A 115,343-nucleotide genomic window follows, 5' to 3' on the forward strand; every position below is an offset into this window, starting at 1 on the left:
GTTTCTCTTTCGCGTCTCCAGCTTAGCACACCGTTTCGGCGGCTTCGCTTTCCTCGCTTTCGGCTTCCACCGCGTTTCCGCGCTTTCCGCCTTCCGGACTCTAGCAGATCCTGCGACCCGCTTTTCGTCCGTTGCTTTCCGCCTTCGAAACTCTCGTTTCCTCGGCTTCCGGCTCTTCGAGCTTAGCAGTCCTTGCGGCCTGCTTCGCTCACCGCTTCGGGCATCGGGAATTTACATTCTCCGAGGCATTTGGCGGCGTCCGCAGACTTTAGCGGAGCGCATTCCCGATCGCCTAATCGGTGATCATGGATTTGCTCGCCTCCCGGGCGGACTTCGCAACAGTACACGGCCGGGCCCGGAGCACCAAATCGCTCCGAGCCCGGCCGCTCATACCGTTCCCGCGGCGTCAGCCCAGGGTCAACGCCCCTTCCCCATCGCCGGTTTCGGGCCCGTCACCGGCTTCGGGCCGGGCAGCGTGTTCGGGCCTGCCTCCGTCACCGGGGGCGTGGTCGTGACCGTGCCGTCGTGGGTGAAGCCGATGCCCCGGAGAGTGGGCAGCGGGTGACCGTCGGTGGTGCCGGCGAGTTCCACTCGGTATTGCAGGAAGCGCGATGCGCTGCCGACCGTGTCGCCGGGGCGGGTGAGGTCCTTCCATGGTGTCCAGCTCGCGTCCGGGATGGCCGTCGTGCCGGTGCGTACCGATACCCGCAGCGTGGTGCCCTTGGGGATGTCGGCCTGCCAGTCGCCGGCCAGCCAGGTCACCATGCGGCCCGCGTCCAACGGCTTCGACACGTATGTACCGGTCGGGGCCCGGTCCAGGGTGAGTGCGTCCGGTCGGTCGCCGCTGACCGCTCCGCCGGAGACCGTGCCGTTGGTGAAGTCGAACGCGCCGGTCTCGGCGACGCCCGGCCTGGGCATCACCAGTCGGGCGCTGTCCTTCTTCTTTCCGTCGCCGCCCGACCAGGTTCCCTCGTTCCCGGCCGCGTCGACGCCGGCGAGACGGAACGCGTAGGTCTTGCCCGAGCCGAGGTGGCCGAGCTTGGCGTGGTGCTCGGTGGTCGACTGCTTCCGGTCCGCGTATATCGGGCGCACCGACGCGGCGTTGTCGCCCAGGAGCACCGAGGCGGTCGTGGGCTTGTCGGTCTTCCAGGTCAGGTCGGCGCTGCCGTCCGGCCAGGTCTTGACCGAGACGTCGCTGATCACCGGCGCCTTGCGGTCGGCCTTGGGGGTGCGGAACTCGGCGGGCTTGGCGTTCGGGGCGGGCCAGACGCTGCGCTCGCCCTTCGCGTTCTCCGAGGTGAGTCGGTAGTAGTAGGTGGTGTCGGGCTTGAGCGCGCCCAGGGCGATCTTGTGCTCGCCGGCGGTCTCCACGCTCTTGTGGGTGATCGGCATCTGGTCCGGCTTGGTGCCGAGCTGCATCTCGGTGGTCGAGGGCACGTCGGTCGTCCAGGTCAGCGTGCCCGAGCCGTCCGCCGCCGGGGCGGCCTTGGCCTGGGCGATCTGCGGTGCGACCGGGTTGGCGTAGGTCGCCGTGTAGGCGCCGGAGGTCCCGTCGAAGACGGCGTACTCGATGCCCTTGACGGTGGTCTTCTGGAAGGTGACCGGAATGCCGCCGCGGGAGAGCGCGGTGAGTGTGGTGCCGCCCGAGCCGGTCGTCGGCAACATCGTCATCAGGTTGGTCGCGGCCGCGTTCTGGTTGACGGTGAAGGTGACCGAGTTGCCGACCCTGGTGAGGCCGGTGATCGTGGACGCGTTTCGGGCGTCGGTCCAGTCCAGCAATTGTTTGGCCGAGACGATCGGGACGTTCTTCGCCTTGGCCGAGGCGATCAGGGCCTGCTCGATGTCGAGCTGGCCCACGTTGCCCACTCCGCCGTTGGCGTTCGCCGAGTCCGTGTGGTTGTTCATCACGAAGGCGCCGTAGAAGCCGTCGTTGTTGGCGCCGTTGACGAGTTGGTCGAAGGTGTCCGGATAGACCTGCTGGAATTCGTCGTTGATCTGGGTGGTGCCCTGGTAGATGTCGATCATCTGACCGCTGGGGTCGGTGAATCGCATCGGGAAGCCGGAGCCGGTGAAGAAGCCGGGGCTCGCCTTCATCAGCGGCCCGCCCCAGGTGTTCTTCCAGTAGTCCGGCATGTAGTAGTAGTTCGTGTCGAGCCGGATGCCCTTGGCGCGGGCGATCGAGGCGTTCGAGCTCCAGTCGGGCCAGGTCAGACAGTGGGTGCGGTTGGTGGTCGGCTTCAGGGGCGCGTAGCGGGTGAAGTCGTCCAGGCTGTTCTCGTACACCGCGCCGAGTTCCGCGTTGATGTCCGTCTGGGACGCGCCGGCGCGCAGTTGCGGGCAACTGCCGTTCTGGTCGACGTGTCGGGCGATCTCGAAGCCCTGTGCGGTCCAGTTCTGGACGTCGGACACCGAGGGTGCCTGGGTGCCCTGCGGTCCCGGGCCCCAGACGTAGATGGTGCCGCGCATGCACTTCCAGTTGCGCACCGCGGCGTCGCGCAGCGCGGCGATCGGGCTCGCGCAGGCCGGGTCGGAGCTGTTGTTGTTGTAGCGGGTGACCCTGCCCTGCATGTCGCTGAGGTTCTGGCCGTGGTTGTCACCGGTGGAGACCATCACGACCTTGAGCAGGTCGGGTGCGGCGGTGGCGGCGTTGCCGGGCAGGTACCAGGTGCGCGGGATCGGGGCCTTGGCGCGGTTGCCGATTTCGATCAGGTTGGCGAACAGGCGCTGCTGCTCGTCGGCCTGCGGGACCTGGACCCGGCTGAGGTCGACCCAGTCCGGATAGAACATGTCGTCGGCGCGCATCAGCGGGCCGCCGCTGTCGGAGAAGTTGTCGTTCTCGACGCCGGCCTGGGCCGGGTTGCCCTGCCGGGTCTGCACGATCGAGCGGGCCAGGTCGTAGGTGAACGCGGACGCGGTGCCGCTGCCCACGGTGCGGGTGGTCACGGCCGGGCCGAGCGGGCTGGTGCCGGTGCGGGTGTACAGGTCCGCGACACGGACCGTGCCGACGCCGCCCGGGACCGTCCACACGTCGGCGGGCCCGTGGTACTGCATGCTCAGTTGGCTGTAGATGCCGGCGCCGGCGGCGGTGCCGCTGTCGACCTTCATGTACTGGTTGGCCTGGAAGCCGCCGGAGGTGCCGAGGCCGAGCAGGCCGGCCAGGGCGGCGCGCGGGTGCATGGCGATCAGGTTGCCGCCCGCGTTGACCCACGTGGTGAGGTCGGCGACCAGTTGCGTCGAGGGGGCGAAGTCGCCGAGCACGACGGTGGTGTAGCCGTTGAGGACGGTCGCGGTGACCGCGCTCGCGTCCTTGACCGCGAACGAGTTGAGGCCCTCGCTGCGCAGGATCTCGGTGTAGTAGCAACTGAACGGGTTGGAGTCGGCCTTGATCACCAGGATCGGGCCGGTGTTGGGCGCGTCGCACGGCGGGGTCGGCGGGGCCTGGCCGGTGGTGAAGGTCCAGGTGGCGTCCGGCATCGCGTTGTCGGATCGGTCCTTGACGCCGCTTACGGTGAGTGTGTACGGGGTGCCGTAGGCCAGTTCGGCGTTCGGCTTGAGGGTGAGCTGGGTCGGTGTGGTCGGGTTGTCGAGTTCGAGCTCGGCGGGCACCGCCGTGCCGTTGCGCTTGAGCTGGAAGTTCAGGCCGGTGGGCTTGAGCGGTTCGCTGAAGGTGACCGAGGGCTGGATGCCGGAGAGCACGCCGTTGGCGTTCGGCGTCGGTGTCATGTCGGTGACGGCGGGGGCGACGGTGTCCTCGGCGTTGGTGCTGAAGACCACGTCCACCCAGTAGTTGCTGCCGTTCCAACTGTCCGTCGGGTAGCTGCTGCCGGCGTTGTACTTGTACACGCCGTTGCCGCCGTCGACGCCGTCGGCCAGGGCCGTGATCATCGAGTTGCCGACGGGTTGGGAGAACGAGGCGGTGTTGGCCGGGTAGTTGCCGTTGGGCGCGAAGTAGGACGCGACGTAGGTGACACCGGCGTGCACGGTGATCGGGGTGGGCAGGTCGACGGTCTGCCAGCCGCTGCCGGTGCGGTTCACGTTGGGCACGGTGGCCAGGCGGGTCTGGGTGTTCTTGTCCCACAGGCTGACCGCGTACGGGCCGGTGCTGCCGGTGAGCTTCCAGAACCTGATCGACTTGATCTGGCCGTCGGTGGTGGTGCGGAACTTGACGCCGACCTCGACGCTGTTGTTGTCGGTCTGGTTGGGCGTGCTCGGGCTGACCGGGCCGGTCCAGATGCTGGTTTCCACGGACTGGCTGCTGCCGGTGCCGGTGGTGAAGGACCAGGACTTGGTGGCCATGGTGTTGCCGGCGGCGTCCTTGGCCCCGGTGACCGTGACGGAGTAGCCGGTGGATACCGCGAGTGCCGCGGTGGGCTGGAAGGTCGCGGTGTTGCCGGTGTACGTGGCGGTGCCGGCGACGGCCGGGCCGCCGGTTTGGGTGACCGCCCACTGCACGGTGGCAGGCTGTACCGGCTCGCTGAAGGTGGCGGACAGCGGTGCGGCGGTGGCCACTCCGGTGGCGCTCGCGGCCGGCGTGGTCTGGGTGACCGTGGGCGGCGTGGTGTCGGCACCGGGGACGAAGGAGACGTCCACCCAGTAGTTGCCGGCCTGGTAGGAGTCGGTCGGCATGCCGCCGCCGGGGTTGTAGGTGTAGACGCCGTTGCCCTGGGTGCCGTTGCTCGCCGGGGCGACGAGTTGTTCGACGGTGTGGTCGATCGCGAAGAAGTTGTCGGTGACCGTGTAGCGGCCGCCGGGTGCGACGTAGGAGGCGATGTAGGTGGAGCCGGCGGCGACCGGGATCGGGGTCGCGAAGGTCGCGGTCTGCCAGCCGGAGGCGCTCTCGCCGGTGAAGGTCACCGAGGTCGCGGTGCCGGTCGCGGTGTTCCAGATCCGGCCGGTGTGGGTGCCGGTGTTGCCGGCGTCCTTCCAGAATTTGACCTGGGTGATCGTGCCGTTGCTGTCGGGCTTGAACCGCACTCCCACCTCGACGGCCACCGCGTCGGTGTCGGTCACGGCGCCGGCGGGGGTGGCGCCGGCGAACAGCGAGCACGGACTGCATGGCGCGGCCTGGGCCGCGGTGATCGGTGCGAACAAGGTGAACAGCAACGCGCCGATCGTGGCGAACGCGATGCTCGTCCACGTCGCTCTGCGTGGCCGGTGACCCGATCTGGTCCTGGCACGGGCAGGCTTCATCGAGTTGGTGCTCCTCAATGGCATGACGGTCGGTTCGTGGGGGTCGAAAGGGCTGTGCGGCGCACCGGATCCGGGGCGCCGTGTCCCTTTGCGAGACCGGCGGCCGGCGGATCGATGTCGATGCCGCCGGCTGCCGGGTCGGTGCCCGGTGTCGGGTCGCTGGGGCCACCCGCACCGCTGTGGGCTAGTTGGTGGTGAAGACGACGTCCACCCAGTAGTTGCTGTCGTTCCAGGTGCTGGTGGGGAAGCCGGTCCCGTAGACGTAGACGCCGTTGCCGCCGACGCTTCCGGACGCGGCGGCCTTGATCGGCCCGGTGCCGGCCGCCGAGGTCAGGCCGCCCTCGGTGGAGGAGTACCGGCCCTGGGGGGCGAAGTACGAGGCCACGTAGGTGGTGTTGGCGGCGATCACGATCGGTTGGGCGAAGTTCACCTGTTGCCAGCCGGAGGCGGTTTCACCGGTGAACGTGGCGGTGGCCAGTGCCGTGCCGGTCGAGGACCACAGCGTCCCGGTGTGCGTGCCGGTGTTGTTGGGGCCCTTGTAGAACCGCAGTCCGGTGATCTTGCCCGGCACCGTGCTGCTGAATTTGACGCCGAGTTGGATGCCGGTGGTGTCGGTGTCGGAGAGCACGGCCGGCGTCGCGGTGGCGGGCCAGATCGTGCAGGACGGATTGCAGGTCGGCGGTGGTGTGCCGCCGGCCGTGGTGAAGGACCACGACTTGGGGGCCATCGGGACGCCTTCGGCGGTTTGTGCGCCGCTGAGGGTGACCGAGTACGACGTGCCCGGTGCCAGGTCGGTGGTGGGATCGAAGGTGGCGGTCCTGGTCCCGGCGTTGTAGCTCGCGGTGCCGGCGACGGTGCTGTTGTCCGACTTCTTGAGCGACCACACGATCGTCGCGGGTTGCACCGCGAGGTCGAAGGTCGCGGCGAGGTTGCCGGCGACCGGGGCGAAGCCCGCGCCCTCCGCCGGGACGATCGTGGTGACCACCGGCGCGGGGCCGGCCGGGCCGGTGTTCGAGGTGGTGAACACCGGGTCGACCCAGAAGTTGGCGTCGTTCCAGGTCGAGGTCGGGAAACCGGTGCCGTAGCGGTACACCCCGTTGCCGCCGGAGGCGTTGCTGGCCGGTGCGGTGAGCGGGCCGCGGATGTGCGCGTTGGTCAGGCCGCCCTGGTCGGCGCTGTATCTGCCGTTGGGTGCCTGGTACGACGCCACGTAGGTGGTGCCGGCGGTCACCGGTACGGGCTGACCGAACGTCACCTCCTGCCAACCGGAGGCGGTTTCACCGGTGAACGTGGCGGTGGCCAGTGCCGTGCCGGTCGAGGACCACAGCGTCCCGGTGTGCGTGCCGGTGTTCGCGGCGTCCTTCCAGAAGCGGATTCCGGTGATGAAGCCGGCCCGATCGGGCTGGAATTTGACGCCGAGTTCGGTGCCGGCGGTGTCCGGGTCGGGCCCGGACGAGGGTTGGTCGGTCGGGGTCCACAGGGTGCATGGGCAGACGACCGGTTGCGGTGGCCCGCCGATGGTGACCGTGACGCCGGCACCGGGGGTCTCGGTCCGGGCGCTGTCGTCGGTGGCCCGGGACTTGATGGTGACCGACCCGCCCGGGCCGGTGGTGAACACGTAGGTCCAGTTCTCCCGCCCGGTGGTGGCCGGGTGCCAGGTGGCGCCGTTGTCCACCGAGACCTCGACGCCGCCGACCTTGCCGCCGGTGTCGGTCGCGGTGCCGGTGACCGTCACGTTGGCGTTGGCGGGCAGGCTGCCCCCGTTGGTGGGGGCGGTGATGGTCGAGACGGGCGGTGTGGTGTCGGTGCTCTTGACCGGCACGACCATGCCGGCCATCAGCGTGCCGGGTTGCACGCCCATGTCGGAGAAGAGGTTGATGGTGGCCTGCTGCATCGCGGTGTCCACGGTGCCGTTGGCGCCGATCCGGTAGACGTCCAGGCCCCAGGCCCATTGCACGGTGCCGGCGCCGAAGACGAGCGCGCCGCTGGGTGCGCGGTAGAGGGTCAGGCTGTGCGTCGAACTGCCGTCGGCGTAGGTCGAACCCTGGTCCTGGAGCACCGACATGCCGGACTTGACCGTGGTCGAGAGCCGGATCAGACCCGCGGGTCGGGCGCCGTTGTCCAGGTCGGAGTCCCATTCGTAGCCGAGGGTTCCGCTTCCGAGAGTGGTTTGTTCGGTGAGGCCGAGGGTGGCCAGGCGGGTGTTGCGCCACAGGCGCAGTCTGCCGTCGGCACCGTTGGCGTACATGTCGGTGGTGCAGCAGTTGACGGTGAAGATGGTGCCGGTGAGGCTGTTCTCCGGTCGGCCGCCGTCACCGGGTGGCGAGAAGCGCGGGTCGCGCCACGTGCCGGTCCACATGGCCGGGCCGAGCGGGTCGATCGACTCGTTGGCGTGGGTGTCCTTGTACGCCACCAGGTTGCGGTGGTCGGGACCGTTGCCGTTGATCCCGCCGTTCTCCCAACGGGTTTTCCAGAACACCTCGTTGCCGGAGAAGAAGGCGAGGTTGACGCCCGCGTCGCGGGCCGCCTCGACGTTGGCCCGTTGCGGGCCGGACCAGTACTCGTCATGACCCACCGACAGGAACACCTTGTGGTTCTTGATCAGTTGGCCGCGTCGATCGCTGTCCACACCGGTCGAGTACGTGACGTCGTAGCCGTTGCGCTCCAGGAAGCGCAACATCGCGAACTCGGCGTTGAACAACGAGTCCGCGGGGTTGTCGGCACGTGTCGTGAACGGCCGGTTGTAGCTGACCTTGTACGCCCGACCCACCGGCTGGCCGGTGTAGAGGTCGTTGCCGCCGTACGCGTTGTACGCCTGCCACGTGGTGTCGGACGCCTGCATCAGCAGCGCCGAGTGCGAGGCGTCGTTGCGGACCACGAAGGGGATGTGGCTCGCGCCCGAAGTACCGTCGGTGCGTGTGGGTTTGGCGATGTAGTAGCCGGACGCCGCGTCGGCGGGTACGGTCCAGGAAGCGGAGTCGGTCCAGTTCGAGCAGTCGATCAGGCCGGTCACCAGATTGTCGGTGTCGCAGTTCGACTGCTGACGCGGGGTCACCGCCGAGGCCGGGATCGTGTAGACCTTGCGGGCGCCGTTGCCGTTGTACCAACCGAGCCGGTAGATGTCGACGCGATAGGAACTCGCGGTGGTGTCGATCCGAAACTTGATCTGGCCACCGGCGTTGACGCTGATGTCGGTGGAGAAGCCCTGGATGGAGCTGCTTCCCGCACCGCTGACGTCCCATTCGGTCCGCGGGTTGCCGGTCTTGCTGTTCTCACAGACGACCGCGTTCGTGACCGGCGCGTCGCACGGTCCCGCGGCTGCCTTCGGTGTGTTCGGTGCCGCGACGATCAGCGCGAGCAACAACGCGATGAGCGTCGGAATCGTTGCTCTGCGCAGCCGCGGCCTGGGCATGTTCATGAGTGTCCCCCACCCCAACTTCGGTACCCGGGGCGGTGTCCCGGGTCCGAGATAGGGGAAAGTGTGGCGCACGTTCCAGCCTGTTGTCCGGGTTTTGCCCTCTCGTGAAGCGGCCCGTGGGTACAGTGCGGGGGCCGGGGGCGGGTCGGCCTCGGGTCGGACTTGGGGGAGTTCGAAACACCGGCCCTCGCGGGGCTGGTTCCGCACGACGGTCCGGGGGGACTTTGTGAAGGTAGTGATCACCGGCGGCGCCGGCTTCATCGGCTCGAATCTGGCCGCCGCGTTGCAGGACCACGACGTCGTGCGCGACGTGCACGTGGTCGACGACCTGTCCACGGGGTCGCTGGAGAGTCTGGCCGGTCTGAAGGTGACGTTCCATCAGGGATCGATCCTGGAGCCGGAGTTGCTCGACCGGGCGTTCGCGGGCGCGGACGCGGTGGTGCACCTGGCGGCGTTGCCGTCGGTACCGCGGTCGGTGGAGGCGCCGTTGGCCAGCCATCACGCCAACGCGACCGGCACGTTGGAGGTACTGGAGGCGGCGAGGCGGGCCGGGAACATCCACGTGGTGGCCGCGTCCTCGTCCTCGGTGTACGGCGCCAACCGCGAGTTGCCCAAGCGGGAGGACATGCGCACCGCGCCGCTGAGCCCTTACGCGGTCAGCAAGTTGGCCACCGAGTCGTATCTGATCGCCTACGGCAACTGCTACGGCCTGCCGGTGTTGCCGTTTCGCTTCTTCAACGTCTTCGGGCCCGGTCAGCCCGCCGATCACGCCTACGCGGCGGTGATTCCGCGGTTCGTGGACGCGGCGTTGGCGGGTCGGCCGTTGTCGGTGCAGGGCGACGGCGAACAGACGCGGGACTTCACCAACATCGGGAGCGTGTGTGCGGTGCTCACCGACGCGGTGCTGCGCCGGGTGGTCTCGGACATTCCGGTCAACCTGGCGTTCGGCTCCCGGACTTCGTTGAACGCGTTGATCGACTTGTTGACGCAGGTGCTCGGGCATTCGGTCGAGGTCGAGCATGTGCCGCCGCGTCCCGGCGATGTCCGGGATTCGCAGGCGGACGGGTCGCGGCTGCGTGCGCTGTTCCCGACCGCGGAGCCGGTCGAGTTGCGGGACGGGCTCGCGCAGACGGTCGCGTGGTTCCGGTCTCGGCTCAGCTGAGCCGGTCCTCGCGCGGGCGGAGCGGTCGAGCGGGTGAGCCCACCACGGTGACGCCCGCCGGTACGTCGCGGGTGACCACGGCGCCGGCGCCGACGAAGGCGCCGACGCCGACGGTCAGCCCTTGCAGGACCACGGCGTTGCTGCCGACGGTGGCGTCCTCGCCCAGGTGCACGTTGCCGGAGATGTTCGCGCCCGGGTACACGGTGCTGCGGGGGTCGAGCACCGCGTCGTGACCGATGGTGGCGTTGTAGTGGACCTGCACGTGCCGGCCCAGGGTGACGCTGCTGGAGACGTGTGCGTTGGCCTGGATCAGGCAGCCGGCGGCGATCGAGGTCTCCGGCGAGATCACCGCGCGCGGATGCACGAGGGTGACGGCGCGCAGGCCGCGTTCGTCGAGCAGGAGAGCCAGTCGGGCGCGGGCGGCCGGGGCGGCGATGCCGACCAGGTAGTCGCCGGAGTCGACGTCGGCGGGGCGCAACACCGGCAGGCCGCGCACCTTCTCGCCGGCGCGGGCGTCGTCGAGGAACGCGGTGACGGTGAGGGTGGTGGCGAGCGCGGCGTCGAGGGCTTCGCGGCCTACGCCGCCGGCCCCGCAGATGTAGAGCGGCATGAGGGACATCCTGGCATCGCCGGGCGGCCGGGATGAGCGCGCGCACTGGGGCGCGGTACGGGTCGGGCCCGGATCGTCGAGCGGAAGCGGGTTGTGCGGTGGAGGCTGACCGGGAAGGGGACCGTCGGGTCCGGGGTTGGGCGCGGTATCCGTCCCGACTCGATCTGTTGGGTGCGGCCGTGGTCGCGATGACCGCGCTGTGGGCGCTGGTGGCGGCGGCGAACCGGGCCGGCGAGCCGGCGGCGTTCCTGCTCGCGTTGTCGGCCGCCGTCGGCGGGTATGTGCTGGGGCGTTTACTGGGCGTGGGTTCCGCGTTACCGGCGCCGGCGATGGTGGCCGGCGCGGTCGCGGGGATGTCGGTGTTGTGGCCGGGCGCGTCGAGTGGGGACGCGACGGCGCCGCCGTTGCACTACGGGAATGCGAACGGCGCGTTGGTCGCGCAGGCGGCGGGGGCCGCGTGTCTGGCGGCTCTGGCGGTCGCCTCCGCTCGGTGGCGGCGCGGAATTCTGGTACTGGCGGCCTTGTTGGTGCTCGCGACGTTCGCGACCCGGTCGGTGGCGGCCGCGGTGGGCGCGCTGGCGGTGTTGTCGGCCGGGTTGTTGTCGGCGGCGGCCCGTCGCAAGGGCACGGTGGTACTGGTGTCGGCCCTGTGTGTCGTCGGCGTCGCGTTGGGCACCGTGGTGCTGGGGGTGCTCGGGACGCGTACGGGTGCTCTGGAGGGCGCGGCCGAGGCGGGTCTGACCGAGCGTCGGGTGCAACTGTGGGGCGAGGGGGCACATCTGACGAAGAGTCTTCCGGTGCGCGGGACGGGTCCGGGGATGTTCGTGACGAACAGTGCGACCGCGAGTTCGGATGCGGATGTGCATTCGGCGCATTCGTTGTGGCTGCGACAGAGCGCCGAGCAGGGGGTCCCGGGCGCGGTGTGTCTGGTCGCGCTGGTGGGGTGGGTGTACGTGCGGTTGTGGCGGTCGCCGCAGCCGGTTGCGGTGGTGCTGGTCGGGTCGGCGACGTTCACCGCTTTTCTGGTGCAGGCGTCGATCGACTATGTGGCCGAGTTTCCTGCGGTGTTGGTGGCGGTCGGGGTGCTGACAGGGGTGGCGACGGCCGGTCCGGATCACAGGTCGCGGGCACGGTCGGCGGACGGGGTCTCGTAGCGCGGGCGGGTTGTGGGTCGACCGGCGTGCGGTGGGGATTGTCTGTAATGGGTGGCTCGTTACTTTTGGGTGTTACGCCCGACTCACCCATATCCAGGGGTGCGAAACCTCAGATGATGCTCAGATCCGTGTTGTGTGACGGGCTCCGCGTCTATTTTGTGGAATCGCCGCACCACGGGCGCACCTATTTCCCAGGCAAGGGGAATGTCACGTCGATTCGCAGGTTTGTCGATCCGCGTGCAGGATTGCCGGAATCCCGTTTCGAGTTCGTTGCGGGATTTTCCAGAAAATAAGAAAAGCGGGACGAGCGGTCCGGGGGGCCGCTGCCGCACAGGTGGGTATGAGCCCTGGGTGTCCCGTGTACGTGCAGGTCACAGCGTGCCTGGGTCGCACGATCGTGTTCCGGACGATTCCGGGAAGCCCTCACCGCGATATCGCCTCGGGCCCTTCGAATACGCTGCGCGACCGGTTCGACGTGACGTCCGTGCTCGACCCCCACGATCGGGCACGGACATCCGCACATCGAGCCGTTCCCGCCTCAGGAGACCTCTTCGGCCAGCGAGTCGCCCTTCGGCCGCTGCGGTGGCAACAGCCGGGTCGGGTCGACCGGGGAGTGCGTGATCGGCGCAGACCAGACGATGGGTCTGGGCAGCGGGAATGTCTCGCCGCGGTCCTGCCGGACGGTGCCGGAGCGGGCCGCGGCCTCGCGCCCGGGATCCTCCTGGGGCAGCGTGGCGACCGGCACCGGGAAGCCCGGGTTGACGCCACCGGCGGCGGTGATCCCGCTCGGCTTGAGCAGCACGCCGACGGTGCGCCACAGGATGACCAGGTCGACCCGCAGGCCGCGGTTGCGCACGTACCAGAGGTCGTATTCGATGCGCACCGGCCAACTGAGCGCGTTACGCCCCTGAACCTGTGCCCAGCCGGTCAGCCCGGGTCGCACGTCGAGCCGGCCGCGCTGGCGTTGTGTGTAGTGCACGACCTGGCTCGGCAAGGTCGGCCGCGGCCCGATGATGCCCATCTGACCGCGCAACACATTGATCAGTTGCGGCAGTTCGTCCAGGCTCGTGGTCCGCAGCAGTTGCCCGGCGCGGGTGATCCGGGTCGCGTCGGGTTCGTCCGGATAGCGCGGGTCGTGCATGGTGCGGAACTTGAGGATCTCGAAGTCGCGGCCGTGCAGGCCGCTGCGTGTCTGGCGGAACAGTACGGGTCCACCCATGGTCGCGCGGATCATCACGTGTATCGCGAGCAGGACCGGTCCCAATAGAACCAATGCCAGCACGGCCACGGTGATGTCGAACAGTCGTCGCATGCCATGCCCCTCCCCTGGTGTGGCGTTCGGTGTGGCGTCCCTCGGGCGCCGGCGGTGTCTCCCTCACCGGCCGTCGCCCGTTGTGCGTCAAGTCCAGCCCAGGCCGCGGCGTCCGGCCACGGCCCGATAGGTGTCGATCGAGATGCCCGCGACGCGGCGCTGGTCGAATTCGGCCAGTGCGCGTCGCCGGGCGGCGGCGCCGAGTTCGGCGCGCAGATCCGGTTCGGTGAGCAGTCGGTCGATCGCGGCGGCCAGCGAGCGGGGCTCGCCGGGCGGCGCGAGGAGCAGGTGTTCGCCGTGGGTGCCGATCTCCCGGCAACCCCGGATGTCGCTGAGCACCATGGGCAGCGCGCAGGACGCGGCCTCCATGGCCGATCGTGAGAAGCCCTCGCGGTGCGAGGGCAGGACGAACACGTCGAGGGCGTTGTACACGGCGGGCATGTCGGAGCGTGCGCCGACGAATTCGACCCGGGACCCGTGCACGGCGCGCGAGACCGCGTCGGCCTTGTCCGGGTCCTCCGGCCCGATCCATACGAATCTGGCCTTGCCCGCGAGCAGTCCGGCTGCTTCCACGTATTCGAGGATGCCCTTTTCCGCGACCTGCCGCCCGACTCCGCCCACGAGCAGTTCGTCTTCGGCCACGTTCAGTGCCCGACGAACGGCCGCCCGGGCGACGGGATCGGGTCGAAAGCGGGTCAGATCGGTACCGTTGCCGACCACGCGCGCGCGCCACCCGGGCACGGCCCGGCGCAGCGTCGCGTGGTCGGTGGCGTTCTGGTACAGCTCGGCGTGCGAGGCGCGGGCGGCCAGGCCCTCGGTGCCGAGCACGAACGCCCGGCGGGCCCACGGGTCGCCGGGGCGGATCCACAGGCCGTGGCAGGTGTTGACCACCACCGGAACGCCGGTGGCGCGGCCCAGGATCCGGCCCAGCACACCGGTCTTCGGGTTGTGCGTGTGCAGCACGTCCAGGCGCAATCGGCGCAGGGTGCGCACCAGTTCGCCGGCGGCCGCGGCGTCGCTGCGCAGACTCCAGGCGCGGGTCAGCGAGTTCAGCGGTACGTGGGTGACGCCCAGCGCCTCGATCTCGGGGACGTAGGGGCCGGCGGCGCTGATCCCGTAGGTCTCGAAGCCGGCCGCGACGTCCTCCTCCAGTTCGGTGCGCAGGAGCAGGGCCAGGCTCATGTCGATGGTGGTCAGGTGGGCGACCCGCAGGGGTCGACCACCCGGCCCGCGCGGCTCACGCATGGGCACCGGCCCGCTTGCCCAGGCTGACCACGGCCGCGTAGGCGCGTTCCTGCGCGAGCCGGCCGCCGAGTTTGGCGCGGAAGAACGCGGGTGGGTCGGTACGGCGGACCGGGACCCGGCGCAGCCGGATCGGGTCGCAGCCGGGGAGGTTGCGGCCGAGCACGCCGGTGGCGGCGCTGCGGAACCGGCAGCGCAGGGCGTGCTCCATGTCCGGGACGGCGATGCCCCACGGGTAGGCGAAGTGGGCCGGGCGCAGCCCGAGTCGACGCTCGACGTCGTCGGAGGCTTCGTCGAGTTCGGTCGCGGTGAGTGCCTCGGGGCGGGCGTGGCTTCGGGTGTGGTTGCCGATGGTGGCCAGGCCCGATTCGGCCAGTTCGGCGACCTGCTCCCAGCTCAGCGCGGGGGATCCGCCGCTGGTACCGGTGGAGCCCTCCCAGCGCATCTGTTCGCCGATGCAGCCGGTGGCCAGGTAGAGGGTGAACGGCAGCGCGCGGGCCCGCAGTTCCGGCCAGGCGTTGGCGTACACGTCGGCGAAGCCGTCGTCGAAGGTGAGCACGATCGAGGGTGTCGGGTCGCCGGCCGCGAGCCGGTCCACGGCGGTGTCCAGCGAGACCACGTGCGCGCGCGGGAGCAGGTCGAGCTGGGTACGGAACGCGTCTGCGGGCAGGTCGAGTTCGTCCCGGCTGCCGCCGCCGACCCGGTGGTAGATGAGCAGTGTCGCGCCGGGCGCGGGATCGCGGCCGAGCGAGGTGGCGGCCAGGCCGCGCTTGAGCGTGGCGCGCACGCGGTCGCCGCTGATGGCGGTCATCGGGTGGTGCCCTTCGGGGTGAGCCGGGTGGGATGGGTACGGGCGAGCGGCCACGGGATCGGTTCGCTTTCCCGCCGGAGCGGGGTGCCGGCGCGGCCGCCGGGGTCGAGCAGGTGCAGCCGCAGGGTCTCGCCCAGGGCGGTGGCCACACTGCGTACCGCTTCGTCGGGCTCCCACGCGTGTGGGTGCTCCCGGTCGGCGCCCAGCGCGGCGACGGTGTGCACGGTGCGGTCCGCGCCCAGGTGCACCAGGGTGTGTGGCTCCTCGCCGACCAGCCACCACGTCTCGCCGCGGGTCCGGCCCCCGTCGACCACGTCGGTGCCCCGATAGCCGCAGGCCAGCGCGATGGGTCGGTTGTGCTCGGCGCCTGCTTCGTGGACCGGGTCGAGCTTGTGGCCGGCTTCGCCGTGTGGGTTGATCGCGGGCGGGATCACCGTCTCGGCGACCAGGGTGGGTTGCTCGGCCGCGGGCTTGGCGCGGCGGACCCGAAGGTGTTGTTCGACCGACATCCGGGTGGCTCTGGCGAAGCCGCGGACGGGCAGGGTGGCGGCCAGCAGGCGTCGGTCGCGGATCGCCTCGATGTCCCACAGGGCGGGGCGCTCGGGGGCCAGTCGCAACTTCTGCGGGGTGCGGGTGGGCATCAGGTCGACCAGGCGCGGGCTGCTGCCGGCGGGCCAGGGTTCGGTCAACACCCGTTCCTGGGCCTGCCATTGCACCACGGTGCCGATGCCGAGCGCGGCGAAGCGCTCGTCGTAGGCGGTGGAGTGCCAGGTGGCCACGTCGCCCAGGCGGAACCACAGGTGCATCGCGGCGGGGATGCCGTCCACCCGCAGGATGTACAGCCGGGCCCAGTCGTGCCGAGCGGCGCGGGCGATCAGTTCGCGGCGGGCCTCGGCGGCGGCGGGTTGCAGCGGGCCCTTCCAGCTACGGGCGAACAGGTCGGTGTAGAGGGCGAATCCGGCGTCCAGGTCGCGCTCGGATCCGGTGTCGGCGCCGGCCAGTTCCTCGACGGTCAGGTCCCAGTGCGCGCGCACCCGGGCGGCGAAGCGATGTGCGTAGCGGTCGAAGCTGCGGAATCGGGCCTTGTGGCCGGCCCAGCCGCCTTCGACGCCGGCCAGCATGTCGCAGGCTTTTTCCCGGGCGGAGACGGTGTAGCCGCACGCGCGCAGTCCGGCGATCAGCCGGTGGGTCTCCGGGTCCCGGCTGGGCATCCGGTGCAGGCGCAGTTCACGGATGCCGGTGCGGGCGAGGGCGTCGGCGATCGAGTCGGCGCCGTGCGGTTCGTCGGGGTGCACGACCACGTGGCTGCGGGGCCGGCGGTGTGCCGAGAACACTCCCCAGCGTTCGGCGCCGATCCGCTCCAGCGGCAGCAACGCGCGCGGCTGGTCGGCGTCGTCGAGTACGGAGACCACCCGGATGTCGTCGAGCGGGTCGTGGTGGCCGTGCAGGGTGGAGGCGAACCACGCGTGCGTGTCGAACGGGTCGGCGTGCACGCCGCGGGCGGCCACGAGCCGGTCCCAGGACGCGGCGAACGCGGCGTCGATCTCCAGCGGGTGCATCGGGCGGGCGTGCATCAGGCCCCCTCGGCGCGGCTGAGCGCACCGCGGGCGTCGGTGCCGGCGGCGGACGTGGCGGCCTCGGCGGCCGTGCCGGGCACGGTGGTGACCGGGTCGGCTCCGGTGGGGGCGAGGCCGGCGGTGGGCGGGCCCCACGCGCGGGGCCAGCGCAGGCGCGGGTCGCGCACGGGCACCTCGTCCAGGTACCGGACGGGCGACGCGAGCAGGTCGGCCAGCATCAGCGCGATCGCCTCCAGGGTGTAGGTGGGGTCGTAGCGCACGACCTCGCGCAGGGTGGGTACGGGTTCGTGGTGGTCGACGCGGGCCACCGCCAGCGGGCCGGTGCCGATCCGATACCAGCGGTCGTCCGGCCCCCAGTCGGCCCGCATCTCCTGCGGGCCCCGGCGGGCGCAGGCCACGGTGAGCAGGCGCAGCGTGGGTTGGTCCAGGGTCAGCTCGGCGGCGGCTCGGGTCGGGATCTCGGTCGCGGGTCGGGCCTCGAACCGGCGGGCGGTGCCCGAGGAGCCGGGGTCGACCGCGGTCACCCGCGCGCGCAGGCCGCGGACCCGGGCCCGGGTGGCGATCGGGATCGCGCGTTGCGCCTCGCGGGCGCCGCGCAGCAGCGGCAACACCCGGCTGGGCACCCGGGCGGCGCACATGTCGAGCAGGGCTGGTCGTTCGGTGCTGACCCGGTCCTTGAGCGGGCTCGCCCCGGGCAGCAGGTCGATCAGGGTCAAGCCGCCTTCGGCGAAGGCAAGTTCCTGGGCGCGCCAGTGCACCACGTTGCCCGGGGAGAGCATCGCGGCGGCCGGGTCGTAGGCGACCGTGTGCCAGTGCACGACCGGGCCGATGCGTACGCCCAGGCAGGACGCGATGGCGCGGTCGTCGGCGTAGAGCACGTACAGCCGGGCCATGCCGCGCCCGTCGAGGGCCTGGGTGAGCAGTCGGCGGCGCTCGGGCGCGGCGCCGAGTCGGCCCTTCCAGCTCAGGTCGAACAGTTCCTCGTGGTCGGCCAGGCCGGCCGCCAGCGGCGGGGTGTCGGGCGCGCCGAAGGCGGCCACCCGCAGCTTCCACAGTTGTCCGGCCCGCCGGGTGGTCTGGGCGATCGCGCTGTCGAAGCCTCGGTGTCGGGCCCGGTAGCCGGACCAGCCGTCGGGGGTGGCCTCGATCATGTCGGTCATGCGTTCGCGCACGTCCACCGCGTAGCCCGCCTCGCGCAGCGCGGCGACGAGGGCGTGTGTGGCCGGGTCCCGGCTGGGCAGGCGCTGGAGCGTCAGTTCGCGGATGCCGGTCCGGCGCAGTTCCGCGACGAGTTGGCGCAGTACGGCGGGCTCCGGCTCGGGTGTGCCCAGCACGACACGTGTCCGTTCGCGTTGGCCGCGGCCGAGTTCGTGGGCGCGGCCGGCCGAGTCGAGCTCCAGCGGGAGCAGGGCCAGCGGGCGCCCGGCGGCGAATACGCCGGGTATGCGCACGTGTTCGGCCCGCTCGGGGCGGCTTGCCACCCACGAGGACGCCCACGCGTGTGTATCGAAGACGTCTGCCTGGACCCCCCGTCCCACCACCAATTCGTCCCACGCACGAGCCAGATCGGCATCGATCTCCTCGGCGCGCAGGGTCGATGCACGATTGACCATCGCCTGGCCCCCACCTCGCGGTCCCGATGTGAGCAGCATCGGAACGTTTGTGCCCAACCGGCGTCCCCCGCCCCCACACGGCCGGGACACGAGTCGCCCGCCGACCAGATTAGGCCGGATGGGTCACGCGTGAAGGGTGTTTCGCAATCCGTCCACGAGTCGTTGGTGATGCTCCGCGATATCCGGGGTTGGCAAGCTTGCCCCGATGTGGCCGGTGGGCGGACGGCGGATGACCGGCGGTGGACGGCGTTCGGCGACCGGCTGACGGGAGGTGACCCCGCTGTTACGGTTCCGGCAACGACGCCGCGGGGCTGGGGAGGCTTGGGTGGGCGGTTCGATGGTGGGGTCGGTGCGGTCCGGGGGCGACGCGTTGTTGCGGCGTTCTCCGGCGCAGGTGTGGTTCGCGCGGCGCGCCCGGCTGCGGCTCGCGGTGCTCGGGTATCACGGGATCGCGGATCCGGACACGTTCGCGGGCCAGTTGGACCGGCTGCGCCGGATCGCGCGCCCGGTGTCCCTGGACGAGGTGGAGACGGCGCTGGCCACCCGCCGCGCGTTGCCCGCCAAGGCGGTGTTGCTGACCTTCGACGACGGTGAACGCAGCATCCTGGAGCACGGTTTGCCGCTGCTGCGCGAGCGTGGCATCCCGGGGGTGGCCTATGTGGTGGCCTCGGCGATCGACTCGGCGACGCCGTTCTGGTGGCACGAGGCGGACCGGTTGGTCGCCGCCGGGGCGCGGGTGGCGGGCGAGCCGGAGCGTTCGCCGGGCGCGTGGGTGGCGTATCTGAAGACGGTGCCGCAGGAGCGGCGACTGCGCCTGCTCGCGGCGCTGCGCGAGGGCCACGAACCGGTGCGGACCGCCCAGTTGACCGGTGCGGATCTGGGCACGCTGGAGTCGGGCGGCGTGCGGGTGGAGAACCATTCGCTGACCCACCCGCTGCTCGACCGGTGCACCGATGCCGACGTGCGGGACGAAGTGGTCCAGGCACACGAGCGGTTGACCGGGTTGCTCGGTCGCGCGCCGAGTTCGTTCGCGTATCCGAACGGCAACTGGGACGTGCGGACCGAACGGTTGTTGGTCGAACTCGGTTACCGCACCGGGTTCCTCTTCGATCATCGGCTCGGACCCAGGCTGCCGGACCACCCGTTGCGGATCTCCCGCCTGCGGGTCGGGTCGAATACCCGCCCGGATCGCTTCGCGACGATCCTGTCCGGGCTGCATCCGGCCCTGCATTCGCTGCGCGGCGGGCATTGACCTGCTTGAATCGGCGCGTTGTTCGGGCCGATGGTGCGCGGATCCGGTCGAGAACCCGACTCCGGTCGACGGACCCGACCGCGCTCGACGGACGAGACAGGGAGATCACCGTGCTTGCTCTGCCCACGCTGCTGCGCTCGCCCGGCGAGTTGGCGGCGCTGGTCCCGTCCTGGCGCGCGCTGGTGGCCGCGACGCCCGGGACGTCGTACTTCACCACGCCCGACTGGGTGTTGGGCTGGAGCGAGTCGCTGGGTCGGGAGCAGGCCGGCCGTGCGGTGGTGGCGGTGTGGCGTGCCGAGGACGGCGCCGCGGAGGCGGTCGTACCGCTGCTGCGCACCCGTGAGCGGCTGCATCCGCGGTTGCCCGGCGGTGTATTGAGCTGGACGCTGCTGGGCACCGGGCCGGGCGCCGCGGACCACTGCGGGTTCGCCGTCGATCCGGTCCGACACCAGGACGTACGCGCCTGGTTGGCCTCGCTCGCCCGGCGGCGCAGCATGGTCTTCCCGCACCTGGACGCGGCCACCGGCGATCCGTTCCTGCCGCCCGGGGCCCGCGAGATCGAGCGCACCGCGTGTCCGGTGATGCCGGCCGACCCGAACGCGCTCGGCTCGGCCCGGCATCGACAGGGGGTGCGGCGCAAGGCTCGGAAGCTGGCCGAGGACGGGATCACCTTCGACTGGGTGACACCCGACGCGATGACCCCCGCACTGTTCGACGACCTGTTGCGGCTGCACCGGTTGCGTCGGGAGGCGATCGGTGGGTCGAGCGCTTTCGACGCGACCCGGCGTCCGTTGCACGCGGCGCTCGCGGCGCGCGCCGATGCCGATCGTGGGCCGTGCGCGCTGGTGGCGCGTGATCCGCAGGGCCGGTCGGTGGGGATCCTGTACGGGTTCCTGTGGCAGGACACCTTCGCCTACTACCAGTTGGGCTGGGACCCGGCCTACGCGAAGGCGAGCCTGGGCACGGTGTTGTTCCACGAGACGCTCACCGCGCTGGCCGCGCGGGGGGTGCGGACCTTCGACCTCCTGCGCGGGGCCGAGGAGTTCAAGCACCGATTCGGTGCGACCGATCGATACGACACGACATGGCTGGTGGCCCGGGGAGCGGGCGGCGCGCTGTTGGGCGCGAAGTCCGCCGCTCGCCGGGTCAGGGATCGCCGGCTGCGGCCGGTTCGGGGGGAAGCGTGAAGGATCGCATCAGGCTCGTGCACGTGGTGTGGCGGCTGAGCGTCGGCGGTGGCATCCCGCAGGTGAGCCGGCAGGTACTGGCCGGACTCGACCCGGAGCGCTTCGACTGCCACGCGATCATCGCCCGGCCGGCCTGGGAGGAGGACCGGCTGGCCGAGTTGGGGCCGAACGTGACCGTGCACGCGCTCGACCACGAGGGGCCGACCCGGCCGCAGGACGAGATTCGGCTCGGGCTGCGGATCGCCTCGCGGGTGCGCGAGTTGCGTCCGGACGTGTTGCACGCGCACAGCGGCACGGCTCGGCTGTCGCTGCCGTCCGCGCTCGGCTCGCCGGGGACGCCCAGGGTGCTGGAGGTGCACGAGCCGCTCAAGGACGGCCTGCACTCCCGGCTGACCAACGGCATCGAGGTCGGCATGGTCAAGGCGGCCGGTTTCCGCCCGTTCGCGCATTCGACACACGTCCGGGATGCGACCGCGGCGATCCTGGGGTGGCGGCCGGAACGTATCCCGTTGGTGCCGTTGGGCGTTCCGGTGCACGAGCCGGATCCGGCGGCGGGGCCGGCGTTGCGCGCCGAGTTGGGCATTTCGCACGAGGCACGCGTGGTGGTGGGGGTCGGTCGGGCGACACAGAAGAACATCCCGCTGATGGTGCGGGTCGGCGCGGACGTGGTGCGCAAGCTCGGCGACGCCGGTCCGCCGGTGGTGTTCCTGGTGATCGGTCGTCAGGAACCGGAGATCGCGGCGCTGATCGAGGAGTTGGGCGTCGGCAAGCACGTGCGGGTGGTCCCGCCGTTGCCGCGACTGAGCGACGCCTTCGACGCGGCCGACCTGTTCCTGTCCACGTCGCACTACGAGGGCTTCGGGCTCGCGGTCGCCGAGGCGATGATGGCGGGCGTACCGGTGGTCGGCACGGCGGTGGGCGGGGTGACCGACGTGGTCGCGGACGGGGTCACCGGGCGGTTGTTGCGGGCGGGTGATCGCGGCGGGCTGGTGATGGCGTGCCGCGAGTTGCTCACCGACGACGCGTTGCGGGCCCGGATGGGCGCGGCGAGCCGGGAGCGGGTGCTGGGCCGGTTCACCCGCCGGCACATGCTGGACGGCTTCGCCGAGGTCTACGAACGCGCCGCGCACCGCCGCCGCTAGGCGCCGAGGGCGCGGCTCGGCCCCGAGCGCCGGCCGGACTGCTACCGATCGATCCGGCCGGCGTTCGAGGCCGCTCGATGGGTGGGACGACTGGGGTCGGTCAAGGGCACAGTTCGGTCAGGATGTGGTCGGCGACCGCGGGCCAGGTCATCGTGGTGCGCAGTTCCACGCCGCGGGTAAGGGCTCGGGTACGGAAGGTCGGGTAGTCGGCGCTCAGTTGGGTGAGGGCCTCGGTCAGGGCGTCCACGTCGCCCGGCGGTACGGCGATGCCCGCGTCGCCCACGATCCACGGTTGGTTGCCGACCGTGGAGGCCACGCACGGCAGGCCGCGGGTCAGCGCCTCGACCAGGGCGATGCCGAACGCCTCCATGTGTGTGGGGATCACCACCGCGTCGGCCTCGTCGTAGGCCGCGCCCATCGCCGCGTGCGGCACCCGGCCCAACGCCCGCACGCCGGGCGGCAGCGGTCCGTCGGGGCCGCTGCCGACCAGGGTCAACGTCCGGCGCGGGTCGCGCGCGTACAGGCGCGCGAAGGCTTCCAGCAGCGTGGGGCCGCCCTTGAGCTCCCACTGTGTACCGACGAACAGCAGTCGGGGCGGATCCGCCGCACGCGGACCGGGATCCGCCGCCGCGGGGCCCGCGTTGGTGCCCGCGCCCACCACGTGCACCCGGTCCGCGGCCAGCCCGTACTCGGTGACCAGCACGTCCGCCGTGCTCGGCCCCATCACGAACACCCGGTGGGCGCCCGACAACAGGCGCCGCTCGCGGGCCAACCACCCGTCCGTGAAGCGGGATCGATGCATGCCGCCGACCGCCGCGCCCTCCAGGCCCACCCGGTCGGTGTAGACGCCGTAGCGCACCCCCGCCGGCGGCACCAGCGCGGGCAGTGTCTGCACGATCAGCACCGGACGGTGCGGGCCGAGCAGACCTCGCGCCCGGGCCCTGCGATCCAGCGCCGCCGTCCAGGCGTGCGTCTTGGTCCACGGCGTCCCGGGCCCGGCCCGGCGCGCCTCGCGCACGGCCCGCAACCGGGCGCCGGCCAGACCCGGCGCGCGGGCCAGCGGCATCAGGTCGTGCGCCTCGACCGCGGTGCGCTCCGCCAGCGCCCGGCGCAGCGCCGGCACCGAGCCGGAGAACGCCCCGACGTGCAGCATGGTCAGGCCGGTCGAGCCGGTCATCCCGTCGTGGCCCCACGCGCGCCGCGCGTGCGCCGGCGCAGGGCCTGGCCGCGCTGCCCGGCCTTGAAGCCCACCAGCCGCCCGCCGACCCGGACCGCCTCGCCCACCCGGCCGCGCGCCACCGGCCGCTCCAGCCGTGCCTGTTCGTACCATTCGACCAACCGGCCGGCCTGGCTCTCCAGCGCGAAGCGCTCGTGCACCAGGTCCAACGCCCAGCCGCCGATCCGCTCGCGTTCGGCCTGATCCCGCAGCAGCGCGGTGAGTTGGCCGACCAGCGGGTCCTGCTCGACCGGCACCCGGCCCGCGCCCAGGCCGTAGAAGCCCAGCGCGTCGAAGTCGCCGATCGTCTCCGGGGTCACCGGTTCGCTGAAGCCCTGTTCGCCGACCACCACCGTGGGTTTGCCGAAGGCCATCCCGCGCAGCGCCGAACTGCCCATTCCCACCACGACGTCCGCGAGCGCGTAGGCCGGGCGCGGATCGGCCAGCTCGCCGGTCAGCACGATCGCGCGCCGACCCAGGTTGCCGTTGTGGTCGGCGGCGCGGGCCTGGAGTTCGCGTTCGATCGAGCCACCGCCGACCATCACCAGGCGCAACCCGGGAATGTCCGGGGACAACCGGGCGACGGCGTCCATGGTGCGTTCCAGGTGTTCCTGTTTGAGGTGCCGGGCCAGCCGCGACACCACCACCACGGTGGGTGCGGGCTTGAGCAGTCCGTGTTCGGCGGCGAACGCGTCGACGTCGACCTCCGGTGTGCCGTCGGCCTTCGCCGAGCCGACCGGGTGGTCGATCGCGGTGTCCACCGGCGGCTCCAGCAGGTGCACTCGCGCACCCTCCAGGCCGCGCAACTCGCCGGTTTCCTCGTACAACTCGCCGTAGCCCACGGTGAGCGGCACGCCGGTGCGCGGAAAGTACGGGGGCAGGCTGCCCATCGACATGATGGTGCCCAGCACCGGGGTGCCGCGCGGCACGAAGGCGCCGAGGAACGCCTCGACGAGCGGCCAGTATTCATAGGTGTGCACCACGTCGATCCGATGCCGACGCACCGCCGCCGCGATGGTCCGGGAGACCGCGGGCGAGGGCCGCACGTGGGCCCGTTCAGGGAGTGCGAGCAGCGGCAGTCCGGCGGCGGCTACCCGTTGCCGGAGCGGGCCCTGACGTCCCATCACCCACACTTCGTGGCCGAGGTCGCGGACGGCGCGGGCCAGGTCCACGGCGTTGATCGAGCTGCCGCCGAGTTGCATGTCGTGCGGACACACCAGGATGCGCACGGTCGGTCACCCCTCCCAGGTGTGGTCGACGTAGACCGGCGCGGCCAGCACCACCGCGCGCGGCGGGGTGTCCAGTTCGGGGCCGGCCACGTCGAACTGCTTCGCCGGATGCCAGGTGGTCAGCGGGTGCCCGTCCCGGTCGTAGACGCCGATCCACAGCGCGTATCGGCCACGTGGCAGCGGGAGTCGGTCCAGGGTGCACCTGACCCGGTTGCCCGCTCGGCCGAACTGCACGTCCCGGCGGGTGGTGAAGACCGGACTGGCGGTGCCCTCGGTGACCCCGATATGCACCGTGGCGGGTCCGCGATGGTCGCCCGTGAACTCCGCCTCGACCACCATCGACCGGTTGGTGGTGGGGCCGGCCGTGTCCACGCCGCGCACGTCCACGAAGGTGGTCCGGATCGCCTCGTCGGTGCGGGTGCGCGCCTCGGTCTCCTCCTCGACGCTGTCCCGATATCCGCGCAGCGCCTGCCGGATCGGGCCGTCGGTTCGGATCTCGCCCTGCTCCAGCCAGATGCCGCGGGTGCAGATCGACTCGACCGAGGCGAGGTCGTGCGAGACCAGCACGAGCGTGGTGCCCTGTTCCAGCACCACCCGCATCCGGTCCAGGCATTTCTGCTGGAAGAGCGCGTCGCCGACCGCGAGCACCTCGTCGACCAGGAGCACGTCCGGTTCCAGGAACGCGGCGACCGCGAAGCCCAGTCGCATCTGCATGCCGGAGCTGTACCACTTGACCTGCCGGTCGATCGCGGTGCCCAACTCGGCGAAGTCCACGATGTCGTCGAACCGGTTGGCCACCTCGGCCCGCTTGAGGCCGAGCAACGATCCGTACAGGAACGCGTTCTCACGTCCCGTCAGGTCCGGGTGGATGCCCGCTCGGACCTCGATCAGCGCGCCGACGCGACCCCGCACCTGGAGTCGGCCGGCATAGGGGTACATCACCCCGGTGAGCATCTTGAGCAGCGTCGACTTGCCCGACCCGTTGGAGCCGATCAGGCCGACCGCCTCGCCGGGGTCGATGTGGATGTCGATGTCGCGCAACGCCCAGCGCCAGTCCGCCTGGTCGCGGCCGGAGATCTTGCGCGCGATGCGGCCCAGGTTGTCCCGCAGGAGCATGCGCTGACTGTCCGCGCGAAATCGTTTCCACAGGTGCTCGGCCCGGATGGTGCCCAGCGGCAGGGTGCCCGGCTTGGCCGGGGCCTTGGTCGTCGTCGGGCTAGGCGACATCGGCGATCCCCGCTTCGAGCTTCTTGAAGATCTTGTATCCGACGATCAGGAGCACGGTCGCCGATCCGGCGGCGGCGCCGGTGAGTTCCCAGTCGGGTTGTTGTCCGTACAGGATCGACCGTCGGTAGCCGTCGATCACGGCGGCGAGCGGATTGCAGATCACGTACGGCAGCAGCCAGTCCTTGGTGATCTGGTCCATCCCGTAGGCGACCGGGGTGGCGAACATGCCCATCTGCATGAGCAGCGGCAACACGTGTCGGATGTCGCGGAAGTAGACCACCGCCGCGGACAACACGAGCACCACCCCGAGGGTGACCTCGAATTGGATGAGCAGCAGGATCGGCAACGCCCAACTGGTCGCCGCGGGCGGCGTGGTGTACGCCGCGAACAGCACGACCAGTACGGAGGAGGCGATCAGCATGTCCACGGTGGCCACGATCACGGTGGCGAACGGGAAGACCTCGCGCGGGCAGTAGACCTTGTTCAGCAGCGGCCCGTTGGACACCAGGGACGAGGAGCCCTGGGTCACCGAGGACATGAAGAACGTCCACGGGAGCAGGCCGAGGTAGCTGAACAGCGGGTAGGGCACGTCGTACTTGTGCGCCGTCTCGCTGAGGTTGCCCACCCGCTGGAAGACGACGGTGAACACCAGCATCAGCAACACGGGGGTGATCACCGCCCACGCGAAGCCGAGAACGGCTTGTTTGTAGCGGGCCTTGAGGTCGCGCTCGGCCAGGGTGCGGACGAGTTCGCGCGAGTGCCACAACTCGCGGATGCCGCGGATCAGGCTGGTGCGGCGCTTGAACTTGAGTTCCGGCGGTGGTCCCTTGATCTCGGGGTCGGGTGCCTGTGCTGCGGCGATCCGGCCGGTTCCGCTGCCGACGCCCGCCATGGGCGCCGCATGTCGTCCGGTACCGGTGCGACTGTCGATGGTCGGCGTGGTCGCTCCCCCGTGGCCCGTGATGGGCGCTCCGTTGACGTGTGTTCGGTGGTCGGCGGGTTCGTCGACACTGCCGCCCGGCCGCGCATGCCGGCCCACCCGGCCCATGCCGTCGCCGGGCATGCCGACGGCACCCCCCACATACTCCCCCACGGACTCCCCCTCCCTGGTTCGACAACAACCTTGGCACATGCGATCTCCCCACGAGTCGCATTCGGCCGTACGGAACTCGACGCTCCCGCCCTACTTCTTCCCCACCCTGCGGTCCTGCGGCGTCATCGGCGCTGTTCGTCGAGCAGCGCGATCCACGCGTCCACCACGGTCTCCATCGCGTGCCGTTCCAGGCAACGGGCCCTGGCCGCACGCCCCATCGTGTCCCGATCGGCCAACACCCGGCGAATCGCGGCGACCAGCGCCCGCGGATCGCCGGGGCCGGGACCGACGTCGGCGAGCGCGCCGGTGACCCCGTCCACGACCACGTCGCGCACGAAGCCGACATCGGTCGCCGCAGCCGGGACCGCACTCAGGCCCGCCTCGACGAGCACGCCCGGGACGCCCTCGCTGGTGCTGGACAATACGAGCAGGTCGGCGGCCCGGTACACCGGACCCGGGTCGGCGAGGTTGCCGGTGAAGGTGACCCGGCCCGGCGCCCGGCGTTCGGCGAGCGCCTCCAGGGCGGCCCGTTCGGGGCCCTCCCCGGCCACGAGCAGGCGGTGGTCCGGGGTTTGCGGGGGCTCCCCGACGCTCGCCGGCTCGGTGCCCACGAGCAGGCCGAACGCCTCGATCGCCAGCGCGACCCGCTTCTCGCCGGCCAACGCGCCCACCACCGCGAGCACCGTCGCCTCCGCCGGCAGCCCCAACTCGGCACGGGCCTTGGCCCGATCGCTCTCGTCCGGCGGCGGGAATCGTTCCGGTCGGCGGCCGTTGGGGATCGCCCGCACCCGCTCCGGCGCCAACCGGTAGGTGTGCAGCAGCACTTCCCGGCCCATCGGCGACACCGACGCGATCGCCGTCGCGCGGCGCAACATCAGCCCGACCCGGGCCCGCCGCAGCGCGTCCTTGGCCCAGTGCCGGGGGTCGCCGATGTTGACGTAGACGAACGGCGTGCCCGCGCCCGCGAGCGCGATCCCGCAGGCGTCCAGCGTGGTCGAGCCATGGGCGATCACCAGGCCCACGCCCGCCGCCCGCCGGCGCAGCGCGCGCAACGTGCGCGGGTGCAACCGGCCCGGCCCCAGCACCGGGATGTCCAACTCGCCGACACCCGCGAGCGCGACGATCGACGACGCCCGACCACGCTCGCGCAGCGCCACGTCCAAGTCGTGGGCGAATGCCTGTGATCCCCGGCGTCGGGGGTCGGTCACGACGTGCAGGACCGCACGCCGGTCCGTCGGTGTCCCCATGAGGTGACAGGTTGTCACGAATCCCGCCCCGCCGGGGGCGTATCGATGACATGCTCAGCCGTGTGGGGTGGGGGCGCCCTGGTGTCGGCGACTTGCCGAGCAAATTGGCGGGGATGGCAGAGGTGATGCAGTGCACGTGCTCCAGGTGATCGACAGCGTGGATCGAGTCGGTGGGGCCGAGCGGGCGGCGGTGGCCATGGCCCCGCAGTTGATCCGCAGGGGAATCACGCTGGACATCGCGTATCTCTTGGATTTGGACGGATTTCAACCGGAGTTGACCGAGGCCGGGGTGTCGTTGTTCGGCGTGCATCGCGGTTCGCGGGCGGGTTCGGCACGCGGACTGGCCCGGGTGATCCGCGATCGCCGTCCGGATCTGGTGCACACGACCCTGTACGAGGCGGACATCGCCGGACGAATCGCCGCGCTGGCGACCGGCGTTCCGGTGGTGTCGAGTCTGGTGAACACCTCCTACGGTGCGGAGATGCGCGACCAGCCCGGGATTCGGCCGTGGAAACTGCGGGCCGCCCAGGGCCTGGACGCGGCCAGCGCGCGCGGCGTGCGCCGTTTCCACGCGTTGACCGAGCACGTGGCCGGTGTGATGTCCCGCCGACTGGGGGTGCGCCGCTCGCGGATCGAGGTGGTGCCGCGCGGACGCGATCGCGAACTGCTCGCCGCCGCCCGGGATCGCCGCGACGCCACCCGGGCCGCGCTGGGGCTGGGGCCGGACGTGCCGGTCCTGGTCACGGCCGCCCGGCAGGAGTACCAAAAGGGTCTGGACGTGCTGATCACCGCGTTCGCCCGGGTGCGCCACGAGGTCCCGGACGCGGTCCTGTTGCTGGCCGGACCGGACGGGAGCCGCACCGAGTCGCTGCGCCGATTGGCGGCCGAAACAGGCGGAATCGGGGATTCCGCCGGCGCGGCGGAGCCCGTACGGTTCTTGGGACACCGTGACGACGTGCCCGATCTGATGGGCGCGGCCGATGTGTTCGTGCTGCCTTCGCGCTGGGAGGGGTTGGGCAGCGTGCTGATCGAGGCGATGGGGGTGGGGACGCCGATCGTCACCAGCGACCTGCCCCCGGTGCGCGAGATCACCGGGGCGGGCGACTGTGCGGCGTTGGTGCCGCCGAACTCGCCCGAGGCACTGGCGACGGCGCTGGTTGCCGCCCTGACGGAGCGGGAGAAGACCGCGATGCGCACGGAAGCGGCGTATCGACGTTTCGGCGAGGAGTACACGATCGACAGCGTTTGCGACCGGATGGTCGCGTTCTATGCCCGGGCCATCGACCCCAGAGCCGGCCGTGACGTGTCGTCAGGTCCGGTGCGGTGACGGCCACCCGAACACACCCGTCGGGATCTCGACGGAATCTCCACACTTCCGGCACAGTCCCGGGACCGATCGACACCGCGAGTGCTCTACGTTTGGCCTGCCCCGCGGTCCGTTCGCAGGGCGGCAACTCGAACCGGAGGGGGACCGGTGGAAACCTCTAGCTACTTCTCCGTTCTCCAGCGCCGTTGGCCGCTGGTACTCGCGTGTTTGGCGATCGGACTGCTCGCCGGGTTGATCCTGACGCCATCGGACCCCAAGGGCACGGGCAATCAGTGGACCAGCTCGGTCAACGTGGTGCCGGCGCCGAACTCGGCGAAGGAGTTCAATCTGGCTCCGGTACAACTGATGACGGACGGCGGTGAGGTGGCCCGCCGGGTGGCGAAGCGGCTGAACAACCCGGATCCGGCCGTGCTGGCGGCCAAGGTCACCTCGCAGTTGAACCCGGACCTGGGGCTGGTGCAGATCGCGGCCAAGGCACCCAGTCGCAAGGCGGCCGAGGATCTGGCCACCGCGTGGGCGCAGGAGACCGTCGCCGCGTTCGGCGACTCGCAGCGCAAGACCCGCCAGGGTCAGGCGGACAGCATGACCGCCCAGTTGGACAAGCTCAAGACCGACATCGACGGTCTGGAGAAGAGCACCACCAACGCGCCGGTGGGCAAGAAGGCCACGCTGCAGGCCGAGTTCGACGCCAAGCGCGGCCAGTACACCACGCTGGTGGGCCAACAGCAGGAGCTGATCAACCCGCTGAACGACCCCAAGGTCGAGGTGATGGACGGCCTCAAGAGCACGCCGGACTCCACCACGAGCATCCTGGCGCCGACCTCGCGTCCGCTGCGGATCGGCCTCGCGGCGGCGCTCGGGCTCGCGCTCGGGTTGATCGCGGCGCTGATGGTGGACCGGATGGACGTCCGGCTGCGCGGGCGCATCCAGTTGGAGGACGCGTTCGGCCTCCCGGTGATCGCCGAGGTACCCAGGGCGACCCGGCGCCAGCGCGCAGGCCACGCGGTGCTGGTCGCCGGTCGGCCGGAGAGCCCGGTCGCGGAGGCGTATCGCACGCTGCGTTCGGCGCTGTTGTTGTCCGGGCCGCCCGGGCTGGCCTATCGGCTCAGCGGCACCGATCCGCGGCAGACCAGGGCCACCGCGATGCCGGTCCGCCGGATCAGTGACCCGGCGCCGGTGATCCTGGTGGTGTCGCCGAGGCCGGGCGACGGGCGCACCAGCACGGTGGCCAACCTGGCTGCGGCGCTGGCCGAGGCGGGGCGCTCGGTGCTGGTGCTGGACTGCGACTTCCGTACGCCGGCCACCCATCTGTACCTGGGCGCCAAGCCGGGCAAGGGCATGTCCGAGGTGCTGCTCGCCGAGCAGGAGATCGACCTCCAAGACGTGATCCGCGGCACGAACATCCCCAACGTCCGGGTGATCACCGCCGGCGCGCCGGCCGCCTACCCGGCCGCGCTGCTGCTGCGCGCCGGCGAGGTGGTGCAACGCGCCCGGCATCACGCGGACGTGGTGCTGGTGGACAGTGCGCCGCTGCTGTACGCGAACGACACCAACGACCTGGTGCAGCACGCCGACGCGATGTTGGTGGTGGCCCGCAGCGGCAACCTGACGGCCGATCAGGCCTCGCGGGTGGGCGAGCTGTTGACCCGTACCGGGGTGCCGATCGCCGGGGTGGTGCTGCTCGGGGTGGACCCGCAGCGCTCGATGGGCGGCGGACTCAAGCGCGGATCGCGCGTGGGCGCGGTGGGCCGGATCGGCTCGACCGCGGGCCTGGTGCTGCGTGGCCGCTCGAGCGCCCCGAGCCCGGTCGAGGACGAGGACGCCGAGCGACCCGCGCCCAGTTGGGCCAAGCGCGGCCGACTCACGGACGGTGAGCCGGAGTCGACCCCGAGCGGGCGGGGCACGCACCGCGCCGAACCGGTGGCCTCGACGCCGGACTCGGCGGACCCCGGATTCCGGGTGCAGTCCGCGACGGAGCGGGCGTTGCACAACGGCGCCGGCGACGGTGCGCAGCTCGGACCGCACTTCGACACGTGGTCCACCGTCGAACTCGGCTCGGAGGATCGCTGATGGGTGACCGCGTTCGCGTCCTGTGGCTCGCCAAGGGTCTGGGGCGCGGTGGCGCCGAGCAGTTGCTGGTCAACTGCGCGCGACACCTGGACGGCGAACGCTACGAGGTCGAGGTGGCCTACGTGTTGCCGTGGAAGGACGCGCTGGTGCCGAACCTGCGGGAGTTGGGCATCACGGTGCACTGCCTGGGTGGCGGCCGAACCTGGCCGCTGCGGTTGCGCGCCCTGTTGCGGGCGCGCCACTACGGCCTGATCCATACCCACATGCCGGTCCCGGCGGTGGCCGCGCGGGTGCTCTCGCGCGGCGTGCCGCTCGTGCACACCGAGCACAACATGTGGCCGCGCTATCGGCGACCGACCCGGATCGCCAACGCCTGGACCTACCGGCGCAACAGCGGGGTGATCGCGGTCTCCGGCGCGGTGGCCGAGAGCATCCGAACGACCCGGTTGCGGCGCGGGACCACGCCGACGGTGATCCACCACGGCCCGGACCTGGGCGAGGCGTTCGCCGGACCGGGCGCGCGGGAGCGGGCCCGGCAGGCGCTGGACCTGGACCAGGACGCGTTCACGGTCGGCACGGTGGCCAACTTCACCCCGAAGAAGGACCAGTTGGGCCTGCTCGACGCGCACGCGCTGCTGCGGGCCCGGCATCCGGACGCGGTGCTGGTGCTGATCGGTTCCGGCCCGCTGGAGGCGACGCTGCGTGAGCGGGCGAGTCGTCCCGACCTCAAGGGAGCGGTGGTCTTCGCCGGCTCGCGCGGCGACGTGCCCATGCTCCTGCCCGGATTCGACGTGTTCGCGCTGAGTTCGCGGCAGGAGGGGTTGCCCGTCTCGCTGATGGAGGCGATGACGGTCGGCCTGCCGTCGGTGGTGACCGCGGTGGGCGGGATGCCGGAGATCGTCACCGACGGTATCGAGGGCACGGTGGTGCCGGCCGGTGATCCGGCGGCTTTCGCCCGGGCGTTGACGGCGTTCGCCGACGATCCGGCGCGCCGGCGCGCGTGCGGCGAGGCCGCGGCCAAGCGCTCCGACGAGTTCGATGTCGCGGGCGCGCAGCGGCGGATCGAGGACGTGTACGCGAGGGTGCTGGAGGGATCGCGGTGAGTGGACCGGAGCGGGACGGTTCGCCGTTCACCGTCCGCGAGTTGGGCAAGCACGACGAGCCCCGGGTGTTGGCGCTGCTCGGTGACGCGTTGTCGGGTGGCCCGACCGGTGAGCGCACCTCGGAGTTCTTCCGCTGGAAGCACCGGGACAACCCGTTCGGCGCCAGTCCGGGCCTGGTCGCCGAGGCGGCCGGCCGGGTGGTCGCGGTACGGCTTTTCCTGCGTTGGGAGTTCGTGCTCGGCGGCGAGGTGATCCGGGCGGTGCGCGCGGTGGACACCGCGACCCACCCGGATGTCCAGGGCCGCGGCCTGTTCCGCCGGTTGACCACCGAGTTGCTGACGCGGATCGAGGCGGACACCGCGCTGGTGTTCAACACCCCGAACGGCAACAGCCTGCCCGGCTACCTGCGGATGGGTTGGCAGGAGGTCGGCAAGGTGCCGGTGTCGCTGCACCCGATCCGGCCGATCGCGTTCGCACGCGGCCTCAAGGAGTTGCGTGCCACCGGCGATCTGTCCGGTACCTCGCAGTCCTGGAACGAGGTGGACCCGGCGGCACGTTGCCGCTTCCCGACGGCTCGTCAGTTCTTCTCCGATCCCAAGGCCGCGGTGGGCTTCGACGAGTTGGTCGCGGAGGCGGACGCGGGTGACGCGGCGATCGGGCACGACAAGCTGCGCACCGCGCTCACCGGCGATTTCCTGCGCTGGCGCTACGGCGACGCGCCGGGCCTGGACTATCGGGTGGTCGCCTCGTACAAGAACGGCGAATTGACCGGCGTGGTGTTCGGCCGGCCGCGACTGCGCGGTCCGCTGGTCGAGTTCACGCTGTCCCAGATGGTGGTGCGCCCCGGCGACCGCGACACCGCGCGCAAGTTGTTCTCCGGGGTGGCCATGTCCGGTTGCGACCACGTCGCCACCCATCTGGCGCGCGGCTCCGAGGCGGCGCGGGCGGCCCGCTACGCGGGCTACGCCACACCGCCGCGCACCGGCATGCTGCTGGTCGCGCGGACCGTGCACCCGCATCCGATCGACGTCCACGACCTGCGCTCGTGGCAGCTCTCCCTGGGGGACTTGGAGGTCTTCTAGCCATCCGGCGGGCAGCCCCCGGGCCGGTCCACAGCCGACTCCCCTCGCCGCCCGCCCGACGCCGCACAGGTACGCCGTCCCGCAAGGAGCTCCGTTGTCGTCCCGTCTTGCGCCGTACACCCGGTGGGTGCCTCCGTCGCGACTGCCGTGGGGTTCCCTGCTCGCGCTCGCCGCGGTCGGTCTGTATTGCTCGGTGTTCGCGTGGGCGATGGAGTATCGCCCGTACGACACGTGGGGCGCGCTGATCGTCTTCCCGCTGCTGCTGACCATCAGCGTGCCGCTGTTGTCCCGGTTCTCCCGCGACGAGCCACCGTGGGTGCGGCGGTTGGTGATCGGCGCGCTGGTGGCCAAGTTGCTCGCGTGCTTCGCCCGGTACTGGATGTCCTTCGTGCTCTACGAGGGCCGCGCCGACGCGGCCACCTACGACCTGGTCGGGCGGGCCATCGCGCCGCACTTCCGGGACGGCGACTTCACCGTGGACATCGGCCGCAAGGTGATCGGCACCGGCTTCATCATGATCGTCACCGGGATCGTGTACGCGATCGTCGGGCAGTCGTTGCTGGCCGGCTACCTGGTCTATTCGTGGCTGGGGTTCTGGGGCCTGTATCTGTTCTGGCGCGCGTTCAACGTGGCGTATCCGGACGGTGACCGGCGCCGCTACGGCAAGTTGTTGTTCTTCCTGCCGTCCCTGTTGTTCTGGCCGTCCGGGATCGGCAAGGACACCTGGATGATGTTCACGCTGGGCCTGGCCGCCTATGGTGTGGCGCTGCTCCTGGTGCGTCGGCGTGGTGCGTTCGTGTTCCTGATCCTGGGCGCGGTGGGCACCACGATGGTGCGCCCGCATGTGACGGTGTTGCTGCTGTGCGGGCTGTGTGTCGGCTACCTGCTGCGCAATCGACCGCAACAGGCGTCCGCGCTGGGGCCGTTGCGGGCCGGTTTCGGGATCCTGGTGCTCGGGGTGGGCTGTGTGCTCGCGCTCCAGCAGGTGGGCACCTTCTTCGGGACGCCGGGCATCGGGGCCGCGCAGGCCAATCAGGTGATCGCCAAGACCCAGACCCAGACCGCGCAGGGTGGTTCGGCGCAGGCGGTGGACGATTCGGCGGCGCTGTCCATTTCGCCCGCCGCGCTTCCGCAGTCGTTGGTGACCGTGCTGTTCCGGCCGTTCCCGTTCGAGGCGCACAACATCCAGGCGCTGGTGGCGTCGCTCGAAGGGGTCGTGTTGATGGGCCTGTTCGTGGTCGCGCTGCCCCGATTGAAACGCATTCCGGGCCTGCTGATCCGAAGACCCTACGTCGCCTTCGTGATCGTCTACACGCTGGTGTTCGCGCTCGCGTTCGCGAACATCCGCAACTTCGGCATCCTCACCCGCGAACGGGTCCAGGTGTTCCCGTTCGTGCTGGTGTTGCTCGCGGTGTCGAAGCCGGATCGCACCGAGACCGACAAGGGCGGGAGTTCGGAACGCAGGCGGCGACGGACGTCGGGGCGGCAGCAGCCGGCCCCGGCGGTCGACGCCGCGGGTGGGGAAACGAGTTCGACCAGTCCGGGGTATCCCGGTGAATCCAGGGGGGATGGGGCATGGCGGTGACCGGCAAGCCGGCGGTTCTGGGTGGGGACGCGATGTTCGCGGAGGGGCTGCCGCTGACGCGCGTGCAGGTACCCGAGCGGGAGGAGTTGGCACGACGGCTGGACACGATCCTGACCAGTGGTCAGTTGACCGACGGGTCCACGGTGCGCGAGTTGGAGGAGGCCGCGGCGGCGCAGTTGGAGGTGCCGTACGTGGTGGCGGTGTCGAACTGCACCAGCGGGCTGATGCTCGCGTTGCAGGCGCTGGGGGCTCGCGGATCGGTGGCGATGCCGGGGTTCACCTTCTCGGCCACCGCGCACGCGGCGCACTGGGCGGGGGCGACTCCGGTGTTCGCCGAGGTGGACCCGGACAGCCTGACCCTGGACCCGGCCGACGCGGCGGCGCTGTTGGCCGAGTCGGGCGCGTCCGCGTTGATGGCCACGCACGTGTACGGAACGCCGTGTCGGGTCGATGAATTGGCGAAGGTCGCGGCCGACGCGAACGTGCCGATCGTCTACGACGCGGCGCACGCGCTGGGCAGCCGGCGAGCGGGTACGCCGATCGGTGGCTTCGGCGCGGCGGAGGTGTTCTCGCTGAGCCCGACGAAGGTGGTGATCGCGGGCGAGGGCGGGCTGATCGCCACCCGGGACGAGGAGTTGGCCAAGGCGTGCCGACTGGGCCGCGGGTACGGCAATCCGGGCGACTACGACTGCCTGTTCCCGGGTCTGAACGCGCGGATGTCCGAGTTGCACGCGGCACTCGCGCTGGTCTCGCTGCGGGGCCTTCCGGAGCGGGTGGCCACCCGGTCGCATCTGGTGGGGGTGTTCGCGGACGCGGTGCGCGACGTGCCGGGGTTGCGGCTGCCGGCGCTAGCCGAGGGCGACGTGTCCACCTGGAAGGACCTGACCCTGATCGTCGACCCGGACGCCTTCGGCCTGGACGTGCCGACGCTGGCCCGGGCGTTGAAGGCGGACGGGATCGACTCGCGCCGCTACTTCCACCCGCCGGTGAATCGCCAGAAGGCGTACGCGCATCTGCCTTCGCGGGCGCTGCCGATCACCGACGACGTGTCGTCCCGGGTGTTGACGCTGCCGCTGTGGTCGCACATGGACGAGCCGACGGTGCGCCGGGTCGCGGACGCGGTGACCCGCGTGCACGAGCACGCCGACGGCGTACGGGCGGCGGGCTAGCCCGAAGGGTCCGGCCGGGCCGATGGCGGTCGGTTCGGCCGGGCCGGTCGACCTGCTCGCGGTCGGGCTGAATTCGGCCCGGCCGGCGTTTGAGGCCAGGCGGGCGGGGCGACGGTCGGGAGATGGTGGCAGGCCGGTGGCTGATCGTGCTGCGCGTGGCCGCGAGCATCGTGGTCGTGCTCGCGGTGGTCGTGCTCACGGCCGCCGGCACCGCCCGCAGCACCGTGCTCAACCGGGCCTTCTATCAGGCGGCCCTGGACGACGAGCGCGCCTACAACCGGATATACGACGAGGTCCTGGTCGACCCGGCGGCCGCACAGGTCACCCGGGACCTGCTGGCCCGGATCCCGGTGCCGTCGTCGGTGATCACCGCCAACCTCAAGAGCGTGCTGCCGCCCGCGACCCTGCGCGGCATCGTGGACCGACAGATCGCCAACACCATCGGCTATCTGCGCGGCGAACAATCGGTGTTGCGGCTGACCGTGGACCTGCGCCCGGTGCTGGGCAACGTCGGCGATCTCGCCGAGCTCTACCTCGGTGACCTGATCGCCAATGTGCAGGGCAAGCCGTCGGCGGACTTCGGCGCGTTCCGCTCCGGCCTGGACGCCGCCCTGGACGACCTGGCCGCCGGGCGCCGCCCGGCCGACTTCCCGTCCTTCGCGTTGGACGGGCCGAGCATCGCCGCGACCACCGACGCGCTGGTGGCGATCGTGCCCTCGGACGCCGAGGCGCAGGTGCGCGACCAGGTCACCGCCGCGCTGGCGACCGGCGACATCGCGGGCGCGCTGGCCGTGGTCGGGCCGTATGTACTGGGCGGCAGCGCCGGGTCGGCCGGTTCGGATCTGGCCGCGCGTACCGACGACGGACAGTGGGACATGCTTCCCGACCTGGAGCACGCCGGCCTGGATCTGAGCAGCGTCTCCACCACGCGCGGTTTCACCAGGCTCGCGCTGGGTCCGGTCCAGACGCTGGCCACCGTGCTGGGCATCGTCGCGGTGCTGCTGCTGTGGTTCACCGGGCCGCGCTCCTGGACGCGCCGGGTGCCAGCGATCGCGTGGGCGCTCGCGGTCGGCGGGGTGTTCGCCGGGGCGCTCGTCCTGCTCGTGCGCTCGGAACTGCCCGACGTGTCGGCCAAGCCCACGTCGAGTTGGCCGCACTCGGTCAACACGCTGGTGGGCGATGTCCAGCAGGCCGCGATCTCGTCGCTGACCGGCGTCGGCCTGGTCGCCGCACTGGTCCCGCTGGTCCTGGGTCTGGTCCTGGTCGCGGGCGCGTGGAGCTGGCGGCGGGCGGCCGCGCGCCGCGCGCTGAACCTGCCGCCCCGGCACCGGATCGCGATCGCCGCGACGGTGGGCGTGTTCGCGGTCGCCACCGTGGTCCTGGGCGCGACGGTGGTCCCGGTCGCGGCGGGCAGGACCGAGGAGCCGCACTGTCTGGGCTCGATCGAGCTGTGCGAGCGCCGTTACGACGAGGTGGCCTACCTGACCACGCACAACGCGATGGCCAGTACCACCGACCGGTTCATCGGCCCGCTCCAGGACCCGGACCCGATCGCGCAGCTCAACGCGGGGGCGCGCGGGCTGCAACTGGACACCTATACCTGGGAGCTGCCGGATCAGGTCCAGCCGCGACTGAGCCTGTCCAGCTTCGCGCCGGACATGCAGGCCGAGATCCTGCGCCTGATCGACCTGGCCAATCCGCCACGCCCGGGCCTGTGGTTGTGCCATGCGCTGTGCCGCGCGGGGGCGGTCCCGTTGGCGCCCACGCTGCAGCGGATCGGCGCCTGGTTGGACGGGAATCCCGGGGAGGTGGTGACGCTGATTCTGCAGAACGACATCACCGGCGAGCAGACCGAGCAGGCGTTCCGCGAGGCGGGCGTGGAGCGGCTGTTGTACACGCCGTCCCCGGATCCGGCGGCGAGGTGGCCCCGACTGGGCGATCTGGTCCGCGCGGACAAACGCCTGGTGGTGTTCGCCGAGCGCGGCAGCGGTCCCGCGCCGTGGTACCGCAATTTCTACGAGTACGGCATGGAGACACCGTTCGCGTTCGCCTCCCCCGCCGAGATGTCCTGCGAGCCCAACCGCGGCGGCACCGACAAGCGACTGTTCCTGCTGAACCACTTCATCACCAACCGCGGCGGCAGCCGGTTGGACGCGGGGCGGGTGAACGCGCGGCAGTACGTGCTCGACCGGGCCCACGCGTGCGAGGCGCGGCGCGGGCGGCCGGTGAACTTCGTCGCGGTCGACTACGCGACGATCGGCGACGCGGCGGGGGCGGTGGAGGTGCTGAACGCGACGCGCTCGCGGTCGGGCTGAGCCGGGGCCGAACCCGGGCGCGGCTCAGTCGAGTTGCTTGGCGAACGTGCTCGCGAGCGTGGCGATGCGATCGGGCGGCAGCGTCTCGGCGGAGACGAACAACACCGCCTCGCCGGGGCCGTCCACGTTCAGCCGGACGGCCGCGACCTTGCCCTCGCCGACCGGGACCACCTGTTGCGGCGCGATCCGGGTCATCCGGGTGGCGAAGTCGCCGAGTGTGTCCACGCTCACGCCGGCATCGCGTTGGATCAGTGGCAGCGCCGCGTTGATCGCGGGACCGCGCCGTGCGGCCCAGGTGTCCACGTGGATCTCGACGGTGCCGACCTTGTATCGACAGGTGGCCTCGACGCCGTTGGATCGCTGCATCGCGGTCAGGTCCGAGTACGGGTCGCGCGCCTTCGCCTCGTCGTCGGACCAGCCCTGGCTGCCGTCCGCGGCCGGATCGCCCGGGGTGACCACCCCGTCGAGGTGGATCGCGGCGGTGGCCGCGGCGACGTCGAACGGCAGCGGGCATTGCGAGCCGCCCGCGCCGATCGGCCGGACCGCCTGCCGGAACTTCTCGATGTTCAACCGCTTCGAGGCCCCGGACAGGATGTCGTCGCCGTCGCTGCTGCACGCGCCGATTCCGGTGACGGCCAGTGCCCCCGCCGCGCATACGGCGAGGACCCGGCCACGTGGATGCTGCCTACGGCTCATTCGCGCAGCGTACTGAGCGTTGGTCAGGGGATCGTCATGCCATCGGAAAGACTTCGAATGCGGCTGCGAATCGGGTGCCCAGACGCGCGCCGGCCGCCCGGCCCATGCCCTCCAGGAACTCCCCCGCGTCCGCCATCTGCCCCTGGCCCAGCCCGGCCAGGTAGGCCGCGTGCGCCTCCAGCGAGGCGACGCCGAGGGCGAAGTCCTCGGTGGTGTCCACCGCGTGCCCGGACTGCGGCGAGCCGCCCGCCCACACCGCGCGTACCCCGCCCCACGGCTCGTGCCCCTCGGCGAGCAGGTCGCGGAAGACCCAGCGGTTGCCCGCGTCGCGCACCGCGTCCACGACCGCGCGGCCGACCGCGATGTGGTCGGCCTGGTTGAGCATGACGCCGCCCCAGGTGTCCCGGAAGTTCCCGGTGATCACGATCTCGGGCCGGTGCCGGCGGACCACCCGGGACAGGTCGCGGCGCAGCGGCAGGCCGTACTCCAGCACGCCGTCCGGATAGCCGAGGAACTCGACCGTGTCCACCCCCACGATCCGGGCCGACTCGATCTGTTCGGCCTCGCGCAGCGGGCGACACTCGTCCGGATCGAGTCCGTCGATGCCGGCTTCGCCGCTGGTGACCATGACGTAGGTGATCTTCTTGCCCTGCCGGGTCCACCGGGCGATCGCGGCGGCGGCGCCGTATTCGAGGTCGTCCGGGTGCGCGACGATGGCGACGGCGCGCTCCCAGTCCTCGGGCAGCGCCTCGTACGGTTCGGGCCGGGGCTCGGTGGTCATCGCATGGTCCTTCCCAAGTGGCCGCACGGGCCGGTGCTACGCGGACGTCGTCATCCTCGCAGCGGCCGATAGGATTCGTATCCTCATGAGCGCCACGATCGTCGTCAAAGACCTTGCCGCCGGACACGGAGACCGTGTCCTGTTCTCCGGATTGGACCTGGTGATCGCCCCGGGCGATGTGGTGGGCCTGGTCGGGGTGAACGGCGCGGGCAAGTCCACCCTGTTGAGGTTGCTCGCCGGCCTGGCCGAACCGGAGGCGGGGTCGATCCAGGCCAGCCCGCCGACCGCGTCGGTGGGCCATCTGCCGCAGGAGCCGGAGCGCCGGCCGGGCGAGACGGTCCGGGCGTTCCTGGCCCGGCGTACCGGCGTCGCCGCCGCGCAGGCCGCGCTCGACTCGGCGACCGAGGGCCTGGTCGAGGGCCGCGCGGGCGCCGACGACGAGTACAGCGTCGCGTTGGATCGCTGGCTGGACCTGGGCGGCGCGGATCTGGAGGAGCGGGCCGAGGAGGTCGCCGCCGATCTGGGTCTGGCGGTGGACCTGGATCGCGAGATGACCGCGTTGTCGGGTGGTCAGGCCGCGCGCGCGGGGCTGATGTCGCTGCTGCTGAGCCGGTACGACGTGTTCCTGCTCGACGAGCCGACCAACGACCTGGACCTGGACGGTCTGGACCGGTTGGAGAAGTTCGTCACCGGGTTGCGGGCGGGCACCGTGGTGATCAGTCACGACCGCGAGTTCCTGGCTCGCACGGTGGACCGGGTGGTCGAGCTGGATCTGGTCCAGCAGCAGATCCGCAGTTACGGCGGCGGCTACGACGCGTATCTGACCGAGCGCGAGGTGGCCCGCCGGCATGCGCGCGAGGAGTTCGACGAGTACGCCGACAAGCGCGGCGACCTGGAGGCCCGTGCCCGGATGCAGCGCGGGTGGATGGACAAGGGCACCCGCAACGCCCGCCGCAAGTCCACCGACAACGACAAGATCAGCCGCAAGACCCGGTCCGAGGCGAGCGAGAAGCAGGCGTCCAAGGCGCGCCAGACCGAGCGCATGATCGAGCGCCTGGAGGTGGTCGAGGAGCCGCGCAAGGAGTGGGAGCTGCGGATGGAGATCGCCGCCGCTCCTCGGGCGGGCGCCGTGGTGGCCACTCTCGGCGGTGCGGTGGTCGAGCGCGGCGGCTTCACGCTGGGCCCGGTGACGTTGCAGATCGACTGGGCCGATCGGGTCGCGATCACCGGCGCGAACGGCGCGGGCAAGTCCACGCTGCTGGCGGCGTTGCTCGGGCGGGCCGAGTTGACGGCCGGTCGCAGTGCGCTGGGTCCGGGTGTCGTGGTCGGCGAGGTGGACCAGGCGCGTGGGCTGTTCCTGGGCGACCGGCCGCTGCTGGAGGCGTTCTGCGCGGTGGTCCCGGACCTGGCGCCGGCCGATGTGCGCACGCTGCTGGCCAAGTTCGGGCTCAAGGCGGCGCATGTGCTGCGTCCGGCGGCGACGCTGTCCCCGGGTGAGCGCACCCGGGCGGCGCTGGCGCTGCTCCAGGCCGAGGGAGTCAACCTGTTGGTGCTGGACGAGCCGACGAACCACCTGGATCTGCCCGCGATCGAGCAGTTGGAATCCGCGCTGGAGTCCTACGAGGGCACGTTGCTGCTGGTCACCCACGACCGGCGGATGCTGGAGGCGGTGCGCACCACGCGGCGCATCCGAGTCGCGGACGGCCGGGTCACCGAGGTCTGATCCGTCGTTAGAATCCGAGGCCATGAACGAACTGCCGCCGGGTGCGAACCAATCCCTGCCGGGCGGCGTGGTGCACGTACGCGTGCCCGGTCCGTTCGATCTCTCCGCGTTGATCACGGGTGAGGACGGACAGGTGTCCGGCGACGCGGACTTCGTCTTCTTCAACCAGCTCGTCGCACCCGGGGTGCGCCTGGGCGGAGACACCGTCACGGTGGACCCGGCCGGCCTGCGGGCGGGCGCCACGCGCGTGACGGTGGTGATCAGTCCCGCCGACACCACGCACACCCTGGGCGAGTTGCCGCCGCCGGCGATGACGCTCACCGGCGCGGGCGGCACGCTGTTGGCCCGGTTCACCCCGCCTCGGCCGCGCACCGAGACGGTGCTGTTGTTGGTCGAGATCTACCGCCGGGGCGCGGGCTGGAAGGTACGCGCGCTGGGGCAGGGCTACGCGGACGGGCTGGCCGGGATCGCGCGCGACTTCGGCGTCGACGTCGAGGAGGAGACACAAACCCCGTCGGGTCTCTCCGACTTCCAGCGCGGGGTGGTCGAGCTGACCAATGTCGAACGCGCCCGGCACGGCCTGCGCGCGCTGGCTCCGCAGCCACAACTGACCGCGTGCGCTCAGGCGTTCAGTGCGGACATGATCAGCCGGGCGTTCTTCTCGCACACCGATCCGGACGGCCGCGAGCCGTGGGACCGGGCGATCGCGGCGGGCTACCTGTACAGCCGGATAGGGGAGAACATCGCCTGCGGCCAGCAGAGCCCGGCCGAGGTGGTGCAGGGCTGGATGGACAGTCCCGGCCATCGCAAGAACATCCTCACCCCGGAGTTCACCGAGATCGGTGTCGGGTATGTCACGGGCGGCACCTACGGCACCTCGTGGACCCAGGTCTTCGGCACCCCGCGCTGACGCCCCGGAGCCGGTGTCGGCGATCGGCTCGATTGACCCGAATGGGTACAAAGAAGAAGCCGGCGCCGGCACCGACCGGAGCGTTGCCGTTCGGGTACGGGCAGCGCGCCACCCGTGCGCACCGAACCGGCAACCGGGTGCGAGGGGCCTCGATGACGGTGCGTCATACTCGGGTGTTCGAGGCGAGGGAGATCACGTGCAGCTTGAGTTGGATCCGCCTTACGGCGTAGGGCCGATCAAGATCGGCATGTCCATGGACGAGGCAGAGGCGGCTCTGCGCGAACTCGGAGGAGATCTGTCGGGACGCACTCGTGGGTTCGCCCACTTCGGTGCGGACCTCTCGATTCATGTGGTGAGCGACAAGGACGGACTGGTCGAGGCGATCGAGGTCCATCGGTCCGAGGACGACTTCGCGGACACGGTGTTGTGTCTGGGCGTCGACGTCTTCGGCACGCCGGCCGTCGACGTCACCCGACTGCTCGGTGAACTGACACCCGTGCGGGTGGAGACCGAGGGCGCGTCGCTGGTGGCCCCGGAACTGCTGGTGGCCCTGTGGCAACCGTTCGTGCCCGGACACGGCAACAACAACGGCGTGGTCGGCGAGGGTCTGTACTTCCGCACCGCGCTGGTGGCCGGCCCCGGCTACTACGACAAAAGTGGCGAATACCGGGCTGTTCAGACCGGCTGATCCGTCTCGGCCGATCCGTCTCGGGTGACCCGGATCCGGTAACCCGGATCGGGTGACCCGAGACGAGGGGTCCGCACCGAACGATCCGGCCGTCCGAGCCCGCGGCCGGTATCGAAGGCGGACCATGGCCGGGCCGGGGGCCACGGCGGAGTCGCACGCGGCCGCCGTGGCCTTTGTCCGGCCGCCACGGGCACCATCGCGAGCACCTCGCGCGCACGAGCCGCGAGGACGGCTCGGAGGCCGCCTGCGGGCCGCCGGTGGCCATCCCGGAGGGACCGTCCCGGAGTGATCCGCTGCGGACGGTCCGCGGGCCCGGCCCCGTCCGGCGGATCCCGACCGGGCTCGGCTCCTGGCGCGCGGGTGGGCCCGGCTCGCGGTGGACGGGCTCTTCGACATCGCCGCGCCCGTGCCCACGCCGTCCACGAACTCCCGTCCCGACGGGGCTCGCGCGACAGCGCGTCACCGGAACGCGGGGACGACCGGGGTGGCGTCGGACCCGATGCGGTGGGCACACCCGTGACGGCCGAGCCGGCCGCGGCACTGCCCGCCGAAAGGGTGCAACGGCGGTGTTGTTCCACGATCTGCCCGCGAAGGACGACAACGACGACATGGGGCGACCTCGCGGTCGCCCCTCGGTTCCTCGTCCTCGGCGATATGCCGGCTCCCGCAAGTTGCGGGAGCCGGCATCGAGTCAGCGCGCCGTCATGATTCGCCCGCTTACCTCGCCGAATCCGATACGAGTGCCGTTCGGGCCGGGAGCGGTAGCGGTGATCGTGACCTCGTCGCCGTCCTCCAGATAGGTCCGGGTGGACCCGTCCGGGAGCTTGAGGGGGTTCTCGCCGTTCCAGGTGATCTCGATCAGCGCGCCGCGCTGACCGACCTCGGGGCCGCTGACCGTGCCGGAGGCGAACAGGTCGCCCGGGCGCAGCGCCGCGCCGTTGACGGTCAGGTGGGCGAGCTGCTGCGCCGCGGTCCAGTACATCGCCGCGAACGGCGGCCGGGAGATCAGGTGTCCGTTGAGCCGGACCTCCAGGGCCAGGTCCAGGCCCCAGGGTTCGCCGCCGCGGTCGTCCAGGTACGGCAGTGGCTCGACGTCGCGCGCGGGGGGTGCCACGCGTGCGACGCCGAGAGCTTCGAGGGGGACGATCCACGGCGACACCGAGGTGGCGAAGGACTTGCCCAGGAACGGGCCCAGCGGGACGTACTCCCAGGCCTGGATGTCCCGGGCGGACCAGTCGTTGACCAGACACACGCCGAACACGTGCTCGGCGAAGTCGCCCAGGCCGACCGGGGTGCCGAGTTCGGAGCCGGCGCCGACCACGAAGCCGACCTCGGCCTCGATGTCCAGTCGCCGGGTGGGTCCGAACGAGGGCGCCGCGTCGGCGGGCGCCTTGCGCTGGCCGCTGGGCCGCACGATCGGCGTGTGCGAGACGACCACGGTGCCGGCGCGGCCGTGGTAGCCGATGGGCAGGTGCTTCCAGTTCGGCGTCAGCGGCTCGGAGCCGGGTCGGAAAATGCGGCCGAGGTTGCTCGCGTGGTGCTCGGAGGCGTAGAAGTCGACGTAGTCCGCGACCTCGAACGGCAGTCGGAGCACCACCTCCTGACGCGGGATCAGGTGCGGCTCGACACTCGCCCGCAGACTCGGGTCGGTCAGCCAGGTGGTGAGCGAGGCGCGCACCTCGCTCCAGGTCGCCCGGCCGGCCGCCATCAGCCCGGTCAGGCTCGGCGCGTCCAGCACGTCGGCCGGTGCGCCCACCGCGTGCGCCGCCGCGCCGGCGTCCAGCACGAAGTCGCCGATCGCCACCCCCACCCGCGGCCGATCCGGCTCGTGGTCGGTGGTGAACACGCCGTAGGGCAGGTTGTCGATGCCGTACCCCGTGTCGGTCGGCAGCGGGACCCAGGTGGTGGGCATGGCGTGCGGCTCCTCGATCGGATCAGTCGCGGTGGTGCGGGGGTTCGCCGAGCAGACCCAGGGTGAGCGCGTCCTGGAGCGGCTCGGCGACGCTGCAGGTGCCGTAGGAGGTCAGGTAGCCGCGCAGGCGGGTGCGCTCGGTCAGGGTCAGGTCGTGCGTCATCCGGGTGAGTTCCGCGCTGTCGCGGATCGCGAGTACGTCCGCGAGCGCGTCGGATTCGGCGCCGGCGACGGCGTGGTGGGTGGCGAGCAGCAGGTTGAGGTAACCGTGGTGCTCGAAACCCGTGGTCGGGTCGGTGTGCCGCACGGCGTTGTGCAGCCCGGCCGTGACCTTGAACGGCAGTTCGCGGATCCGGCACGCGTGCACGAACGCGGCCAGCTCGGCCTCGTCCGGGAACGCGTGCGCGGCGGTACCGCCGGTGCGGAACTTGGGCCGCCCGTACGTGCCGGCGAGATTGTCCAGGTCTGCGTCGAGGCCCGCGCCTTTGAGGACCTCGACGTAGCCCGCCGTCATCTCCGGCAGGTGTTCGTGCAGCGCCGCGACCGCCTTGCCGATCTCGCCGTCGCCGGCGACCTCGATGCCCTCCAGGATCAACCCGGGGGTGTTCAGGATGGTGCGTACGGCCGGCCCCACGGTGGCGGGGCCGCCGGGAGCCACGAGCACCACGCGCAGCGGCGCGTCGGGATCGGCCAGTTCGACCAGGTCGGGCACGTGCGCCGCGCCGACCAGGAAGTTGCGCACGAACGGGGCGAACCACTCGGTGCGGTAGAGCCGGTGCGCGGGCACCGCCTCGGCCATCGGGGCGTTGCCGGGCGGGAACAGCGCGGCGTCGTCCCACAGTCCGGTGAACAGCGACCGGTGCAGCGTGTCGAGGGCGTCGGTGGAGGTGCTCACGATCGCGGCGCCTTCCCGGCCCAGGTCCAGGCGTAACCGGGATCCTCGCTCGCGAAGCCGCCCTCGCCGACGCCCAGTGGCCGGAAGGTGTCCACCATGACCGCCAGTTCGTCGAAGAACTCGATGCCGATGCTGCGCTCGTAGGCCCCGGGCTGCGGCCCGTGCGCGTGCCCGCCCGGGTGCAGCGAGATCGAGCCCTGGCCGATGCCGGATCCCTTGCGGGCCTCGTAGTTGCCGCCGCAGTAGAACATGACCTCGTCCGAGTCCACGTTCGAGTGGTAGTACGGCACCGGGATCGACAGCGGGTGGTAGTCCACCTTGCGCGGCACGAAGTTGCAGATCACGAACCCCTCCCCCTCGAACACCTGGTGCGCGGGCGGCGGTTGGTGGATCCGGCCGGTGATCGGCTCGAAGTCGGAGATGTTGAACACGTACGGGTACAGGCACCCGTCCCAGCCGACCACGTCGAACGGGTGGGTGGGGTAGACGTAGCGGGTGCCGGCGACCTCGCCGCCCAGGCCGCGGTGCTTGACCAGCACCTCGACATCGGTGCCCTCGGCCAGCAGCGGCTGGACCGGCCCGCACAGGTCGCGCTCGCAGAACGGCGCGTGTTCGAGCAGTTGGCCGAACCGGGAGAGGTAGCGCTTTGCCGGCGCGATGTGCGAGTTGGCCTCGATGCAGTACGCGCGCAGCGGCTCGTCGGTGCCGGGCACCCACCGGTGGGTGGTGGCGCGCGGCAGGATCACATAGTCACCGGCGCCGACGGTGAGTGCGCCGAACACGGTCTCCACCGTCCCGGTGCCGGACTCGATGTAGACGCATTCGTCGCCGAGCGCGTTGCGGTACAGCGGGGAGGGGCTGCCCGCGACCACGTAGGAGATCCGTACGTCGCCGTTGCCCAGCACCAGTCGGCGGCCGGTGACCGCGTCGACCGCCTTCCACTCGTTGTCCGCGAACAGCTCGTGCAGCTTGAGGTGGCGCGGCTTGAGCGGGTGGTTGGCGGCGATGCTCTGGTCGGGGACCTCCCACACGCTCGCGTCGGCGATGGCCGAGGGGATCGCGCGGTGGTAGAGCAGGGAGGAGTCGGAGGTGAAGCCCTCCTCGCCCATCAGCTCCTCGTAGTACAGGCCGCCGTCGGGGCGGCGGTGCTGGGTATGCCGCTTCGGCGGCACCTCGCCCACGCTGCGGTAGTACGCCATGACTGCCCGACTCCTCCGTCCGCTCCCGTGCCCTGCTCTCCCGGCGCTGCCGGTGGGTTCCCCCGACCGGCCTAGAGGTTGCCGCGCCGTTCCTGCTCGCGCTCGATGGCCTGGAACAGCGCCTTGAAGTTCCCCTTGCCGAAGCCGAGCGAACCGTGCCGCTCGATCAGCTCGAAGAACACGGTCGGCCGGTCCTGGACGGGCTTGGTGAAGATCTGCAGCAGGTAGCCGTCCTCGTCGCGGTCGACCAGGATCTTCAGTTCGCGCAACGTCTCGACCGGTACCCGGGTCTCGCCGGCCCACTCCCCGAGCGTGTCGTAGTAGCTGTCCGGGGTGGCCAGGAACTCGACGCCCATCTCGGCCATCGCGCGCACCGAGGCCACGATGTCGCCGGTGGCCAGCGCGATGTGCTGCACGCCGGGGCCGCCGTAGAACTCCAGGTACTCGTCGATCTGCGACTTCTTGCGGCTGACCGCGGGCTCGTTGAGCGGGAACTTCACCCGGTGGTTGCCGCTGGTGACCACCTTGGACATGAGCGCGGAGTACTCGGTGGCGATGTCGTCGCCGATGAACTCCTTCATGTTGGTGAAGCCCATGACGCGGTTGTAGAAGGAGACCCACTCGTCCATGCGGCCCAGTTCGACGTTGCCCACACAGTGGTCGATCGCCTGGAAGTAGCGCTTGGGGTGGTCGGCCGGCTTGCCGCGGAACAGCGGGTCGGCGGCGACGAAGCCGGGCAGGAACGGGCCCTTGTAGCCGGACCGGTCCACCAGCGTGTGTCGGGTCTGGCCGTAGGTGGCCAGTTCGGCGGTACGCACCGTGCCGTGCTCGTCGCTCTCGTCGTGCGGCTCCACCAGGATGGTCGCGCCGTTCTCCCGGGCGTAGGCGATCGCCTTGTCGACGTCCGGCACCTCGATCGCGAGGTCGGAGACGCCGTCACCGTGGGCGGCGGTCGCGACGCCGACCTCGGTGCCGGCGTGAACCTCGCCGGTGATCCGGAAACGCGCCTTGCCGGACACCAGTACGTACTCGGCGACGTCGCGCGACCCCGTTTCGGGCCCGCGGTAGGCGACACAGGTCATGCCGAATGCCGTCGAGTAGTAGTGCGCGGCCTGTTTGGCGTTGCCGACGAAGAAACGAACATGGTCCATCGCGACGACCGGGAAGGGGTCTCCCGCCGGGTCGTGCTCGACGGCGCCGACGAGGGCGTCGGTGTCTTCAAGGGTGGTGAAGGTGCTCATGACGCGCGATCCCCTCGGAAAGGAACGGATGCCGGAAGTACACTTCCGGATACAACATCTGACAACATCAAACTCGGGAGCTGTACAAAATGCCTAGCTGAGGCGGCCATATGCGGGATGATCTTCAGGATTCGCGTAGCACGCTCGACGAATTGGACGTGCGTCTCATCCGGGCGGGCCGGCAACACCCCCGGGCCGGCATGTTGGAGTTGTCCCGGGTGATCGGGGTCTCCCGCGCCACCGTCCAGGCCCGCCTGGAGCGGATGGAGGCGGCCGGAGTGATCACCGGCTACGGCCCCGAGGTCGATCTGGTCGCCGCCGGATACCCGGTTCTGGCCTTCGTCACACTGGAGATCGCCCAGGGCGGCCTGTCCGGCGTGGCCACCGCGCTGAGCGCGGTCCCCCAGGTACTGGAGGCCTACGGCACCACCGGCATCGGCGACGTGCACTGCCGCATCGCCGCCACCTCGAACCAGGACCTGCAACAAATCCTGATCGACATCAACCGCATCCCCGAGGTGGTCCGCTCCACGAGCGTGATCGTCCTGTCCGAGGTCGTCCCGATGCGCACCCTCCCCTTGCTGGAGGCCCGAGAACGCCGCCGCCCCAGCCGCGTCCCGGCCCTGCGGGAGAACGCCGCTCGGCCGGACGCGGCGAGCTGATCCGGCCGGGGCGGGCCTGGCAGGCGATCCGCCCCGGCCCGACCAGGCTTGGGCCCGGCAGGCCGAACCGACCGATCGGGCCCGGGCCCGGAGCGCTCCGCGCCACCGGGCCCGTTCTCCTCGGTGGGCAGAGCGTCTTCATGCACGTCCACCGCCGCCCGCGCCCGGCGCGTTTTCGTGCACGAGAGCCGATCCCGCCACACCGCGCTCGACCCACCCGCACTCGCCGACATCCTCCGCCCGCACCGACGCTCTCCCCGCGTTCGCCGGCGTCCTCGCGCGGGAGCCCGTCCGTTCCGTCACACCGCACGCGATCCGCCTACTCCTAGCCGCCCCTCGCCCCTCGCCCCTCGCCCCTCGCCGAGCGTCGCCTGTCCGCGTGCGAGCCGGTCCCGCCGCACAGGGCACTCGACCCACCTGTCACCCGCCCTACCGCGCTCGACCGACCCCCGCCCCGCGCCTGCCGACGCCCCGGCCGCCCCGTGCCCGAGCGGAAACCGGAGGCGCCCCGGTGGGGCAGGGCGACAGGGGGTTCGGTGGGGCGGGAGAATGGCGGGGGCAGGCTTGGTGATGAGGTGGATCGGGACGTGACGATGTCGGTGTCTGGGCAGCAGGGTTCGGAGCAGGGTGCGCCGCGGGATGTGCATCGGCTGATCGCCGAGGAGCTCGGGGTTCGCGAGGGGCAGGTCAGAGCCGCGGTCGAGTTGCTCGACGGTGGGGCGACCGTGCCGTTCATCGCCCGGTACCGCAAGGAGGTGACCGGGACTCTGGACGACACGCAGTTGCGCAATCTGGAGGAGCGGCTGCGCTACCTGCGGGAGCTGGAGGAGCGCCGCACCGCCGTGCTCGCCGCGATCGAGGCGCAGGGCAAGTTGGACGACCCGCTGCGGGCACAGATCCTGGCGGCCGATTCCAAGGCTCGGTTGGAGGACATCTACCTCCCGTACAAGACGAAGCGGCGAACCAAGGCGCAGATCGCCCGCGAGGCCGGTCTGGAACCGCTCGCGCTCGGGCTGTTGGGCGACCCCTCGCGCGAGCCGGCCGCCGCGGCCGAGGCGTTCGTGGACGCGGACAAGGGCGTCGCCGACGCCCAGGCGGCGTTGGACGGCGCGCGTTCGATCCTGGTCGAGCGGTTCGCCGAGGACGCCGACCTGATCGGCGCGCTGCGCGAGCGGATGTGGACGCGCGGCCGGGTCGTGGCCAAGGTACGCGACGGCAAGGAGGAGGCCGGCGCCAAGTTCGCCGACTACTTCGACTTCGCCGAGCCGTTCACCCGGCTTCCCTCGCACCGGATCCTGGCCATGTTCCGCGGCGAGAAGGAGGACGTCCTCGACCTCACCCTCGCCCCCTCGGCGGACGAGGAGGTCGACGGCCCGACCGAGTACGAGCGCTCGATCGCGCACACGTTCGGCATCGTCAACCGGGACCGGCCGGCCGACAAGTGGCTCGCGGACACCGTGCGCTGGGCCTGGCGTACCCGGATCCTGGTGCACCTGGGCATCGACCTGCGCGGTCGGCTGCGGCAGGACGCCGAGGACGAGGCGGTCCGGGTGTTCGCCGCCAACCTGCGCGATCTGCTGCTCGCGGCGCCGGCCGGCACCCGCGCCACGATGGGCCTGGACCCGGGGCTGCGTACCGGGGTCAAGGTCGCGGTGACCGACGACACCGGCAAGGTGGTCGCCACCGAGACGATCTACCCGCACGAGCCGCGTCGCCGCTGGGACGAGTCGATCGCCACGCTCGCGAAGCTGGCCGCCGCGCACCGGGTGGACCTGGTCGCCATCGGCAACGGCACCGCGTCCCGCGAGACCGACAAGCTGACCGCCGAACTGATCGCCAAGCACCCCGAGTTGGGCCTGACCAAGGTGATGGTGTCCGAGGCCGGCGCCTCGGTGTACAGCGCCTCGGCCTTCGCCTCGCAGGAACTCCCGGACCTGGACGTGTCGTTGCGCGGCGCGGTCTCGATCGCCCGCCGACTCCAGGACCCGCTGGCCGAGTTGGTCAAGATCGACCCGAAGTCGATCGGCGTCGGCCAGTACCAACACGACCTGTCCGAGCTGAAGTTGTCCCGGTCGCTGGACGCGGTGGTCGAGGACTGCGTGAACGCGGTCGGCGTGGACGTCAACACCGCGTCCGCACCGTTGCTCACCCGGGTATCCGGAATCGGCGCGACGCTGGCCGAGAACATCGTGCAACACCGGGACGCCAATGGCCCGTTCAAGACCCGGCGCGATCTGAAGAACGTCGCGCGGCTGGGCCCGAAGGCGTTCGAGCAGGCGGCGGGCTTCCTGCGGATTCCGGCCGGCGACGACCCGCTGGACTCCTCCTCCGTGCACCCGGAGGCGTATCCCGTGGTGCGCAAGATCGCCGCGGCGGCGGGCGGTGACGTCCGCACCCTGATCGGCGCGGCGCCCCGGCTGCGCGCGCTGGACCCGAAGGCGTTCACCGACGAGAAGTTCGGCCTGCCGACGGTGACCGACATCCTGCGCGAGTTGGAGAAGCCGGGCCGCGACCCGCGGCCGGCGTTCAAGACGGCGACCTTCAAGGAGGGCGTCGAGAAGTTGTCCGACCTGCAACCCGGGATGCTCCTGGAGGGCGTGGTCACCAACGTGGCCGCGTTCGGCGCGTTCGTGGACGTCGGCGTGCACCAGGACGGCCTCGTGCACGTCTCGGCGATGTCGAAGACGTTCGTGAGCGACCCGCACGACGTCGTCAAGTCGGGCGACGTGGTCCGGGTCAAGGTGCTCGACGTGGACATCCCGCGCAAGCGGATCTCGCTGACGCTGCGGCTGGAGGACGAGGCGGAGCAGCGCGGGGCGCGCGGGGATCGCGGCGACCGGGCCGATCGCGGTGACCGCGGCCCTCGACCGGAGCGCGGGGCGCGCGAGGGTCGGCCGCAGGGTGACGGGCGACGGGGCGACGGCCGCCAGGGCGGCAACGGCGGGGGCGGCCGGGGCCAGGGCCAGGGCGGCAACACCGGTGCGAGTGGCGGGGGTCAGGGACGACGTGCCGCCGCACCCCCGAAGCAGACCAGGGGTCCGCAGGGGCCGGCCGGGGGCGGCGGCGCAATCGCGGACGCCCTCCGGCGGGCCGGATTGGTGGAGTGAGGCCGGTGATCGCCCTCGCGTGAGGGCGGGTGGGGGCGCGGGTGGCCCGGCGGGCCCATGGAGCGACCGGGCACCCGAGCACTCCGCACCCCCACCTTCGGGCGACGGCCACCGCCGAGCGCCCGTTCAGCCGAGAACGGGGACGGACGCCGGGTCGCCCTGCGAACCCGTGAAGCGGCCGGGCCGCCCGGGCGCTCCGCACCCCCGCCTTCGGGCGACCGCCACCGCCGAGCGCCCGCTCAGCTCGCCTGGGCCCTGGGGGCCAGCGCCTTCAGGACCGTCGTGTGGGTGACGCCGTACTCGGCGAGCAGGTCCGCGACCAGGCCCGGGCCGGCCGTCAGTGCGAGCAGGATGTGTTCGTCGCCGATGTGCCGCTGACCGCGCTCGATCGTCTCGCGCAACGACTGCTCCAGCACCCTCTTGGCGCCGGGCGTGAACGGCACGTGCCCGGTCCGACCGCCGCCGAACGGCCACAGCCGCCGAGTCCGCCGCGCCGGCACCAACGCGCCCTCGCCGTGCGTCTGTTCGACGCGCGCGACGATCTCGCCCACGTCGATCCCGAGGTCGGCGAGCGCCGCCTCGTCGGCCTGCGAGACGCCGCCGCGCCGCCGGGCCCGGGCCAGCCCGCGCTCGATCTCGTCCCGACCGGCCACGAAGCCGAGCGCGGCGAGCGCGACCGAGGTCCGCGTACCCTCCGCGTCCAACAGCGCCGCAAGCATGTGCTCCTCCTCCACGCAGGCGTCGCCGGCCTGCCGCGAGTGCTCGATCGCCCCGTACACGACGCCGCGGGCACTGTCCGTGAACCTCTCGAACATCAGTTCCTCCCGTGCTTCTTGTGCACTGCCTGTCGGCTCACCCCGAGCTCCGCGGCGATCTCCTGCCACGACCAGCCCTGCACACGCGCACTGCGCACCTGCACGGCCTCGAGCTGTTCGAGCAGCCGGCGCAGCGCGGCCACGGCCCGTAGGCCCACTCGTGGATCGCGATCCCCCGCACGACTGGCGAGGTCGGTTGCTTCGGTCATATCCGTCAACCTACGTTGACATTCCGCATCTGTCAACCACGATTGACACCCACGTCGCCGGAAAGGCTGCCGAGCGACCGCCGGAAAGGCCCTCCGGAAGCCGTCGAAAAGAGAGCGCACGCACCCCGCCGACCCGCTACGGTCGCGAACCATGCGAATTCTTGTACTCGGAGGCACCGCTTTCGTGGGCCGGGCGATCGTCGAGGACGCACTGGTCCGGGGCGCCGAGGTAACCCTGTTCGGCCGTGGCAGAACCGGCACCGACCTCTTCCCGCAGACCTCCCGGCGAATCGGCGACCGCGACACCGGCGACTACTCGGCACTGCGCGACGGCGAGTGGGACGCGGTGGTGGACGTCAGCGGATACGTACCGCGCCATGTCGGCCAGGCGATGGCCGTACTCGGCGACCGGGTCGGCCGCTACCTGTTCGTCTCCAGCCAAGCGGTGTACGTACAGTCCGGGGTCGGCCCCGGCTCGGACGAGGACACCCCCCGCCGCCCTCCCGTCCGCGACACCGAGGAACTCGACAACGACACCTACGGCCCCTGCAAGGTCGCCTGCGAGGACGACGTACTCGCCCGCTACGGCGACCGCGCCACCATCGTGCGCCCGGGCAAGGTCGCCGGTCCCCACGACGTCCAGGAAACCTTCACCTACTGGACCCGCCGAGCCGCCCGAGGCGGCCGCGTCGCCCTCCCGGGCCGACCCGAACAGCCGATCCAGATCGTCGACTCCCGCGATCTGGCCCGCCTGGTCACCCAGCTCCTGATCGACAACCGCCCCGGCGCCTTCCACGCCGTGGGGCCGGCCGAACCAACCACCCTGGGCGACCTGATCCACACCTGCGCCCATGTCGCCGGCACCGAGGTCGAAATCGTCCCCGTCTCCCCCGACGCGGTCCCCGACCCCTTCCCCCTGGTCACCCCCGAGCACCAATGGGCCACCCGCCAACGCAGCGCCGCCCGCGCCCGCGCCGCCGGCCTCCCGTCCACCCCCCTCTCCACCACCGCCGCCGACGTGCTCGCCTGGGACCGAGCCCGAGGCGAACCCCCGCTCTCCCAGGGCCTCTCCCCGGAGCAGGAGGCCCGCCTGCTCGACAAGACCTGACCCCCGCCCCCACCCCGGCGCCCGCAAGCCGACCTCCCCCGCCAAGCCCCAGGTCAGCCCCACCCATCCCGGTCCGATCCCCCTCCGGATCTTTGATATGGTTCTCCACGTCGCCGCACGAAACACCAGCGGAGACCACCCGGTCCGGGTGGCGGAATTGGCAGACGCGCTAGCTTGAGGTGCTAGTGCCCGAAAGGGCTTGGGGGTTCAAGTCCCCCCTCGGACACAGGCCGTAACCCCAATTTGTGCGGGTCGAGGATCACCTCGGCTCGCACTTTTTGCGTTCCGGTGTCGTATGTGAGCCGTAGCCCGAGCGCGTCGTGGGTCGCCTTCTTGAACTGCGGTTTTGCCTCGACGAGCGCCATACGGATGTCCCCGATGCCGTGCGCACGAGTGCTTCCATCTCGTTCCTCTCCATGCGCCGGCCCTGCGCGCATCCGTCGGTGCGCCGCTCCCAGAGGCGGGACGCGGCGACGTGACCCGAATCGAGGCGGCGGCCCGCGCCGGATCGACCGAGGCGGAGACCGCGAGTTCGCCGCAGGCATCGGCTCCTGGGACGCTGCGCCCCAGTGCCCGAGAGGGCTTCTTGCGGTGCCCGTACCCTGATCGCGGCGCGGCCGCGACGGGCGTGCCCAAACCACAACGGGGGATTCACCGTGGAAGGTCTGCTCCTCGACGGCCGCTACCGCTGTGTCGTGTGTATCGGCAGTGGCGGGATGGGCGACGTGTGGCGTTGCCGCGACGAGCGCATCGGGCGGGATGTCGCGGTCAAGCTGTTGTCGTACGCCGCGAACTCCGGCGGCGCACCCGACCGCTTCGAGCGCGAGGCGCGCATCGTGGGTGCGCTGGGCAGCCCGGCGATCGTGACCGTGCACGACTTCGGGCGGGCCGAGGTCGGCGGGCGGATGACCCCCTACCTGGTGATGGAACTGCTCGCCGGCACCGCGCTGAATGCCCGTCTCATGACCGGAGTTCCGGTGCCGGTCGCCGACGTGGTGGCCTGGGGCAGCGCGGTGTGCATCGCGCTCGAACACGCGCACGCGCGCGGCGTGGTCCACCGCGACATCAAACCCGCCAACGTCTTCCTGTGCGCCGACGGGTCGGTCAAGGTGCTCGACTTCGGCATCGCCCGGATCGTCGAACCGGACGCCGGGCACACGCCGATGACGGTTACCGGCGCGATCCTGGGCACCCCGCACTACATGTCCCCGGAGCAGGCGGGCGGCAAGAAGGCGGACCACCGCAGCGACCTGTACTCACTGGGCTGCCTCCTGTACGCCCTGGTCGACGGGCAGCCGCCGTTCCACGCCGAGTCCATGTACGGCATCGCCATGCAGCACCTGACCACGCCGCCTCGTCCGCCGGGTCCGGAGCGTCGGGGGCTGCCGGAGGACTTGCGGCAACTGATTCTCGCGTTGCTGGCCAAGGCGCCCGAGGACCGGCCGCAGAGCGCGGTGGAGGTACGCGAACGCCTGGCCGCGATCGGGGCCGACGGCAGTGCCGGGGATGGTGCCCCTGGCGGTATCCCGGCACGTCCGCGCGTGCCTCCGATGATGCCCCCAGCCCCTGTCTTGCCCGGCTCGGCGCCCGCGCCCGAGCCGGCAGCCCGGCGCCGCAAGTTCGTCCTCGGCGCTGTCGCGGCCGTCGTCGCGCCGGCACTTGCGGTTGCCCTCGCCATCCAGTGGACGGAAGGCGACGACTCGGGGAACAAAAGGAAAGGCGCCGCGAGCGGCCAGTCGGACACGAGAACGAACCCCGCTACCGACCCGAACGCGAAACGGGACTCGACCTCACCCGCTGCCCCACCCGCCGGCGGATCCGGGGCGAGAGCCGACGCGATCCCGGCCACCTTCGAGGAAGCCGAGGCCCGCAAGGCGACCGTCCCGCTCATGTCGCAGATCCGGGCGACCGACCCCTGCGCGATGCTCGACCGTGAGTTCCCGAAGCGTTTCGGCTCGGTCGTCGTCGAGACGGCACGCCAGGCGCAGAAGTTCACCGAGTGCCAGATCGTGGCGAACAACGGCGGTGCGACCGACCTGAGTGTGCGGTTCCGGGTCGAGTTGGGCGTCCTGCTCACCGCCCAGGAACGCGCCAAGCTGACACCCGTCACGGTGGACGGCGTCGCACTCTTCCAGGATCAGGTGTCCGCGTCTGCCAACACCTGCACGGTCACCCTCCCCTTCGGGGACAGCGGGTTCGGGGCGGCGGTGCAAGTCAACCAGCACTACCCCAACAAGGGGTCGGACCAGGCACCGTGGGCCGAGGGCTGCGCAACCGCCAAGTCGTACGCGGTCCTCATCGCCCCGAAGGTCACCAAACTGGCGCCGCGCGCAACGGCCCCGACCGGACACACACTCGTCGGCAAGGACCCGTGCAACTCGATCGACGCGTCGGCGCCCAAGGTCCAGGGCTGGACGTACCAGGGCATCAGCCGCAACCTTCCCTACCGTTGCTCGGTCAAGCTGGTGAACGGCGACTCGACCTACACCGTCGCGATCACCTACAAGCGGGACGCCGAGCAGGTGGCCGCAGGCGCCAAGCCGATCTCGGTGCGCGGCATGAACGGCATCGAACTGTCCGACAGTGGAAAGACATCGTTCTGCATCGCGTCGCTGACCTACGTCCGCGAAACATCCGGCACGGCGTGGGACGCCCAACTCATCAGCCTGGACGTCAACCAGGAGTCGGACAAGGGCGGCTCCACGCTGGACACCTGCGCCCTGGCCGACACCGTCTTCAAACTGGTGACCGACGCACTCGGCGGCTGAGCCACCACGCCGCATCCCCCGCCGGCGCGTCCGGCGCCGATGCCCGAGGAAGGCGCCTGCTCCGGGCCGTGGGTGCCGAATGGTCCATCCGCGCAGGTCAGGCTGCGCGTCGGCACCCGTGGACGGTGGTCGAACGGGTACGCGGCCACCCACGAGGGAAGACCCGACCCGCTCCGACGGCACGTGCCCGGCCGCCCTCGGGCGGTCAGCCACCCGCCCCCGGGGGGCCGTCGCCGCGCAGTCGTTCCAGGTCCGAGGCGCGTACCTGGATGACGAACACGGCGATCACCACGGCGATCACCGCGAAGATCGCGGCCGTCACGAAGGCCGTGGAGATGCCGGTGGTCAGCACCTGGTGACTCCATGGCGCGGGCAGCACGCCGGTGCGCTCGAAGTTCGCCCGCTCGGCGGGGCTCGCCTGGGCGAGGAACTCGGGCACCTGATCCTTCGCCTCGTTGCGGTTGGCCGTGCCGAAGACGGTGACCAGGATGGACAGGCCCAGCGAACCGCCCACCTGCTGGGTGGCGTTGAGCAGGCCCGTGGCGGCGCCGGTTTCGTGGCGGGCGACGCCGGAGACGGCCATCAGGGTCAGCGACACGAACTGCATGCCCATGCCGAGGCCGAAGATCAGCGTCGGGCCCAGGATGCTGCCGGCGTAGGTGCTGTGTACGTCGGTACGGGTCAGCCAGGCGAGGCCGGTCGCCGCCAGGATGGCGCCGACGACCATGAAGGGTTTGGGTCCGTAGCGCGGCAGGAGCTGGGAGGAGAAGCCGGCGCCGACCGCGACCACCGCGCTGATCGGGAGGAAGGCCAGGCCGGCCTGAATCGGGCTGAAGCCCAGGACATCCTGGACGAACAGGGTGAGGAAGAAGAACATCCCGAAGATCGCCGCGGCCAGGCACAACATGATGCCGTACGTGCCCGCCCGATTGCGGTCCGCGAACATCGCCAGCGGGGTGATCGGCTGCCTGGAGTTGCGCTCGACGGACACGAAGATCACGAGCAGTACGGCGGCCGCCGCGAACGCGCCCAGGGTCAGGGCGTCCCGCCATCCCTCCTGGGCGGCGCGGATGAACCCGTAGACGAGCGAGCCGATGCCCAGCGTGGAGGTCAGCGCGCCGAGCAGGTCGAAGTGGCCGGGATGGCGCTCGGATTCCCTGATGTAGCGCGGCGTGGCCAGCACGATGAGCAGGCCGATCGGCACGTTGACGAAGAACACCCACCGCCAGTCCAGCCATTCGACCAGGACACCGCCGGCGAGCAGCCCGATCGCGCCACCGCCGGCGGAGACCGCCGCGAACACGCCGAAGGCCCGGTTCCGGGCCGGGCCTTCGGGAAACGTCGTGGTGATCAACGCGAGTGCGGTCGGGGAGGCGATGGCGCCGCCCACACCTTGCAGGGTCCGCGCGGCGAGCAGTTCCGGCGCGCTCTGCGCGAGTCCGCCGAGCAGCGAGGCGATCACGAACAGCAACACGCCGAAGACGAACACCCGCCTGCGGCCCAGGATGTCGCCGGCTCGCCCGCCGAGCAGCAACAGGCCGCCGAAGGTGAGCGTGTAGGCGTTGAGCACCCAGGACAGGCTGGTGGTGGAGAACTCCAACGAGCGTTGGATGTGCGGCAGGGCGATGTTCACGATGGTGATGTCCAGGACCACCATCAACTGGCACGAGGCGATCACCGCGAGCGCGGCACCACTGCCGCCGCTTCGTGGGGATGCGGCGGCGGTGGCGCCGCTTCGCCCGGATCCGGCGGCGGCCTGCGGGGGTGTCGCGTGCGGGTTCGCCATGATGCGTCCTACGCCGTCTTGCGAGTCCTGCGGATCCTTCGCCCTGCGGATCCTTCGGGTCCTGCGCTGCCGAGGGCCGCGTCCGACGCGGCGCCGTCCGGCGAAGGGGCGGCGGGCCGCCCACCCGGGCGATATTCGCCCACTCGTTCGACCGTAAACCCGGACCCCCGCCGCCACCACCCGGCGGAGTCTCTTGCGGTCCGTTCCTCCGCGAAGGGCCCGCGCCCGGCTTCGCCGGTCACCGCGCGGGATCCACCCGGGCGGTGACCGGCATTGCGACGACTCAGGCCGTCTTCGGGGTGGCGCGTACGCCCATGTGCAGGTACGACGAGCCGTCGGCGAGTTCGTAGAAGACCATGCTGTCCCAGAGCGGGCTGCCCTCGCGGCGGCCCACGAACGTGGTCTCGTCGACGGATATCAGGTCCCAGTCCATCGCCGGCGAGATGTCCGCCAGCTCGCCGGTGACCTCGACGTGCAGGTGGAACCTGCCGTCCTCCTCCACGGTCACCGTGGCGAGGCAGCCGACCCGCTCGTACGTTCCGACGTAGCGGGCGACGTCGACGTCGACCGGCGTCTCCGGCGGGCCGAGCAGTTCCGGCATCTCGACGTCCGCCAGCGCGGCGAACAGCTCGCGGCCCAGGGCCCGCTGCAGCGCGGCGGTCTCGCCGCCGTTGGCCAGCAGGCAGACCACCGTGCCGGTGTCCGGGATGACCCAGAGCATCGCGGCCTGGCCGATGGTGTTGCCCGCGTGCATGATCACCCGGTGTCCGGACCACTCGTCGAGGATCCAACCGATCCCCCACTCCGGGGCGAGCGTGTACGGGTTCGGCAGGCGCACCTGCGACACGACCATCGCCTCGGGCGCGGCCAGCAGGTCGGTGCCCAGGTGGGCGCGCCCGAACGCGACCACGTCGCTCGCTCGCGCGCAGATCAGCCCGGCCGGCCCCATGGCCCGCGGCAGGCCCCATACCGGCGTCGGCTTGCCGTCCTCGACGTGCCCCGTCGCCGCACTGAACCGCAGCACGTCCTCCGGCAGCGTCCAGGTGTGCGTCAGGCCCAGGGGTTCGCAGATCTGCTCGCGCAGCGCCTCGTCCCAGCTCTTGCCGGTGAGCCGCTCGATGATGCGCCCCGCGATCACGAAGCCGGAGTTGCAGTACGAGAACGACTCGCCGATCGGGTGGTTCTGGGTGAGGTCGGCGCAGGCCGTGAGGTACTTCTCCAGACAGTCGTCGCCGCGCCCGGTGTCCAGGAACAGGTCGCCGTCGATACCGGAGGTGTGCGTCAGCAGGTGCCGCACGGTCACCGTCTTGGTCACCTCGGCGTCGGCGACCTTGAACTCGGGCAGCAGGTCGACGACCGGGGTGTCCAGCGTGAGTCGACCCTGTTCGACCAGCAGCATGAGCTGGGTCGCCGTCCAGACCTTGGATACCGAGCCGATCTGGAACAGTGAGTCGGTGGAGACCGGCGTCCCGGTGTCCTTGTTCAGGACTCCGGCGGCGAAGGAGTGCACCTCGCCCTCGTGCAGAAAGGCCAGGCTCGCGCCGGGCACCTCGAATTCGACGGTCAGCTCGGCGAGGCGGGCGTTCCAGTACGCGGCGTCGACGGTTGCGGTCATGGGACCTCTTTCGCAGTGGGCTGGGCGGGGCGTACCGGCACGCTACGCGGAGCCGGCGCTCCCGCTCATGGCCGTGACGACGAACCCGAGAGCGACCCTTGGTGCGAACGCACAAGTGCCGACGCCCGCCCCGCGCGCGCACCGCCGCGAATCCGCCCGCGTCAGCGCGGCGAGGTGGGGCGGCCGACCCGGACCAGCCCGGATTCGTAGGCCACCACCACGGCCTGGGCGCGATCCCGGAGTGCCAACTTGCCCAACAGTGCGCGCTCGTGGCGCTCGACCGTCGCGCCGTCCACCCGCATCGCCTCGGCGATCTCGTCGCGCGCCCTGCCGGTCGCGATCAGGCGCAGCACCTCGATCTCGGGTGCGCTCAGGTGCGCGAGAGCCGCGGGAACGACCGCGGCCACGGGCGTCGCGGAAGCGAGAGCGGGCTCGGCGACGGGCTCTGCCGGAACCGGCTCCGCAGCCGCCGGCACGGCGGGTTCCACCGCCGTCATCGGGATGCTCGCCGCGACCCGGAAGCCGCCGTCCGCAACCGGCCCGGCCTCGAACGACCCGCCGTGCACGGCCACCCGCTCGCGCATCCCGACCAGCCCGTGTCCACCGCCGGTCGTCGCGTAGCCGCCGCCGAGGTGCTCGCCGCCGCCGTCGTCCCGGATCTCGATCGCGACCGCCGTCGGCAGGTACTCCAGCCGCACCCGGGCCATCGCCGCGCTGCCGGCGTGCTTGCGGGCGTTGGTGAGCGCCTCCTGGGTGATCCGGTACAGCGTGAGGCCGACCGTCAGGGACAACTCGCGGCGCGTGCCGACCACCTGGAGCTCGGTCGGCAGGCCGGCCAGGGAGGATTCGGCGATCAGCCGGTCCAGGTCGTCGACGCCGGGTTGTGGGGCCGACGGCGCGGATTCCGGGTCCTTGTCGCTGCGCAGTACGCCGAGCAGTTGGCGCATCTCGTCCAGCGCGACCCGCCCGGATGCCTCCAGCGTGAGCAGCGCGCCACGCGCGCCGTCCGGGTCGCGGTCCAGGCCGGCCCGGGCACCGCCGGACATCAGGTGCATCGTGGTGATGTGGTGCGCCACGATGTCGTGCAGTTCGCGGGCGATCCGCCGGCGCTCCTCGGTCAGCGCCCGCTCGGCAAGCAACTCCCGGTTGACCTCGACCTGGGCCTGCCAGTGCCGCACCGCGGCGCTCGCGCCGACGACCAGCATGGTCGCCACGAGGTCGCCGCTGAAGGTGTAGAAGAGCGGCATGTCCGCGTCGGCATAGCCGGACGTCTGGGCGGCCAGGGTGAGCAGCATGGCGAGGGCGATCGTCCTGGGCCGACAGGACAGCCCGACGGTGTACAGCGCGATCGCCAACACGAAGCCGAACCGCTGCCCGATGTCGCTGGTCAGGTTCAGGCCGATCTGAAGCACCAGCACCATCAGCAGCACCGGGAACGGGGCGCGTCGACGCGCGATCAGGCACAGCGCCGCCGCGATCAGGAACGCGAGGTTGGCCGCGGTCTCCGCAGGCCCCGGACCGCGCACGGTGACCGCGTAGCCGAGCAGGTCGGCGGCCATCGCGACGAGCACGACCAGGATGTCCGCCCGGTTGCGGCCCTGGAACACCCGGCGGATCCCGGGTGACCCGACTGCCCGCGCGGAATCGGCAGCGGGCAGATCACGGCCGGTGATCGCCTTGCCGAGCGCGGCCATGGACTTGGGCCCGAAGCCCATCCAGGGCCTCCTTCCGTGGGGAACGGCGTGCCAGTATTCCACCGCGCCGATCTTTGGTCGAAGCGGGCGAATCGCCCCGACCCCGACACGCCGCGGCGATCGGCCCACCCCCGAACCACTCGGCCGCGCCGTTCCCCCACACCGCCCTCATGGACCCCGCGCCGGGCCGCCCCGATCGGGGGTGGCCACGCCGAACGACGGGCTCTGCAGGATCGCCCGCCGGAATCAGCTCGCCGAGGCCGCTTCGAGGGGTGCGTCCGCGAACTTGCCGGACAGCAGGTGGCCGGCGCCCGGCGCGAAGGCGGGCAGGTCCAGCGCGCGAAGCATCTGGTGCACGGTGCACACCGCGGCCGAGACGACCGGCTTGCCCAGTCGCTGCTCGGCCTCCTCGATCGCGGCCAGCGACGGCATCTGCACGCACGCGGACAACACCACCGCGTCCGCGTCCGCGTATTCGAGCCGCTCGGCGATGCCCGGCAGGCGCAACGGGTCGTGTGCGGCCACGTCGAGGTTGTCCGGGATCTCCAACGCCTCGAAGTCGAGCACCTCGATGCCCTCGTGGCCCAGGTATTCCACGACGGTGCGGGTCAGCGGCAACATGTACGGCGCGACCAGGGCGACCTTGCGCGCGCCGATGGTGTGCAGCCCGTGCACCAGCGCGCCGGCGCTGGTGACCACCGGCGCCGGCGCGCCGTTGTCGATGGTGCGACCGTGCAGCCGCTCCTCGGCGACCCGGTGGTAGCCCAGGCCCATGCTCATGATCGCCACGAGGCACGCGTAGCCGAGCACGTCCACCCGCGCGTCGGAGAGTTCGACCGCGCAGCGATCGGAATCGGCGTCCATCGCCTTGAGTTGCTCGGGGGTGACGTGGGTCATCCGCATCCGGCTGGAGTGGAACGTGAAGCGCTCCGGCGCGACCGTCTCACGTGCCCGCAGGATCGCGGGTACCTCGGTTTCCATCGTGACGTTCGAGCTCGGCACGATCTGGCCGATGCGGTAGGGGTGTCGGCGCACGGAGGTCCTCCTGTGGTGCGGAATGTTCGAGTGGTGGGGCCGGGCTCGGGTCAGCGGGCGTCGATCACCGGGTTGGACAGCGTCCCGATCCGCTCGACGGTGGCCTCGACCACGTCGCCGGGCCGCAGGAATTGCGGCGGGACCTGGGCCGCGCCGACGCCGGAGGGCGATCCGGTGGAGATCACGTCGCCCGGTTCCAGGGTCATCCCGGAGGAGATGTCGGCGATCAGGCGCGGGATGTCGAAAAGCATGTGCCGGGTGTTCGACTTCTGCTTGATGTCGCCGTTGACCCGCAGCGACAGGTCGAGCGCCTGCGCGTCCGGGATGTCGTCGGCGGTGACCACGGCGGGGCCGAACGGGGCATACGAGTCCTGGCCCTTGGAGAAGAACCACTGCCCGGAGCGGCGCTGATCGCGCGCGCTGATGTCGTTCATGATGCTGTACCCGAACACGTGCTCCCAGGCATCGGCTTCGCTCACCTTGTACGCGGTCCGCCCGATCACCACGGCGAGTTCGCATTCCCAGTCGAGCTGTCGGGTCAGGTCGCCGTTGTGCAGGATGGGCGCGCCGGGGCCGGTGACGGCGGTGGCGGGCTTGCCGAACAGCACCGGGCGCTCGGGGAGTTCCTTCGCGGTGTCCAGGGTGCGGTTGGACTCGGCCACGTGCTCGACGTAGTTGAGCCCGATGCCGATGATCTTCCCGGGCCGCAGCGGTGCCAGCAGCCGCACGTCGGCGCTCGCGTGCACGGCGCCGGCGGGTCGGGCCGCCGGGTCGCCGGCCAGCAGGTCTCGCGCGGTGTCCAGGGCCTCGGCGCCGGCACGGATGAACGAGAGCAGATCACCGGGGAGTTCGGTGCCCGCGGCGGCGGCGAGTGCGGACAGGTCGAGTACGTGGGCACCGTCCTCGGCGCCCAGGCGGGACGACGATCCGTCGACGGTGTAGGTGACCAGGCGCATGGGGGTGTCCTCACTGTCCTTGCGTCCGGGCGGCGCGGTCGCGCCGCCCGGGTTCGTCGTGTGGGGTCGAAGGTCGCGGGGTTCGTTGCCCCGGTGGGCGATCCGGTCTCACGGGGTCGGCTGGTGCCCGTCGTTGTCCGGGTATGCCTCTTCGCGGTGGAAGCCGAGCGAGCGCATCACCGGGAAGTCGTTGAAGGAGAACAACACCGCGTCGTCGGCCGGGTCCAGGTTGGCGTGTTCGTGCCAGGCCCAGGCCGGGACCGCGAAGACGTCGCCCTCGTGCCACTCGAAGCGCTGCCCGCCGACGATCGAGACGCCGTGGCCCTTGGCGGCCGTGTAGACGACCGAGCCGGTGTGTCGGTGGGCCTTGGTCGCCTGTCCGGCGCGCAGGAGTTGGATGTGCGCGCTCATCGTCGGCATCACCGAGCCGCCGGTGGCGGGGTTGGTGTACTCCATGATCACGCCGTCGTACGGCGAGCCCTCGCTCGCCCGGGCCAGGTCGAGCAGCGCCTGGTAGGTGGGCTCCCACGGCCAGGCCAGCAGCGGCGAGTAGGGTCGGGTCCACCGCTCGGTGCCGTACGGCACCAGGTTGCCGCCGTAGGTCAGGACCGAGTTGTTCACCACCTTGCCGGGCACCTGGTACAGGTCCGGGTGCACCTCGTAGAAGCCCGCGTCCAGCGCGTTGACCAGCGGGATGTCCAGGCCGTCCTGCCAGATCACCGGCGCGTCGGCGGACTCGTTGCCGTGCTCGTGCCAGGTCCCGTTCGGGGTGATCGCGAAGTCCCGGGCGCCGACCTTGAGTTTCTCGCCGTCCACGATGGTCCAGGCGCCGGTGCCCTCCAGCACGAACCGCAGCGCGGCGGCCTGGTGCCGGTGCGCGGTCATCGACTCGCCCGGTCCCATGATCTGAAGTCCCGTGTACAGCAGGCCCGCCGCCGCGCTGACGTCGCGCCGTCCGGGATTGACCAGCATCACCACCCGGCGGCCCGCGTCGTCCGCCTTGACCAGGTCGAGCGCCTTGCGTACCAGCGGGCGCAGTTCGGCGTAGCGCCACAACGTGGGTACCGACTTGGGCTGTGGGTACCACGGCTCGATCTCGTTCGCCACGGTCCACAACGCGCCGGCCGCACGGTCGGCCAACTCGGCGTAGTAGGCGCTCAGTTCCGGGGTGTCGGTGACTCGGGCCCGGCCGAGCATGTTGTCGTCCTGGGTGGTCATTTCTCCTCCTCGGGGGCGGGTGCGACGGGTGTGGGGCCGGCGGTGGGGGTCTGGTCGTGGGTGAAGGTGATCGGCGACCGGGGCCGGTTGTCCACGTCGAGCCGGAAGATGTCGAAGCGGTTGTAGTGGCCGACGATGTCGTGCATCTGCTTGGGCTGGATGCACTTGGCGAGGTCGATGTCGGCGTAGACGATGCCCTCGTCGTCGATCAGCGGTTCGGTGACCGGGCGGCCGTCCGGGCCGAAGATGCCGGACAGCGCGCTGCGTTCGCGGCCGAGTTGCTTGCGTACCTCGGCGTCGTCGCCGGCGATCGCGTCGACGATCTCGGGCGAGATGGTCGAGCACGCGACGACCGAGAACACCTTGCCCTCGAAGCTGTGCGCGGCCGTGCGCACCGCGATGGCGTCCGCCATGTCGTAGTCGGCGGGTGCCACCGGCAATGCGATGTAGCTTGCCGCGTGCACGAGTTCGCCCTGGGCGAGCAGGGTGAAGCGGGCCAGTGTGTTGGTGTTCTCGCCGCAGGCGAGCACGCCGAGCGGGCCGATCCCGGTCGGGTGCACGCGCAGCGAGCTGCCGTCGCCGCCGGTCCAGGTCAGCTTCTCCGCCCAGGTGGGCACCAGCTTGCGGTGCACCCCGATCAGTTCGCCGTCCGCGTCGATGGTCAACATGGTGTTGTAGAGCACGCCCATGCTGTGCGAGCCGCGCTCGTTGACGCCGATCACCACCACCGCGCCGGCCGCCCGGGCGGCGGCGCGCAGTGCGTTCACGTGTGGGCCGGGCAGGTCGACCGAGGAGCGGTACAGGCGTTCGAACCAGGGCGAGCCCTGGACCGGGTTCATCGTCCAGTTCCAGTACGGATACCCGGGCACGAACACCTCGGGGAAGACGATCAGTTCGGCGCCGTTGGCGGCGGCCTCGCGGATCAGGTCGACCGCCTTGGCCACGGTGGCGGTCGCGTCCAGGTAGACCGGCGACGCCTGCACGGCCGCGGCCTTGAACCTGGGCGGGTTGTCGCGCTGTTCGCCGGACAGCACGATCGGCGGGGTGGGACCGGTGGGACTGGTCCAACTGTTCATGTCGGGCTCCTCGTGGTCCGTCAGCGCCGGCCGGGTACGGCCACCAAAGGGGAATCGCGGGTCGGCCGCCAACGCCGCGGCACCGTTTCGACCGACTCGCGCAGCAGGTGCAGCCGGGGCGGTACGCGGTCGCTGCCCGCGCCGGGCGGCTTGCGGCTGCCCGGTCGCCAGGCGCTCGGCCACGGCGCGCCGGGTCCGGTGTAGCCCTGCTCGGCGGCGGCGTGCAGCGTCCACATCGGGTCGTACAGGTGGGCGCGGCCGACCGCGCACAGGTCGGCGCGGCCCGCGAGCAGGATCGAGTTGACGTCGTCGTAGGTGGAGATCGCGCCGACCGCGATGGTCGGCACGCCGGTCGCGTTGCGGATCAGATCGGCGAACGGGGTCTGGTAGCCGCGCCCGTAGGCGGGCCGCTCGTGCGGTACCACCTCGCCCGAGGACACGTCGATCGCGTCCGCCCCGGCCGCCGCCAGAGCCCGGGCGATCCGGACCGCGTCGTCCTCGGTGGTGCCGCCCTCGGCCCAGTCGCTCGCCGAGATCCGCACCACCAGCGGCTTGTTCGTCGGCCACACCGCCCGCACTGCGGCCAACACCTCTATCGGGAAGCGCAGTCGGCCGGCGAGCGTGCCGCCGTATTCGTCCTCGCGCAGGTTGGTCAGCGGGGACAGGAAGCCGGACAGCAGGTGGCCGTGTCCGTATTGCAGTTCGAGCGCGTCGAAGCCGGCTCGATCGGCGCGCGCGGCGGCGTCGGCGAACGCGGCGGTGATCGCGTCCAGGTCCGCCCGATCCGCCTCGCGCGGCCGGAAGTCGCCGGCCGCGTCCCAGGGAATCGCCGACGCGGCCACCGTCGGCCACCCGTTCGGGCCCAGCGGCACGCTCCGGCCTTCGGCGTCCGGCACAGTGCTCGCCGCGCGGCGCCCGGCGTGGCCGATCTGGATGCCCAACAGCGGTCCGTCCGGGGCCTGTTCCTTGACCCGGGTGACCACCTCGCGCCACGCGACCTCGTGGGCCGGCGACCACAGGCCCGGGCATGCCTCGGTGGAGCGGCCGTTGGGCAGTACGGCGGTCATGCCCGCGAAGACCAGGCTCGCGCCGCCGAGCGCGAGGGCGCCCAGATGCGCGGACTCGAACGGGCCCGGGATGCCGTCCTCGGCCGCGTAGGTGGCCATCGGCGGCACCACCACGCGGTTGCGCAGCCGGACCGAGCCGAGCCGGAAGGGCTGGAACATCGGCGCCGCGTCCACCCGGTCCGGCCGGCCGGCGGTGAACGCCGCGTCCACCCGGGCTACGAACTCGGGGTCGCGTTCGAGCAGATTGGCGTGGGTGACCCGGCGGCTGCGGGTGAGCAGGTTGAAGGCGAACTGCTCGGGTGCCTGGCCCACCGCGCGGTCGATGTTCTCGAACCACTCCAGGCTGGCCTGCGCGGCGCGCTGGGTCGAACTCACCACCGGCTTGCGTTCGGCCTCGTAGGCGGTCAGCGCGGCCGGGATGCCGGCGTGCTCGTTCAGGCACGCGGCCAGGGCGAGTGCGTCCTCCATGGCCAGCTTGGTACCGGAGCCGATGGAGAAGTGCGCGGTGTGCGCGGCGTCGCCGAGCAGGACCACGTTCTCGTGCCGCCAGGTGGCGTTGCGTACGGTGCTGAACCTGATCCAGCGGGAGTTGTTCGGGATCAGCCGGTGGCCGTCCAGGTGTTCGGCCAACAGTGCCTCGCAGCGCGCGATGCCCGCGTCGTCGCTGGCCCCGCGTGGCAGGTCGCGGCCGGCGAATTCGGCGAATCCGCCGCGCCGCCAGGCGTCCTCGGCGAGTTCGACGATGAAGGTGCTGCGTCGATCGTCGAACGGGTAGGCGTGCACCTGCACCACGCCGAAGTCGTGCTTGTCCACGATGAAGGTGAACGCGTCGAAGACCTTGTCGGTCCCCAGCCACATGTAGCGGCAGCCGCGCTCGTCCAGGCTCGGCCGGAACGTGTCGGCGTAGCGCTCGCGCACCGTCGAGCGCACCCCGTCCGAGGCGACCACCAGGTCGTGGGTGCGCGCGAGTTCGGCCACGTCCGGCGCCTCGGTGCGGTAGCGCAGGTCCACGCCGAGCGCGGCGCAGCGGTCCTGGAGGATGCGCAGGAGCCGCTCCCGGCCCAGCGCGGCGAAGCCGTGCCCACCGGAGGTGAGGGTGCTGCCGCCGTAGCGCACGTCGATGTCGGTCCAGCGGGCGAACCCCTGGGACATCGCGGCGAAGACCTCCGGATCGGCCTGGGCGATGCCGTCCAGCGTCTCGTCGGAGAAGACCACGCCGAAGCCGAACACGTCGTCCGGGGCGTTGCGCTCCCACAGGGTGATCTCAGCGGCCGGCGAGAGCTGCTTGGCGAGGGCGGCGAAGTACAACCCGCCCGGCCCGCCACCGATGACTGCGATGCGCACAGCGTCCTCCAATGTTCCGGGCCTACCCGAGCGTATGTAATAAATTCCACGGTCGTCAATATGGCGCGATATCGCCGTAGGTTGCCGCGTGGCTCCGCGAGGTGGTGTTCGAGAGACCGTGCGGCGGACTGCGAGCCCACGAAGCGGCCTTTGCCCCGTGCGGCGGTCTTCGCCCCGTGCGGCGGTCTTCGCTCCGGCGTGCGTCAGGCGTACGATTCCGGCCGTTGCGGGCCGCCCCGGGACAGCGCGGCCCGGATCTCGTCCGGCCAGGGCGAGGCACCCTCGGCGTCCGGCGGGCAGTGCACGACGGACAGCCGGCCGGTCGCGGCCACGCCCTTGGTGCCGCGCACCTCGAACTCGTAGTGCAGCGAACTGGCCCCCACCCGCACCACCCGCAACGCGGCGTGCACGGATTCGCCGAACCACAACCGCTCGCGGTAGTCCGCCTCGAAGTGCACGCGCGGGATCCGGCCGAACAACTCGGCCACCCCCAGCCGACGCAGCAGCACCGCCTCGGCCGCCTCCACCCAGCGCTGTACGGCCGAGTAGTGGTAGTGGCCGGCCGCGTCGGTGTCCTGCCATTCGACCCGGCGCTCGATCACCACGGAGGGCAGCGTCGCCGCGTCCTCCGCCGGGTCGGTCGGGTCGGTCGGGTCGGGCCGGGTGGGGCGGGTGTCCTGCATCGTGTTGCCTTTCACGAGGCTTCCGGGGCGGGGGCGACGGCCGCGGGTATCGGCCGGCCCGAGGCCGGCGCCGGCGGCGCCGCGCCGGCCTCGGCCCAGGCACGGAGTTCGCCGCGCCGCAGCTTGCCGTTGCCGGTGCGCGGGAGAGCGGCCACGAACTCGACGGCGCGCGGGTACTTGTACGGCGCGATGGCCTGCTTGACGAAGGTCTGGATGCGGCCGGCGGTGTCCGCGTCGGCGGGCACCCCCTCGCGCAGCACCACGTACGCCTTGACGATCAGTCCGCGACCGGGGTCGGGCGCGCCGACCACGCCACACTCGACGACGTCCGGGTGTGCGGCCAGGGCGAGTTCGACCTCGGGGCCGGCGATGTTGTAGCCGGAGGAGACGATCATGTCGTCGCTGCGGGCCTGGTACCAGAGGTAGCCGTCGGCGTCGCGGATGTAGGTGTCGCCGGTGATGTTCCAGCCGTCCCGCACGTAGTCGGCCTGGCGAGGGTCGTCCAGGTAGCGGCAGCCGGTGGGGCCCTTGACCGCCAGTTGGCCGGGGGTACCGTCCGGGACGCGGTGACCGTCGGCGTCGAGCACCACGGCCTCGAAGCCGGGTACCGCGCGGCCGGTCGCACCGGGCCGGATGTCCTGGTCGGCGGCGGAGACGAAGACGTGCAACAACTCGGTCGCGCCGATCCCGTCGATCAGCTCGATCCCGGTCGCCGCGTGCAGGTCGTACCAGGTCTGTGCGGGCAACGCCTCGCCCGCCGATACGCACCGGCGGACGCCCTTGAGCAGGTCGGCCAGGCCCGCGCCCATGATCGCCCGGTAGGCGGTGGGGGCGGTGAACAACACGGTGACGCCGTAGTCGGCGACGATCCGGGCCAGCCGCTCGGGCGTCGCGTGCTCCAACAGCAGGCCGGCCGCGCCCACGTGCAGCGGGAAGACCACCAAGCCGCCGAGGCCGAAGGTGAAGCCCAGCGGCGGGGTGCCGGCGAACAGGTCGTCCGGGGTGGGCTTGAGGATGTGCCGGGCGAAGGTGTCGGAGTTGGCCAGCACATCGCGGTGGAAGTGCATGGTGGCCTTGGGCCGACCGGTGGTCCCGGACGTGAACGCGATCAGCGCGACGTCGTCGGCCGAGGTGTCCACGGCCTCGAACTCGCCGTCCTTGTTCGCACAGCGAGCCGTCAGGTCGGCCTCGTCGGCGCCGCCGTAGGCGAGGGTGGTCAACCCGGGCACCTCGGCCGCCGCCAACTCGTCCAGGAACCGGTGGTCGCACAACGCGACCGTGGGTGCGCCGATCTCGCACAGGGCGGTCAGCTCGTGCGCCCGGAGCAGCGGCATCGTGGTGACCACGACCGCGCCGGCCTTGAGCACGCCGAACCAGCAGGCGACCAGCCACGGGTTGTTGGGCCCGCGCAGCAGTACCCGATTGCCCGGGACCACGCCGAGGTCCTCGGTCAGCACCCGGGCTACCTGGTTCGCCCGGAGCAGGAGGTCCCCGTAGGTCCACTGGTCGTCGAGCGTGACCAGACAGCGACGGTCGGGACCGAGCCGGTCCACGGTGTCGTCCAGCAGGACCCGGGCGCAGTTGAGCCGGGTCGGGTAGCGCAATTCCGGTAGTTCGAAACGCAGTTCGGGCCACAGCTCGGCCGGTGGCAATCGATCACGACAAAACGTATCGACATGAGCGGAAGGAAACAGCTCCATGTGCGCGCACCTCATCCTGGCGTCAGCGGGAGTCGCGCAGCCAGTATCTATCAATTCTGACGACAGTCAATGGAACGCGATATCTTGCGGGCGACGGGCTGGGAGCGGATGCCCGGAACGTGGGGGTTCCACTCGGGTGGGGTGGGGGCGGGTCGCGAGCCGGGCCCGACGGCAGGGGCTGGAGCGCGAGCGGGGTGAGCGCATGGGGGTGGGCCGCGAGTGGGGCGAGCCGGTGGGGGCGGGTCGCGAGCGGGGCGAGCCGGTGAGGGCGGGTCGCGAGCGGGGCGAGCCGGTGAGGGCGGGTCGCGAGCGGGGACCTGGCGGCAGGGGCGAGATCGCGAGCGCAGCGAGCGGGTGGGTGGCTTTCGGCGATGCAGCGCTGCCTCTATTCGGGCGCCTTCGGCGCCGGCTCGCGAGGGGCCACTTTTTCTCTCCCCCGCTACGCTCCTCCGAGAAAAAGTGGCCCCTCGCTCGTGACTTCGTGTCCCTTCGCTTCGCTACGGGCCACGAAGTCAAAGTTCTGCGGCTCCGCCGCTCTCCGCGCTGCGCGCGTCGATCGCGCGGCTCAGCTGGGTCGGGGGCGCTGACGCGCCAAACCGCAGCCACGTTCGGCGGCCCGGGGGGAGGCCCCAATCGTTCCCGCAGCCGATCATTCGTGGTCGGCTGCGGCGGAGATCCAGGGGCTGGAGCGGGCCGCCCCGGTGTCCGTTGAACCGCAGCTTCCGAACCAACGGGCAACGGGTGGAACGGTTGGGTACACAACCCAAGCCACCCACACGGGATCCGCAGCCGGATCGCCAATGGGTGGCCGGCCACGGTCGTGGCCCGAGTGGGCCGCCCCGAGTCACCGCCAACCGTCGCGCGTCCTCAAACCTGGGCGGTGGCTCGGACGAACGCGGCCCACTGAGGGCGACCCACGGCGAGCGGCGGCCAGGCGACGTCTTTGGAGTCTCGGATGTGGACGGCTCGCCGGGTGAGGGCGATCTCGACGCAGGCGTCACCTTGAGCGCTGCTGTAGCTGGACTTCAACCAGTGGAGCGGGGAGGCGCTCATAGGGTCCTTCCGGCCAACGCGCGATCTTGCCTCATGGCGTGAATGAATGGAGCCCACTCGGCGTGCCGCACAGCGAAAAGCGCTCGTGTGCGATCCTTGGAGTCCCGCACCCGGATGGCTTGTTCGGTGACAGCGACCTCGACGCAGTTGTCGCCCTGAGTGCCGCTGTAGCTGGACTTGACCCAAGCCGATTCAGCCGTGCTCATAGTGCTCCCCTGATGCGCTCCAACAGGCCCAGGGATTCCAGATGGTCGCGAGCCTGTGAGCGGAGTGTTGCATATCGTTGATGGAGTACGGCAGCTTCTTTCCGGTCGGCAATGAGGCGACCATTGCCTTGACCCTCCGAATAGGCCAGTCGCCTCCCGTCGGCTGTCTCCAGGAGGGCCATGGGGCCGTCCAGACCCGCGTGACGCCGACAATCGGTTGGCATGATCTGGATCGATACGTTGCGCCGGTCGGCAATCGACAGCATGTGGTCCAATTGGCAGCCGGTGACCTCGATTCCGCCGAGGCGACGTCGGACAACGTGCTCGTCCATGACGAAGGTGAACGAAGTATTGGGCCGCTCCCGGATCAGCAATTGGCGTTCCAGGCGGGCCGTCACCTGTGCCTGAAGTTGTTCATCCGACAGAGGCGGAATGCTGCATTCGAACGCGGCTCGTGCGTACTCCGGTGACTGCAACAGGCCCGGAACCAGGCGACATTCGTATGTACCGAGGCTGACCGCAAGCCCTTCCAACCGCGCCCACTGCCGGAACCAAGCCGCCAAGCCCGGCCGGCGCGACAGATGCCGCGCGGCGCGGCGGAGCGCGCCCGTGTCGCCGAGTGCGGCCTCTGCGCGTTCGACGAAGTCGGGGTCGGGCATTCGGCGGCCGAGTTCGACCGACTCCACGGTGTGTTTCGAGAAGCGCACCATCGTGCCGAAGTCCACCCGGCTCAAGCCCGCGTGTTCGCGGAGGGCCTGGACGACGGCGCCGAACGTGCGGAGACTGTCCGAGGCGTCGGGTTCGCGCTCCCACTCCTCAGCCGGATCGGTCATTCGCGGCCACCTCCAGGCGTGTTGGGTCTTTTCGCTCTCTATCCGCTCAGAGTGACCTCAAGATCACCGTACCGTCCACTCTTGGTGCCCGTACGCTGACCGAGCGTACGGATCGGAAGTCTGGATTCCGGCACCGTCGCCCCGCCACCTTGACGTCCATGAACTCCGCCGCACCCCAACTCCGCGTGGCCGTGAGAGTGTTCGAGCTGCGCCTGACCTCCACCCGTCGTGGCGCCCGATTGGCCCACCAACTCGCCGTCGAGGAACTCCGTGCGTGGGGGCTCCCGCCCGCCGTCGTCGCCCGCGCTCGGCAGATCGTCGCCGAACTCGCCGCCAACGCCGCGCTACACGGCAGCGCCGACCCGTCCCGCGGCTTCAGGCTCACCCTCACCGCCGACGCTGCGCTCGGCACCCTCCGCATCGGCGTTGCCGATAGCCGCCCCGACTGCCCGCCCACAACGAGTACTTCCGCCGAGGCCACCGGCGAGTCCGGCCGCGGCCTCCTCATCGTCACCGCGCTCTGCGACCGTTGGGGCATCGACCCACACCCGCCCACCGGCAAAACGGTCTGGACCGAACTCGACCTCCCTCACGAAGGCCGAGTGCCATGATCGCCGTGGCCGACTCTCGCCCTCGTGTCGGCTCGTGGGCTGGTCCCGTCGGGTCAGGAACGGGTCCGAGAGGAACGCCGGTGGCGAAGACGCTGGTTGTGATCGGTGTGGCGCCGGACACCGCGGGCCCCGCCGGTGGCGGAATCGGGCCCGGTCGGGGTGGGGCGCCGACGCGGTCCCGGCCGGTGGCGTGCCGATCGGACTCGGCCGGGGCCGGGGCCGGGCTACTCCACCGTTACCGACTTGGCCAGGTTGCGGGGGCGGTCGATGTCTTCGCCGAGGGTGTGGGCGGCGTGGTAGGCGAGGAGTTGGGTGGGGATGGTGAGGAGGATCGGGTCGAGTTCGGGTTCGTTGCGGGGGATGTCGATGCGGTCGGCTTCGAGGTCGCCCAGGTCCACGCCCTCGTGGGTGATCACGGTCAGTCGGCCGCCTCGGGCGCGGATCTCGTGGGCCGCGGCCAGGTTGCGGCCGACCAGGTCGTCGTCGGGGATGACGGCGACTGTGGGCAGGTTCGCGTCGATCAGGGCGAGCGGTCCGTGCTTGAGTTCGCTGCTGGGGTATGCCTCGGCGTGGCGGTAGGTGATCTCCTTGAACTTCTGGGCCGCCTCCCGCGCGACCGGATAGCCACGTACCCGGCCGATGAAGAACAGGCTGCGCGCGTCGGCGAGCCGGCGGCCCGCGTCGGCGATGGTCTGCTCGTCGGCGAGGATCTCGGCGATCTGGCCGGGCAGCGCCTGGAGGCCGGCCAGGATCCGGGCGCCGTCCGCGTGCGACAGGTCGTGCACCCGACCCAGCGCCAGCGCCAGCAGCGCGAAGCCCACCGACATGTGGGTCAGCGCCTTGGTCGAGGCCACCGAGACCTCCGGCCCGGCGTGCAGGTAGATGCCGCCGTCGCACTGTCGGGCGATGGACGAGCCGACCACGTTGACCAGGCCGACCACTCGGCCGCCCTTGCGCTGGATCTCGCGCACCGCGAAGAGCGTGTCGGCAGTCTCGCCGGACTGGCTGGCCGCGACGTAGAGCGTGTCCGGCTCGATCACCGGGTTGCGATAGCGGAACTCCGAGGCCGGTTCGGCGTCGGCCGGCACCCGGGCCAGGTCCTCGATCAGCCCGGCGCCCAACTGGCCCACGTAGTAGGCGGACCCGCAGCCGAGGATCTTCACCCGACGGAAGCCGCGCAGCTCGCGCAGCTCCATCCGCAGACCGTCGAGGCGGGCCGAGCCGAACCGGTCGTCGAGCCGGCCGCCCAGCATGCGCTCGACGGAGGAGGGCTGTTCGTGGATCTCCTTGTGCATGAAGTGTTCGTGGCCCGCGAGTTCGAGTTCCTCGACGGTGAGTTCGACGGTGGTCGGCGTCTTGGTGACGTCCTGGTGCTCCCGGGTGAAGGTCCGGAAGCCGGTCGCGGTGACGGTGGCCAGCTCGCCGTCCTCCAGGTGCACGACCGAACTGGTGTGTCGTACCAGCGCCGAGACGTCGCTCGCGACGAACATCTCGCGCTCGCCGACCCCGATGACCAGCGGCGAACCGTTCCGGGCCACCACGATCCGGTCCGGGGTGCCCGCGTCCACGACGGCGATCGCGTAGGTACCGGTCACCTGGGCCAGCGTGGCCACCACGGCGGCTTCGATGGTGTCCTGCGGCGCGCGGGCGATCAGGTGGGCGAGCACTTCGGTGTCGGTGTCCGAGGTCAGCTCGACACCCTCGGCCGTGAGCCGGGCCCGCAGCGCGGCGGCGTTGTCGATGATGCCGTTGTGCACGACCTGGATCCGGCCGTCCGCCGACGCGTGCGGATGCGCGTTGGCCTCCGAGGGTGCGCCGTGGGTGGCCCACCGGGTGTGCCCGATGCCGACCCGCCCCGAGGTCTTGGCCGGAACGGCGGCGGCCAGTGCGTGCACCCGGCCCACCCGGCGGAACACCCTGGCCGGGCCGCGGGTGCCCAGCACCGCGATGCCGGCCGAGTCGTAGCCCCGATATTCCAGTCGGCTCAGCCCTTCGAGCAGGATGGGGGCGGCCTGCTGCGCGCCGATATAGCCCACGATTCCGCACATGTCGCTGCGTTCTCCTTCTTGCTCTCGGCAGGTCGGTGTGTCATGGCACGCCGACGGGCGTACACGATCGACCCGCTCGGCCCACTCGGCCCACTCGGCTCAGCCGTAGATGACGCGGCGCAGTTGACGCTCGGTCAACTCCGGTGGCGCGACCAGGCGTTCGGCCAGTTCGGCGGCGATCAGCCGGTAGATCTGCGCGTTGCGCTTGCCGTAGACCCGGTGGTGCCGATGCCGCCGCCGGACGTAGTCCTCGACCGGCTCGCGGTACCAGGCCAGCACGTCCTCGACGATCCGCTCGGCCTCGGCGGGTGCCAGGCCGGTCGTCGCCGCGATCCGCTCCACCAGTTCGCCGTCAGCCACCCCCCGATCCTGGACCCGGCCGGCACCTACGGCAAGAATCTGCCCGATTTCGGGCAGATCCCGGGTCGAGATGCACTCGGACGGACGATCGGGGTCGACCCGGGTGACCACTTTCGACCTTGTCCGGCGCCCCGGGGCCCGGCAGATTGAGGGGATGATGCTCCCGTTCGTACGCGAAGGCAGGACCGGCTCGATCGAGGCCACCGTCGAGCGCGTCGAGGACCCGGCGGCAATTGGACAGACCGCCGAGGCCCGGGACTTCCCCTGTCTCACCGCGCGGATCGTCTACCCGGGACGCGGCTATGGGGCGTTGTTCGGCTGGGTGCAACTGGTGCGCTCCACCGACGGCGGCGCGGAGTTCGAGATGGACCCGTTCCCGTTGTTCGCCGACGCCGGATCCCCGTACTGCTACTTCGGCGTCGCACCCACCCTCTTCGACTCCCCGGCCCGCTACACCCGAGCCCCGATGACCTGGCTCGCGCACACCTTCCTGGGCTGGACCCCGATGGCCGAGACCATCGAACCCCACGTCGTCCCGCTCGTCGGCTTCTCCTGGGGCTTCTCGATCGACACCCGCGAAACCATCGCCCTGCGGCCGGCCCGCCCGCTCACCCCCGCCGACTGGACCGCCCACCTCCCCTACCTCGCCAAACAACACCCGACCTGGACCTTCGCCCCGGCTCCGCGCGCCGGCTGATCCGCTCGCCGGCCCCGTCAGCCCCCCTCGGCCGGGCCCCGTCCCCCGGGCGCCGCCGGGCAGGGGCGGCCGGTCAGCGGGAGGTGTGCCAGGACGCCCTCGCCGCCGGTGAAGTCGACCCCGGGGATGGTGAATTCGCGGGTCTCCTCGTGAAAACCCAACGCTTCGTGCAGGTGCAGCGAGGCGGTGTTGCGGGCGTTGGTGAAGTACCAGGCCGACTCGGCACGTTCGGCGATCCAGGCCAGGCGGGCCCGGGTCAGGCGCAGGCCCAGGCCGTTGCGGCGGGCGGTGGGGGCGACCACGATTCCGGCCAGGTAGTAGCCGACGGGGGCGGTCGGCGACGGGTCGAGGTGCACCGCGCGGGCGTAGCCGACCACCGGGTCGGCGCCGGTCGAGGGCTCCGTCGCGACCAGGAAACAGCCGTCCGGGCGGTCGAACCAGGTCCGCACGCGTGCTCGCAGATCGGCTTCGGCGTCCGCCGGGGCCCCCTCGTGCAGCGCGAGCAACGCCGCGCACGCGTCGAGGTCGCCGGCTCGCGCGCCGCGCACCACGAAGGTTCGCGACCGGCTCACCCGATCCGCCCCCGCGACACCACATAGCCCGCCTCGCGGTCGAAGCCCAGGACCGTGGCGCCCTCGTCGAGCAGGGTGCCGAGGGTCTCCCGGAGGGCGGTGCGCCAGGCGTGGGCGGCCTCGGGGGCGGTCCGTCGCAACGACTCGATGTCGGCCGGCAGCGCGATCAGCACGACGTCGCCGTCCGGGTCGCCCGACACCGGCAGGCCCTCCCGTGCCACCAGGGCCGCGCCGGCGTCCGGCGGCACCGGGACCCGCGTGCGCCGGCCGCGCACCGCCGCCAGCACCCTCGGGTCGGTCAACTCCCAGACCGCCAGGACCCGGTCGCTCGCGTCACCGCTGTTGAGGGTGTCCACCATCTCGCCGTAGAAGTCCGGCAGGTACTCCACCGGCCGCGCACCCAGCTTGACCAGGTTGAAGTGGGCGTTGCGGCGCACCAGCGGGTCGTACGTCCAGGTGATCCGGCGCAGCCCTCGGGCCAGGGCCCACTCGCGCTGATGCGTCTTGAGCGCGAAGCCCACCCCGCTCCCGGCCATGGCCCCGGTGACGTGCGAGTGCAGCGTCTCGCCGAGCGGCGCGCCGAAGAACGCAACCGTCGCGCCGACCAGGCGGCCGTCCCGATAGGCCCCGGCGACGTAGTTCCCGGAATGCGCGAAGGCCCGCAGCAGTTCGACACCCACGGGCGGGCCCTGGCCCGGCACGGGTGGCCAGATCCCGCCGTACAGGTGCTCGACATCGCGAAACTCGCCGAGTTCGCGCAGTTCCCGCACCTGCAGGCGCTGCGCGTGCGCCCGCTCCCGCACCGTCGGATCGTCCATCCCGTCCGCACCGCCCTTCGCTCGGTCCGCATCATGATGCCCGCGATTCCGCTACCCCGGGAGCGGCGGACCCGAACGGCACACGCCGATATATAACCGGTCGGTAACCGGCTTCACGCGCAAACTAAACGATGCCTATCGCGCTCTTCAGCAAGAACTTTGCGTCTTGAAGCCGAAATTTCGCAAGGTACTTGCGTCCAGACGGAACCGTTGGTGTGCTTACCGCACCCCACCCCACCCCAGCCGCCTGCACCCTCATCCGGCTAAGACGGAGGCTTCCGTGCGCACAGATCAGGCTTCGCCTTCGCTTCCGGCTTCCGGCTCGCCGACGCCCGCATCGCCCGCCGCACCGGCCGCGCCCGCCGTCTCGTTGGACGACAAGTACACCGCCGAGCACGGCCGCGTGCTGATCTCGGGCGTGCAGGCGCTGATCCGGCTGACCCTGGAGCAGCGTCGGCTGGACGAGGCGCGCGGCCTGGACACGCGGGTGTTCGTCAGCGGATACCAGGGTTCGCCGCTCGGTGGGGTGGACCTGGAGATGGGCCGCGCCAAGCGGTTCCTGGACCCGGCCGGCGTGGTGTTCCAGGCGGGCCTGAACGAGGAGCTGGCCGCGACCGCCGTCGCCGGCACCCAGCTCGTGGACCAGACCCCGGGCGCCCGACACGCCGGGGTGACCGGCTTCTGGTACGGCAAGAACCCGGGCCTGGACCGGGCCGCGGACGCCATCCGGCACGCGACGATGGCCGGTACCGCTCCCCTCGGCGGCGCGGTCGCGTGGATCGGCGACGACCCGGGCAGCAAGTCGTCGACGGTGCCCAGCTCGTGCGAGCCGATGATGGAAAGCCTGTCGATGCCGCTGCTCGCGCCGGGAACGGTCGGCGAGATAGTCGAGTTCGGCCTGCACGCGGTCGCCATGTCCCGCGCCTGCGGCCTGTGGACCGGCCTGAAGATCGTCGCCGACATCGCCGACGCCTCGACCACGGTGGACGTGTCCGAGTGGGGCAGGGACATCCCGGTCCCGGCGGCGACCAAGCGCGGCACGCTGCCCACCCTGGTGGGCCCGGCCGCCCTCGACGCCGAGCACGACCTGATCACCCGCCGGCTCGACCTGGCCCGTGCGTACGCCCGCGAGCACGGCCTCAACCGGATCGTGCACGACACCCCGAACGCCCGCCTGGGCGTCCTCGCCGCGGGCGTGTCGTTCTCGGTGGTCCGCCGCGCGCTCGCCGACCTCGGCCTGGAGCCGGACGACGCCCTCGACGTCCGGCTGATCCGCATCGGCATGCCGTTCCCGCTGGACGACGCCGAACTGGCCGAGCTCACCGCCGGGCTGGACGAGGTCCTGGTGGTCGAGGACAAGGTGCCGTTCCTGGAGGCCCGGCTCAAGGAGGCGCTGTACCGCCGGCCCGACGCGCCGCGCATCGTCGGTCGCCGGGACGACACCGGCCGCCCGCTGCTCACCGCCCGCGGCACGCTCGGCGCGGACGACGTGGCCCGCGCCGTCGCCGCGCGGCTCGGCAGCGACCGGCTGCCCGCGTCCGCGACCGCCTACCTGGCCACGCTCGCGCCCAAGCGGCCGGCCCGGATCGCGCTGCCGATGCTGGCCTCGCGCACCCCGTACTTCTGTTCCGGCTGTCCGCACAACGCGTCCACCCGCACTGCGGACGACACCCTGGTCGGCGTCGGCATCGGCTGCCACGTGATGATCGCGTTGGACGGCAAGGGCCGCGGGCACCAGCTCGGGCTGACCCAGATGGGCGGCGAGGGCGCGCAGTGGATCGGCCTGATGCCGTTCACCGACGACAAGCACTTCGTGCAGAACCTCGGCGACGGCACCTTCCACCACTCGGGCTCGCTGGCGATCCGGGCCGCGGTCGCGGCCGGCGCCAAGATGACCTACAAGCTGCTGTACAACGACGCGGTCGCGATGACCGGTGGTCAAAAGGCCGAAGGGCGCCTGGACGTACCGTCGTTGACCCGCTGGCTCGCGGTCGAGGGGGTGCGCCGGGTGGTGGTCACCACCGACGACCCGCGCAGCTACCGGGGGGTTCGGCTCGACCCGATCGCCAGTGTCCGGCACCGCGACGAACTCTCGGCGGCCGAGGTCGAGTTGGCCGGGCTCGACGGGGTGACCGTGTTGATCCACGACGACCGGTGCGCGGCCGAGGAGCGCCGACTGCGCAAGCGTGGGCAGTTGCCGACACCGGCCGAGAAGGTGGTGATCAACGAGCGGGTGTGCGAGGGCTGCGGAGACTGCGGGGACAAGTCCACGTGCTTGTCGGTGCAGCCCGTGGACACCGAGTTCGGCCGCAAGACGCACATCCACCAGGGCTCGTGCAACTCGGACTTCAGTTGCCTCAAGGGCGACTGCCCGTCCTTCCTGCTGGTCGAGCCGGGCACCCGCAAGGCCCGCGAGATACCGGACCTGCCGCTCGAACCGGCGCTGCCGCAGCCCCGGTTCGCCGACGCCGACGTGCTGCTGCGGATGCCCGGCATCGGCGGGACCGGCGTGGTGACGGTGTCCTCGATCCTGCAGATGGCCGCGCACCTGGACGGCCGGCACGCGGCCGGCCTGGAGCAGACCGGGCTGGCCCAGAAGGGCGGCCCGGTGGTGTCCGACCTGCGCATCTCGCACCGGCCGATCGACGGCGCGCTGCGCGCCTCGCGGGCCGGCGCCGATGTGCTGATCGGCTTCGACCTGCTCGGCACCGCGGCGGCGAGCAACCTGGCCAGTGCCGACGCCGATCGCACGATCGCCGTGGTGAACACCGCGATCGTGCCGACCGCCGCGATGGTCACCAACCAGATCGCGCTGCCCGGGTCGCCGACCGAGACGCTGGAGCGGATCGACGCGGCCACCCGGCGGGCCGACAACCTCTATCTGGACGCCCTGGGCCTGTCCGAGGCACTGTTCGCCGACCACATGCCGGCCAACATGATCCTGATCGGCGCCGCGTTCCAGCACGGCTGCCTGCCGCTGAGCGTGGCGGCGATCGAGCAGGCGATCACCCTCAACGGCGCGGCCGTGGCCAAGAACCTGGCGGCGTTCCGCTGGGGACGGGCGATGGCCGTGGACCCGGCCGCGGTACTGGCCGCCGCCGTCGCGGCGCCGCCGCACGCGGTGGTCGAGGTCGACGCGGCCTCGGTCGCGCTGGCCGAGGGCGCGGGCGGCGACGCGGAGCTGCGCGAGGTGCTGGGCACCCGGATCGCCGATCTGACCGGCTACCAGGACGCGACCTACGCCCGCCGGTACGCCGACGACGTGCGCACGATCCGGACCCTGGCGGTCGAGCGGGCGGGCACGGCGGCCGGTGAGCGGGTCGCGGTGGCGTACGCGCGGGCGCTGCACCACCTGATGGCGTACAAGGACGAGTACGAGGTCGCCCGGCTGCACCTGGACCCGGTGGAACAGGCCAGGCGGGACGCGGAGTTCGGCCCGGATGCGACGGTGTCGGTGATGCTGCACCCGCCGGTGCTGCGCTACCTGGGGATGAACCGCAAGATCCGGCTGCGGCGCACGGCCGGCCCGGCCTTCCGGGCGTTGCGTGCGGCGCGCGGCCTGCGCGGGACCCGCTGGGACCTGTTCGGCTACGCCGAGGTGCGTCGGGTCGAGCGCGAACTGGTCCCGCAGTACCGGGGGCTGGTCCGCACCGCGCTGCGCGAGTTGTCCGCGAACAACGTCGACGCGGTGGTCGAGTTGGTGGAACTGCCGGAGACGATCCGCGGCTACGAGGAGATCAAGCTCGCCCGGGTCGCCGAGTACCGCGCGGCGGTACGCACCGCGCTGACCGCGCTGACCGCCCCTGCGGCCGGCGCCAACGCCTCGGACGCCACGCTCGTCACGGCCGGCTGACCCACCGGCCCGCCCGGCGGCCCGATCCGATCCCCGTCGGCTCGGGCCCGCCACCTTTTCCCCACCCTCTCCCGCCTTCCCCGACCTCCGGAGCAGCCGTGACCGTCGACCGCCTCCTGCCCACTCGGGATGCCGAGGACCTGCTCGATCTCACCCGTACCGTCGCCGACCGCGAGCTGGCTCCACTGGCCGCCCGGCACGAGCGCGAGGAGTCGTATCCGGAAGGGTTGTTCGGCATCCTGGGCGAGGTCGGCCTGCTGGGTCTGCCGTATCCGGAGGAGGACGGCGGCGGCGGTCAGCCGTACGAGGTCTACCTTCAGGTGCTGGAGGAACTTGCGGCGCGCTGGGCGGCGGTGGCGGTGGCCACCAGCGTGCACACGCTGGCCTGTTTCCCGGTGGCCACCTACGGTTCGCCGGCCCAGCGCGAGCGGTGGTTGCCGCGGATGCTGGAGGGTCGGCTGATCGGCGGCTACAGCCTGTCCGAACCGCACGCCGGCTCGGACGCGGCCGCGATCGTCTGCAAGGCGCGCCCGGTCGACGGCGGTTACCGGATCAACGGCACCAAGGCGTGGATCACGCACGGCGGCAAGGCGGACTTCTACGCCCTGTTCGCCCGGACCGGCGAGGGCAGTCGGGGCATCTCGTGCTTCCTGGCACCCGGTGCGACCGAGGGGCTGGTCTTCGGTCGGCCCGAGGAGAAGATGGGCCTCAACGCGGTGCCCACGACCAGCGCGTTCTGGGACGGCGCGGTGCTGGAGCAGGACCGGCTGATCGGCGCCGAGGGGCAGGGGCTGGCCATCGCGTTGAGCGCGCTGGACTCGGGCCGGCTGGGCATCGCGGCCTGTGCGACCGGCCTGGCCCAGGCCGCGTTGGACGCGGCGGTGGACTACGCCAACGAACGCACCACGTTCGGCCGCCGGATCGTCGACCACCAGGGCCTGGGCTTCCTGCTGGCCGACATGGCCGCCGCCGTCGACTCGGCACGCGCCACCTACCTGGACGCGGCCCGCCGCCGCGACCTGGGCCGGCCGTACGGCCGACAGGCGAGTGTGGCGAAGTTGATCGCCACCGACGCGGCGATGAAGGTCACCACGGACGCGGTCCAGGTCTTCGGCGGTTGCGGCTACACCCGTGAGTTCCCGGTCGAGCGCTACATGCGCGAAGCAAAGATCATGCAGATCTTCGAGGGCACCAACCAGATCCAACGCATGGTCATCGCACGGCAGTTCGCTCGACCCACGAAGTAGCGGGCGGGCTGCGGGTCAGCCGACGCGGACGCCCGTGACGGCTTGCAGTTCGGGCAGGTAGCCCTGGCTCTGGCCGCTGCTCGTGGGGTGGTAGGACTCGTCCAGGGGCAGGGTGACACCGTGGATCCACACGTTGGACCCGCACACCCCGTGGCCGGCGAAACGGCCGCGTACGTCGGCGAAGGTGGCTCGGGCGGCGCCGGCGCGTTGCCTGGTGACGTCGGCCAGTGTGTCGGCGGCCTCGTCGAGGATGGTGCGCTTGTACTTGCTCAGGCCCAGGAAGCACGAGCCGAGTTCGAACAGGCGCGGGTAACCGAGCACGACCAGGCGGGCGTTGGGCGCCCGGTTGCGGATCTGCGTGTAGGTGGCGTCGAGGTCGGCGGGCAGGGTGTTGGTGGCGTAGGTCTTGGCCTTGGTGACCGCGACGGCGCAGTCCGCGTCGGAGGCCAGCACGCAGGTCTTGATGGTGTCCACGAAGCCGGCGTCGTTGCCGCCGATGCTGATGGTCACCAGTGTGGTCGCGGAGTCGAGCACGGAGAGTTGGCCGGCGCGCACGTCGGCGGTCTTGGCTCCGGAACAGGCCGCGAAGGCGAAGCCGCCCGGGTGGCTGCGATTCCACAAGACCGGATAGGAGTTGGCGCTGCGCTTGCAGGCGCCGCTGTCGGATAAGTAGTTGCCCGCGCCGACGCCGGCGCTGTACGAGTCGCCCAGCGCGGCGTAGTTGGTGGTGGCGGCGGCCTGGGCGGTCGGTGCGACGAGGGCGGTGCCGGCGACGACGGTGACGGCGAGAGCCGTCGCGGACAGGGTGCGGGGCAGCGAAAGCACGAATGGTCTCCTCGGCGGACGTGGGGACGCCGGCGGAGGCCTCGACGGGCGTTGCGCTGCCGTACCTGAACGTGTCGACCCATCGAACCGCCCGAGCCGCCACGCCCGTTCGCGCGTCCGGCCCTTCCGCAGTCGTCGCCCGTGGCACTCGGCGTGAAGCCCCATCGTCCCGTGCCCGAATCGCCACTGCATAGACGGATTTCGGCCCCGCGAGGGGCGATCGTCCGCCTGCGGTCCCGGCCTTGGGCGCGGTGGGCGACTGCCGGATGACCTCCGCCGGATCCTTGCTCGGCGGCTTCGCTTCGACGGACCTTCGAGCCGCCGACCCGACCGGATCGGCGACTGCTCAGCGGCGGGTCAGGTCCGGGCGCAGCCGTTGCCAGGTGGGGTTGCGCAGGCGGCCGGTGGTGGTGCGGCCGGAGACGGTGACCTCGGCGATCAGGCGGGGTTCGACCCACTGGGCGCCGGGGACGTCGACGAAGTCGGCAAAGGGTGTGTCGGGGCGGGCGAGCGCACCCAGATATTCGCCGAGTTCGCCGCGTTCGGCGTCGGTCAGGCCGTGCTCGACGGTGCCGGCGAAGCGCAGGCCGTCCGGTGCGTCGACGCCCACGAGCAGGCTGCCCGGCAGGCCGCGCAACTCGGCTCGGCCCTCGACCCAGCCGCCGATGATCACGTTGTGCGTCTCGACGTGTCCGGCCTTGATCCAGTCCGGTGAGCGCAGGCCGGGCTGGTAGTCCGAGGCCAGCCGCTTTGCGACGATGCCCTCGTACCCGTGTCCCAGGCTCGTCGCCCACGCGCGTTGCACGTCGCCCTCGGTCCACCCGGGCGTCGACCAGCGCGCGCCGGTGAGATCGAGGCTCTCCAGCAACATCCGGCGCTCGCGATACGGAGTGGCCAGCAGCGACCGGCCGTCCAGATACATCACGTCGAAGAGCATCAGATGCACCGGCGTGTCCATCGTCAGCCGGGCCACCTTGCGCGGGTTGACCGCGCCCGTCCGCCGCCGGAGCAAATCGACGTCGGGCCGCCCCCGGTCGTCCAGGACCACGATCTCGCCGTCGAGCACCGCCTGCCGCTGCCCGTGCTGGTTGCCGATCCCGGCCAGCTCGGGATAGGTACGGGTGACGTCGCCACCGTCGCGGGAGAGCAACCGCAACGTGCCGTCGCCCGCGCAGTACGCCACCGTACGGGCACCGTCCCACAGGACCTCGAAGCCCCAGTCGAGGTCCTGTCCCTCCCCCGGCAACGGCGCCGCGACGGCCAGCATCGGCTCGATCTCGGGCAATACGGCATGAACTTGTTCCTGACCGGCCATGCCTCGATCATCGGCGGGGCGCTGCGGGGCCGCCGGCGGAGCCCGAGCCTGATTCGTATGCCTGTTCGAAGCACCGGCCGCCGACCTGCTCGTCCCGCATCGGCGCCCCGCCGGCGACCGGGAGCCATTCGAGCGAGCAGCGCCGGACGGGCCGCCGGACCCGCGCCGGTCGTCCGCTCGGCCGTCAGCCCCGACCGGTCGTCGCCGAGATCACGTCGGCGATGTGTGCGGTGACCGCCGGCTGGTGGTCGGTGAGGTAGAAGTGGCCGCCGGCGAAGGTGTGCAGGGCGAAGGTGCCGTTGGTGTGCTCGCGCCAGGACATCGCCTCGTCCAGGGTGACCTTCGGGTCGGTGTCGCCGATCAGCACGGTGATCGGGCATTCCAGCGGCTCGCCGGGCGCGCAGGTGTAGGTCTCGATCGCGCGATAGTCGGCACGCAGCGCGGGCAGCACCATCTGCAACACCTCGTCGTCCGCCAGCAGACTCGCGTCCGTGCCGCTCATCGAGCGCAGCTCGGCGGCCAGTCCCGCGTCGTCCAGCAGGTGCAGTGCCTCGTCCCGCCACCGGTCCGGGGCCCGCCGACCGGAGGCGATCAGCGCGGCCGGCCGCACGCGCAGCCGGCGGGCCACCTCGAAGCCGAGGATCGCGCCCATGCTGTGGCCGAACAGGGTCAGTGGGCGCTCCTCGTCCAGCCACGGATCCAGCGCGGCGGTGATCCGGTCCGCCAGCGTGCCGATGTCGTCCACCAGTGGTTCGGCGCGTCGATCCTGGCGACCGGGATATTGCACACCCAGCACCTCGACCCGGCCCTTGAGCGCCGCCGACAGCGGGAACCAGAAGCTCGCCGAGCCCCCCGCGTGCGGCAGGGCGACCAGGCGCGGAAGCGGGTCGGACGTCGGGTGGAACCGGCGGATCCAGGCGTCCGATACGGCGGAGGCGGTTGTCATGACGAGCCCTTCTTGATCGTCGCTGCGGTGGTTGTCGCTGCTGTGCTTTTCGCTGCCCCGGTTTTCGCTGCTCCGGTCGTGGCCGACGTGCTCACGGGTACCGTGCCTCGTGGCCGGCGTGCCCGTGGTTACGGTGCCCATGGTGACCGTGCCCGTGGCCGCTCGGTCGTGGCGGTCGTGGTGGTGCCGCCTTCTTCGGCGCGGATGTGTCCGGGCTCACCCGGCCATCGAGTCCGTGCGCGCGCCCAGTGGTTCCACGCCGGTGAGCACCGCGTGCTGGACCTCGCGCAGCGCGCGGGAGGGTTCCAGGCCGAGCAGTTCGCGCAACGCGCCGCGCGTGTCCTGGTACACCGCGAGCGCCTCGCCGCGTCGGCCGCAGTGATACAGCGCGACCATCAGGTGTCGGGCGAAGTTCTCGTGCAGCGGGTACTCGGCGGTCAGTGCGTACAGGCGGGCGACGCTCTCCCGGTAGCGGCCCAGCGCGAGGTCGGCCTCGACCAACAGTTCGAGACACTCCAGCCGGGACGCCTCCAGCCGCGCGGCGTGCGCCCGCACGATCGGGCCGTGGGCGACCCCCGCGTAGGCCGGCCCGCGCCACAGCTCCAGCGCACCGCCGAAGGTCTCGGCCGCCTCGTGCTGCCGGCCCGCCCGCAGGGCCGCCCGGCCCCGGTCGACCAGGCCGTGGAAGGCGTCCGCGTCCAGCCGGTCCGGTCCGGCGTGCAGGATGTAGCCGCCGGCACACGTGGCCAACGGGCCGCTGCGCGCGGGCCCCGAGGCACCGAGCGCGGCCCGCAGGCGGGACACGTATACGTGCACCGTGGACTTGGCCCGCTGCGGCCGGGGGCCGGGCCAGATCTCGGCGACGATCTGGTCGACCGTCAACATCTGGCCTCGCCGCGCGAGCAGGGCGGCCAGGAGGGTTTCCGGCTTGGGCGCCGCGATCGTGCGCGGCTCGGCGCCGTCGACGATCCGCACAGGGCCGAGAATCTCGTACCGCAACGGCTCTTCCCTCTCTTCGGCGGTCGGGGTCATGTTCACCGGCAGTCCGGTCTTGCTCACTGACGACGGTGACATATGCCGGGCGTGTGGCGTACCCCTGACCGACCCCTACGTGACCTTGCACGGGAATTGCGCGGTAACCGCACTCGGCCGCGTCACACTTCCCAGCACCCCCGAACCGGCTTATGGTCGATCGATGAGCACAGCCCGTTCGCCCGAGCGCGCGTTGTACGCCGTCAGCGACCTGCATTCCGCGATCCCGTCCAACCGCGCCATCGTCGAAGGCATCCGACCCCGCACCGACGACGACTGGATCATCGTCGCGGGGGACGTGGCCGAGCACGTCGAGGACACCCAGGCCACCCTCCGGTTGCTCGCCGACCGCTTCGCGCGGGTGGTGTGGGTGCCCGGCAACCACGAGTTGTGGTCCACGCCCGACGACTCGGTGCAGTTGCGCGGCGAGCGACGCTATCGGCATCTGGTCGCGATGTGCCGGGAGTTGGGTGTGCTCACTCCCGAGGATCCGTTCGCGATCTGGGACGGGCCGGGTGGTCCGGTCACCGTGGCACCGCTGTTCGTGCTCTACGACTACACCTGGCGTCCGCCGGGTGCGGCCACGCAGCAGGAGGCGTTGGACGCCGCGTACGCCGCCGGTGTGGTGTGCAGCGACGAGTTCATGCTGCACCCGGATCCGTACTCCAGCCGCGGCGAGTGGTGCCGGGCCCGGGTGGCGTACAGCGAGGGCCGGCTCGCGGCGGCGGCCGATCCGGCCGCGCCGCTGCTGATGGTCAATCACTTCCCGCTGGTCCGGGAGCCCACGGACGTGATGTGGTACCCGGAGTTCGTCCAGTGGTGCGGCACCGACCTCACCGCCGACTGGCATCGCCGCTTCCCCACCGCCGCCGTGGTGTACGGCCACCTGCACATCCCGCGCACCACCTGGTACGACGGGGTGCGCTTCGAGGAGGTCTCGCTCGGCTATCCGCGCGAGCGCAAGAACGGGCTGCGGCGGCCGATCCCGCGCCGGATCGTACCCGCCGAGCCGAGCGACACCGCCCAGAGCAGCCGCCCGGGCCGCCAGGCGGGTGCCCGATGACCCTCTCGCACGCCGACGCCGGAGATTCGATGACCACCTCGCCAACCGACGCCGCAGGTTCGATGATCGCCCGGGTGTTGCCGCCGGAGGTCTTCGCCGAGGAATCCTTCGACGACCCGGACGGGCCGCCGCTGTTCCCGGCCGAGGAGGCGCTGCTGACCAAGGCGGTGGACAAGCGCCGCCGCGAGTTCACCACCGTACGGCGGTGCGCACGCCGCGCGTTGGCCCGAATGGGGATACCGGCCGCGCCTCTCCTGCCGGGGCTGCGCGGGGCGCCGGGCTGGCCGGCCGGTGTGGTGGGCAGCATGACGCACTGCGCGGGATATCGCGCTGCGGCCGTCGCGGACGGGGCGGTGTTGCTGACCCTGGGCATCGACGCCGAACCCGCGTTGCCGCTGCCCGACGGGGTGTTGGCCACCGTCTCGTCGGAGACCGAGCGCAAGCACTTGGCCGACCTGGCCGCCGGCCGGCCCGAGATCGCCTGGGACCGGTTGCTGTTCAGCGCCAAGGAGTCGGTCTACAAGGCGTGGTTCCCGCTCACCGAGCGCTGGTTGGACTTCGCCGAGGCGGAGATCGGGTTCGACCCCGAGGCGGGCACCTTCGCCGCCCGGTTGTTGATCGAGGACCGCCCGCTGGACGGCTTCGCCGGGCGCTGGCAGGTCGACGCGGGCATCGCGGTGACCACGATCGCGGTGGCCCGAAGCTGAGCCGATCGGGTGGGGCCGAAGGCGTGCCCTCGGCCCCACCCGCATCCGTCCGTCAGTCCCGCGCGAACCGGGGCACGTTCGCTGCGGTGGGCCGCCACGCCTCGGCGAACTCGGCCGGCAGCTCGATCCGATCCAGGATCGGGTGCCTGGGCACCGAGACCCGGTACTTGATCCGCCATCCGCGCGCGGTGCGCTCCAGGATGTCGTAGTAGTCCCCTCCGTGCACCTCGCCGTCGATCAGCGTCGCGATGTAGCGGCTGCGGGCCCGGACCGTGCCGCCCTCGTCCACCAGGAGCACGATGTCCAGGGTCTGGTGGTCCGGGGTGTCCGGGCTGCGCCGACCGGTGAACTGCCGGGCCGAGGCCAGGCCGTCGATCGTGTAGCCGCCGCCGATCGTGTTCTCGATCACCGCGTCGTCGGTGAACACCCGGTCCAGGTTCGCGATCTCGTCGTTGTCGAAGACGTGCGCGAACCGGGCGAGCGTGTCGTGGATCCCCGCGACGTCCTCGGCGGTCAGGGTGGATTCCGCGGTCACGGCGCGACCACCTCGGAAAGCCGTACCGGCAGCGGGAATTCGACCTTGGTCACGCCCGCCTCCGGCTGCCGCGGCGCGCGCGGCAGGCTCAGTCGGTAGGCGATCCGCCAGCCGGCCGGTGTCTCCCGCAGAATGTCCAGGAACTCGCCGCCGGTGAGCCGACCGGCCGGGTTGATCCCGAGGTAGCGGCTGCGCGCCTGGACCTGCCCGTACTCGTCCACCTCGACGGTGGTGTTGAGCGTGTGGTGGTCGGGCGTCGCCGCGCTCTTGCCCCGGGTGTACTCGGCGAACTCGGCGATACCCCGGAAGGCCCGTGCCGGCCCGACGCCGATCTCGACCACGACGTCCTCGGTGAACACGAGGTCGAGCCCGGCCACGTCGCCGTTGTCGAAGACGTGCGCGAACAGCGCGAGCGTGCGGTGGATCTCGGCGAGATCCACCGGGGACAGTACCTTCGTCATGAATTTCCCAGCCTCGTAGTGGTGTTGCGTGACACTGCGGAGGTGGAGCGGGTCAGCCGGGGAGCCCGGCCGCCCAGTCCACGATGGTCGCCGCCGTCAGATCGGCGTGGTCCTCCAGCACGGTGAAGTGGTCGCCGGTGACCCCGATCAGGTCGTGCGGCAGGGGCCAGTACGCCCGCCAGTCCCATCGACCCTCCGGGTCGATCACGGTGCCCGCCACCGGCGTCTGCGCCTGGGCGACCAGCGTGGGGGTGGCGATCGGCTGCGGCTTCCAGTCCGCGAACAGGCGCTGGTACAGGCCCATCGTGCTCAGGTTGGTGTCGTCGAGCGTCATGTCGTACTGCGCCACCCGGCCCAGGAGACCCTCGATCATCGCGGGCAGCCACCAGTCCATGCCCGGCACCAGCGCGGTGTCGATCGGGAAGGTGTCGATCAACCCGAGGGCGATCGGCGGCACCCCCTCGGCCTCCAGTCGGCGGGTCACCTCGTGCGCGATGCAGCCGCCCATCGAACGCCCCACCACGATGTACGGCCGATCACCCACGGCCGCCCGCACCGATTCCACATGCATCCGCAGCAGCGCGTCGGCGTGGTCGGGCAACGACTCGTCGGCCCCGAAGCCGGGCGTCTGGATCACGAACACGTCCCGCTCGCCCTGGAACACCTGCCCGAACCGGGCGTATTCGTGCGGACCGGAGATCGCGCTCAACGACGGGAAGCAGACGATCGCGGGCCCGGCGTCGCCGGAGGCGAAGCGCAGCACCGGCTTGACGTGCCGATCCCGCTCGGCCTCCGGGAAGGACGCGCGCAGACCCGCCGAGGCCATGATCACCTCGGCCGCGGTGAGGTACTTCCCGGCCGCGCACAACTGGACGTAGAAGGAGGCCAACGCACCCTTGGTGCGCTCGACGGGAGCCGGCTCCGAACTCGTGGGGGCCACCGGCGAGCCGCCCCGGCCCGCCAGTTCGGCACGCAGATGCAGGGCGAGGGCGCGCGGGGTGGGGTGCGCGATGGTGACCGTGGCGGGCAACCGCAGACCGGTCGCGCCGGCCAGCCGGTTGCGCAGTTCCACGGCGGTCAGCGAGTCCAGGCCGACCTCCAGGAACGCCTGGTCGGCATCCACCGACTCGTCCGGCGAGTGGCCGAGCACGACGGCGAGTTCGGTGTGCACGAGATCGGCCAGGAGTTCGTCCCGCTCGCCCTCGGACGCCGTCGCGAGCCGCCGGGCGAAGGCCGGTTCGGCGCTCGCCGTCCCGGAGCGCACCGACCGTCGGGTCCGCCGTGCGGGGCGCTGGTGCGCCGCGTCCGCTCCGGCCTCTTGCGGTCGGCTTCCGGGGTCTGTGGCGAGCCGGCCACCGGGCACCGGGCGCGAGGTCAACGACCCGACCGAGAGCACCGGCGCCCCGGTCTCGTCGGTTGCCTCCAGCGACACCGCGTCCGGTCCGGCCGGGGTGAGCCGTACCCGCAGCCGGGCGGCCCCGGTCGCGTGCAGCCGCACGTCGTTCCAGGCGTAGGCCAGGCTGGTCGCGGCCGGTTCGCCGGCCGCCTCGGCACGCCGCAGCGCATCCACCACCGCAAGGTGCAGCGTCGCGTCGAGCAGCGCCGGATGCACCCCGAACCGCGCCGCGTCGTCGGCCTGTTCCTCGGCCAGCGCGACTTCGGCGAACAGCGCCCGGTCGATGCGCCAGGCCGCCTGGAGCCCCTGGAACACCGGCCCGTAGTCGATCCCGGCGGCGCCCAGCAGTTCGTAGGCGTCCTCGACCGGCACCTCGACCGCCTCGTCGGGCGGCCAGACGCCGACAGCGGACGTCTCGGCCTCGGTCCCGGCCGGTTCGGACGTCAGGAACCCGGCGGCGTGCCGCACCCATTCCGCATCGACCGCGGCCGACTCCGCCCGCGAGAACACCGCGAAGGTGCGCCGCCCGTCCTCGGCCGCCGTGCCCACCACGACCCGGAGGTGCGTGGCCGCGTCCGGGTCCGCCAGAATCAGCGGCGCCTCGATCACGAGTTCGTCCACCGCGCCCGATCCCACCTCGTCCCCGGCTCGCACGGCGAGTTCCAGGAACACAGACGCCGGCAACAACACCGTGTCCTGGACGGCGTGATCGGCCAGCCACGGGTGCGAACGCACCGAGATCCGCCCGGTCAACAACACCTCGTCGCCCTCGCCGGTGTCCACCGAGGCGCCGAGCAGGGGATGTTCGACCGCCCGTAGACCCAGCGACGAGGCACCGGCCGCAGGTCGGGCCGGAGTCTCCCGCCAGTAGCGCCTGCGCTGGAACGCGTAGGTGGGCAACTCGATTCCATCGGGCTGGTGTTCGGTGTAGGCCGGGGTCCAGTCCACCGGCACGCCCCGCACGAAGGCTTCGGCGAGTGAGGTGTACAGGCGCTGCGCGCCGCCCTGGTCACGACGCAACGTGCCGACCACGACCGGGTTCTCCGTACCCGCCTCGTCCAACGTCGCCTCGATCGCCGTGGTCAACACCGGATGCGGGCTCACCTCCACGAACACCCCGTGCCCCGAAGCCGCCAGACCCCGAGTGGCCTCCTCGAAGCGAACCGTCTCGCGCAGATTCGTCGCCCAGTAGGCGGCATCCATCACAGCGGTGTCGATCCAGTCACCGGTCACCGTCGACCACACCGGAACCGTCCCGGACACCGGCGCGATCCCGGCCAGATCGGCCACGATCCGCTCCCGGATCTCCTCCACCTGGGCCGAATGCGACGCGTAGTCGACGGGGATCAGACGGGCCCGGCCGTCCTCGGCGGTCACCGACGCGACCAACTCCTCCAGCGCGGCCGGCTCCCCCGACACGACCACCTGACCCGGGCCGTTCACCGCCGCGACCGAGATCCGCCCGTCCCACCCGGCAATCCGCGCCGCCACGTCCGACTCGGGCAACGCCACCGAACCCATCCCGCCACGACCCGACAACGCCACGATCGCCCGACTGCGCAACGCCACCACCCGGGCGCCGTCCTCCAGCGTCAACCCGCCCGCCACCACCGCCGCCGCAATCTCACCCTGCGAATGACCCACCAACGCATCCGGCACCACCCCGTACGACCGCCACACTTCGGCCAGCGACACCAACACCGCCCACAACACCGGCTGGACCACATCCACCCGATCCAACGACGGCACACCCTCCACACCCGTCAAGACCTCGACCGGCGACCAATCCACAAACGACTCCAACGCCTTCGCGCACTCCCCGAAGCGAGCCCCGAACACCGGGGACTGCGCGTACAGATCGGCCGCCATCCCCACCCACTGCGAACCCTGACCGGGAAAAACGAACACCGTCTTCCCGACCGGCCCCGCCGACCCGGTCACCACACCGGTCACCGAGTCGCCGCGTCGGACCGCTTCCAGCGCCTCGGTCAGTGCGTCCCGGTCGCCGATCACCACGGCCCGCTCGCCGAAGGTCGCCCGGGTGGACGCCAACGAGAAGCCCACGTCGGCGGTGCGCGGCGACGGGTCCACGGCGAGCCGCTCCGTCAGCCGATCCGCCTGGGCCCGCAGCGCGTCCGGCGTCTTCGCCGACAACACCCACGGCAGGGTCACCGGCTCCGGGGTGGCGTCCCGCTCGGGAATCTCGGCGCCGGCCTCGGGGAGTTCGAGAATGACGTGGGCATTGGTCCCGCTCACCCCGAACGCCGACACTGCCGCCCGACGCGGTCGCCCGGTCTGCGGCCACGGCCGAGCCTGCGTCAACAACCGCACCGCGCCCGCCGACCAGTCCACATGCGGGGTCGGCTCCTCGGCGTGCAGCGTCCTGGGCAACACCCCGTGCCGCAACGCCTCGACCATCTTGATCACCCCGGCCACCCCCGCCGCGGCCTGCGCATGCCCGATATTCGACTTCAACGAGCCCAACCACAAAGGCTCTTCAGCCGGACGACCCTGGCCATAGGTCGCCAACAACGCCTGCGCCTCGATCGGATCACCCAGCGTGGTGCCCGTCCCGTGTGCCTCCACCACGTCCACGTCACCCGTGGCCAGTTCGGCGTTGGCCAGCGCCTCGCGGATCACCCGTTGTTGCGCGGGTCCGTTGGGCGCGGTCAGGCCGTTCGAGGCGCCGTCCTGGTTCACCGCGCTGCCGCGCACCACCGCGAGTACCCGGTGGCCGAGTCGTTCGGCGTCGGAGAGCCGCTCCAGGATCAGCACGCCGACCCCCTCCGCCCAGCCGGTGCCGTCCGCCGACGCGGCGAACGCCTTGCAGCGGCCGTCCACGGACAATCCGCGTTGCCGGGAGAACTCGACGTAGCCCATCGGCGAGGCCATCACCGTGGCCCCGCCCGCGACCGCGAGGTCGCTTTCGCCCGCGCGCAGCGACTGGGCGGCCAGGTGCAGCGCCACCAGCGACGACGAGCACGCGGTGTCCACCGTCACCGCCGGGCCCTCGAAGCCGAAGGTGTACGAGATCCGGCCGGACGCCACGCTGCCCAGCGTGCCGGTGCCGAGATAGCCCTCCAGTTCCTCCGGGACCTGGTCCAGGGCCGGGGCGTAGTCGATGCCGGCGATCCCGGTGAACACCGAGGTCCGGCTCCGACGCAGACCGGTGACGTCGATCCCGGCCCGCTCGAACGCGTCCCACGCGGTCTCTAGGAGCAGCCGCTGCTGGGGGTCGATGGCCGGCGCCTCACGGGGCGAGATGCCGAAGAACGCCGCGTCGAAGTCCCCGGCGTCCGGCAGGAAGGCGCCTGCCGTCGTATAGGTGGTGCCGGGTCGGTCGGGGTCCGGGTGGTAGATGTCGCGCAGGTCCCAGCCTCGATCGGTGGGCGCCTCGCCGACCGCGTCGGTGCCGGAATCGACCAGCCGCCACAGGTCTTCGGGCGAGTCGACACCGCCGGGCAGCCGGCAGGCCATCCCGACGATCGCGATCGGCTCGCGTCGGCTCGCCTCGACGTCGCGGACCCGCTTGCGGGCGTCGCGGACGTCGGCCAGTGCACGCTTGAGATATCCCCGGAGCTTTTCTTCGTCCGCCATGGAACTGCCTTTCCTGGTTGCGTTGGTGGGGTCCGGGGGGATCAGCGGGATTCGAGGTCGCCGTCGAGCAGGCCGAAGAGTTCCTCGTCGCTGGCACTGTCCAGGTCGATCTCGTCGGAGATCACCGGCGCCGCGACGACGCTCGCCTCGCCCCACTTGTTCGCCAGCACCCGCAGTCGGTCGATGATCGCCAACCGGCGGGCCGAGTCGCCGAGGTCCGCGGTCAACGCGGCGTCCAGTCGGTCGAGTTCGGCCAGCGCCGCCGGCAGCGGCAGGCCCGGGGTCGCGATCGTCGACTGTTCGGCGAGGAACTCGGCGACGCCCGCCGGGGTCGGGTAGTCGAAGATCAGCGTGGCGGGCAGTTGCAGTCCCGACCCCGCGTTGAGCCGGTTGCGCAGCTCCACCGCCGTCAGCGAGTCGAACCCGAGCTCGCGGAAGGCCCGTTCGGGCTCGACGGTGGCCGGGTCGCCGTGCCCGAGCACCACGGCCGTCTCGGCGCGGACGAACTCCAGGACGACGGACTCTCGTTCGGCACCGGTCAACCCGACGAGTCGACCCGGCAGGGTGGGTCCGGCGTCCTCGGTCGGCCGGGAAGGCTCGTCGGGCAGTGCGCCGGCGTCGCCTCGGGCGGTCCGGCTGCCGTCCAGCCAGTACCGCTCGTGCTGAAACGCGTAGGTGGGCAACTCCACCCGGCGCGGTCGGTACCCGGCGTAGGCCGTGCTCCAGTCGACGTCGACGCCGCGCACCCACAGCTCGGCGAGGGACGTGTACAGGCGCTGCGCGCCGCCCTGGTCGCGGCGCAGCGTGCCGACCACCAGCGACCGGGTCGCCGCGGCGTCCTCCAGGGTGTCCTGGATCGCGGCCACCAGCACCGGATGCGGGCTCACCTCGACGAACACCCCGTGTCCGGCGGCGGCGAGGCCGCGGGTGGCCTCCTCGAACCGCACGGTCTCGCGGAGGTTGTCCGCCCAGTAGGCGGCGTCCATCGTCGCGGTGTCCAGCCACTCGCCGGTGAGCGTCGAGCGCAGCGGCACCGAGCCGGAGACGGGCACGATCGGGGCGAGGTCGGCCAGGATGCGCTCGCGGATCTCGTCCACGTGGGCCGAGTGCGACGCGTAGTCCACCGGGATCAACCGGGCCCGGCCGCCCTCGGCGGTGACCGAGTCGACCAGTTCGGTGAGCGTTTCGGGCTCGCCCGACACCACCACCTGCCCGGGGCCGTTCACCGCCGCGATCGAGATCTTCCCGTCCCAGCGGGCGATGCGCTCCCGGACCTGGGTCTCGGGGAGCGCCAGGGAGGCCATCCCGCCGCGCCCGGACAGCGCCACGATCGCCCGACTGCGCAACGCGACGACCCGAGCGCCGTCCGCGAGCGAGAGACCGCCGGCGACCACGGCGGCGGCGATCTCGCCCTGCGAGTGGCCGACCACGGCATCGGGGGTCACGCCGTACGAGCGCCACACTTGCGCCAGCGAGACCAGTACGGCCCACAACACGGGCTGGACCACGTCCACCCGATCCAGCGTGGGCGCGCCCTCGACGCCGGTCAGCACGTCGACGGCCGACCAGTCCACGAACGGTTCCAACGCCTTGGCGCACTCACCGAATCGGGACGCGAACACCGGCGACTGGAACAGCAGTTCGGCGGCCATTCCGGTCCACTGCGAGCCCTGGCCGGGGAAGACGAACACCGTGCGGCCGAGCGGGCCGGTCGCCGATCCGGTCACCACGCCGGCGGCGGAGTCGCCTCGGGCGAGCGCGGCCAGGCCGGTGGTCGGCGAGTCGCGGGCCACGATCACCACGGCGCGCTCTTCGAACGCGGCCCGGCTGCCGATCAGGGCCGCGCCGACGTCCACCGGGTGGGGGTCGGCCGCCGTGACGAACTCGGCGAGCCGGGCCGCCTGTCCGCGCAGCGCCGGGGCCCGCTTGGCGGACACGATCCAGGGCAGCACCACGTCGGGGCGCGGGTCGTTCGGTTCGGGTTCGGGCTCCAGTGGCGGTTGTTCCAGGATCACGTGCGCGTTGGTGCCGCTGACTCCGAACGAGGAGACCCCGGCCCGACGTGGCCGGCCGGTCTGCGGCCACGGCCGAGCCTGCGTCAACAACCGCACCGCGCCCGCCGACCAGTCCACATGCGGACTCGGCTCGTCCACATGCAACGTCTTCGGCAACACACCATGCCGGAGCGCCTCGACCATCTTGATCACCCCGGCCACCCCCGCCGCGGCCTGCGCATGCCCGATATTCGACTTCAACGAGCCCAACCACAAAGGCTCTTCGGCCGACCGACCCTGACCGTAGGTCGCCAACAGGGCCTGCGCCTCGATCGGATCACCCAGCGTCGTCCCCGTCCCATGCGCCTCCACCACGTCCACATCACCGACGGCCAGCCCCGAATTCGCCAACGCCTGCCGAATCACCCGCTGCTGCGACGGACCATTCGGCGCCGTCAACCCATTCGACGCACCGTCCTGATTCACCGCACTGCCCCGCACCACCGCCAACACCCGATGCCCATAACGCCGCGCATCCGAGAGTCGCTCCAGCAGCAGCATGCCGACGCCCTCGGCCCAGCCGACGCCGTCCGCCGCCCCCGCGAACGCCTTGCAGCGGCCGTCCACGGACAAGCCGCGCTGCCGGGAGAACTCGGTGAACGCGCCGGGCGAGGCCATCACCGCGACACCGCCGGCGAGCGCCAGGTCGCTCTCGCCCAGCCGCAACGACTGCGCGGCGAGGTGCAGGGTGACCAGCGAGGACGAGCACGCGGTGTCGATGGTGACCGCCGGGCCCTCGAAGCCGAACGAGTAGGAGATCCGGCCGGACGCGACGCTGCCCGCGTTGCCGTTGCCGACGTAACCCTCCAGCGTGCTGGGCACGTTGCCCGGATGTGGCGCGTAGTCGTGGTACATCACGCCGGCGAAGACGCCGGTTCGGCTGCCGCGCAGGGTCGTCGGGTCGATGCCGGCCTGCTCGATCACCTCCCACGTGGTCTCCAGGAGCAGCCGCTGTTGCGGATCGGTGGCCAGCGCCTCACGCGGCGAGATCTCGAAGAAGCCCGCGTCGAACTCGGCGGCGTCGTAGAGGAATCCGCCGTGCCTGGTGTACGACTTGCCGGCCGCCTCCGGGTCCGGGTCGAACAGCTCCTCGACGTCCCAGCCTCGATCGCTCGGGAACTCCCCCACCGCGTCGGTGCCGGCTTCGACCAGGCGCCACAGGTCGGCCGAGGAGGCGACGCCGCCCGGGAGCCGGCAGGCCATGCCGACGATGACGATCGGGTCGTCCGTCGACGGGGTGGGCAGGTTCGGGCCGGAGGCCGGTGCGACCGGCTCATCCCGCAGATCGCCGAGCAGTTCGCCGCGCAGGTACTCGGCCAGCGCGCCCGGGGTCGGGTAGTCGAAGACCAGCGTCGCGGGCAGCCGCAGGCCGGTACCGGCGTTGAGCCGGTTGCGCAGCTCGACGGCGGTGAGCGAGTCCATGCCCAGGTCGCTGAACGCCCGCCGGACGCCGACCGCGTCCGGCTCCGCGCCGAGCACGCCGGCGACCTCCGCGCGGACCAGGTCGAGCAGTTCCTGTTCGCGTTCGGCCGGGCCGAGAGCGGCCAACCGCCGGGCGAGCGAGGCCGCGCCGGCTGCCTGGGCGGCTGCGGCCTGCCGTCGCTGCGGCCGGACCAGGCCGCGCAGCGGCGCCGGGACCGCTTCCGGCCGGGCGCGCAGGCCGGCCAGGTCCAGCGGTGCGGGAATCAGGACGGCCCGGTCCGACTCGATCGAACCCCCGTCCGGCCGCACCGCCAGGTCGAACAGCCGCAGCCCGTCCGTCGAGGCCAGCGCGCGGATCCCGGCCCGGGCCGCGCGCCGGCGATCCGCGTCGGCCAGGTGCGCGGTCATCCCGCCCGCCTCGGCCCACATGCCCCAGGCCAGCGAGATCGCGGGCAGCCCGGCGGCACGGCGGCGGGCGGCGAGTGCGTCCAGGAAGCTGTTGGCCGCCGCGTAGTTTCCCTGGCCGGGGCCGCCGAGTACGGCCGCCACCGAGGAGAACAACACGAAGCCCGCCAGGTCATGTTCGCGGGTCAGCTCGTGCAGATGCCAACTCGCGTCGGCCTTGGGCCGGAGCACCGCGGCCAGCCGCTCGGGGGTGAGCGCGTCGAGCACACCGTCGTCGATGACCCCCGCCGCATGCACGACGGCGGTCAGCGGATGGGCCACCGGCACGCTCGCGAGCAGCGCGGCCAGCGCCTCCCGGTCGGACACGTCCGTCGCCACGACGGTCACCTGCGCACCGAGCCCGGTCAGCTCGGCGACCAGATCACCCGCACCGGGTGTGTGCAACCCCCGACGGCCGGTCAACAACAGCCGGCGCAGGCCGTGTTCGACCACCAGATGGCGAGCCAGCAGTGCACCGAGCACGCCGACGCCGCCGGTGATCAGGACCGTGCCGTCCGGATCCCAGCCGCGCACCTCGCGCGGATCGAGCGATACGGGCCGGCGCAGGCGCGGGACGTGCAACGCGCCCGCACGCAGCGCGAGTTGCGGTTCGTCGGTGGCCAGTGCGGTCGCGTACGCGGCGCCCAGGCCGGTCGGTGCGGCGAGGTCGTCCCGGTCGAGGTCGATCAGTACGATCCGACCCGGCTGTTCGGACTGGGCCGAGCGGACCAGGCCGGCCACCGCCGCGCCGGCCGGGTCGGGAGCGTCGCCGTCGGCCACGGCGAACGCGCCGCGGGTGAGTACCAGGACACGCTCGGCGTCGCCCTGGAGCACGGCCAGCACACGGGCGCTCTCCCGGTGCGCGGCGGCGAGAATGTCCTCCGGCCCGGTCTCGACCGCGACCACGAGGGTGCCGTCGTCGAGCGACTCGGTATCCGAGCCGGGCTCGATGCCCACCGTCGCGGGTAGTTCGACCCAGCCCGGCTCGAACAGGGTGTCCTGCCCCGCCGAACGCGACGCGTCGAGCTGATCCACCGTCACCGGCCGGGTGGCCAAAGCCTCGATCGATGCCACCGGCGCGCCGCTCGCGTCGGCGGCCCGGAAGGTCAGTTCGCCCGGACCGGTCATCGCGATCCGAACGCGCAGCGCGGTCGCACCGGCGGCGTGCAGCCGTACCCCGTTCCAGACGAACGGCAGTCGACGGCCCGCTTCCGCCGCCGACTCGTCCAGGTCGCGCACCGACGCGAGGTGCAGAGCCGCGTCGAAAAGCGCCGGGTGGATGCCGAACCGGGCCGCGTCCGGATGCGCTTCGGCGGGCAGGGCGACCTCGGCGAGCAGTTCGTCGCCGAGCCGCCAGGCGGCCCGCAGGCCCCGGAAGGTCGGCCCGTACCCGATCCCGGCCTCCGCGAGCGCGGCGTAGGCCCCGCTCACGTCGAGCGCCGTCGCCCCGACCGGCGGCCACTGCTCGGGCTCGGCGGCGGCGCGCGGCGTGTCCTCGGACGCGACCAGGAAACCGGCCGCGTGCCGCACCCACGGCGTGTTCGGCTCGGCCTGCTCCGGCCGGGCGTACACCGCGATCGACCGCCGGTCGGCCGGCTCGCCGGTGGAGCCGCCGACGACCACCTGGAGGTGCACCGCGTCCCGCTCGTGCAGGATCAGCGGCGCCTCGATCACCAACTCGTCCACGGTGTCCAGGCCGACCTCGTCACCGGCGCGGATCGCCGCTTCCACGAAAGCCGTTCCGGGCACCAGGGCCGAGCCGAACACGACGTGGTCGGCCAGCCACGGATGGGTGCGCAGGGACAGTCGGCCGGTCAGCAGCACCGTCTCGGTGCCGCCGTCCGCCGCCGCGTCCTCGCCGCCGGCGACCCGCAACGACGCGGCCACCAAGGGGTGGTCCGCCGCCACGAGGCCGAGCCCCGCCGCGTTCGTGGCGCCGCTCGCGGGTTGGTCGATCCAGAAGCGGCGGTGCTGGAACGCGTAGGTGGGCAGGTCGACCCGGCGGGCATCGGAACCGGCGTACAGGGCGGACCAGTCGACGTCGGCGCCGTTCGTGTACGCGGTGCCCAGTGCGAGCAGCGCGGTGTCCGGCTCCGGTCGATCGCGGCGCAGCGCCGCGGCGAACGCACTCTCCTCGGCGGCGGGTGTCTCGGCCAGGGTGTCCTGGGCCATCGCGGTCAACACGCCGTCCGGGCCGAGCTCCAGATAGGTGGTGACGCCGGCCGCCGCGAGGTGGTCGATCACGTCCTTGAAGCGGACCGCGTGGCGCACATGGGCCACCCAGTGGCCGGGATCGCCGAGCTCCTCGATGCCGACGGGCCGACCGGTGAGGTTGGAGACCACCGGGATGCGTGGGGCCCGGTAGGTGAGCCCGGCCGCGATCCGCTCGAACTCGGCGAGCATGCCGGTCATCAGCGGCGAGTGGAACGCGTGGCTGACCCGCAGCCGCTTGGTCTTGCGGCCCTGCTCGGCGAAACCGGCGGCGACCGCGAGGGCCACGTCGGCGTCGCCGGAGAGCACGATCGAGTGCGGTCCGTTGATCGCCGCGATGCCGACCAGGTCCACCTGCTCGGCCAGCGCGGCGGCGGCCTCCGTCTCGGTGGCCTGGATCGCGATCATCGCGCCGGTGGTCGGCATCGCCTGCATCAGCCGGGCCCGAGCCGCCACCAGCGTCGCCGCATCGGCGATCGAGAGCACGTCCGCGACGTGTGCGGCGCTGAGTTCGCCGAGCGAGTGTCCGGTGACGAAGTCCGGTCGCAGGCCCCACGACGCGTACAGCCGGTGGAGCGCGACCTCGATCGCGAAGAGGGCGGGCTGCGCGTACACGGTGCGATCCAGTTGCTCGGCCGCGTCCTCGGCGACGCCGAACACCACGTCGCGCAGCGGATGCGGCACGTGGCCGGCGAGTTCGCGATCCAGCGCCGCGGCGATCTCGTCGAACGCGGCGGCGAACACCGGGTAGGCGTCGTACAGTTCGCGGCCCATGCCGACCCGCTGGCTGCCCTGACCGGTGAACAGGTAGGCGAGTGCGCCGGATCCGACGGCCGAACCACGCACCACGCCGGTGCTCGGCGTGTCGGCCGCGAGTGCGTCGAGGCCGGCCAGGAACCCGGCCGGCTCGCCGGCGACCAGCACCGCGCGCTCGTCGAACGCGGCCCGGGAGGTGACCAGCGAATGGCCGATGTCCGCCGGGTCGCTCGCCTGGGCCTCGGCCTCGCGCAGGTGCGTGGCGAGTCGGGCGGCCTGGGCGCGCAACGCGGCGGGGGTTCGGGCGGAGAGCAGCCAGGGTGCGGCGGGAAGCGCGTTTCCGTGCCGCTCGGGCGCCTCGACGGCTTCGGGCTGCTCCAGGATCAGGTGCGCGTTCGTGCCGCTCGCGCCGAACGCGGAGATCCCGACCCGACGCGGGCGTCCCGTCTGCGGCCACGCGCGTGGCTCGGTGAGCAGCCGGACCGTGCCCGCCGACCAGTCCACGTGCGGCGTCGGCTCGTCCACGTGCAGCGTCTTGGGCAACACGCCGTGCCGCATCGCCTCGATCATCTTGATCACGCCGACGATCCCGGCGGCGGCCTGGGTGTGCCCGATGTTGGACTTGGCCGAACCGATCCACAGCGGCCGGTCCTCGGGGCGGTCCTTGCCGTAGGTCGCGATCAGCGCCTGCGCCTCGATCGGGTCGCCGAGCGTGGTCCCGGTGCCGTGCGCCTCGACCGCGTCGACGTCGGCCGCGCTCAGCCGGGCGTTGCGCAGTGCCTGCCGGATCACCCGCTGCTGGGACGGGCCGTTCGGCGCGGTCAGACCGTTGGACGCCCCGTCCTGGTTGACCGCGCTGCCGCGCAGCACGGCGAGCACCGGGTGGCCCAGTCGCCGGGCGTCCGCCAGCCGTTCCACCAGCACCAGGCCGGTGCCCTCGGACCATCCGGTGCCGTCGGCCGCACCGGCGAACGCCTTGCACCGGCCGTCCGGGGCCAGGCCGCGCTGCCGGGAGAACTCGGTGAATCCCAGCGGCGAGGCCATCAGGGTCACCCCGCCCGCGAGCGCGAGGTCGCATTCGCCGTCGCGCAGCGCGTGCGCCGCCAGGTGCAGCGCGACCAGCGAGGACGAGCACGCGGTGTCCACGGTGACCGCCGGGCCCTCGAAGCCGAACGAGTAGGCGATCCGCCCGGACGCGACGCCGGCCGCATTGCCGTTGCCGATGTAGCCGCCGACCTCGTCGGGCACCTCGGTCAGCCGAGCCGCGTAGTCCTGCCCGTTCAGGCCGGCGAACACCCCGGTCCGGCTGCCCGCCAGCGTGCCGGGATCGATGCCGACCCGCTCGAACAGCTCCCAGGCGGTCTCCAGCAGAAGCCGGTGTTGCGGGTCGGTGGCGAGTGCCTCGCGCGGCGAGATGCCGAAGAACTCGGCGTCGAAACCGGCGATGTCGGGCAGGAACGCGCCCTGCCGGGTGTACGTCTTGCCGGGTCGATCGGGATCGGGATCGTACAGCTCCTCGACGTCCCAGCCGCGGTCCTGCGGGAAGTCGCCGACCACGTCGATGCCTTCGGCCAGGATGCGCCACAACTGCTCGGGCGATTCGGCGCCACCGGGCAGCCGGCAGGCCGCCGAGACGATCGCGATCGGCTCGGGCGTCGGGTGTTGCGCCTCCTTGAGCTGTTCCCGGGTGTCGTGCAGCTCGACGGTGAGCCGCTTGAGCAGGTGGCGGATCTGCTGGTCGCTCATGGTGGTTGTGCCTTTCGCAGGGACCGACAAGTCAGGAGATGCCGAACTGCTTGCCGATGAATTCGATGAGCTCGTCGTCGGTGGCCGAGTCGATCTCCTCGGCGATGCCCGCGACTTCGGCCCCTTCCGGATCGCCGGCCGGCGCCGCGCCGGCGGCCCAGCGGGCGGCGATCTCGGTCAGCCGTACCGCCGTCGCCGCATGCTCGGCCGGATCGCCGGCGGCGGCGTGCGCGAGCAGCGCCTCCAGCCGGTCGATCTCGGCCCGCACCGCGTCGGCGTCGGGGAGCAGGTCCGGGACGAGTTCGCCGTGCAGGTATTCGGCGAGCACGTTCGGGGTCGGGTAGTCGAAGACCAGCGTCGCGGGCAGCCGCAGGCCGGTCTCGGCGGTCAGCCGATTGCGCAGCTCGACCGCCGTCAACGAGTCGAACCCCTGGTCGCGGAACGGCTTCCCGGCCGCCACCGCGTCGGCGGAGGTGTGCCCGTGCACGATCGCCGCCTGGGTGCGCACCAGTGCGACCAGGTGCGGCCGGCGCTCCTCCCGAGCCAGGTCGGCGAGCGTCGCGGTGAGCCTGTCCGCCGCCGACTCGGCCGATCCGACGAGCTCGGTCGGGCCTACGGATCCGGCCGATCCGGCGGGTGTGCGCAGGAGTTCCGCCACCAGCGGGTGTGGACGGTCCCGGAACAACACGTCCCAGTCGATGTCGCACACCGTCAGGTGGCTCTCGTCCGCGTCCAGGATCCGTCCGAGCGCCTCGACCGCGAGCGCCGGATCGAGCATGGTCAGCCCCTGTCGACCGAGGCGCTCCTCGATCTCCGGCGCGGCGATCCCACCCCCGGCCCAGTGCCCCCAGGACACCGAGGTCGCGGGCAGCCCGTCGGCCCGACGACGGGCGGCGAGGGCGTCCAGATACGCGTTCCCCGGCGCGTAGTTGCCCTGCCCGGGGACTCCGCACAGGCCGGCCACCGAGGAGAACAGCACGAATGCCGAAAGGTCCGCGTCCCGGGTGAGTTCGTCGAGATGGCGGGCGCCGTCCACCTTGACCCGCAACACCCGCTGCTGCTGGTCGGGGGTCAGGTCGCCGATCACCGCGTCGTCCAGGATCGCCGCCGCGTGCAATACCGCGGTCAGCGGGAACTCCATCGGAACGTCGGCCAGTACGCCGGCCAGTGCGTCCCGATCCCCCACGTCGCACGAGGCGAAGGACACCCGGGCGCCCAGTGCGCCGATCTCCTCGGCCAGCCGCGCCGCGCCGGGCGCAGCCGCGCCGGTCCGGCTGGCCAGGAGCACGTGTTCGGCCCCGCGCGCCGCGACCCAGCGGGCCACATGCCCACCCAGTGCCCCGGTACCACCGGTCACCAGGACGGTGCCGGACGGCCGCCAATTCCCGGCCGGTCGGGCGGCACCGAGCGGCGCACGCACCAACCGACGTCCCCACACGCCGGTCGGCCGCACCGCGACGTCCTTTTCGTCCACCGCTCCGGCCAGCACCGCCGACAGGCGGGCCCACACCGGGGATTCGGCGTCCGAGCCCGGGTACTCGCCCGGCAGGTCGATCAAACCGCCCCAGGACCGCGGACTCTCGGCCGCGACGACCCCGCCGAAGCCCCACACCAACGCCTGCTCGGGCACCCGCACCCGATCCGCCGGGCCCGCCGACACCGCACCGCTGGTGACCGCCCAGAGCGGCGCCGACACCCCGGCATCGTCGAGCGCCTGGACCAGCGCCACCGTCGCCGCCGCGCCCCAGGGCACCGCGTCGAACCCGGGCACGGTGCCCTCGGCCAGGGCCAACAGCGACACGACACCCGCGAGCGACTCGTGCTGTCCTGTCAGCAGGACCCGCAACGCGGCCCGCTCGGCCAGGTCACGCGCCACCGACACCCGCTCGACCCGAGCACCGGCGGCGCTCAGCAGCGGCGTCAGGAAGTCCGCCCACCCGATCGCGGCCGGCTCCTCCGGCACCACGAGCAACCACGTCCCGCGGAGGCCGCCGACTCCGGGACCGCCGACCGGGCGCCAGACGATGCGATGCCGCCACGCGTCGACGGCGGCGCCGGACCGGGTGCGGTCCCACCACGAGGACAGCGCGGGCAACACCGCGCCCAGCGTCTCCGCCGAGGCGTCCGCGCCCAGCGCTTCGGCCAGTCCGGCCCGGTCGCCACTCTCCACGAGCGCCCAGAACGCCGCGTCGATCGCCGCCCCCGAGCCCGCGCCACCACCCGTCGTCGCCGCCCCGGCCGGGGTGACGGCGTCGAGCCAGTAGCGCTTGCGCTCGAAGGGATACGTGGGCAGTTCGACCGGGCGCGGTCGGGCACCGGCGAAGGCGGCGGTCCAATCGACCGGCACGCCCCGCACGAAGGCTTCGGCAAGGGAGGTGTACAGGCGCCGCACGCCGCCCTGGTCACGACGCAACGTGCCGACCACGACCGGGTTCTCCGTACCCGCCTCGTCCAACGTCGCCTCGATCGCCGTGGTCAACACCGGATGCGGGCTCACCTCCACGAACACCCCGTGCCCCGAAGCCGCCAGACCCCGGGTCGCCTCCTCGAAGCGAACCGTCTCGCGCAGATTCGTCGCCCAGTAGGCGGCATCCATCACAGCGGTGTCGATCCAGTCGCCGGTCACCGTCGACCACACCGGAACCGTCCCGGACACCGGCGCGATCCCGGCCAGATCGGCCACGATCTCCCGACGAATTGCGTCGACTTGCGCCGAATGCGACGCGTAGTCCACGGGGATCAGACGGGCCCGGCCTCCCTCGGCAGTCACCGACGCGACCAACTCTTCGAGGGCCTCGGGCTCACCCGACACGACCACCTGACCCGGGCCGTTCACCGCCGCGACCGAGATCCGCCCGTCCCACCCGGCAATCCGCTCACGGACCTCCGACTCCGGCAACGCCACCGAACCCATCCCGCCACGACCCGACAACGCCACGATCGCCCGACTGCGCAGTGCGACCACACGGGCGCCATCCGTTATGGACAGCCCGCCGGCCACCACCGCCGCCGCGATCTCACCCTGCGAATGACCCACCAACGCATCCGGCACGACCCCGTACGACCGCCACACTTCGGCCAGCGACACCAACACCGCCCACAACACCGGCTGGACCACATCCACCCGATCCAACGACGGCACACCCTCCACACCGGTCAACACATCCACCGGCGACCAATCCACAAACGACTGCAACGCCTTCGCGCACTCCCCGAAACGCGCGGCGAAGACCGGGGACTGCGCATGGAGTTCCGCCGCCATCCCCACCCACTGCGAACCCTGACCGGGAAAGACGAACACCGTCTTCCCGACCGGCCCCGCCGACCCGGTCACCACGCCCGCCGCGCCCTCGCCGCCCGCGACCGCAGCCAGGCTCGGCGCGCGCGACGTCGTATCGGCGATCAGCACGGCCCGTTCGGGGAACAGCGCGCGGGAGGCGACCAGCGAGAAGCCGACGTCCACGGGGTCCTGGTGCAGTACGCCTCGGATGCGGCCGGCCTGTGCCCGCAACGCGTCCGGGGTCCGCCCCGACAACACCCAGGGCAGCACCTCGACCGCAGGTCGGGTCGTACCCTCTTCGATCTCCTGCTCCGCGTCCTCGGGCAGTTCGAGGATGACGTGGGCATTGGTCCCGCTCACCCCGAACGCCGACACCGCCGCCCGACGCGGTCGCCCGGTCTCCGGCCACGGCCGAGCCTGTGTCAACAACCGCACCGCGCCCGCCGACCAGTCCACATGCGGACTCGGCTCGTCCACGTGCAACGTCTTCGGCAACACGCCGTGACGGAGCGCCTCGACCATCTTGATCACCCCGGCCACCCCCGCCGCGGCCTGCGCATGACCGATGTTCGACTTCAACGAGCCCAACCACAAAGGCTCTTCGGCCGACCGACCCTGACCGTAGGTCGCCAACAGGGCCTGCGCCTCGATCGGATCACCCAGCGTCGTCCCCGTCCCATGCGCCTCCACCACGTCCACATCACCGACGGCCAGCCCCGAATTCGCCAGAGCCTGCCGAATCACCCGCTGCTGCGACGGACCATTCGGCGCCGTCAACCCATTCGACGCACCGTCCTGATTCACCGCACTGCCCCGCACCACCGCCAACACCCGATGCCCATAACGCCGCGCATCCGAGAGGCGCTCCAGCAGCAGCATGCCGACGCCCTCGGCCCAACCCGTCCCGTCGGCGGCACCGGCGAATGCCTTGCAGCGGCCGTCCACGGACAACCCGCGCTGCCGGGAGAACTCGACGAACATCCCCGGTGTGGCCATCACCGCGACGCCGCCGGCCAACGCGAGATCGCTCTCCCCCGAGCGCAACGACTGGGCGGCCAGGTGCAGCGCCACCAGCGAGGACGAGCACGCGGTGTCCACCGTCACCGCCGGGCCCTCGAAGCCGAACGAATAGGAGATCCGGCCGGACGCGACGCTGCCCGCGCTCCCGGTGCCGAGATAGCCCTCCAACTCCCGTGGCGGCTCGGCCGGTCCGCGCCCGTAGTCGTGCCCGGCCATCCCGGCGAACACGCCGGTCCGGCTGCCGACCAGGGTGTCGGGGTTGATCCCGGCCCGCTCGAACGCCTCCCACGCGGTCTCCAGGAGCAGCCGCTGCTGCGGATCCATGGCGAGCGCCTCGCGCGGCGAGATGCCGAAGAACGCGCTGTCGAACTCGGTCGCGTCCGGCAGGAAGGCGCCACGACGGGTGTACGAGGTGCCCACCCGATCCGGGTCGGGGTCGTACAACCCGTCGACGTCCCAGCCCCGGTCGGTGGGGAATTCGCCCACGGCGTCCGTACCGGCGTCCACCAGCCGCCACAGATCGGCGGGCGAGGTCACCCCGCCCGGCAGCCGGCAGGCCATCCCGACGATCACGATCGGGTCGTCGGCGCGCACGTCGCCCTGCGCCGTGGCGTCGTCGGTCGTGGTGACGCGACCGACGAGTTCGCCGTGCAGGTATTCGGCGAGCACGTTCGGGGTCGGATAGTCGAAGACCAGCGTCGCGGGCAGCCGCAGGCCGGTCTCGGCGGTCAGCCGATTGCGCAGCTCGACCGCCGTCAACGAGTCGAACCCCTGGTCGCGGAACGGCTTCCCGGGATCCACCGCGGCGGCACCACGATGTCCCTGGACGACCGCCGCCTGGGTGCGCACCACCTCGACCAGGAACCGCAGTCGATCGGCGCCGGTGCGCCCGGTCAGCCGATCCGTGAGGGTGTCGCCGCCCGGCGCCGCGGGGGTCGACGCGGGGGCGGCGGGGTGCGAGCCGCCCGCCTGGAGCAACTCGGCGACCAGCGGCGCGGGTCGGCCGCGAAAGAGCACGTCCCAGTCGATGTCGCACACCGTCAGGTGGGATTCGTCGGCGTCCAGCACCTGTTCCAGGACCCGGATGGCCGGTTCGGGGTCGAGCATCCGCAAACCCTGGCGGGCCAGCCGCTGTTCGACCTCGGGTGCGGCGATCCCGCCGCCGGCCCAGTGGCCCCACGAGATCGCCGTCGCGGGCAGCCCGGCGGCCCGGCGGCGGGCGGCCAGTGCGTCGAGGTGGGCGTTGCCGGGCGCGTAGTTGCCCTGACCGGGCACGCCGCAGATGCCGGCGAGCGAGGAGAACAGCACGAACGCGGACAGGTCCAGGTCGCGGGTGAGTTCGTCCAGGTGGCGGGCGCCGTCCACCTTGACCCGCAATACGCGGTCGAGCTGATCGACGGTCAGATCGGCGATCAGGGCGTCGTCGAGCACGGCCGCCGCGTGTACGACGGCGGTCAGCGGGAACTCCGCCGGGATGCCCGCGAGTACCTCCGCCAGGGCATCCCGGTCACCGACGTCGCAGGCCACGAACGAGACCCGGGCGCCGAACCCGGCCAGGTCCGCGGCAAGTTCGCGCGCCCCGGGGGCATCGGCCCCCGATCGGCTCACCAGCAGCACATGCGCCGCGCCGCGGGCGGCGAACCGGCGGGCCACATGACCGCCCAGCGCGCCGGTGCCACCGGTGATCAGTACGGTGCCCGACGGCTGCCAGGACCCGGCCGGGACACCGGCGGCGTGCGGCGCCCGGACCAACCGGCGGGCCCACACCGCCGAGCCGCGCACCGCGATCTCGTTCTCGCCGGCCGCGCCGGACAACACCGAGGCCAACCGGGCCGACCCGGTCTCGGCCGGGACCCGCTCCGGCACATCGATCAAGCCGGCCCAGAAATCGGGTAGTTCGGCTGCGGCGATGCCGCCGAAGCCCCACACCTGGGCCTGTTCGGGCACCCGCACCGGATCGCCGTCGCCGACCGAGACCGCACCGCTCGTGACCGCCCAGACCGGCGCCGACACGCCGGCGTCGCCCAGGCCCTGGACCAGCGCCACCGTCGCCGCCGCGCCCCACGGCACCGCCGCGAAGCCGGCGACGGAGCCCTCGGCGAGCGCGAGCAGCGACACGATCCCGGCCACCGGCCCGTCGGCCGCCGCCACGGCCGCCGTCGACAGCGCGGCCAGCGCCGCCCGGTCCGCCCGATCCCGCTCGATCACCACGGGCCGCACCCGGCCCCCGGACGCGGCCAGCGCGGTGCCGAACCACTCGGCCCACGGCTCGGCCGGCGATCCCTCCGGGACCAGCAGCAGCCAGGTTCCGGCAAGCCTGCCCTCGGGCACACCGGCCACCGGGCGCCAGACGAGGCGATGCCGCCACGCGTCGGTGCCCGCGTCGGTGCGGCGGCGGTCCCACCACGACGACAAGGCGGGCAGTACCGCATCCAGCGGCTCGCTCAGATCGCCGTCGACGTCGCCGAGCGCGGCGGACAGGCCGGCCCGGTCACCCCCGGCGACGAGGTCCCAGAACCCGGAGTCGACGGCCGCCGCCGCAGGCGGTGGCGCGTACTCGCCCGTGTCCAGCCAGAACCGCTCGCGCTGGAACGCGTACGTCGGCAGGTCCACCCGCTCGACCGCGCCCGCCTCGAACGCGGCCTCCCAGGCAACCGGCACACCATGTACGAACGCCTCGGCCAGCGAGGTGTGCAGCCGAAGCAGGTCGCCCTGATCCCGGCGCAGCGTGCCGACGACCACGGCGTCGGCCGCACCGACCTCCTCCAGGGTGTCCTGGATCGCGGCGGTGAGCACGGGATGCGGGCTCACCTCGACGAAGACGCCGTGGTCCGCCGCCACGAGACCGCGCACCGCCGCCGCGAACCGCACCGTCTCACGCAGGTTGGTCGCCCAGTAGACGCCGTCCAGCCGCGCCGTATCGATCCAGTCGCCGGTCACCGTCGACCACACCGGAACCGTCCCGGACACCGGCGCGATCCCGGCCAGATCGGCCACGATCCGCTCCCGGATCTCCTCCACCTGGGCCGAATGCGACGCGTAGTCGACGGGGATCAGACGGGCCCGACCACCCTCGGCCGTCACCGACGCGACCAACTCTTCCAGGGCCTCGGGCTCACCCGACACGACCACCTGACCCGGGCCGTTCACCGCCGCGACCGAGATCCGCCCGTCCCACCCGGCAATCCGCGCCACCACGTCCGACTCCGGCAACGCCACCGAAGCCATCCCGCCACGACCCGACAACGCCACGATCGCCCGACTGCGCAACGCCACCACCCGTGCGCCGTCCTCCAGCGTCAACCCGCCCGCCACCACCGCCGCCGCGATCTCACCCTGCGAATGACCCACCAACGCATCCGGCACCACCCCGTACGACCGCCACACTTCGGCCAGCGACACCAACACCGCCCACAACACCGGCTGGACCACATCCACCCGATCCAACGACGGCACACCCTCCACACCCGTCAACACATCCACCGGCGACCAATCCACAAACGACTCCAACGCCTTCGCGCACTCCCCGAAACGAGCCCCGAACACCGGGGACTGCGCATGGAGTTCCGCCGCCATCCCGACCCACTGCGAACCCTGACCGGGAAAAACGAACACCGTCCGGCCGGTCACGTCCCCCGAGCCGGTGACCACGCCCGGTATCGATTCGCCGCGCGCCAACGCGCCGAGCCCGGTGCCCAGTGCGGCGGAGTTCGCGCCGAGCACGACCGCGCGTTCGGCGAAGACCGAGCGGGAGGTGGCGAGCGAGAAGCCGATCTCCCGGACGCCCGCATCCGCGTCGAGCCGGTCCGCCAGGCGGGCTGCCTGGGCCCGCAGCGCCGCAGCCGACTTGCCGGAGAGCACCCACGGAGTCGACGGCGCGGCCACCTGCGTGGGGATCGGCGTGGACTCGCGGTCCTCGTCGGGCAGTTCCAGGATCACGTGTGCGTTGGTGCCGCTGACGCCGAAGGCGGATACCGCCGCCCGGCGGGGTGCGGCCGTGTCCGGCCACGGTTGGGCCTGCGTCAACAACCGCACCGCGCCCGCCGACCAGTCCACATGGGTGGTGGGCTCGTCCACGTGCAGCGTCCTGGGCAATATGCCGTGCCGGAGTGCCTGGATCATCTTGATCACGCCCGCCACCCCGGCGGCGGCCTGCGCGTGGCCGATGTTGGACTTCAACGAACCCAGCCACAGCGGGCGTTCCGGGGCCCGGTCGCGGCCGTAGGTGGCGATCAGCGCCTGTGCCTCGATCGGGTCGCCGAGTCGGGTGCCGGTGCCGTGCGCCTCGACCACGTCCACGTCGGCCGGGGTGAGCCCCGCGTTCGTCAGGGCCCGGCGGATCACCCGCTGTTGCGACGGGCCGTTGGGGGCGGTCAGTTGGCTGCTGGTGCCGTCCTGGTTGACCGCGCTGCCGCGGATCACCGCGAGCACCCGGCGGCCGGCCCGGCGCGCGTCGGAGAGCCGTTCGAGGACGAGCAGTCCCACGCCCTCGGCCCAGCCGGTGCCGTCGGCGGCGCCCGCGAACGCCTTGCAGCGGCCGTCCGCCGACAGGCCGCGCTGGCGGGCGAATTCGACGAACATCCCGGGTGAGGCCATCACCGTCGCACCGCCCGCGAGGGCGAGATCGCACTCGCCCGAGCGCAACGACTGGGCGGCCAGGTGCAGCGCCACCAGCGACGACGAGCACGCGGTGTCCACGGTCACCGCCGGGCCCTCGAAGCCGAAGGTGTAGGAGATCCGACCGGACGCCACGCTGGTGGTGCTGCCGGTCAGCACGTAGCCGTCCACCCGGTCGGGTGTGCTCTTGTACAGGCGTGGGGTGTACTCCTGGGCGATCACGCCGGCGAACACCCCGGTGGCGGAGCCGCGGACGGCCGCCGGATCGATCCCGGCGTCCTCCAGGGCCTCCCACGCGGTCTCCAGGAGCAGCCGCTGCTGGGGGTCCGCCCCGAGCGCCTCACGGGGCGAGAGGCCGAAGAAGCCCGCGTCGAACTCCGCCGCGTCGTAGAGGAAACCGCCCTGCCGCGTGTACGTCTTGCCGACCGCGTCCGGGTCCGCGTCGTACAGGCCGTCCAGGTCCCAGCCGCGGTCGGCGGGGAAGCCGCCGATCGCGTCGCGGCCCTCGGCCACCAGTTGCCACAGGTCCGCCGCCGAGTGCACGCCGCCGGGCAGTCGGCAGCCGATCCCGACCACGGCGATCGGTTCGTTTCGGGCTTCCTCGTTCTCCCGCAGGCGGCGCCGGGCCTGGTGCAGGTCGGCGGTCACCCGGGTGAGGTAGTCACGCAGCTTCTCTTCGTTCGCCATGGGGGTATCTGCCTTTTCCGTGCAGCGGATTCGCCGTGGTCGTGGTGCAAGTCGTGGGTGCCCGGCCGGGCATGGCCGGTCCGGTTCAGGAGATGCCGAGTTCGTTGTCGATGAAGTCGAAGAGCTCGTCGTCGTCGCCCGCGCCGAGTCGGGCGACCAGCGCCGTGGTCGGGTCCGCGGGCGCGGTGGCGCCGAGCCGGTCCAGCAGTTCGTACAGCCGGCTCACCGCGCCGGCGCGGAAGTCCTCGTCCGGTACCCCGCCGTCGGCGAGCAGACCGGTCAACGAGAGCCGCCACCGGTCGAGTTCGGCGAGCAGCGAACCGGTTCCCGGGGCCGGCGGCGCGGCGAACAGGCGCTCGCGCAGGTGTTCGGCCAGTGCGATCGGGGTGGGGTGGTCGAAGATCAGCGTGGAGGGCAGCGCCAGGCCGGTGCCGGTGTTGATCCGGTTGCGCAGCTCGATCGCGCCCAGTGAATCGAACTCGCTCTCCAGGAAGCCGCGTTCGGGTTTGATCGCGGCCGGTCCGTCGTGTCCGAGGATGGCCGCGGCGGTGAGTCGTACGAACAGCAACAACTCGCGTTGTTGTTCGTCCGTCGGGCGGCCCGCGAGCCGCTCCCGGATTCCGGTCGCGGGCCTGCGGGCGGCGCCCGCGCGAGTCGAGGTGCCGCGTTGCGCGGGCACCCGACCGGGGGTGGCCGCGCGGGCCAGGTCGGCCAGGAGTTCGGTCGCCGCGTCCGGGCGCAGCGCGCCGGTGTCGATCCGGGCCGCCACGGGCGCCGGGAGCGGGGTGTGCATGGCACGGTCGAACAGGTCGAGGCCGGTTTCGGTGCTCATCGGGGCCAGGCCGCTGCCCGCCATCCGGCGGCGGTCCACGTCGGTCAGGTGCGCGGCCAGGCCGCCCGCCTGGGCCCAGTGGCCCCAGGCGATCGAGGTCGCGGGCAGGCCGTGGCTGCGTCGGTGGTGGGCGAGCGCGTCCAGGAAGGTGTTGGCGGCGGCGTAGGCCGACTGGCCGGGGTTGCCCAGGACGCCGACGGCGGACGAGTACAGCACGAACGCGGACAGGTCCAGGTCGGCGGTGAGCGTGTGCAGGTTCCACGCGGCGTCCACCTTGGGCCGCAGCACGGCGTGCAGCCGCTCGGGGTCGGTGGTGGTGAGCGCGCCGTCGGCGACCACGCCGGCGGTGTGCACGACCGCCGTGAGCGGGTGGGCGGACGGGATGGTGGCCAGTAGCTCGGCCAGGGCGATCGGGTCGGCCACGTCGCAGGCGGCGATCTCCACCTCGGCGCCGGCCGCGGTCAGTTCGGCGCGCAGTTCGGCGGCGCCGGGTGCGGCCGGGCCGGTGCGGCCGACCAGCAGCAGCCTGCGGGCGCCGTGCCCGGTGACCAGCCGGCGGGCGGCCAGGGCACCGAGCGCGCCGGTACCGCCGGTGATCAGCACGGTGCCGGTGGGGTCGATGCCTGCCGGGGTGGGCGGGATGGTCAGCACCAGCTTGCCGGTGTGCCGGGCCTGGCTCAGTCGACGCAACGCCCGCACACCGTGCCGGACATCCCAGGCGGTGACCGGCAGCGGGGTGAGCGTGCCGGCCGCGAACAGCGGTGCCAGCGCGGCCAACATCCGGCCGATCCGGGCCGGTTCGAGGGCCAACAGGTCGAACGCGTGGTAGTCGATGCCGGGGTGGGTGGCGGCGACCGCGTCCGGCTCGCGCAGGTCGG

The 115,343-nt window shown here is 71.8% G+C and carries 73 protein-coding genes and 1 tRNA gene (1 of these 74 running past the window's edge); 26 read left to right on the top strand and 48 right to left on the bottom strand.

What is annotated here, in order from left to right; translation table 11 throughout:
- Positions 1–417: 417 nt before the first annotated feature.
- Together ABZ374_RS11685 and ABZ374_RS11690 are read right to left on the bottom strand one after the other, a co-directional pair.
- Complete coding sequence (locus ABZ374_RS11685; RefSeq protein ID WP_360309605.1) at positions 418–5,190, bottom strand: DUF4082 domain-containing protein; 4,773 nt, start codon at positions 5,188–5,190, stop codon at positions 418–420.
- A gap of 184 nt (positions 5,191–5,374) precedes the next feature.
- Positions 5,375–8,602, bottom strand: a complete 3,228-nt coding sequence (locus ABZ374_RS11690; RefSeq protein WP_360309607.1) for a DUF4082 domain-containing protein — start codon at positions 8,600–8,602, stop codon at positions 5,375–5,377.
- A 232-nt stretch (positions 8,603–8,834) separates the two neighbouring features.
- On the opposite strand from ABZ374_RS11690, the gene ABZ374_RS11695 reads away from it, so the two are divergent.
- On the top strand, positions 8,835–9,770 hold the full coding sequence (locus tag ABZ374_RS11695; protein WP_360309609.1) for an NAD-dependent epimerase/dehydratase family protein: 936 nt from the start codon (positions 8,835–8,837) through the stop codon (positions 9,768–9,770).
- Here ABZ374_RS11695 and ABZ374_RS11700 read toward each other — a convergent pair.
- Complete coding sequence (locus tag ABZ374_RS11700; protein WP_360309611.1) at positions 9,763–10,380, bottom strand: NeuD/PglB/VioB family sugar acetyltransferase; 618 nt, start codon at positions 10,378–10,380, stop codon at positions 9,763–9,765. The two genes, ABZ374_RS11695 and ABZ374_RS11700, sit on opposite strands and share 8 nt — an antisense overlap.
- A 98-nt stretch (positions 10,381–10,478) precedes the next feature.
- Between ABZ374_RS11700 and ABZ374_RS11705 the strand changes: the two genes are divergently transcribed.
- Positions 10,479–11,534 (top strand): O-antigen ligase family protein, encoded by a 1,056-nt coding sequence (locus tag ABZ374_RS11705; RefSeq protein ID WP_360309613.1) that lies wholly within the window; start codon positions 10,479–10,481, stop codon positions 11,532–11,534.
- Positions 11,535–12,072: 538 nt separating this feature from the next.
- Here ABZ374_RS11705 and ABZ374_RS11710 read toward each other — a convergent pair.
- From ABZ374_RS11710 to ABZ374_RS11730, 5 genes are all read right to left on the bottom strand, one after another.
- Complete coding sequence (locus tag ABZ374_RS11710) at positions 12,073–12,846, bottom strand: sugar transferase (protein ID WP_360309615.1); 774 nt, start codon at positions 12,844–12,846, stop codon at positions 12,073–12,075.
- Between the two features lie 87 nt (positions 12,847–12,933).
- Positions 12,934–14,091, bottom strand: a complete 1,158-nt coding sequence (locus ABZ374_RS11715; RefSeq protein WP_360309617.1) for a glycosyltransferase — start codon at positions 14,089–14,091, stop codon at positions 12,934–12,936.
- Positions 14,084–14,899, bottom strand: a complete 816-nt coding sequence (locus ABZ374_RS11720) for a polysaccharide deacetylase family protein (RefSeq protein WP_360309619.1) — start codon at positions 14,897–14,899, stop codon at positions 14,084–14,086. Before ABZ374_RS11720 ends, ABZ374_RS11715 begins: the two co-directional genes overlap by 8 nt.
- Complete coding sequence (locus ABZ374_RS11725; protein ID WP_360309621.1) at positions 14,896–16,473, bottom strand: GNAT family N-acetyltransferase; 1,578 nt, start codon at positions 16,471–16,473, stop codon at positions 14,896–14,898. Before ABZ374_RS11725 ends, ABZ374_RS11720 begins: the two co-directional genes overlap by 4 nt.
- Positions 16,473–18,089, bottom strand: a complete 1,617-nt coding sequence (locus tag ABZ374_RS11730) for a GNAT family N-acetyltransferase (RefSeq protein WP_360309623.1) — start codon at positions 18,087–18,089, stop codon at positions 16,473–16,475. The genes ABZ374_RS11725 and ABZ374_RS11730 overlap by 1 nt, the downstream gene beginning before the upstream one ends.
- A 349-nt stretch (positions 18,090–18,438) precedes the next feature.
- Between ABZ374_RS11730 and ABZ374_RS11735 the strand changes: the two genes are divergently transcribed.
- From ABZ374_RS11735 to ABZ374_RS11745, 3 genes are all read left to right on the top strand, one after another.
- A complete protein-coding gene (locus ABZ374_RS11735) occupies positions 18,439–19,341 on the top strand; it encodes a polysaccharide deacetylase family protein (RefSeq protein ID WP_360309625.1) in 903 nt (300 codons plus the stop codon).
- 110 nt (positions 19,342–19,451) lie between these two features.
- On the top strand, positions 19,452–20,528 hold the full coding sequence (locus ABZ374_RS11740) for a GNAT family N-acetyltransferase (RefSeq protein ID WP_360309627.1): 1,077 nt from the start codon (positions 19,452–19,454) through the stop codon (positions 20,526–20,528).
- Entirely contained in the window at positions 20,525–21,670 is a 1,146-nt protein-coding gene (locus tag ABZ374_RS11745) for a glycosyltransferase family 4 protein (protein ID WP_360309629.1), read from the top strand. Before ABZ374_RS11740 ends, ABZ374_RS11745 begins: the two co-directional genes overlap by 4 nt.
- Before the next feature lie 100 nt (positions 21,671–21,770).
- On the opposite strand, the gene ABZ374_RS11750 is transcribed toward ABZ374_RS11745, so the two are convergent.
- The 5 genes from ABZ374_RS11750 to ABZ374_RS11770 form a co-directional block, all read right to left on the bottom strand.
- Complete coding sequence (locus tag ABZ374_RS11750; RefSeq protein ID WP_360309631.1) at positions 21,771–22,847, bottom strand: glycosyltransferase family 4 protein; 1,077 nt, start codon at positions 22,845–22,847, stop codon at positions 21,771–21,773.
- Positions 22,844–24,115: a glycosyltransferase family 4 protein gene (locus tag ABZ374_RS11755; protein WP_360309633.1), complete on the bottom strand. Its 1,272-nt coding sequence runs from the start codon at positions 24,113–24,115 to the stop codon at positions 22,844–22,846. The genes ABZ374_RS11750 and ABZ374_RS11755 overlap by 4 nt, the downstream gene beginning before the upstream one ends.
- A gap of 6 nt (positions 24,116–24,121) precedes the next feature.
- Positions 24,122–25,342, bottom strand: a complete 1,221-nt coding sequence (locus ABZ374_RS11760) for an ABC transporter ATP-binding protein (protein WP_360309635.1) — start codon at positions 25,340–25,342, stop codon at positions 24,122–24,124.
- Positions 25,332–26,435, bottom strand: a complete 1,104-nt coding sequence (locus ABZ374_RS11765) for an ABC transporter permease (protein ID WP_360309637.1) — start codon at positions 26,433–26,435, stop codon at positions 25,332–25,334. Before ABZ374_RS11765 ends, ABZ374_RS11760 begins: the two co-directional genes overlap by 11 nt.
- Positions 26,436–26,557: 122 nt before the next feature.
- Positions 26,558–27,682, bottom strand: a complete 1,125-nt coding sequence (locus ABZ374_RS11770; protein ID WP_360309639.1) for a glycosyltransferase — start codon at positions 27,680–27,682, stop codon at positions 26,558–26,560.
- A gap of 130 nt (positions 27,683–27,812) precedes the next feature.
- On the opposite strand from ABZ374_RS11770, the gene ABZ374_RS11775 reads away from it, so the two are divergent.
- From ABZ374_RS11775 to ABZ374_RS11805, 7 genes are all read left to right on the top strand, one after another.
- The gene (locus ABZ374_RS11775; RefSeq protein ID WP_360309641.1) at positions 27,813–29,009 is read left to right on the top strand and encodes a glycosyltransferase; all 1,197 of its coding nucleotides are present in this window, start codon (positions 27,813–27,815) and stop codon (positions 29,007–29,009) included.
- A 147-nt stretch (positions 29,010–29,156) separates the two neighbouring features.
- Positions 29,157–31,079, top strand: coding sequence for a CpsD/CapB family tyrosine-protein kinase (locus ABZ374_RS11780; protein ID WP_360309643.1), 1,923 nt, complete (start codon positions 29,157–29,159; stop codon positions 31,077–31,079).
- Positions 31,079–32,182, top strand: a complete 1,104-nt coding sequence (locus tag ABZ374_RS11785; protein WP_360309645.1) for a glycosyltransferase — start codon at positions 31,079–31,081, stop codon at positions 32,180–32,182. The genes ABZ374_RS11780 and ABZ374_RS11785 overlap by 1 nt, the downstream gene beginning before the upstream one ends.
- Positions 32,179–33,264, top strand: a complete 1,086-nt coding sequence (locus ABZ374_RS11790; RefSeq protein ID WP_360309647.1) for a GNAT family N-acetyltransferase — start codon at positions 32,179–32,181, stop codon at positions 33,262–33,264. Before ABZ374_RS11785 ends, ABZ374_RS11790 begins: the two co-directional genes overlap by 4 nt.
- A 94-nt stretch (positions 33,265–33,358) precedes the next feature.
- Positions 33,359–34,849, top strand: a complete 1,491-nt coding sequence (locus ABZ374_RS11795; RefSeq protein WP_360309649.1) for a hypothetical protein — start codon at positions 33,359–33,361, stop codon at positions 34,847–34,849.
- Positions 34,840–36,018, top strand: coding sequence for a DegT/DnrJ/EryC1/StrS family aminotransferase (locus ABZ374_RS11800; RefSeq protein ID WP_360309651.1), 1,179 nt, complete (start codon positions 34,840–34,842; stop codon positions 36,016–36,018). Before ABZ374_RS11795 ends, ABZ374_RS11800 begins: the two co-directional genes overlap by 10 nt.
- A gap of 122 nt (positions 36,019–36,140) precedes the next feature.
- Positions 36,141–38,333: a hypothetical protein gene (locus tag ABZ374_RS11805; RefSeq protein ID WP_360309653.1), complete on the top strand. Its 2,193-nt coding sequence runs from the start codon at positions 36,141–36,143 to the stop codon at positions 38,331–38,333.
- Between the two features lie 24 nt (positions 38,334–38,357).
- On the opposite strand, the gene ABZ374_RS11810 is transcribed toward ABZ374_RS11805, so the two are convergent.
- Positions 38,358–39,029: a hypothetical protein gene (locus ABZ374_RS11810; RefSeq protein WP_360309655.1), complete on the bottom strand. Its 672-nt coding sequence runs from the start codon at positions 39,027–39,029 to the stop codon at positions 38,358–38,360.
- A 34-nt stretch (positions 39,030–39,063) separates the two neighbouring features.
- Positions 39,064–39,810: a PIG-L deacetylase family protein gene (locus tag ABZ374_RS11815; protein WP_360309657.1), complete on the bottom strand. Its 747-nt coding sequence runs from the start codon at positions 39,808–39,810 to the stop codon at positions 39,064–39,066.
- A gap of 85 nt (positions 39,811–39,895) precedes the next feature.
- On the opposite strand from ABZ374_RS11815, the gene ABZ374_RS11820 reads away from it, so the two are divergent.
- The 3 genes from ABZ374_RS11820 to ABZ374_RS11830 all read left to right on the top strand — a co-directional run bounded on the left by ABZ374_RS11820 (position 39,896) and on the right by ABZ374_RS11830 (position 43,131).
- Complete coding sequence (locus tag ABZ374_RS11820; RefSeq protein ID WP_360309659.1) at positions 39,896–41,533, top strand: ABC-F family ATP-binding cassette domain-containing protein; 1,638 nt, start codon at positions 39,896–39,898, stop codon at positions 41,531–41,533.
- Positions 41,534–41,555: 22 nt separating this feature from the next.
- Positions 41,556–42,443 carry a CAP domain-containing protein gene (locus ABZ374_RS11825; protein WP_360309661.1) on the top strand — a complete coding sequence of 296 codons (888 nt, stop codon included), beginning with the start codon at positions 41,556–41,558 and terminating at the stop codon, positions 42,441–42,443.
- A 196-nt stretch (positions 42,444–42,639) separates the two neighbouring features.
- Positions 42,640–43,131: a hypothetical protein gene (locus ABZ374_RS11830; RefSeq protein WP_360309663.1), complete on the top strand. Its 492-nt coding sequence runs from the start codon at positions 42,640–42,642 to the stop codon at positions 43,129–43,131.
- A 691-nt stretch (positions 43,132–43,822) separates the two neighbouring features.
- Here the strand turns inward: ABZ374_RS11830 and fahA are convergent.
- From fahA to hppD, 4 genes are all read right to left on the bottom strand, one after another.
- Positions 43,823–45,043, bottom strand: coding sequence for a fumarylacetoacetase (fahA, locus tag ABZ374_RS11835; protein WP_360309665.1), 1,221 nt, complete (start codon positions 45,041–45,043; stop codon positions 43,823–43,825).
- Between the two features lie 22 nt (positions 45,044–45,065).
- Entirely contained in the window at positions 45,066–45,938 is an 873-nt protein-coding gene (locus ABZ374_RS11840) for a hypothetical protein (protein ID WP_360309667.1), read from the bottom strand.
- A complete protein-coding gene (locus tag ABZ374_RS11845) occupies positions 45,935–47,137 on the bottom strand; it encodes a cupin domain-containing protein (RefSeq protein ID WP_360309669.1) in 1,203 nt (400 codons plus the stop codon). Before ABZ374_RS11845 ends, ABZ374_RS11840 begins: the two co-directional genes overlap by 4 nt.
- Before the next feature lie 71 nt (positions 47,138–47,208).
- On the bottom strand, positions 47,209–48,288 hold the full coding sequence (hppD, locus tag ABZ374_RS11850) for a 4-hydroxyphenylpyruvate dioxygenase (RefSeq protein WP_360309862.1): 1,080 nt from the start codon (positions 48,286–48,288) through the stop codon (positions 47,209–47,211).
- 200 nt (positions 48,289–48,488) lie between these two features.
- Between hppD and ABZ374_RS11855 the strand changes: the two genes are divergently transcribed.
- Positions 48,489–49,040: an Lrp/AsnC family transcriptional regulator gene (locus tag ABZ374_RS11855; protein WP_360309671.1), complete on the top strand. Its 552-nt coding sequence runs from the start codon at positions 48,489–48,491 to the stop codon at positions 49,038–49,040.
- Between the two features lie 593 nt (positions 49,041–49,633).
- Positions 49,634–52,147, top strand: a complete 2,514-nt coding sequence (locus tag ABZ374_RS11860) for a Tex family protein (protein ID WP_360309673.1) — start codon at positions 49,634–49,636, stop codon at positions 52,145–52,147.
- Positions 52,148–52,386: 239 nt separating this feature from the next.
- Here the strand turns inward: ABZ374_RS11860 and ABZ374_RS11865 are convergent, their stop codons facing one another.
- Together ABZ374_RS11865 and ABZ374_RS11870 are read right to left on the bottom strand one after the other, a co-directional pair.
- The gene (locus ABZ374_RS11865; RefSeq protein ID WP_360309675.1) at positions 52,387–52,962 is read right to left on the bottom strand and encodes a Clp protease N-terminal domain-containing protein; all 576 of its coding nucleotides are present in this window, start codon (positions 52,960–52,962) and stop codon (positions 52,387–52,389) included.
- Positions 52,962–53,171 (bottom strand): helix-turn-helix domain-containing protein, encoded by a 210-nt coding sequence (locus ABZ374_RS11870; RefSeq protein WP_026218136.1) that lies wholly within the window; start codon positions 53,169–53,171, stop codon positions 52,962–52,964. Before ABZ374_RS11870 ends, ABZ374_RS11865 begins: the two co-directional genes overlap by 1 nt.
- 151 nt (positions 53,172–53,322) lie before the next feature.
- Between ABZ374_RS11870 and ABZ374_RS11875 the strand changes: the two genes are divergently transcribed.
- The 3 genes from ABZ374_RS11875 (at position 53,323) to ABZ374_RS11885 (ending at position 57,047) form a co-directional block, all read left to right on the top strand.
- Positions 53,323–54,279, top strand: a complete 957-nt coding sequence (locus ABZ374_RS11875; protein WP_360309677.1) for an NAD-dependent epimerase/dehydratase family protein — start codon at positions 53,323–53,325, stop codon at positions 54,277–54,279.
- A 142-nt stretch (positions 54,280–54,421) separates the two neighbouring features.
- Positions 54,422–54,505 (top strand) — tRNA-Leu (locus tag ABZ374_RS11880).
- 430 nt (positions 54,506–54,935) lie between these two features.
- Positions 54,936–57,047: a protein kinase gene (locus ABZ374_RS11885; RefSeq protein ID WP_360309679.1), complete on the top strand. Its 2,112-nt coding sequence runs from the start codon at positions 54,936–54,938 to the stop codon at positions 57,045–57,047.
- A gap of 205 nt (positions 57,048–57,252) precedes the next feature.
- Here ABZ374_RS11885 and ABZ374_RS11890 read toward each other — a convergent pair whose 3' ends face one another.
- The 13 genes from ABZ374_RS11890 to ABZ374_RS11950 form a co-directional block, all read right to left on the bottom strand.
- On the bottom strand, positions 57,253–58,833 hold the full coding sequence (locus ABZ374_RS11890) for an MFS transporter (protein ID WP_360309681.1): 1,581 nt from the start codon (positions 58,831–58,833) through the stop codon (positions 57,253–57,255).
- Positions 58,834–59,116: 283 nt separating this feature from the next.
- A complete protein-coding gene (locus ABZ374_RS11895) occupies positions 59,117–60,448 on the bottom strand; it encodes a serine hydrolase domain-containing protein (protein ID WP_360309683.1) in 1,332 nt (443 codons plus the stop codon).
- A gap of 161 nt (positions 60,449–60,609) precedes the next feature.
- Positions 60,610–62,163: a histidine kinase gene (locus ABZ374_RS11900; RefSeq protein ID WP_360309685.1), complete on the bottom strand. Its 1,554-nt coding sequence runs from the start codon at positions 62,161–62,163 to the stop codon at positions 60,610–60,612.
- Between the two features lie 225 nt (positions 62,164–62,388).
- On the bottom strand, positions 62,389–63,177 hold the full coding sequence (locus ABZ374_RS11905; RefSeq protein ID WP_360309687.1) for an Asp/Glu racemase: 789 nt from the start codon (positions 63,175–63,177) through the stop codon (positions 62,389–62,391).
- Between the two features lie 50 nt (positions 63,178–63,227).
- Positions 63,228–64,133 (bottom strand): fumarylacetoacetate hydrolase family protein, encoded by a 906-nt coding sequence (locus tag ABZ374_RS11910; RefSeq protein ID WP_360309689.1) that lies wholly within the window; start codon positions 64,131–64,133, stop codon positions 63,228–63,230.
- A gap of 108 nt (positions 64,134–64,241) precedes the next feature.
- A complete protein-coding gene (locus tag ABZ374_RS11915; protein ID WP_360309691.1) occupies positions 64,242–65,351 on the bottom strand; it encodes a cupin domain-containing protein in 1,110 nt (369 codons plus the stop codon).
- Positions 65,348–66,427, bottom strand: coding sequence for a carbon-nitrogen hydrolase family protein (locus ABZ374_RS11920; RefSeq protein WP_360309693.1), 1,080 nt, complete (start codon positions 66,425–66,427; stop codon positions 65,348–65,350). The genes ABZ374_RS11915 and ABZ374_RS11920 overlap by 4 nt, the downstream gene beginning before the upstream one ends.
- A 20-nt stretch (positions 66,428–66,447) precedes the next feature.
- Positions 66,448–68,838: an FAD-dependent monooxygenase gene (locus ABZ374_RS11925; RefSeq protein ID WP_360309695.1), complete on the bottom strand. Its 2,391-nt coding sequence runs from the start codon at positions 68,836–68,838 to the stop codon at positions 66,448–66,450.
- 203 nt (positions 68,839–69,041) lie between these two features.
- Entirely contained in the window at positions 69,042–69,536 is a 495-nt protein-coding gene (locus ABZ374_RS11930) for a thioesterase family protein (protein WP_360309697.1), read from the bottom strand.
- Entirely contained in the window at positions 69,533–71,221 is a 1,689-nt protein-coding gene (locus ABZ374_RS11935) for an AMP-binding protein (RefSeq protein ID WP_360309699.1), read from the bottom strand. Before ABZ374_RS11935 ends, ABZ374_RS11930 begins: the two co-directional genes overlap by 4 nt.
- Positions 71,222–72,088: 867 nt before the next feature.
- Positions 72,089–72,274, bottom strand: coding sequence for a DUF397 domain-containing protein (locus tag ABZ374_RS11940; protein WP_360309701.1), 186 nt, complete (start codon positions 72,272–72,274; stop codon positions 72,089–72,091).
- Positions 72,271–72,480: a DUF397 domain-containing protein gene (locus ABZ374_RS11945; RefSeq protein WP_360309703.1), complete on the bottom strand. Its 210-nt coding sequence runs from the start codon at positions 72,478–72,480 to the stop codon at positions 72,271–72,273. Before ABZ374_RS11945 ends, ABZ374_RS11940 begins: the two co-directional genes overlap by 4 nt.
- Positions 72,477–73,313: a helix-turn-helix transcriptional regulator gene (locus ABZ374_RS11950; RefSeq protein WP_360309705.1), complete on the bottom strand. Its 837-nt coding sequence runs from the start codon at positions 73,311–73,313 to the stop codon at positions 72,477–72,479. Before ABZ374_RS11950 ends, ABZ374_RS11945 begins: the two co-directional genes overlap by 4 nt.
- A 158-nt stretch (positions 73,314–73,471) precedes the next feature.
- Between ABZ374_RS11950 and ABZ374_RS11955 the strand changes: the two genes are divergently transcribed.
- Positions 73,472–73,924 (top strand): ATP-binding protein, encoded by a 453-nt coding sequence (locus ABZ374_RS11955; RefSeq protein ID WP_360309707.1) that lies wholly within the window; start codon positions 73,472–73,474, stop codon positions 73,922–73,924.
- Positions 73,925–74,148: 224 nt separating this feature from the next.
- On the opposite strand, the gene glmS is transcribed toward ABZ374_RS11955, so the two are convergent.
- Positions 74,149–75,972, bottom strand: a complete 1,824-nt coding sequence (gene glmS / locus ABZ374_RS11960) for a glutamine--fructose-6-phosphate transaminase (isomerizing) (protein WP_360309709.1) — start codon at positions 75,970–75,972, stop codon at positions 74,149–74,151.
- Between the two features lie 99 nt (positions 75,973–76,071).
- Positions 76,072–76,332, bottom strand: a complete 261-nt coding sequence (locus tag ABZ374_RS11965; RefSeq protein WP_360309711.1) for a hypothetical protein — start codon at positions 76,330–76,332, stop codon at positions 76,072–76,074.
- A gap of 154 nt (positions 76,333–76,486) precedes the next feature.
- Here ABZ374_RS11965 and ABZ374_RS11970 point away from each other — a divergent pair, with 154 nt between their 5' ends.
- On the top strand, positions 76,487–77,029 hold the full coding sequence (locus ABZ374_RS11970) for a hypothetical protein (RefSeq protein ID WP_360309713.1): 543 nt from the start codon (positions 76,487–76,489) through the stop codon (positions 77,027–77,029).
- A gap of 17 nt (positions 77,030–77,046) precedes the next feature.
- Here the strand turns inward: ABZ374_RS11970 and ABZ374_RS11975 are convergent, their stop codons facing one another.
- Together ABZ374_RS11975 and ABZ374_RS11980 are read right to left on the bottom strand one after the other, a co-directional pair.
- Positions 77,047–77,601, bottom strand: a complete 555-nt coding sequence (locus tag ABZ374_RS11975) for a GNAT family N-acetyltransferase (protein WP_360309715.1) — start codon at positions 77,599–77,601, stop codon at positions 77,047–77,049.
- A complete protein-coding gene (locus tag ABZ374_RS11980) occupies positions 77,598–78,419 on the bottom strand; it encodes a GNAT family N-acetyltransferase (RefSeq protein ID WP_360309717.1) in 822 nt (273 codons plus the stop codon). Before ABZ374_RS11980 ends, ABZ374_RS11975 begins: the two co-directional genes overlap by 4 nt.
- A gap of 280 nt (positions 78,420–78,699) precedes the next feature.
- Between ABZ374_RS11980 and ABZ374_RS11985 the strand changes: the two genes are divergently transcribed.
- Positions 78,700–82,272, top strand: a complete 3,573-nt coding sequence (locus ABZ374_RS11985) for an indolepyruvate ferredoxin oxidoreductase family protein (RefSeq protein WP_360309719.1) — start codon at positions 78,700–78,702, stop codon at positions 82,270–82,272.
- Between the two features lie 98 nt (positions 82,273–82,370).
- On the top strand, positions 82,371–83,519 hold the full coding sequence (locus ABZ374_RS11990; RefSeq protein WP_360309721.1) for an acyl-CoA dehydrogenase family protein: 1,149 nt from the start codon (positions 82,371–82,373) through the stop codon (positions 83,517–83,519).
- A gap of 15 nt (positions 83,520–83,534) precedes the next feature.
- Here the strand turns inward: ABZ374_RS11990 and ABZ374_RS11995 are convergent, their stop codons facing one another.
- The 4 genes from ABZ374_RS11995 to ABZ374_RS12010 all read right to left on the bottom strand — a co-directional run bounded on the left by ABZ374_RS11995 (position 83,535) and on the right by ABZ374_RS12010 (position 87,664).
- Positions 83,535–84,344 carry an SGNH/GDSL hydrolase family protein gene (locus tag ABZ374_RS11995; protein ID WP_360309723.1) on the bottom strand — a complete coding sequence of 270 codons (810 nt, stop codon included), beginning with the start codon at positions 84,342–84,344 and terminating at the stop codon, positions 83,535–83,537.
- A gap of 346 nt (positions 84,345–84,690) precedes the next feature.
- Entirely contained in the window at positions 84,691–85,659 is a 969-nt protein-coding gene (locus ABZ374_RS12000; protein ID WP_360309725.1) for an ATP-dependent DNA ligase, read from the bottom strand.
- 184 nt (positions 85,660–85,843) lie between these two features.
- Complete coding sequence (locus ABZ374_RS12005) at positions 85,844–86,605, bottom strand: alpha/beta fold hydrolase (RefSeq protein WP_360309727.1); 762 nt, start codon at positions 86,603–86,605, stop codon at positions 85,844–85,846.
- 216 nt (positions 86,606–86,821) lie between these two features.
- Positions 86,822–87,664, bottom strand: coding sequence for an AfsR/SARP family transcriptional regulator (locus tag ABZ374_RS12010; RefSeq protein WP_360309729.1), 843 nt, complete (start codon positions 87,662–87,664; stop codon positions 86,822–86,824).
- Between the two features lie 136 nt (positions 87,665–87,800).
- On the opposite strand from ABZ374_RS12010, the gene ABZ374_RS12015 reads away from it, so the two are divergent.
- Both ABZ374_RS12015 and ABZ374_RS12020 read left to right on the top strand, forming a co-directional pair.
- Positions 87,801–88,700 (top strand): metallophosphoesterase, encoded by a 900-nt coding sequence (locus tag ABZ374_RS12015; RefSeq protein WP_360309731.1) that lies wholly within the window; start codon positions 87,801–87,803, stop codon positions 88,698–88,700.
- Positions 88,701–88,729: 29 nt separating this feature from the next.
- A complete protein-coding gene (locus ABZ374_RS12020) occupies positions 88,730–89,407 on the top strand; it encodes a 4'-phosphopantetheinyl transferase superfamily protein (protein WP_360309733.1) in 678 nt (225 codons plus the stop codon).
- 52 nt (positions 89,408–89,459) lie between these two features.
- On the opposite strand, the gene ABZ374_RS12025 is transcribed toward ABZ374_RS12020, so the two are convergent.
- The 6 genes from ABZ374_RS12025 to ABZ374_RS12050 all read right to left on the bottom strand — a co-directional run.
- Positions 89,460–89,942, bottom strand: coding sequence for a nuclear transport factor 2 family protein (locus tag ABZ374_RS12025; protein WP_360309735.1), 483 nt, complete (start codon positions 89,940–89,942; stop codon positions 89,460–89,462).
- Positions 89,939–90,403, bottom strand: coding sequence for a nuclear transport factor 2 family protein (locus ABZ374_RS12030; protein WP_360309737.1), 465 nt, complete (start codon positions 90,401–90,403; stop codon positions 89,939–89,941). Before ABZ374_RS12030 ends, ABZ374_RS12025 begins: the two co-directional genes overlap by 4 nt.
- Before the next feature lie 52 nt (positions 90,404–90,455).
- On the bottom strand, positions 90,456–95,396 hold the full coding sequence (locus ABZ374_RS12035; protein ID WP_360309739.1) for an acyltransferase domain-containing protein: 4,941 nt from the start codon (positions 95,394–95,396) through the stop codon (positions 90,456–90,458).
- Positions 95,397–95,437: 41 nt separating this feature from the next.
- Complete coding sequence (locus ABZ374_RS12040; RefSeq protein WP_360309741.1) at positions 95,438–104,029, bottom strand: type I polyketide synthase; 8,592 nt, start codon at positions 104,027–104,029, stop codon at positions 95,438–95,440.
- Between the two features lie 31 nt (positions 104,030–104,060).
- On the bottom strand, positions 104,061–113,633 hold the full coding sequence (locus tag ABZ374_RS12045; protein WP_360309743.1) for a type I polyketide synthase: 9,573 nt from the start codon (positions 113,631–113,633) through the stop codon (positions 104,061–104,063).
- A gap of 85 nt (positions 113,634–113,718) precedes the next feature.
- Positions 113,719–115,343 carry the end of a type I polyketide synthase gene (locus tag ABZ374_RS12050; RefSeq protein WP_360309745.1) on the bottom strand. It continues 7,957 nt past the right edge of the window, so the window shows 1,625 of its 9,582 coding nt (coding positions 7,958–9,582); its start codon lies beyond the right edge, outside the window; its stop codon occupies positions 113,719–113,721.

The organism is Embleya sp. NPDC005971 (assembly GCF_040629175.1).
GTDB lineage: Bacteria > Actinomycetota > Actinomycetes > Streptomycetales > Streptomycetaceae > Embleya.

Bases quoted from the DNA above. Each gene is read 5' to 3' on its own strand.
- ABZ374_RS11750 (WP_360309631.1), bottom strand. From the start codon at position 22,847: ATGACCGGCTCGACCGGCCTGACCATGCTGCACGTCGGGGCGTTCTCC.
- ABZ374_RS12030 (WP_360309737.1), bottom strand. From the start codon at position 90,403: ATGACGAAGGTACTGTCCCCGGTGGATCTCGCCGAGATCCACCGCACG.
- ABZ374_RS11900 (WP_360309685.1), bottom strand. From the start codon at position 62,163: ATGGGCTTCGGGCCCAAGTCCATGGCCGCGCTCGGCAAGGCGATCACC.
- ABZ374_RS11875 (WP_360309677.1), top strand. From the start codon at position 53,323: ATGCGAATTCTTGTACTCGGAGGCACCGCTTTCGTGGGCCGGGCGATC.
- ABZ374_RS11860 (WP_360309673.1), top strand. From the start codon at position 49,634: ATGTCGGTGTCTGGGCAGCAGGGTTCGGAGCAGGGTGCGCCGCGGGAT.
- ABZ374_RS11915 (WP_360309691.1), bottom strand. From the start codon at position 65,351: ATGACCACCCAGGACGACAACATGCTCGGCCGGGCCCGAGTCACCGAC.
- ABZ374_RS11720 (WP_360309619.1), bottom strand. From the start codon at position 14,899: ATGACCGCCATCAGCGGCGACCGCGTGCGCGCCACGCTCAAGCGCGGC.
- ABZ374_RS11805 (WP_360309653.1), top strand. From the start codon at position 36,141: ATGGTGGCAGGCCGGTGGCTGATCGTGCTGCGCGTGGCCGCGAGCATC.
- ABZ374_RS11710 (WP_360309615.1), bottom strand. From the start codon at position 12,846: ATGCGACGACTGTTCGACATCACCGTGGCCGTGCTGGCATTGGTTCTA.
- ABZ374_RS11690 (WP_360309607.1), bottom strand. From the start codon at position 8,602: ATGCCCAGGCCGCGGCTGCGCAGAGCAACGATTCCGACGCTCATCGCG.
- ABZ374_RS12015 (WP_360309731.1), top strand. From the start codon at position 87,801: ATGAGCACAGCCCGTTCGCCCGAGCGCGCGTTGTACGCCGTCAGCGAC.
- ABZ374_RS11715 (WP_360309617.1), bottom strand. From the start codon at position 14,091: ATGCGTGAGCCGCGCGGGCCGGGTGGTCGACCCCTGCGGGTCGCCCAC.
- hppD (WP_360309862.1), bottom strand. From the start codon at position 48,288: ATGGACCATGTTCGTTTCTTCGTCGGCAACGCCAAACAGGCCGCGCAC.
- ABZ374_RS11815 (WP_360309657.1), bottom strand. From the start codon at position 39,810: ATGACCACCGAGCCCCGGCCCGAACCGTACGAGGCGCTGCCCGAGGAC.
- ABZ374_RS11825 (WP_360309661.1), top strand. From the start codon at position 41,556: ATGAACGAACTGCCGCCGGGTGCGAACCAATCCCTGCCGGGCGGCGTG.
- ABZ374_RS11810 (WP_360309655.1), bottom strand. From the start codon at position 39,029: ATGAGCCGTAGGCAGCATCCACGTGGCCGGGTCCTCGCCGTATGCGCG.
- glmS (WP_360309709.1), bottom strand. From the start codon at position 75,972: ATGTGCGGAATCGTGGGCTATATCGGCGCGCAGCAGGCCGCCCCCATC.
- ABZ374_RS11785 (WP_360309645.1), top strand. From the start codon at position 31,079: ATGGGTGACCGCGTTCGCGTCCTGTGGCTCGCCAAGGGTCTGGGGCGC.
- ABZ374_RS12020 (WP_360309733.1), top strand. From the start codon at position 88,730: ATGACCACCTCGCCAACCGACGCCGCAGGTTCGATGATCGCCCGGGTG.
- ABZ374_RS11870 (WP_026218136.1), bottom strand. From the start codon at position 53,171: ATGACCGAAGCAACCGACCTCGCCAGTCGTGCGGGGGATCGCGATCCA.
- ABZ374_RS12045 (WP_360309743.1), bottom strand. From the start codon at position 113,633: ATGGCGAACGAAGAGAAGCTGCGTGACTACCTCACCCGGGTGACCGCC.
- ABZ374_RS11945 (WP_360309703.1), bottom strand. From the start codon at position 72,480: ATGAGCACGGCTGAATCGGCTTGGGTCAAGTCCAGCTACAGCGGCACT.
- ABZ374_RS11760 (WP_360309635.1), bottom strand. From the start codon at position 25,342: ATGTCGCCTAGCCCGACGACGACCAAGGCCCCGGCCAAGCCGGGCACC.
- ABZ374_RS11855 (WP_360309671.1), top strand. From the start codon at position 48,489: ATGCGGGATGATCTTCAGGATTCGCGTAGCACGCTCGACGAATTGGAC.
- ABZ374_RS11970 (WP_360309713.1), top strand. From the start codon at position 76,487: ATGATGCTCCCGTTCGTACGCGAAGGCAGGACCGGCTCGATCGAGGCC.
- ABZ374_RS11725 (WP_360309621.1), bottom strand. From the start codon at position 16,473: ATGCACGCCCGCCCGATGCACCCGCTGGAGATCGACGCCGCGTTCGCC.
- ABZ374_RS11920 (WP_360309693.1), bottom strand. From the start codon at position 66,427: ATGAACAGTTGGACCAGTCCCACCGGTCCCACCCCGCCGATCGTGCTG.
- ABZ374_RS11730 (WP_360309623.1), bottom strand. From the start codon at position 18,089: ATGGTCAATCGTGCATCGACCCTGCGCGCCGAGGAGATCGATGCCGAT.
- ABZ374_RS11700 (WP_360309611.1), bottom strand. From the start codon at position 10,380: ATGCCGCTCTACATCTGCGGGGCCGGCGGCGTAGGCCGCGAAGCCCTC.
- ABZ374_RS12005 (WP_360309727.1), bottom strand. From the start codon at position 86,605: ATGACAACCGCCTCCGCCGTATCGGACGCCTGGATCCGCCGGTTCCAC.
- ABZ374_RS11890 (WP_360309681.1), bottom strand. From the start codon at position 58,833: ATGGCGAACCCGCACGCGACACCCCCGCAGGCCGCCGCCGGATCCGGG.
- ABZ374_RS11940 (WP_360309701.1), bottom strand. From the start codon at position 72,274: ATGAGCGCCTCCCCGCTCCACTGGTTGAAGTCCAGCTACAGCAGCGCT.
- fahA (WP_360309665.1), bottom strand. From the start codon at position 45,043: ATGCCCACCACCTGGGTCCCGCTGCCGACCGACACGGGGTACGGCATC.
- ABZ374_RS11845 (WP_360309669.1), bottom strand. From the start codon at position 47,137: ATGGCGTACTACCGCAGCGTGGGCGAGGTGCCGCCGAAGCGGCATACC.
- ABZ374_RS11910 (WP_360309689.1), bottom strand. From the start codon at position 64,133: ATGCGCCTGGTCACCTACACCGTCGACGGATCGTCGTCCCGCCTGGGC.
- ABZ374_RS11980 (WP_360309717.1), bottom strand. From the start codon at position 78,419: ATGGACGATCCGACGGTGCGGGAGCGGGCGCACGCGCAGCGCCTGCAG.
- ABZ374_RS12040 (WP_360309741.1), bottom strand. From the start codon at position 104,029: ATGAGCGACCAGCAGATCCGCCACCTGCTCAAGCGGCTCACCGTCGAG.
- ABZ374_RS11895 (WP_360309683.1), bottom strand. From the start codon at position 60,448: ATGACCGCAACCGTCGACGCCGCGTACTGGAACGCCCGCCTCGCCGAG.
- ABZ374_RS12000 (WP_360309725.1), bottom strand. From the start codon at position 85,659: ATGGCCGGTCAGGAACAAGTTCATGCCGTATTGCCCGAGATCGAGCCG.
- ABZ374_RS11820 (WP_360309659.1), top strand. From the start codon at position 39,896: ATGAGCGCCACGATCGTCGTCAAAGACCTTGCCGCCGGACACGGAGAC.
- ABZ374_RS11950 (WP_360309705.1), bottom strand. From the start codon at position 73,313: ATGACCGATCCGGCTGAGGAGTGGGAGCGCGAACCCGACGCCTCGGAC.
- ABZ374_RS11770 (WP_360309639.1), bottom strand. From the start codon at position 27,682: ATGGGGACACCGACGGACCGGCGTGCGGTCCTGCACGTCGTGACCGAC.
- ABZ374_RS11955 (WP_360309707.1), top strand. From the start codon at position 73,472: ATGAACTCCGCCGCACCCCAACTCCGCGTGGCCGTGAGAGTGTTCGAG.
- ABZ374_RS12035 (WP_360309739.1), bottom strand. From the start codon at position 95,396: ATGGCGGACGAAGAAAAGCTCCGGGGATATCTCAAGCGTGCACTGGCC.
- ABZ374_RS11865 (WP_360309675.1), bottom strand. From the start codon at position 52,962: ATGTTCGAGAGGTTCACGGACAGTGCCCGCGGCGTCGTGTACGGGGCG.
- ABZ374_RS11800 (WP_360309651.1), top strand. From the start codon at position 34,840: ATGGCGGTGACCGGCAAGCCGGCGGTTCTGGGTGGGGACGCGATGTTC.
- ABZ374_RS11935 (WP_360309699.1), bottom strand. From the start codon at position 71,221: ATGGAGCTGTTTCCTTCCGCTCATGTCGATACGTTTTGTCGTGATCGA.
- ABZ374_RS11685 (WP_360309605.1), bottom strand. From the start codon at position 5,190: ATGAAGCCTGCCCGTGCCAGGACCAGATCGGGTCACCGGCCACGCAGA.